Origin of the sequence: Paenibacillus sp. FSL L8-0638 (genome assembly GCF_038593075.1) — a bacterium.
GTDB lineage: Bacteria > Bacillota > Bacilli > Paenibacillales > Paenibacillaceae > Paenibacillus > Paenibacillus polymyxa_D.
The window spans coordinates 5,723,329-5,838,671 of record NZ_CP151960.1; the positions used below are offsets into that span (position 1 = coordinate 5,723,329).

The 115,343-nt window shown below is 43.8% G+C and carries 112 protein-coding genes (1 of these 112 running past the window's edge); 53 read left to right on the plus strand and 59 right to left on the minus strand.

Annotated features, from left to right (window positions below):
• Together MKY35_RS25510 and MKY35_RS25515 are read left to right on the plus strand one after the other, a co-directional pair.
• Positions 1-37 carry the final stretch of an AEC family transporter gene (locus MKY35_RS25510; RefSeq protein ID WP_342445167.1) on the plus strand. Its footprint begins 1,019 nt before the window's first position, so the window shows 37 of its 1,056 coding nt (coding positions 1,020-1,056); its start codon lies off the left edge, out of view; its stop codon occupies positions 35-37.
• Positions 38-55: 18 nt separating this feature from the next.
• Positions 56-1,075, plus strand: coding sequence for a 2-hydroxyacid dehydrogenase (locus MKY35_RS25515; RefSeq protein ID WP_342445168.1), 1,020 nt, complete (start codon positions 56-58; stop codon positions 1,073-1,075).
• Between the two features lie 51 nt (positions 1,076-1,126).
• On the opposite strand, the gene MKY35_RS25520 is transcribed toward MKY35_RS25515, so the two are convergent.
• From MKY35_RS25520 to rlmN, 5 genes are all read right to left on the minus strand, one after another.
• Positions 1,127-1,864, minus strand: a complete 738-nt coding sequence (locus MKY35_RS25520; RefSeq protein ID WP_342445169.1) for a response regulator — start codon at positions 1,862-1,864, stop codon at positions 1,127-1,129.
• Positions 1,845-3,446, minus strand: coding sequence for an ATP-binding protein (locus tag MKY35_RS25525; RefSeq protein WP_342445170.1), 1,602 nt, complete (start codon positions 3,444-3,446; stop codon positions 1,845-1,847). Before MKY35_RS25525 ends, MKY35_RS25520 begins: the two co-directional genes overlap by 20 nt.
• A gap of 354 nt (positions 3,447-3,800) precedes the next feature.
• The gene (locus tag MKY35_RS25530) at positions 3,801-4,733 is read right to left on the minus strand and encodes a dihydroorotate dehydrogenase (protein WP_025719854.1); all 933 of its coding nucleotides are present in this window, start codon (positions 4,731-4,733) and stop codon (positions 3,801-3,803) included.
• On the minus strand, positions 4,714-5,415 hold the full coding sequence (locus MKY35_RS25535; protein ID WP_029518821.1) for a dihydroorotate dehydrogenase electron transfer subunit: 702 nt from the start codon (positions 5,413-5,415) through the stop codon (positions 4,714-4,716). Before MKY35_RS25535 ends, MKY35_RS25530 begins: the two co-directional genes overlap by 20 nt.
• 139 nt (positions 5,416-5,554) lie before the next feature.
• The gene (gene rlmN / locus MKY35_RS25540; protein ID WP_023991003.1) at positions 5,555-6,652 is read right to left on the minus strand and encodes a 23S rRNA (adenine(2503)-C(2))-methyltransferase RlmN; all 1,098 of its coding nucleotides are present in this window, start codon (positions 6,650-6,652) and stop codon (positions 5,555-5,557) included.
• Between the two features lie 249 nt (positions 6,653-6,901).
• Between rlmN and MKY35_RS25545 the strand changes: the two genes are divergently transcribed.
• Positions 6,902-7,771 (plus strand): GyrI-like domain-containing protein, encoded by an 870-nt coding sequence (locus MKY35_RS25545; RefSeq protein WP_342446711.1) that lies wholly within the window; start codon positions 6,902-6,904, stop codon positions 7,769-7,771.
• Positions 7,772-7,863: 92 nt separating this feature from the next.
• Here MKY35_RS25545 and MKY35_RS25550 read toward each other — a convergent pair whose 3' ends face one another.
• On the minus strand, positions 7,864-8,769 hold the full coding sequence (locus tag MKY35_RS25550; protein ID WP_342445171.1) for a LysR family transcriptional regulator: 906 nt from the start codon (positions 8,767-8,769) through the stop codon (positions 7,864-7,866).
• Positions 8,770-8,926: 157 nt separating this feature from the next.
• On the opposite strand from MKY35_RS25550, the gene MKY35_RS25555 reads away from it, so the two are divergent.
• Positions 8,927-9,667 (plus strand): SDR family NAD(P)-dependent oxidoreductase, encoded by a 741-nt coding sequence (locus MKY35_RS25555; protein ID WP_342445172.1) that lies wholly within the window; start codon positions 8,927-8,929, stop codon positions 9,665-9,667.
• 87 nt (positions 9,668-9,754) lie between these two features.
• Here the strand turns inward: MKY35_RS25555 and MKY35_RS25560 are convergent, their stop codons facing one another.
• Together MKY35_RS25560 and MKY35_RS25565 are read right to left on the minus strand one after the other, a co-directional pair.
• Positions 9,755-10,243, minus strand: a complete 489-nt coding sequence (locus tag MKY35_RS25560; protein WP_165145603.1) for a hypothetical protein — start codon at positions 10,241-10,243, stop codon at positions 9,755-9,757.
• A 163-nt stretch (positions 10,244-10,406) separates the two neighbouring features.
• Positions 10,407-10,757: a helix-turn-helix domain-containing protein gene (locus tag MKY35_RS25565; protein ID WP_342445173.1), complete on the minus strand. Its 351-nt coding sequence runs from the start codon at positions 10,755-10,757 to the stop codon at positions 10,407-10,409.
• 161 nt (positions 10,758-10,918) lie between these two features.
• Here MKY35_RS25565 and MKY35_RS25570 point away from each other — a divergent pair, with 161 nt between their 5' ends.
• Positions 10,919-11,470, plus strand: a complete 552-nt coding sequence (locus tag MKY35_RS25570; RefSeq protein ID WP_165145600.1) for an NAD(P)H-dependent oxidoreductase — start codon at positions 10,919-10,921, stop codon at positions 11,468-11,470.
• A 32-nt stretch (positions 11,471-11,502) separates the two neighbouring features.
• Positions 11,503-12,213: an SDR family oxidoreductase gene (locus MKY35_RS25575; RefSeq protein ID WP_342445174.1), complete on the plus strand. Its 711-nt coding sequence runs from the start codon at positions 11,503-11,505 to the stop codon at positions 12,211-12,213.
• A 115-nt stretch (positions 12,214-12,328) separates the two neighbouring features.
• On the opposite strand, the gene MKY35_RS25580 is transcribed toward MKY35_RS25575, so the two are convergent.
• Positions 12,329-13,108, minus strand: coding sequence for a YheC/YheD family protein (locus tag MKY35_RS25580; RefSeq protein ID WP_039271962.1), 780 nt, complete (start codon positions 13,106-13,108; stop codon positions 12,329-12,331).
• Positions 13,109-13,400: 292 nt separating this feature from the next.
• On the opposite strand from MKY35_RS25580, the gene MKY35_RS25585 reads away from it, so the two are divergent.
• The 3 genes from MKY35_RS25585 to MKY35_RS25595 are packed head-to-tail and all read left to right on the plus strand — an operon-like array spanning position 13,401 to position 15,320.
• Entirely contained in the window at positions 13,401-13,979 is a 579-nt protein-coding gene (locus tag MKY35_RS25585; RefSeq protein WP_342445175.1) for a TetR family transcriptional regulator, read from the plus strand.
• 27 nt (positions 13,980-14,006) lie between these two features.
• Positions 14,007-14,747: an SDR family oxidoreductase gene (locus MKY35_RS25590; RefSeq protein ID WP_342445176.1), complete on the plus strand. Its 741-nt coding sequence runs from the start codon at positions 14,007-14,009 to the stop codon at positions 14,745-14,747.
• A 36-nt stretch (positions 14,748-14,783) separates the two neighbouring features.
• Positions 14,784-15,320 carry a Crp/Fnr family transcriptional regulator gene (locus MKY35_RS25595; protein WP_029518835.1) on the plus strand — a complete coding sequence of 179 codons (537 nt, stop codon included), beginning with the start codon at positions 14,784-14,786 and terminating at the stop codon, positions 15,318-15,320.
• Here MKY35_RS25595 and MKY35_RS25600 read toward each other — a convergent pair.
• From MKY35_RS25600 to MKY35_RS25610, 3 genes are all read right to left on the minus strand, one after another.
• A complete protein-coding gene (locus tag MKY35_RS25600) occupies positions 15,253-15,774 on the minus strand; it encodes a DinB family protein (RefSeq protein WP_080658672.1) in 522 nt (173 codons plus the stop codon). The two genes, MKY35_RS25595 and MKY35_RS25600, sit on opposite strands and share 68 nt — an antisense overlap.
• A gap of 67 nt (positions 15,775-15,841) precedes the next feature.
• Positions 15,842-16,786 carry a YafY family protein gene (locus MKY35_RS25605; RefSeq protein ID WP_342445177.1) on the minus strand — a complete coding sequence of 315 codons (945 nt, stop codon included), beginning with the start codon at positions 16,784-16,786 and terminating at the stop codon, positions 15,842-15,844.
• Positions 16,787-16,895: 109 nt separating this feature from the next.
• A complete protein-coding gene (locus MKY35_RS25610; protein WP_342445178.1) occupies positions 16,896-17,252 on the minus strand; it encodes a nucleotide excision repair endonuclease in 357 nt (118 codons plus the stop codon).
• 216 nt (positions 17,253-17,468) lie between these two features.
• On the opposite strand from MKY35_RS25610, the gene MKY35_RS25615 reads away from it, so the two are divergent.
• The 7 genes from MKY35_RS25615 to MKY35_RS25645 all read left to right on the plus strand — a co-directional run bounded on the left by MKY35_RS25615 (position 17,469) and on the right by MKY35_RS25645 (position 22,218).
• The gene (locus MKY35_RS25615; protein WP_342445179.1) at positions 17,469-18,092 is read left to right on the plus strand and encodes an acetate uptake transporter; all 624 of its coding nucleotides are present in this window, start codon (positions 17,469-17,471) and stop codon (positions 18,090-18,092) included.
• A 183-nt stretch (positions 18,093-18,275) separates the two neighbouring features.
• Positions 18,276-19,820 carry an FAD-dependent oxidoreductase gene (locus MKY35_RS25620; RefSeq protein WP_342445180.1) on the plus strand — a complete coding sequence of 515 codons (1,545 nt, stop codon included), beginning with the start codon at positions 18,276-18,278 and terminating at the stop codon, positions 19,818-19,820.
• A gap of 54 nt (positions 19,821-19,874) precedes the next feature.
• Positions 19,875-20,126: a spore gernimation protein GerQ gene (locus MKY35_RS25625; RefSeq protein ID WP_342445181.1), complete on the plus strand. Its 252-nt coding sequence runs from the start codon at positions 19,875-19,877 to the stop codon at positions 20,124-20,126.
• Positions 20,127-20,166: 40 nt separating this feature from the next.
• Positions 20,167-20,547, plus strand: coding sequence for a spore coat protein (locus MKY35_RS25630; protein ID WP_342446712.1), 381 nt, complete (start codon positions 20,167-20,169; stop codon positions 20,545-20,547).
• Positions 20,544-21,680, plus strand: coding sequence for a zinc-dependent alcohol dehydrogenase (locus MKY35_RS25635; protein ID WP_342445182.1), 1,137 nt, complete (start codon positions 20,544-20,546; stop codon positions 21,678-21,680). The genes MKY35_RS25630 and MKY35_RS25635 overlap by 4 nt, the downstream gene beginning before the upstream one ends.
• A 32-nt stretch (positions 21,681-21,712) precedes the next feature.
• Positions 21,713-21,922 (plus strand): hypothetical protein, encoded by a 210-nt coding sequence (locus MKY35_RS25640; protein ID WP_029518844.1) that lies wholly within the window; start codon positions 21,713-21,715, stop codon positions 21,920-21,922.
• On the plus strand, positions 21,919-22,218 hold the full coding sequence (locus tag MKY35_RS25645; protein ID WP_342445183.1) for a spore coat protein: 300 nt from the start codon (positions 21,919-21,921) through the stop codon (positions 22,216-22,218). The genes MKY35_RS25640 and MKY35_RS25645 overlap by 4 nt, the downstream gene beginning before the upstream one ends.
• A gap of 160 nt (positions 22,219-22,378) precedes the next feature.
• On the opposite strand, the gene MKY35_RS25650 is transcribed toward MKY35_RS25645, so the two are convergent.
• Entirely contained in the window at positions 22,379-23,365 is a 987-nt protein-coding gene (locus tag MKY35_RS25650) for an aldo/keto reductase (protein ID WP_029518846.1), read from the minus strand.
• Positions 23,366-23,539: 174 nt separating this feature from the next.
• A complete protein-coding gene (locus tag MKY35_RS25655; protein ID WP_342446713.1) occupies positions 23,540-24,169 on the minus strand; it encodes a YfbR-like 5'-deoxynucleotidase in 630 nt (209 codons plus the stop codon).
• A gap of 190 nt (positions 24,170-24,359) precedes the next feature.
• Between MKY35_RS25655 and MKY35_RS25660 the strand changes: the two genes are divergently transcribed.
• From MKY35_RS25660 to MKY35_RS25680, 5 genes are all read left to right on the plus strand, one after another.
• Positions 24,360-25,055: a response regulator transcription factor gene (locus MKY35_RS25660; protein WP_029518848.1), complete on the plus strand. Its 696-nt coding sequence runs from the start codon at positions 24,360-24,362 to the stop codon at positions 25,053-25,055.
• Positions 25,048-26,052: a sensor histidine kinase gene (locus MKY35_RS25665; RefSeq protein WP_342445184.1), complete on the plus strand. Its 1,005-nt coding sequence runs from the start codon at positions 25,048-25,050 to the stop codon at positions 26,050-26,052. The genes MKY35_RS25660 and MKY35_RS25665 overlap by 8 nt, the downstream gene beginning before the upstream one ends.
• A 102-nt stretch (positions 26,053-26,154) precedes the next feature.
• Positions 26,155-26,916: an ABC transporter ATP-binding protein gene (locus tag MKY35_RS25670; protein WP_342445185.1), complete on the plus strand. Its 762-nt coding sequence runs from the start codon at positions 26,155-26,157 to the stop codon at positions 26,914-26,916.
• Positions 26,906-28,846 carry an ABC transporter permease gene (locus tag MKY35_RS25675; RefSeq protein ID WP_342445186.1) on the plus strand — a complete coding sequence of 647 codons (1,941 nt, stop codon included), beginning with the start codon at positions 26,906-26,908 and terminating at the stop codon, positions 28,844-28,846. The genes MKY35_RS25670 and MKY35_RS25675 overlap by 11 nt, the downstream gene beginning before the upstream one ends.
• Before the next feature lie 153 nt (positions 28,847-28,999).
• On the plus strand, positions 29,000-29,428 hold the full coding sequence (locus tag MKY35_RS25680; protein ID WP_342445187.1) for a hypothetical protein: 429 nt from the start codon (positions 29,000-29,002) through the stop codon (positions 29,426-29,428).
• A 32-nt stretch (positions 29,429-29,460) separates the two neighbouring features.
• On the opposite strand, the gene MKY35_RS25685 is transcribed toward MKY35_RS25680, so the two are convergent.
• The 3 genes from MKY35_RS25685 to MKY35_RS25695 form a co-directional block, all read right to left on the minus strand.
• On the minus strand, positions 29,461-30,435 hold the full coding sequence (locus tag MKY35_RS25685) for an aldo/keto reductase family protein (protein WP_069012295.1): 975 nt from the start codon (positions 30,433-30,435) through the stop codon (positions 29,461-29,463).
• 161 nt (positions 30,436-30,596) lie between these two features.
• Positions 30,597-31,559 carry a radical SAM protein gene (locus MKY35_RS25690; protein ID WP_342445188.1) on the minus strand — a complete coding sequence of 321 codons (963 nt, stop codon included), beginning with the start codon at positions 31,557-31,559 and terminating at the stop codon, positions 30,597-30,599.
• A gap of 103 nt (positions 31,560-31,662) precedes the next feature.
• The gene (locus MKY35_RS25695) at positions 31,663-32,391 is read right to left on the minus strand and encodes a hypothetical protein (RefSeq protein WP_342445189.1); all 729 of its coding nucleotides are present in this window, start codon (positions 32,389-32,391) and stop codon (positions 31,663-31,665) included.
• A gap of 209 nt (positions 32,392-32,600) precedes the next feature.
• On the opposite strand from MKY35_RS25695, the gene MKY35_RS25700 reads away from it, so the two are divergent.
• From MKY35_RS25700 to MKY35_RS25710, 3 genes are all read left to right on the plus strand, one after another.
• On the plus strand, positions 32,601-33,077 hold the full coding sequence (locus MKY35_RS25700; RefSeq protein WP_029518856.1) for a DsrE/DsrF/DrsH-like family protein: 477 nt from the start codon (positions 32,601-32,603) through the stop codon (positions 33,075-33,077).
• A gap of 134 nt (positions 33,078-33,211) precedes the next feature.
• Complete coding sequence (locus MKY35_RS25705; RefSeq protein ID WP_342445190.1) at positions 33,212-34,720, plus strand: aminotransferase class V-fold PLP-dependent enzyme; 1,509 nt, start codon at positions 33,212-33,214, stop codon at positions 34,718-34,720.
• Positions 34,721-34,802: 82 nt separating this feature from the next.
• Entirely contained in the window at positions 34,803-35,312 is a 510-nt protein-coding gene (locus MKY35_RS25710) for a DUF1036 domain-containing protein (protein WP_342445191.1), read from the plus strand.
• A 105-nt stretch (positions 35,313-35,417) separates the two neighbouring features.
• Here the strand turns inward: MKY35_RS25710 and MKY35_RS25715 are convergent, their stop codons facing one another.
• Positions 35,418-36,470 carry an LLM class flavin-dependent oxidoreductase gene (locus MKY35_RS25715; protein WP_069012299.1) on the minus strand — a complete coding sequence of 351 codons (1,053 nt, stop codon included), beginning with the start codon at positions 36,468-36,470 and terminating at the stop codon, positions 35,418-35,420.
• Positions 36,471-36,722: 252 nt separating this feature from the next.
• On the opposite strand from MKY35_RS25715, the gene MKY35_RS25720 reads away from it, so the two are divergent.
• The gene (locus MKY35_RS25720; protein ID WP_029518860.1) at positions 36,723-37,478 is read left to right on the plus strand and encodes an AIM24 family protein; all 756 of its coding nucleotides are present in this window, start codon (positions 36,723-36,725) and stop codon (positions 37,476-37,478) included.
• A 41-nt stretch (positions 37,479-37,519) separates the two neighbouring features.
• Here the strand turns inward: MKY35_RS25720 and MKY35_RS25725 are convergent, their stop codons facing one another.
• Together MKY35_RS25725 and MKY35_RS25730 are read right to left on the minus strand one after the other, a co-directional pair.
• Positions 37,520-37,858, minus strand: coding sequence for a zinc ribbon domain-containing protein YjdM (locus MKY35_RS25725; RefSeq protein WP_342445192.1), 339 nt, complete (start codon positions 37,856-37,858; stop codon positions 37,520-37,522).
• A 262-nt stretch (positions 37,859-38,120) separates the two neighbouring features.
• Entirely contained in the window at positions 38,121-38,987 is an 867-nt protein-coding gene (locus MKY35_RS25730) for an SDR family oxidoreductase (protein ID WP_342445193.1), read from the minus strand.
• Between the two features lie 139 nt (positions 38,988-39,126).
• On the opposite strand from MKY35_RS25730, the gene MKY35_RS25735 reads away from it, so the two are divergent.
• Complete coding sequence (locus tag MKY35_RS25735; protein WP_342445194.1) at positions 39,127-40,017, plus strand: YegS/Rv2252/BmrU family lipid kinase; 891 nt, start codon at positions 39,127-39,129, stop codon at positions 40,015-40,017.
• A gap of 18 nt (positions 40,018-40,035) precedes the next feature.
• Here the strand turns inward: MKY35_RS25735 and MKY35_RS25740 are convergent, their stop codons facing one another.
• Entirely contained in the window at positions 40,036-40,578 is a 543-nt protein-coding gene (locus tag MKY35_RS25740) for a hypothetical protein (protein WP_076292845.1), read from the minus strand.
• Positions 40,579-40,673: 95 nt separating this feature from the next.
• Here MKY35_RS25740 and MKY35_RS25745 point away from each other — a divergent pair, with 95 nt between their 5' ends.
• Complete coding sequence (locus MKY35_RS25745) at positions 40,674-41,588, plus strand: phosphatidate cytidylyltransferase (RefSeq protein WP_322251657.1); 915 nt, start codon at positions 40,674-40,676, stop codon at positions 41,586-41,588.
• A gap of 116 nt (positions 41,589-41,704) precedes the next feature.
• Positions 41,705-42,046, plus strand: coding sequence for a DUF3243 domain-containing protein (locus tag MKY35_RS25750; RefSeq protein WP_342445195.1), 342 nt, complete (start codon positions 41,705-41,707; stop codon positions 42,044-42,046).
• Positions 42,047-42,144: 98 nt separating this feature from the next.
• Here MKY35_RS25750 and MKY35_RS25755 read toward each other — a convergent pair whose 3' ends face one another.
• Positions 42,145-44,151 (minus strand): PTS fructose transporter subunit IIABC, encoded by a 2,007-nt coding sequence (locus MKY35_RS25755; protein ID WP_342445196.1) that lies wholly within the window; start codon positions 44,149-44,151, stop codon positions 42,145-42,147.
• A 170-nt stretch (positions 44,152-44,321) separates the two neighbouring features.
• Positions 44,322-46,274 (minus strand): BglG family transcription antiterminator, encoded by a 1,953-nt coding sequence (locus MKY35_RS25760; protein ID WP_342445197.1) that lies wholly within the window; start codon positions 46,272-46,274, stop codon positions 44,322-44,324.
• 150 nt (positions 46,275-46,424) lie between these two features.
• Here MKY35_RS25760 and MKY35_RS25765 point away from each other — a divergent pair, with 150 nt between their 5' ends.
• A complete protein-coding gene (locus MKY35_RS25765) occupies positions 46,425-47,153 on the plus strand; it encodes an SDR family oxidoreductase (RefSeq protein ID WP_342445198.1) in 729 nt (242 codons plus the stop codon).
• Positions 47,147-47,617 (plus strand): MerR family transcriptional regulator, encoded by a 471-nt coding sequence (locus tag MKY35_RS25770; protein WP_238437914.1) that lies wholly within the window; start codon positions 47,147-47,149, stop codon positions 47,615-47,617. The genes MKY35_RS25765 and MKY35_RS25770 overlap by 7 nt, the downstream gene beginning before the upstream one ends.
• Before the next feature lie 98 nt (positions 47,618-47,715).
• On the opposite strand, the gene MKY35_RS25775 is transcribed toward MKY35_RS25770, so the two are convergent.
• Positions 47,716-48,273, minus strand: coding sequence for a GNAT family protein (locus tag MKY35_RS25775; protein WP_039272193.1), 558 nt, complete (start codon positions 48,271-48,273; stop codon positions 47,716-47,718).
• Between the two features lie 211 nt (positions 48,274-48,484).
• Here MKY35_RS25775 and MKY35_RS25780 point away from each other — a divergent pair, with 211 nt between their 5' ends.
• Both MKY35_RS25780 and MKY35_RS25785 read left to right on the plus strand, forming a co-directional pair.
• A complete protein-coding gene (locus MKY35_RS25780) occupies positions 48,485-49,615 on the plus strand; it encodes an RDD family protein (protein ID WP_342445199.1) in 1,131 nt (376 codons plus the stop codon).
• Between the two features lie 223 nt (positions 49,616-49,838).
• On the plus strand, positions 49,839-50,879 hold the full coding sequence (locus tag MKY35_RS25785; protein WP_029518873.1) for a sugar diacid recognition domain-containing protein: 1,041 nt from the start codon (positions 49,839-49,841) through the stop codon (positions 50,877-50,879).
• A gap of 127 nt (positions 50,880-51,006) precedes the next feature.
• On the opposite strand, the gene MKY35_RS25790 is transcribed toward MKY35_RS25785, so the two are convergent.
• Positions 51,007-52,152: a glycerate kinase gene (locus MKY35_RS25790; protein ID WP_342445200.1), complete on the minus strand. Its 1,146-nt coding sequence runs from the start codon at positions 52,150-52,152 to the stop codon at positions 51,007-51,009.
• Between the two features lie 21 nt (positions 52,153-52,173).
• Positions 52,174-53,469 carry an SLC13 family permease gene (locus MKY35_RS25795; protein ID WP_025719225.1) on the minus strand — a complete coding sequence of 432 codons (1,296 nt, stop codon included), beginning with the start codon at positions 53,467-53,469 and terminating at the stop codon, positions 52,174-52,176.
• A gap of 238 nt (positions 53,470-53,707) precedes the next feature.
• Here MKY35_RS25795 and MKY35_RS25800 point away from each other — a divergent pair, with 238 nt between their 5' ends.
• From MKY35_RS25800 to gnd, 4 genes are all read left to right on the plus strand, one after another.
• Positions 53,708-54,439, plus strand: a complete 732-nt coding sequence (locus MKY35_RS25800) for a GntR family transcriptional regulator (RefSeq protein WP_342445201.1) — start codon at positions 53,708-53,710, stop codon at positions 54,437-54,439.
• Positions 54,432-55,970, plus strand: coding sequence for a gluconokinase (gntK, locus tag MKY35_RS25805; RefSeq protein ID WP_342445202.1), 1,539 nt, complete (start codon positions 54,432-54,434; stop codon positions 55,968-55,970). Before MKY35_RS25800 ends, gntK begins: the two co-directional genes overlap by 8 nt.
• A gap of 27 nt (positions 55,971-55,997) precedes the next feature.
• Complete coding sequence (locus tag MKY35_RS25810) at positions 55,998-57,344, plus strand: GntP family permease (protein ID WP_029518877.1); 1,347 nt, start codon at positions 55,998-56,000, stop codon at positions 57,342-57,344.
• A gap of 107 nt (positions 57,345-57,451) precedes the next feature.
• Positions 57,452-58,855 carry a decarboxylating NADP(+)-dependent phosphogluconate dehydrogenase gene (gene gnd / locus MKY35_RS25815; RefSeq protein ID WP_342445203.1) on the plus strand — a complete coding sequence of 468 codons (1,404 nt, stop codon included), beginning with the start codon at positions 57,452-57,454 and terminating at the stop codon, positions 58,853-58,855.
• A 196-nt stretch (positions 58,856-59,051) separates the two neighbouring features.
• Here gnd and MKY35_RS25820 read toward each other — a convergent pair whose 3' ends face one another.
• The 3 genes from MKY35_RS25820 to MKY35_RS25830 form a co-directional block, all read right to left on the minus strand.
• Positions 59,052-60,008 (minus strand): endo-1,4-beta-xylanase, encoded by a 957-nt coding sequence (locus MKY35_RS25820; RefSeq protein ID WP_342445204.1) that lies wholly within the window; start codon positions 60,006-60,008, stop codon positions 59,052-59,054.
• A gap of 298 nt (positions 60,009-60,306) precedes the next feature.
• Positions 60,307-61,245, minus strand: coding sequence for an alpha/beta hydrolase (locus tag MKY35_RS25825; protein ID WP_342445205.1), 939 nt, complete (start codon positions 61,243-61,245; stop codon positions 60,307-60,309).
• Between the two features lie 24 nt (positions 61,246-61,269).
• Positions 61,270-62,331 (minus strand): LLM class flavin-dependent oxidoreductase, encoded by a 1,062-nt coding sequence (locus MKY35_RS25830; protein ID WP_025722808.1) that lies wholly within the window; start codon positions 62,329-62,331, stop codon positions 61,270-61,272.
• Positions 62,332-62,648: 317 nt separating this feature from the next.
• Here MKY35_RS25830 and MKY35_RS25835 point away from each other — a divergent pair, with 317 nt between their 5' ends.
• The 3 genes from MKY35_RS25835 to MKY35_RS25845 all read left to right on the plus strand — a co-directional run bounded on the left by MKY35_RS25835 (position 62,649) and on the right by MKY35_RS25845 (position 65,723).
• A complete protein-coding gene (locus MKY35_RS25835) occupies positions 62,649-63,230 on the plus strand; it encodes a TetR/AcrR family transcriptional regulator (RefSeq protein WP_342445206.1) in 582 nt (193 codons plus the stop codon).
• Between the two features lie 273 nt (positions 63,231-63,503).
• Entirely contained in the window at positions 63,504-63,950 is a 447-nt protein-coding gene (locus MKY35_RS25840) for a GNAT family N-acetyltransferase (RefSeq protein ID WP_342445207.1), read from the plus strand.
• A gap of 327 nt (positions 63,951-64,277) precedes the next feature.
• Positions 64,278-65,723: a DEAD/DEAH box helicase gene (locus MKY35_RS25845; RefSeq protein ID WP_342445208.1), complete on the plus strand. Its 1,446-nt coding sequence runs from the start codon at positions 64,278-64,280 to the stop codon at positions 65,721-65,723.
• 79 nt (positions 65,724-65,802) lie between these two features.
• On the opposite strand, the gene MKY35_RS25850 is transcribed toward MKY35_RS25845, so the two are convergent.
• Complete coding sequence (locus tag MKY35_RS25850) at positions 65,803-66,864, minus strand: elongation factor G (RefSeq protein ID WP_342445209.1); 1,062 nt, start codon at positions 66,862-66,864, stop codon at positions 65,803-65,805.
• A gap of 307 nt (positions 66,865-67,171) precedes the next feature.
• Between MKY35_RS25850 and MKY35_RS25855 the strand changes: the two genes are divergently transcribed.
• Positions 67,172-67,762: a sigma-70 family RNA polymerase sigma factor gene (locus MKY35_RS25855; protein WP_342445210.1), complete on the plus strand. Its 591-nt coding sequence runs from the start codon at positions 67,172-67,174 to the stop codon at positions 67,760-67,762.
• Positions 67,723-68,790, plus strand: coding sequence for a DUF4367 domain-containing protein (locus MKY35_RS25860; RefSeq protein ID WP_342445211.1), 1,068 nt, complete (start codon positions 67,723-67,725; stop codon positions 68,788-68,790). Before MKY35_RS25855 ends, MKY35_RS25860 begins: the two co-directional genes overlap by 40 nt.
• A gap of 91 nt (positions 68,791-68,881) precedes the next feature.
• On the opposite strand, the gene MKY35_RS25865 is transcribed toward MKY35_RS25860, so the two are convergent.
• Together MKY35_RS25865 and MKY35_RS25870 are read right to left on the minus strand one after the other, a co-directional pair.
• Positions 68,882-69,457: a histidine phosphatase family protein gene (locus tag MKY35_RS25865; protein WP_342445212.1), complete on the minus strand. Its 576-nt coding sequence runs from the start codon at positions 69,455-69,457 to the stop codon at positions 68,882-68,884.
• A gap of 140 nt (positions 69,458-69,597) precedes the next feature.
• Positions 69,598-70,521 carry an AraC family transcriptional regulator gene (locus MKY35_RS25870; RefSeq protein WP_342445213.1) on the minus strand — a complete coding sequence of 308 codons (924 nt, stop codon included), beginning with the start codon at positions 70,519-70,521 and terminating at the stop codon, positions 69,598-69,600.
• A gap of 185 nt (positions 70,522-70,706) precedes the next feature.
• On the opposite strand from MKY35_RS25870, the gene MKY35_RS25875 reads away from it, so the two are divergent.
• The 3 genes from MKY35_RS25875 to nudK all read left to right on the plus strand — a co-directional run bounded on the left by MKY35_RS25875 (position 70,707) and on the right by nudK (position 73,730).
• Positions 70,707-71,453, plus strand: a complete 747-nt coding sequence (locus MKY35_RS25875; protein ID WP_342445214.1) for an SDR family oxidoreductase — start codon at positions 70,707-70,709, stop codon at positions 71,451-71,453.
• 95 nt (positions 71,454-71,548) lie between these two features.
• Positions 71,549-72,766: a methyltransferase domain-containing protein gene (locus MKY35_RS25880; protein ID WP_342445215.1), complete on the plus strand. Its 1,218-nt coding sequence runs from the start codon at positions 71,549-71,551 to the stop codon at positions 72,764-72,766.
• Between the two features lies 1 nt (position 72,767).
• Positions 72,768-73,730 carry a GDP-mannose pyrophosphatase NudK gene (nudK, locus tag MKY35_RS25885; protein WP_342445216.1) on the plus strand — a complete coding sequence of 321 codons (963 nt, stop codon included), beginning with the start codon at positions 72,768-72,770 and terminating at the stop codon, positions 73,728-73,730.
• A 180-nt stretch (positions 73,731-73,910) separates the two neighbouring features.
• Here nudK and MKY35_RS25890 read toward each other — a convergent pair whose 3' ends face one another.
• The 6 genes from MKY35_RS25890 to MKY35_RS25915 form a co-directional block, all read right to left on the minus strand.
• Positions 73,911-75,410, minus strand: a complete 1,500-nt coding sequence (locus MKY35_RS25890; protein ID WP_342445217.1) for a malate:quinone oxidoreductase — start codon at positions 75,408-75,410, stop codon at positions 73,911-73,913.
• Between the two features lie 238 nt (positions 75,411-75,648).
• Positions 75,649-76,437: a class I SAM-dependent methyltransferase gene (locus MKY35_RS25895; RefSeq protein WP_342445218.1), complete on the minus strand. Its 789-nt coding sequence runs from the start codon at positions 76,435-76,437 to the stop codon at positions 75,649-75,651.
• Positions 76,438-76,575: 138 nt separating this feature from the next.
• Positions 76,576-77,439, minus strand: coding sequence for a hypothetical protein (locus MKY35_RS25900; protein WP_342445219.1), 864 nt, complete (start codon positions 77,437-77,439; stop codon positions 76,576-76,578).
• Positions 77,440-77,610: 171 nt separating this feature from the next.
• Entirely contained in the window at positions 77,611-79,035 is a 1,425-nt protein-coding gene (araA, locus tag MKY35_RS25905; protein WP_029518894.1) for an L-arabinose isomerase, read from the minus strand.
• 41 nt (positions 79,036-79,076) lie between these two features.
• Positions 79,077-79,772, minus strand: a complete 696-nt coding sequence (locus MKY35_RS25910) for an L-ribulose-5-phosphate 4-epimerase (RefSeq protein ID WP_013373853.1) — start codon at positions 79,770-79,772, stop codon at positions 79,077-79,079.
• 1 nt (position 79,773) lies between these two features.
• Positions 79,774-81,387: an FGGY-family carbohydrate kinase gene (locus tag MKY35_RS25915; RefSeq protein WP_342445220.1), complete on the minus strand. Its 1,614-nt coding sequence runs from the start codon at positions 81,385-81,387 to the stop codon at positions 79,774-79,776.
• Between the two features lie 292 nt (positions 81,388-81,679).
• Here MKY35_RS25915 and MKY35_RS25920 point away from each other — a divergent pair, with 292 nt between their 5' ends.
• Together MKY35_RS25920 and MKY35_RS25925 are read left to right on the plus strand one after the other, a co-directional pair.
• Complete coding sequence (locus MKY35_RS25920) at positions 81,680-82,762, plus strand: GntR family transcriptional regulator (protein WP_342445221.1); 1,083 nt, start codon at positions 81,680-81,682, stop codon at positions 82,760-82,762.
• A 211-nt stretch (positions 82,763-82,973) separates the two neighbouring features.
• On the plus strand, positions 82,974-84,968 hold the full coding sequence (locus MKY35_RS25925; RefSeq protein ID WP_342445222.1) for a serine hydrolase: 1,995 nt from the start codon (positions 82,974-82,976) through the stop codon (positions 84,966-84,968).
• A 552-nt stretch (positions 84,969-85,520) separates the two neighbouring features.
• On the opposite strand, the gene MKY35_RS25930 is transcribed toward MKY35_RS25925, so the two are convergent.
• A complete protein-coding gene (locus MKY35_RS25930) occupies positions 85,521-87,320 on the minus strand; it encodes a hybrid sensor histidine kinase/response regulator transcription factor (protein ID WP_342445223.1) in 1,800 nt (599 codons plus the stop codon).
• Between the two features lie 100 nt (positions 87,321-87,420).
• The gene (locus MKY35_RS25935; protein ID WP_342446714.1) at positions 87,421-88,008 is read right to left on the minus strand and encodes a sensor domain-containing protein; all 588 of its coding nucleotides are present in this window, start codon (positions 88,006-88,008) and stop codon (positions 87,421-87,423) included.
• 344 nt (positions 88,009-88,352) lie between these two features.
• Between MKY35_RS25935 and MKY35_RS25940 the strand changes: the two genes are divergently transcribed.
• Complete coding sequence (locus tag MKY35_RS25940) at positions 88,353-88,592, plus strand: hypothetical protein (RefSeq protein ID WP_039272034.1); 240 nt, start codon at positions 88,353-88,355, stop codon at positions 88,590-88,592.
• Positions 88,593-88,908: 316 nt separating this feature from the next.
• Positions 88,909-90,330 (plus strand): MDR family MFS transporter, encoded by a 1,422-nt coding sequence (locus tag MKY35_RS25945; protein WP_039272036.1) that lies wholly within the window; start codon positions 88,909-88,911, stop codon positions 90,328-90,330.
• 283 nt (positions 90,331-90,613) lie between these two features.
• Here the strand turns inward: MKY35_RS25945 and MKY35_RS25950 are convergent, their stop codons facing one another.
• Entirely contained in the window at positions 90,614-92,320 is a 1,707-nt protein-coding gene (locus MKY35_RS25950) for a CocE/NonD family hydrolase (protein ID WP_322251661.1), read from the minus strand.
• Positions 92,321-92,776: 456 nt separating this feature from the next.
• On the opposite strand from MKY35_RS25950, the gene MKY35_RS25955 reads away from it, so the two are divergent.
• Positions 92,777-93,454, plus strand: coding sequence for a TetR/AcrR family transcriptional regulator (locus MKY35_RS25955; protein ID WP_342445224.1), 678 nt, complete (start codon positions 92,777-92,779; stop codon positions 93,452-93,454).
• Positions 93,455-93,531: 77 nt separating this feature from the next.
• Here MKY35_RS25955 and MKY35_RS25960 read toward each other — a convergent pair whose 3' ends face one another.
• The 3 genes from MKY35_RS25960 to MKY35_RS25970 all read right to left on the minus strand — a co-directional run bounded on the left by MKY35_RS25960 (position 93,532) and on the right by MKY35_RS25970 (position 96,419).
• Positions 93,532-94,065 carry a YceI family protein gene (locus tag MKY35_RS25960; protein WP_342445225.1) on the minus strand — a complete coding sequence of 178 codons (534 nt, stop codon included), beginning with the start codon at positions 94,063-94,065 and terminating at the stop codon, positions 93,532-93,534.
• A 255-nt stretch (positions 94,066-94,320) separates the two neighbouring features.
• Positions 94,321-94,923 (minus strand): class I SAM-dependent methyltransferase, encoded by a 603-nt coding sequence (locus tag MKY35_RS25965; RefSeq protein WP_342445226.1) that lies wholly within the window; start codon positions 94,921-94,923, stop codon positions 94,321-94,323.
• Positions 94,924-95,084: 161 nt separating this feature from the next.
• A complete protein-coding gene (locus MKY35_RS25970) occupies positions 95,085-96,419 on the minus strand; it encodes an SMI1/KNR4 family protein (protein ID WP_342445227.1) in 1,335 nt (444 codons plus the stop codon).
• A gap of 158 nt (positions 96,420-96,577) precedes the next feature.
• On the opposite strand from MKY35_RS25970, the gene MKY35_RS25975 reads away from it, so the two are divergent.
• On the plus strand, positions 96,578-96,958 hold the full coding sequence (locus MKY35_RS25975) for a hypothetical protein (protein ID WP_069012335.1): 381 nt from the start codon (positions 96,578-96,580) through the stop codon (positions 96,956-96,958).
• Between the two features lie 67 nt (positions 96,959-97,025).
• Here MKY35_RS25975 and MKY35_RS25980 read toward each other — a convergent pair whose 3' ends face one another.
• The 9 genes from MKY35_RS25980 to MKY35_RS26020 form a co-directional block, all read right to left on the minus strand.
• A complete protein-coding gene (locus MKY35_RS25980) occupies positions 97,026-97,553 on the minus strand; it encodes a hypothetical protein (RefSeq protein ID WP_342445228.1) in 528 nt (175 codons plus the stop codon).
• Between the two features lie 142 nt (positions 97,554-97,695).
• Positions 97,696-98,337, minus strand: a complete 642-nt coding sequence (locus MKY35_RS25985) for a hypothetical protein (protein WP_039272049.1) — start codon at positions 98,335-98,337, stop codon at positions 97,696-97,698.
• Between the two features lie 34 nt (positions 98,338-98,371).
• On the minus strand, positions 98,372-98,932 hold the full coding sequence (locus MKY35_RS25990; protein ID WP_342445229.1) for a DUF4303 domain-containing protein: 561 nt from the start codon (positions 98,930-98,932) through the stop codon (positions 98,372-98,374).
• A 105-nt stretch (positions 98,933-99,037) separates the two neighbouring features.
• On the minus strand, positions 99,038-101,002 hold the full coding sequence (locus tag MKY35_RS25995) for a translation factor GTPase family protein (protein WP_342445230.1): 1,965 nt from the start codon (positions 101,000-101,002) through the stop codon (positions 99,038-99,040).
• 286 nt (positions 101,003-101,288) lie between these two features.
• Positions 101,289-102,017, minus strand: coding sequence for a GntR family transcriptional regulator (locus tag MKY35_RS26000; protein ID WP_311083665.1), 729 nt, complete (start codon positions 102,015-102,017; stop codon positions 101,289-101,291).
• A 63-nt stretch (positions 102,018-102,080) separates the two neighbouring features.
• Entirely contained in the window at positions 102,081-102,863 is a 783-nt protein-coding gene (frlD, locus tag MKY35_RS26005) for a fructoselysine 6-kinase (protein WP_342445231.1), read from the minus strand.
• 94 nt (positions 102,864-102,957) lie between these two features.
• Complete coding sequence (locus tag MKY35_RS26010) at positions 102,958-103,971, minus strand: SIS domain-containing protein (RefSeq protein WP_039272056.1); 1,014 nt, start codon at positions 103,969-103,971, stop codon at positions 102,958-102,960.
• A gap of 159 nt (positions 103,972-104,130) precedes the next feature.
• Positions 104,131-105,477 carry an amino acid permease gene (locus MKY35_RS26015; protein ID WP_039272058.1) on the minus strand — a complete coding sequence of 449 codons (1,347 nt, stop codon included), beginning with the start codon at positions 105,475-105,477 and terminating at the stop codon, positions 104,131-104,133.
• 16 nt (positions 105,478-105,493) lie between these two features.
• Positions 105,494-106,321, minus strand: a complete 828-nt coding sequence (locus tag MKY35_RS26020; RefSeq protein ID WP_039272061.1) for a TIM barrel protein — start codon at positions 106,319-106,321, stop codon at positions 105,494-105,496.
• 494 nt (positions 106,322-106,815) lie between these two features.
• Here MKY35_RS26020 and MKY35_RS26025 point away from each other — a divergent pair, with 494 nt between their 5' ends.
• On the plus strand, positions 106,816-107,040 hold the full coding sequence (locus MKY35_RS26025; RefSeq protein WP_342445232.1) for a hypothetical protein: 225 nt from the start codon (positions 106,816-106,818) through the stop codon (positions 107,038-107,040).
• A 128-nt stretch (positions 107,041-107,168) separates the two neighbouring features.
• Here MKY35_RS26025 and MKY35_RS26030 read toward each other — a convergent pair whose 3' ends face one another.
• From MKY35_RS26030 to MKY35_RS26040, 3 genes are all read right to left on the minus strand, one after another.
• Positions 107,169-108,887 carry a methyl-accepting chemotaxis protein gene (locus MKY35_RS26030; protein ID WP_342445233.1) on the minus strand — a complete coding sequence of 573 codons (1,719 nt, stop codon included), beginning with the start codon at positions 108,885-108,887 and terminating at the stop codon, positions 107,169-107,171.
• Between the two features lie 102 nt (positions 108,888-108,989).
• Positions 108,990-109,220 carry a hypothetical protein gene (locus tag MKY35_RS26035; protein ID WP_342445234.1) on the minus strand — a complete coding sequence of 77 codons (231 nt, stop codon included), beginning with the start codon at positions 109,218-109,220 and terminating at the stop codon, positions 108,990-108,992.
• Positions 109,180-109,377 carry a hypothetical protein gene (locus MKY35_RS26040; RefSeq protein WP_342445235.1) on the minus strand — a complete coding sequence of 66 codons (198 nt, stop codon included), beginning with the start codon at positions 109,375-109,377 and terminating at the stop codon, positions 109,180-109,182. The genes MKY35_RS26035 and MKY35_RS26040 overlap by 41 nt, the downstream gene beginning before the upstream one ends.
• 514 nt (positions 109,378-109,891) lie before the next feature.
• Here MKY35_RS26040 and MKY35_RS26045 point away from each other — a divergent pair.
• Entirely contained in the window at positions 109,892-110,182 is a 291-nt protein-coding gene (locus tag MKY35_RS26045) for a hypothetical protein (protein ID WP_342445236.1), read from the plus strand.
• A gap of 259 nt (positions 110,183-110,441) precedes the next feature.
• Here the strand turns inward: MKY35_RS26045 and MKY35_RS26050 are convergent, their stop codons facing one another.
• Both MKY35_RS26050 and MKY35_RS26055 read right to left on the minus strand, forming a co-directional pair.
• Entirely contained in the window at positions 110,442-110,813 is a 372-nt protein-coding gene (locus tag MKY35_RS26050; protein WP_342445237.1) for a hypothetical protein, read from the minus strand.
• Positions 110,814-110,883: 70 nt separating this feature from the next.
• The gene (locus tag MKY35_RS26055; protein ID WP_322251668.1) at positions 110,884-111,510 is read right to left on the minus strand and encodes a hypothetical protein; all 627 of its coding nucleotides are present in this window, start codon (positions 111,508-111,510) and stop codon (positions 110,884-110,886) included.
• 172 nt (positions 111,511-111,682) lie between these two features.
• Here MKY35_RS26055 and MKY35_RS26060 point away from each other — a divergent pair, with 172 nt between their 5' ends.
• Positions 111,683-113,287, plus strand: coding sequence for a DUF2075 domain-containing protein (locus tag MKY35_RS26060; RefSeq protein WP_342446715.1), 1,605 nt, complete (start codon positions 111,683-111,685; stop codon positions 113,285-113,287).
• A gap of 269 nt (positions 113,288-113,556) precedes the next feature.
• On the opposite strand, the gene MKY35_RS26065 is transcribed toward MKY35_RS26060, so the two are convergent.
• On the minus strand, positions 113,557-114,918 hold the full coding sequence (locus MKY35_RS26065; RefSeq protein WP_342445238.1) for a reverse transcriptase domain-containing protein: 1,362 nt from the start codon (positions 114,916-114,918) through the stop codon (positions 113,557-113,559).
• Positions 114,919-115,343 lie beyond the last annotated feature (425 nt).

The following is a 115,343-nucleotide window of genomic DNA, read 5'->3' on the forward strand; positions in this document are numbered from 1 at the left end:
TACGCTTAATGTCATTGATAAAATTGGAATTTTCTAAATCAGGGGGGTAAACAACATGTTAAAAATCATTTGCTATGGTGTCCGTTCTTATGAGAAACCCTATTTCCAGGATCTCAATAAATATAACTTCCAACTAACGCTGGTAGAAGAGTTGTTAACCACCAGCAATGCAGAATTGGCGCAGCATCACGATGCCGTTTTGCTAAGAGGAAACTGTGCTGCCAATCGGGAAAATATCACAAAATTCAATGAATACGGCATTCAATATGTTTTCACCAGAACAGTCGGAATCAACCACATTGATTTGGATGCCTGTAGCGAATTCGGAATGAAGGTGGCACGCGTGCCATCCTACTCTCCGAATGCCATCGCCGAGCTTTCCTTAACTTTGGCTATGATGCTGTTCCGCCACACCGCTTATATGACTACCAAAAGCTCTTTCAAAAATTTTATTGTGGATGAGCATACATTCAGCAAAGAGATCCATAACTGTAAAGTTGGGATTATCGGGGTTGGACGCATTGGTCTGACAGAGGCCAAATTGTTTAAAGGATTAGGAGCTTCTGTTATCGGCTATGATGTGTACCAATCCGACGCAGCCAAGGAAGTCATTCCATTCACAACCTTGGATGAGCTACTGGCAGAGAGCGATGTTGTTAGTGTGCATGTTCCTTATCTGCCGGGACAGAACGACCAAATGATTAATGCTGGCTTTTTAGCAAAAATGAAAAAGGGATCTATCCTCATCAATACCTCACGTGGAGAGTTACAAGATAATCAAGCCATTCTGGACGCTTTACTCAGTAATCATTTGGAGGGATTTGGGACAGATGTCTTCCCTAAAGAGGAAGAACTATTTTTCAAAGCGTTTGAACCATGGCAAATGCTCCCCGATCCAACGATCCAGAAACTTGTGGAGTTGTATCCAAGAGTTTTGGTAACGCCTCATGCTGGCTCGAATACCGTTACAGCGTTATCTAACATGATTGAAACTAGCTATGACAACTTCCATGATATCGTTACAACTCATTCTTCGGATAACCTGGTCCCACTTCCTGTCCTCTCTATGAAATAATTAGGAAGCTCGGCACTCTTGTTGAACAAAAAAAGAACCGCTATTTCCAGATTACAATGGAAATGGCGGTTCTTTTATATCAGGATTCAACTGATAGAGCATTAGCGGTCTGCCAACCTTATGGTATTCTATCGATTCAACGAGAAAGCCATCGTCCACCAGGAACTGAATATATTTTTTGACCGTGATACGGGACAAGTCCACTTCTCTAGCTAACGTTTCAACTGAGAAGGGGCCGTCCAGCTCTTGAATACTCTTCAGTATTGTGGTCATGGTCAGTTTGGACAAATTTTTAGACAGGTTTTTCGGTAGATTATGCGGTGGATGTTCAACAGGTTTTTTATTTTCCACACCCGTGTGCTCTTCTTTATTAAAATAATGGTCAATAACAGCCTGATTAATTCCGTTCCCTTCCTCCATCACTGTGGCCAGACGCTGGATTTTCTCAACAGCCAGTCTAAAGCGTTCGAATGTAAAGGGTTTAATTAAATAGTCTGCAACACCATAAAAAACAGCTTCCTTCACCGTCTGAATATCTTTTGCAGCCGTAATTAAAATAACTGAAGCATGATATTGATGCTCCTGCATATGAGATAATAAAGTTAATCCGCTTTTTCCAGGTAAATAAACGTCCAGTAATACCAGATCCGGTGACCATTTTTGAAGACAGTCCTGTGCTTTCTTGACGGTATCTGCCTTACATACAACATCCAAATTGTCCATGCGCTCGATAAACTGTTGATTGAGCTCAGCAACCATCGGATCATCCTCAACGATTAGAACTTTCATTATTTGTCACCTCCAATGTACAGGGCAACTCTACATATATACTTGTTCCCAGACCCGGTTGGCTATCAAGCTCAATGATTCCTTGATGATTTTCCACCATGGTTTTAACCAGATTCAAGCCGTAGCCTCTGTCTTCTCCTTTGGTTGAAAAGCCATGCTCGAATATCCTTTTTTGCATCTCAAAATCAATCCCCAACCCATTATCTTTCACTTTCAAAATGAATACATTTCCCTCACACTCATAGTTCAATTTCAGCTCAATTTTGCCGGGTTCTTTTTTTTGTAAGATGGAATCTATGGCGTTGTCAAAAAAATTGCCCAGGATGTGTATGACATCATGAACGATATCCTGCATCTCCACATTAGAGACATCCGAGCTTTCTGCAAGAAGAACCGAAATATTCTGTTCGCGTGCTTCGTTGATTTTACCCATAATAAAACCTGCTAATGCCGGAACTTTAATTCTCTCCGTCAAAAAGCCTACCTCATCTTGATACCGGTGATTTAACTGATGAATATATTGACTGACCTCCGCATATTTCCTCATTTCAATCAGCCCGGATATTACGTGCATTTTGTTCATAAATTCATGGGTCTGTCCGCGAAGGGAGTTAATATAATATTTTGTACCACTTAACTGGTTGCTGAGATGGATCATCTCGGATTGGTCGCGCAGCGTTGCAACTGCCCCAAAAAACTCATTTTCAATATATATAGGGGTTACTGTCGCAATGACCTCTATACCATTCACATAAAATGAGCGATCCTTGATTTTCCTTTTATCATCGAACACTCTCTTGAAAAGCACGTTATAAAAGTTGGTATCTAGCTGCTCGCCAATCGGGGCTTTCATTTCTTGGTTTGCCAGTTGATACTTGGCCTGAGCTTCTTTGTTCATGAGCATAATTTTCTTGTCAGCCGAAATGGCTATAATTCCTTCAGCGACCTCATTTTCAATAATTTCTTTTTCGCGCAATCGTGTTGCTATCTCTTGCGGCTCAAGCCCAAATAAAATGGTTTTGATTTTCTGAGCCAGAATGATCGCGCCTAGAACTCCACTAAAGAGCCCCAGCATCAGCCCCCCAAAAATGGTATACTGCGCCTGCATCAAATCGTGATTTAGGGTTCTCATGGTCAGCCCTACACATACAATCCCAATGACCTCATGCTGTTGATTAAATATCGGCGTAAAATATCGGTAGCCTTTGCCCAAAATACCTATATTCTCAGAAAAATGTCCCTGACCGGATAGCGCTCTTCTGGCATCATTCAAATCCGAGAACGGTTTGCCGACCATCGTTGCATTCGGATGAGATAGCCGAATTAAATCGTGGTTCAGAATGACAACAAAATCCACATTAACGTTATGCATGACTCCAAGCGAATAGTCTTGGATCTGCTTCACAGGAACTCCTTGCTCGACATTACGAATAACATCGTTGTCACTGGCAACCATCTTGGCAACACCCGAAAGTTTTTCCTTTGTATTATCAAAATGTTTGTTAATCACGAAATTACGAATGAGAAGCAAGGATATAATTAAGGAAATAATGATCACTAAAACAACCAAAATAATAATCATGAATTGTAGCGAAACTTTGAATTGTCGTCTCGATTTCGACTTACTTTTTGACCGCAACCCCATCACCTAGCTTTTTTGTTAAGCTCTCCATTAGGAATAAGAGCCTATTTCTTTCCCTATAATCCCTTGTTATTCGACATCGTTTGACAATTTCCTTCTTATTTCGCAAACCATTCATCGGCTGGAAAGGCAAATTTCGTTCATCTTGAGCAAATGCGATATTAACACCTAGTTGAAGCTTGGCTACTTCAGTAAAATAAATAAAACCGACTTGTCTTTAAAAGACAAGCCGGCTTTATATCAGGATTTTGCAAAATCCTCATATGAATTAGTGTATGCAAAATGGTTCCAAATTTACAAAATTCCCCGTATCTCATCCAATGACTGCACCTTTTCCCGCTGCATCCATTGTTCAAGGCCATGTACCAGCTCGGCCCCTGCATGTAAATGGACAAAATTGTACGTTCCTACCTGAATGGCAGCGGCACCTGCCATGGTGAATTCAATAATATCTTCCACTGAGCTAATCCCGCCCATCCCGATCACCGGAATCGACACCGCCTGTGCCACCTGGTGAACCATGCGCAAAGCAATCGGTTTAATTGCCGGGCCGGAAAGACCTGCATACGTGTTGGCGAAGACACTGCGACGCCGGCGTATATCAATTTTCATCGCAGAAAATGTATTGATCAGCGAAACTCCGTCTGCGCCTTCTTCCTCGCACATAACCGCCATCTGCGTAATGTTCTCTGCGTTGGGAGACAGCTTGACGACTAACGGAAGCGCCGTCACATTGCGCACCTGACGCACAACCTCCCGCGCTACCTCCGTCTGGATACCAAATTGCATTCCACCCTGCTTTACATTGGGACATGAAATGTTCAATTCCAGCATATCAACGCCTCTGCGGTTCATCGTGCGACGCTTTTGTGCATTTTCCGTAATCATCGCTACGGCCTGAACATATTCCTCCAGATTGGAACCGCCCACGTTGGCAATAACAGCCGTGTTCCAGTGAGTCATGTCATCCAGTTCATCCTTCAAAAAGGCGGCAACACCCGGATTCTCCAGCCCCACACTATTGAGCATGCCGGATGCTGTCTCATGTATTCGTGATCCCGTATTACCAGCCTTCGGATGCAGAGTCAGTCCCTTGCCGACGATACCACCCAATAATTCAGGAGAATAAAATTCCGCATACTCCCGTCCGAATCCAAACGTACCGGAAGCCATAATGATCGGGTTCTTGAACGGTACACCCGCAATATTACACGCCATGGAGATCATCGAACTCCACCTCCTCCACCGGGAATACAGGCCCTTCTTTACATACCCTCCGATTGCCTCCACGGGTACGCATCGTACAGCCCAAACATGCGCCAATACCACAAGCCATGTGTCTTTCAGTTGAAATATATAAGCGGGACGACGTATCCACCGTTTTTATAGCGAGTGCTTGTAACATCGGAGTTGGCCCGCAGGAAAACATATTTGCATAAAGCGTCGGATCGATCTGTTCGACGATGCTCCCCCCTACCTTGACCTGTACAGATGCCGCTACAGCTTCGAACGCTTCAACCCCGAAGGCTTGCTGTGCAAACCCTAGATAAACATGCGCATGCGGGTAATACTTTGCAGCCAACAGCAACGGAGCTGTACCCATGCCACCGCCGATTAAAGCCAGACTACCCTCTACCTGCGGAAAACCGTTTCCGAAAGGTCCTTCTAACTGAATTTCCTGACCAGGCTGTAATTGGGAAAACAAATTTGTCCCCTCTCCAACAACCCGATACAAAAAGGAAATACTCTCTTCCCCGATATCATAAATGCTGATGGGTCTGGGCAGCAGTGGGTAACCTGTCCCGCTGCGCAGCATGTAAAACTGCCCCATGTTCCCTTTAAACTTTCCCTCTATTTTCATCACATAAATGCCCGGAACGAGCGCCACATTCGAAATTACGTTAGCCATATAACCCCTCCACTAACCACTCACTATAACGTAAAAGCAGCAACTATTACGTGACTATTTTCACATTTCCGGGTAACGTTTCGCCCTTGGGCTCGTGATATAAAAAAGCGTACTCCTGTTAGAGAGTACGCTTGTGTATTTAACTAATGGCTTCGCGCTCCGCATTGCGGCTACCCTTGGCATCCTTGCGGATTTGTTTGCTGCGTAGCTGTCCGCAGGCTGCGTCAATATCGACTCCATGCTCCAGCCGAACACTACAGCTAATACCTTGTTTTTTCAGCACATCATAGAAGCCCGTAATCGACTCCGACTCACTCCGCTGGTATTGGCTATGCTCATCCACCGGATTGTACGGAATGAGGTTGACATTGGCCAGATTACGACGATGGCCCACCAGCTCAGCCAGTTCGAGCGCATGCTCCTTACCGTCATTAACATCCTTCAGCAAGATGTACTCCAGCGTAATTCGACGATTTGTTTTGTCCAAATAATAATCAATCGCCTGCATGAGTTTCTCAATCGGAATCGCCCGGTTGATCTTCATAATGCGAGTACGAATCTCATTATTCGGGGCGTGGAGGGAGATCGCCAGATTGACATGCAGGTCTGAATCTGCAAATTCAATGATTTTATCAGCCAATCCGCTTGTAGAAACGGTAATATGCCGCGGCCCAATCGCTAGCCCTTTGTGATCCTTAATCACCCGAATGAAATCGGACAGGTTCACGAAGTTATCAAACGGTTCGCCAATTCCCATCACAACAACATGACTGACCTGGTCGCCCGGGCGTTCCTGATCCAGATACAGCTGGACCTTCATAATTTGCTCTACAATCTCACCACTGGACAGGTCGCGGCTCTTCTTCAACAATCCGCTCGCACAGAAGCTACATCCAATATTACATCCTACCTGCGTAGTTACACATACAGATAAGCCAAACTTATGCCGCATCAATACGGTCTCAATTAAATTACCATCTTGAAGCCGGAACAAGAACTTGACCGTCCCATCTGCCGACTGTTGCTTTACGTGTTCTTCAAGTGTTTCAATGGAAAAGTGCTCTGCCAACAGGCGAGTACAATCCTCATGAACCTCTGCCATCGCTGCAAAATCAGTAACCCGCTTCCGGTACAATGCGTCCCATACCTGCAATGCCCGGGATTTCTTATGCCCATGCTCGATGAGCCATGCTGTCAATTGATCTAGCGTTAATCCATAAATGGATTCTTTTTTCATGTTCGATCCTCTTTTCAAAACAATCAAATTCGTATTTCTATATATAAACCCTAGCCATCACGACTCGTCTCAACGATCATTGCATCATAGCATGTTTAAGCAATCTGCGCTATTTAAACGCCTCTTTCATTGTCCCAAATTTTAATTATGAACACAAGGGGGCAGGCACATTGTTTTTCCTGTTCAACAAGAGCACGCAAAGACAGGATTACAGATACTCCTAATGATATGATTACAACCAAGGAGGTGATGCGGTTGGAATGGTTGCTTCGGATCAAGAACGCACTGGATCTGATGGAAGAGAGAATGCAGCAGCCACTCGATATCGATGAAATTGCAAAGGCAGCCTATTCGTCTCCTTTTCATTTTCAGCGTATGTTTCATATGCTAACTGGCTTCACGGTAGCAGAATATGTGCGCAAACGTCGATTGACCTTGGCTGCTCAGGAATTGAGTCTTTCTTCTGCCAAGGTGCTGGATGTAGCGTTCAAATACGGATATGATTCCCCCGAATCTTTTTCTAAAGCGTTCCGAAAGGTACACGGTATTTCTCCCTCTGAGGCCAGAAGCCCTGGGGTGAACCTGAAAGCCTTTCCACGCATCACCTTCCATCTATCGTTGAAGGGAGATCAGGAAATGGATTACAAAATTGTAGAGAAAGCGGCCTTTACGGTCATTGGCAAGTCCATTCAAGTCACCACTAAGAACGGCGATAATCTTCGAGAAATCCCAAAATTCTGGAACGAACTGAATGCGGATGGTACATCAGATCGGATTCATGCCTCGGGAACAGGCGACGATATACTCGGTATTTGTTTGGATTTCAAGCATGGGGAGGAGACGTTTAGTTACTTAATCGCCGCAGAAGGCAGCGAAGAAGTAGCGACCGCGAATGGGCTGGAATCCAGAACCATTCCGGCTTCAACCTGGGCAGTGTTTACATCCATCGGCCCTATGCCTCACTCGATCCAAAAGGTATGGCAAAGAATTTTTCAGGAATGGTTCCCTGCCAGTAATTATGAGCATTCAGGCGGCCCGGAACTGGAAGTGTATACTATGGGAGATTCACATGCTGAAGACTACCGAAGTGAAGTTTGGATTCCGATTAAGAAAAAGTAAACAAACCGAACCGACTGCGTATTGCAGTCGGTTTTATACCGTACTGCATTTACATCGTACGGTGACAGATAACACACTTCCCTGCATACTCGTTACTCTAGCTTAATGGTCGCATGCAATCCCCCAAGCTCCTGCTTCAACACAGAATATAGCCTTGAACCTGCCGACTTTAGCGGATAGTCTGTTGCTTTGCAAAGAAGGCCGAAGGTCATATCGATCAGGCTGCCGCTTAATTCTCTCACCGCTGCTCCTGCCGGGATAGGACTGGCCAGAATTTGTGGCACAAGTGCAATACCCAAATCGCTTTCCACATAAAATTTCAGAGCCGTCATGCTGCCAATTTCCATCGTGTCTAGCGTGGTTATTCCATATTCCTTCATGACCATTTCAAGTTTACGACGATATGGACAGGTAGCCGACGTAATAAGCAACCGCTGCCCCTGTAAATCCTCCGGCCCAATGTTTTCTTTTTCCGCAAGCGAGTGATTTTCAGGCATTAAAACTACAAATTTCTCCCTAAATAAAGGCTCAAAATATAGCTCTGTGCCCAAATCCGGTGTGGAACACAGCGCTAAGTCAATATCTCCCTTGAGAATAAGCTCGCTTAAGGCAGGGGTATTCCCAAACTCAACAGAAACCCGAATGTTCGGATAATGGGTTAAGAAACGTTTTAAAATTTCTGGTAATCGGTAACTGGCAGTCGGTTCGGTCACTCCTATACGAATGTTGCCTGCGGTTCCTCTTTGCAGATTGTCCATATTTTCCTGCAATTGCTCCATATCCTTTACAATATGTAGACTTTGCTCGTAAAACATCCTGCCCGCTTCAGTTAACTTTATTTTCTTGCCCCGTTCGATCAGTTGAATTCCCATATCGGACTCCAGCTTCTGTATTTGCATCGTCACGGTAGATTGTGCATAATTCAACTCCTCCGCTGCACGCATAAAACTTCCGTAATTCACAATCATTTGAAATGTTTTGAGTGTTTTAATGTCCATTATCAGACTCCTGTATGCACAATTGATTCAATTTTATTGAATTGTAAATTCATTTAATTCAATTATACAGAACACAATACCTCCTCTACAATGATACATATCAGATCGTATTATTTTTCAAACGCAAATGAACTGGATGGAGAAGGAGCGAATATATATGGATTTACATCAAAAAGTAGCATTGGTTACAGGTGGAGGTACAGGAATTGGGAGAGCCGTGTGTATGGCCTTGGCAGATCGAAAAGCTACGGTAGTCGTAAACTATTCCCGCTCTAATAACGATGCTGAGGAAACTGTACGTATGATCCTTGAAAAGGGCGGACGTGCTATCGCATTACAGGCAGATGTTTCCCGAGATCAGGAAGTTCGAACTATGGTTGACTTGATTGTCCAACAATTCGGTACGATTGATATACTCGTGAATAACGCTAGCATTACACATCACATTCCGATGGATGATCTGGAGGCAGCCACGGAAGAGGTATGGGATGATCTGTTTGATGTAAATGTAAAAGGCATGTTTTACTGTGCCAGAGCCGTAGCTCCTTTTATGAAGCGTAGTAAACAAGGAGCTATCGTCAATCTGGGAAGTATAGCAGGGCAAACAGGGCTAGGTTCCTCGCTTCCCTATGCGGTATCCAAAGCGGCCGTCCACGGGCTGACCAAATCTTTAGCACGGGCACTTGCGCCGGATATTCGCGTCAATTGCATCGTGCCGGGAGCTGTAGCGACAAGATGGTGGTCAGGCAGAGAAGAACAAATGAAAACATTGGCTCCTCATCTGCTGCTACAGCGGATTTCCACGCCCGAAGATATCGCCAGCATGATCTGCTCTGCTTTGGAACAGGAAGCCATGACAGGCCAGATCATTACGGTGGACAGCGGACAAACACTGTAAAGATACTATCACTTCTGGGTAAAAACAAGCCGCCTTCTCAGACAGAAGGCGGCTTTTGAGCTATCGTATACCGTCGTCGACTACGTTTTAGCTTAAAGATACCGCAATTCGTGTACCTTTCACGAATTTAGCAAATAAGTACCGAACAAGCGGCCCTACAATTAAGAGCTGCAGAGGGAAAGCAAAAATAAAATTCTTAAAAACTAAAGATAAGTAATTTTTAAATAATGAATCTCCCGAAAGACCATTAAAAAAGTAAGCTGTCCCCAATCCATAAAGTGACATACAGAGAACCATTCCAATAACCATACAGCATGAAAGGGACAGAATCACAAATACCTTCTTCGATTTATCGTATGGTAATGAGAAGGCTATTTTCTTTGCTAATGGACCGACAATAAATAATTCCAATACGAAAGCAATGATAAAACATAAAATAAATTGAAGAAACATTACTTTTAGAGAGATTGTGCCAATCAAGTCATTTGTATATAGATTATAAAATGTCATGAATACGACCATCCCCAAGCACATCATGAAACCAAAATAAAAATCTTCTTTCTTCGTTGTTGGCAATTCCATCATCCCTTCTGTGTACCTTGGTAATTATATAAATAGTCGAAACCTCCACATAAGTGAACTTTCTGTGAACTTTTTGGAAAACGTTTTCTTTTTTAGAATATAAGAAATAGGCATCGTTCAGCTCAACGATACCTCGGAATGTTGCAGTTCATATCCCTCAATGATCTGCTTTTAAATCTAAGCCAAATCTCTTCAGCTCAATAAAAATACCTTCAAGTCGCTTCCCTTTTTCCGTTAACGAATATTCAACACGCGGGGGAACCTCGGCATATACCTTTCTCTCTAACAGACCGTTATCTTCAAGCTCTTTCAGGCGTAGGGAAAGCGTTTTGGGACTAATCCCCTTCATGGATTTCTGAAGTTGGCTGAATCTCAGTGTTCCTTCGATAAGCAGGTCACGGATGATTAAAAAAGTCCATTTCGTTCCGATCAAATCAAGTGTTTGGGCAATAGGACACGGCTTGCCTGGTATTCCTTTGGTCAATTCAATAGGTTCTTGGTCGTGCATAGGAACTCCCCCAAAAATTATCTGTTAAATCCAATGATATCACAATAGTTCCTTTAGGGAAACTATATGAATTAAATATCACTACTTCCCTAAATAAACTTACTACATATACAATATCGCTGTAGCAACTAACGTTTTCTCTAATATAAGGAGGTGAAGAGATGAAAAATATACTAATCATTAACGGTCATCAAAAATATGATTCGTCTGAAGGGAAATTGAACCAAACATTGATAGACAATATGGTGCGTCTCTTAAGTGAAGAGAACAAAATCAAAATAACGTCTGTTCAAGACGGCTATACCCTCAGCGAAGAACAAGAAAAATTTTTATGGGCGGATGTAGTCATCTACCAAACCCCCATCTACTGGTTCAGCGTACCTGGATTATTAAAGACTTATATGGATGAAGTCTATGCTTACGGTGTGTTCTTCACGGGTGCTCATGAATATGGGAGCGGAGGTTTATTAACCGACAAGAAATATATGTTCTCCACAACTTGGAATGCTCCGGAAAAAGCCTTTAATGATCCAACTCAATTTTTTAATGGGGCTAGTCTAGAAGCTGCACTCCGTCATTTGCATTCTGCGCATACATTTCTCGGTATGAAGCCCTTGAAAAGCTTTGCATGCTACGATGTTATTAAAAATCCAAATATACCTAAATTTATTGCTGATCTTGATACACATCTACAAGCCGTATTACATGATTAACAAATCCAGATGAATACTAGGAGGGAATCCATTTGCAAAACCAAAAGATTGTCATTATTGGTGGAAGCTCAGGTATTGGCTTAGAAACAGCTAAGCAAGTCATTTCGCTTGGAGCGGAAGTGGTAATCGCCAGCCGCTCGGAGGATAAATTGCACAGGGCCAAAGAACTGCTGGGCCCTCATGCTGCAATATATGTGCTGGACACGTCAGATGAGCAGCAGGTAAAATCTTTCTTCGAAAAAGTCGGCCCATATGATCATCTTATCGTTAGCGCGGCAGAAACATCAGGTGGGTCATTCCTTCAGTCGGAGACGGATCAAGCCCGCAAGCTATTCGAAAACAAATTTTGGGGACAGTATTATGCAGCTAAATACGGGGCTTCCCAACTCTCAGCCGAGGGTTCCATTACCTTATTTTCAGGAGTGGTGGCTTACAAGCCGATGATTGGCTCCTCTGCGCTCGGTGCTGTGAATGCAGCCGTTTCGAATCTTGGTCAAACCTTGGCGTTAGAGCTTGCTCCCATCCGCGTAAATGTCGTCTCACCCGGCATTATTGATACACCTTCCCGTAGCAAAATGCCTGAAAATACACGCAATCAATTCTATGATACGGTCGCGCATAAGCTTCCTGTAAAGCGAGTTGGACTTGCGGAGGATGTTGCACGTGGCGTACTTTATTTGATTCAAAATCAGTTTGTGACCGGAACAGTCCTTCATGTGGATGGCGGACACATTTTAACATAAAAGCTTCGTCCTAAATCTGTCAGTCATTTACCAAAAAAAACGGAGAACGCTCCCGCACCTTGGCTTGGGCGTTCTCCTCCTTTTCTTATCCATGAATGATTTCACAAACTTTATCCTAATGATGTATACGACGTTTGTTTCTCAAGATGTTGCGAATCATCTTGTGATTGGGGAGCTGCCTGAACAACATATGTCCGGGATGCGGATTGGCCTCGATAATCCAAATTTGGCCGCTCTTCTCAATAGCAAGATCGATGCCCAGCTCGCGAACCGGATGATTTTTATCTATCGTGTCGGCAATGATTCTAGAAAGCTCGGTGACCTGGTCCAGAATCTCTTTCATTTTTGTTCTGTCATTTTTAAAGACCCTTAAAAGCACTTTGGACAACGGCGCCGCATGTCCTCCCTTCCGATAGTTGGTAACGACTTTTCGAGGTGCAGCGACACGGCCGGTTATTCCTGAAATGACCCATTCCGATTCCGGCTTCTGCATATACACTCTGGCATCAAAAATCGAACCTTTGTACTTGGCTAACTTAAGTCCTTGCTGTACCAAATAACGACGATGAGGTCTCCGATAGGTTCTAACTGCTCTTCTTACAGCGTGGGATCTAACGATTCTTCGACTGGAGCCACAACGAACCTCATATTTCCTCCCCAGCTTTTTCGCACGTATGATGCCAGTCCCTCCACTCCCATAATTAGGCTTGATGAAGACTGTGCGATAGGTATCCAGCATCCGTAAAGTCCTTGCATTACTGATCCAGCGGGTTTCGGGCAAGTGAGAACGTAAAATGGGATGTTGTCGCATTTCCTTGTATTGAATCATCTTTCCAATGGGCACGAATATCCCTCGATTCTGTTGGGTTTTTGCACACACTACATGAATATGCATCTATATTCTATCTTGGTAACGGCGAATGCCACAGTTTGCTATGAAGAGGCAAATCTCCTACTTTCTCTAGGTCGAGTCTTCTTTGGTTTCAAGAGAGAGATGGATTGAAGTAACAACGGAGCCCTGTGCAATTGATCCTGTCATCGAATCGTTATTGTAGTATTTCTGTTCACTTCTTTGGATTCTTTAAAAAAAGAGTATCAAATGACAAAAACGTATATTTGTCATTCAATACTCTTTATGTTATCCTGACTTCAAGGAGGTGACTCACACGGCACTTGACCGTGTCCCTATGGAAAAATCCTCAGATGTGCTAACCAAGGAACAGATTCTTATCGCTACAGAAGACACACTTAGGCGTTTTGGTATAGCCAAAACCTCCGTGACCGATGTTGCCAAAGTATTGGGAGTAAGTCATGGCACCATTTACCGACACTTTAAAAGTAAAGCCGAGCTTCTTGAAGGCGTGACCGAAAAATGGCTGAATGAAAAGATTATCGGCCCGTTAACGGAGGTCTGTCAGAATTCATCTATACTGGGAACGCCACATTTAAAACGATATATACAGACCTTGGTCGAACTTAAGCAGTATTATGCCCGCGACGACGAGGAAATGTTTGAGATGTATACGAGGGTCACCGAGCAAGCGGCTGATTTAATCGACCAGCATATCGCCCACATTGTGGATCAGCTCGCTGATATCATTGCACGCGGGGACATCATATCAGATCAGCCAGCCCAACTGGCGCGTACCCTTTTCTATGCCACAGCCCGTTTTCATCACCCCGCTCATGCTTACGAATGGAAGAATCCCGTGATTAATCAGGAGTTTTCGGAGGTGTGGATGCTTTTAGAAAAAGGAATCACTTAAAATAGATATGGAAGGAACAAAACATATATGAAGCATTTGGACGGAAAAACAGCAATTATCACCGGGTCCTCTAGAGGAATTGGACGTGCCATTGCCGAGCAACTGGCTGATCTGGGCGCTAATGTAGTCATCAATTATGCCAGCAGTCCGGACAAAGCTCAAAAAGTCGTGGAGAGCATTATTCAAAAAGGCGGCAAAGCCATAGCACTTCACGCTGATCTGGGCAAAATGAGTGATATTGAAGCATTATTTACAAATACGATTGCTGAATTCGGTAAAGTGGATATTCTGGTTAACAACGCTGGGCTGATGATCACCCAACCTCTGGCTGAGGTAACCGAAGCTGATTTTGACCAACAATTCGCACTGAATGTAAAGGGCACCTTCTTTGCCTGTCAGCAAGCCATGAAATATATGGAGAACTACGGAAGAATCGTGAACCTGTCCACATCCGTGATCGGACAAATGTTCCCGACCTATAGCGTATACGCAGGTACCAAGGGCGCAGTGGAGCAATTTACCCGTCAGCTAGCCAAGGAATTCGGAAGCAAACAAATTACGATCAACGCCGTGGCTCCCGGTCCTGTGAACACCGAGCTTTTCCAAGCTGGAAAAACCGAGCAGCAAATCGAAGGCATGAAAAAAATGAATGCTATGGGTCGGCTCGGCGAACCGGAAGATATCGCTGATGTGATTGAGTTTCTGGTCAGCGCCAAATCACAGTGGGTTACCGGGCAGACAATCCGCGTCAATGGCGGGTTCATCTAAAAAGCTGGAATACATGGAATGGAGGTTATTACGTTCATGATGTTACACAAAGGCGAGACCTTATTTCGACAAGGAGAATCCGGCCCTTTATATCATCTAAAGAGCGGCTTGTTAAAAATTGTCCGAGTCCATGAAGACGGCTCGCAAATTTTAGTTAATGTGATTGTGCCCGATGAAATCATCCCGCACCACTCCCTGATCAGCCCCAATCCTTATTATGGTACAGCAGTGGCGCTGGTAACCTCTGAGGTTGAGGTTCTGTCACAAAAGGAATGGTATCAGGCGCTGGAGCAAGACCCGACTCAATGTCGGGCTATCGCTTTACAGCTACAGGATAAGTTGCGCATGATGCAGCAACGAATTGACCAGCTCACCGAGGTGTCACCTGCCGAAAAGCTTCGGAAGCTTCAACGCTGGTTCCATTCCTACATCGCACCCGCCACGTTAACGGACGTGCTGACGCAGGAGGAAATCGGCCAGTTTATCGGGCTACGCCGGGAGACGATTAATCGGCTATTGCGTGCTTCAAGCGCTCCTTCTGCAAAAGATGATGACGATAATGCATCTCGATGAGCGAAAACCACTCTCCAGCATTCAACGCGCCGAATCTGGGATGAGAGACGGTAGAAAGCCCTGTTGATTTCCCAACGATCGGCTCAATCTCTCTCATTTTACGGATCACAGCATTTAAACCCTCCACAATTTCTTCTTTGCTCGTCGGTTGTGGGGGAGTATACTGCGGAGATGGCGGAACTTGGATACGTATGGGCGGAAATCCTCCTAGATTAAAAACGGCCGTACCCGCCTCCGTTTTAACCCCTGTCTCCCCATTAGGCTGTAGACAAACATCAATGTTCTTCAGGTGCATATATAGAGCAGAGTTCACCAAATGAAGATACATTTGTCCAAGCGACCATTGGTCCTCCTGCGGTGTGTACTGCAATTGCTCCAAGCTAAAGCTGTCCAATTCAAGAAGATAGTGTTGTGCCGTTTCTTCAAAACGCTGCAATGTTTCGGTTGTATTCATATATTAGTAACTGCCCCTCTCTATTAAAGTAGCTTTACTATACAAAAATGCTACTGACAGCATTATGTCAGTAGCATTTCAACATTTTTTCCACTTCCGCACGTACCCGCTCCCGGAGCGACTCAGGCTCCAGCACAACCATATCCGCGCCCCATCCAAGTATCCATTGCAGTAATTCCTCCGGCTGTCTGACGCGGAAAAGTATATGCAATCCATCTGCACGCTCCTCTATAGCCTCCATATAAAAGTTGTTCGCTTCCTTCACCTTATCTGCGATATCGGAACGTGCTAGTATGCGAACAGTCACATGACGGTCATCGGTTTGCTTATAATCCTGCAAATGAAAATCGACAGGCAAATGAAACCTGTCCTCCAGTACCATAAGCTCGTCCATACGTGACAGACGGAAATGGCGAAGCTGCTGCCGCAATTCACATTGCCCGATTAATACCCACGAACCACGAAGCAATACCAGACCATAGGGAGCGACCACACGCACACTTTGACGATTCCCGTCAGCCTCTGGCATTCTTTTGGAGTAACCAAACCGTACCATTCGTTTTTCCAATACAGCAAGACGCAGCGTTTCCAAGTAGGTTTTCTCTCTATGGTTTGCCCCTTCACCCACAGCGAGCAATCTCATGGTTGTACGCACCCGGGAAACTTCCCTGCGGACGCTCTCTGGTAAAATGGCTTCAATCTTCCTGCGGGAGGTTTGCGCCTTGATACCGTAGTCTGTATCAAATTTTTGTTCGATAAAATCCGTCCCGATTAGCAACGCCACAGCCTCTTCTGCGGTAAAGCTCACTGGGGGCAGGAAATACCCCTCCATCAAGGAATATCCAATGCCCGGTGCTCCTACAATTGGTACGCCCGATTCGCTTAGAGCCTGGATATCCCGATAGATGGTTCTCACACTCGTTTCGAATATAGCTGCCAAATCCTCGGCTCGTAAAATATCCTTACGCTGCAACTCTAGCAAGATCGCTAGCAAACGATCTGTTTTGTTCATACCATGGCCCCTCTCTGGAAGGATCTAAAATGCAGAAATACAAAAAAGCAATAAGGGCAGTACAGTCACTGCGACTTATTGCTCTTTTTTTCATACGGAAGTTACTCCATTACTTAAAAAATACTTTTTCAACGTTATATTTAGCCTTTTGTGTATTGATAATGTAGGTTTCATAAATTTCTCGCTCTACCGCATCTTCTACAATACAAACCTCGATAATCGCTACCTCATTCCGCTTGTCCTTGATCGGCGATACGTTATCTTCAAAATGCTTTTTGATTCTTGGTCTTAACTTTCTCGCTTTACCAACGAACAGCAGTTCCTCCTGTGCGTTGTAGAACATAAAGACGCCAGCCTTATCTCTAGGGATCAGGTGAAAGTCGGTAAACCCGTAAATATGGCTGAGCTCAGGGTTAACCTGTTTGGTAATCGTGATATCCGGAGTTGGAATTGTTATATTAATCACTATGTCACTTCCTCATTCTATATAGGTGTAAATATTATCACAAATCCTGCGGTAACACCATTTAATAAATCCTTGCCCCATCACAAGACAGATCGTAAAATTTTTATGATTTACCTACTATGCGAGTAGGTTGGTTTCCGTTACAATATGTCAGTGTGATTCTGGCATCGGCAGATTGACGCGTACTTGAACATTATTGGAGGCTTCTATTTTTTCATGCAAAATGAATCTCATGCTAACGTAAAAATCATAACGGCCGATCCGAGTGCGATCGGCCTGTTTGGCTTGGCTATTGTAACACTTGTAGCTTCATCCCAAAAGCTTGGTCTCACTGAAGGCTTGAGCTTTATTATCCCTTGGGCTATTTTCCTTGGTGCCTTTGCACAGCTGTTTGCCTGCATTCAGGATGCAAAGCATAACAATACCTTTGGCATGACGGCATTTGGTGCTTACGCCTTCTTCTGGTTAGCCGTAGCTAGTAGCTGGATGATTAAAATGGGCGTATTCGGCTCAGAGCTGGCATCTGCTGTAGATGGCAAACAGCTTGGCTTTGCCTTTGTCGGCTATCTCATCTTTACGCTTTTCATGACCATTGGAGCCATGGAGACGCACAAGGTCCTATTTTTTATTTTTGTGTTGATTGATTTTCTATTCCTCGGCCTTAGCTTCGATGCATTCGGCGTTGCCCCAGAGGTGTTCCATACCATCGCTGCTTATGCTGAAATGGGCATCGGTCTACTCTCGCTGTACGGTACAGGAGCTGCCGTTCTGAATGCACATTTTGGCCGAACATTTCTGCCCGTAGGACGTCCTTTCGGCATTTTTAAACCACGTCCTTAGCTGCATATTTAAACCCAACCCACAAAGCCTCCTTTCGCGCCGATCCGCGTTAAGGACGGCTTTGTTTCCTTTCCATCACTCCCTCCTGTATCAAAAAAATACTAAAGAGAGTCGTTTAGTGAATATAAACCCCCACAATGATAACAATATACATAAATTGTAATCAAAGGGGTTTTTGTAAAAATGACACAAAGCAAATCTCGTATCGCATTTCCGCAATTTCCCGAATCGTATTGGTTAGCTTCCACTGACATCCCTAACTTCCCCAAACTTAGTGAGGATATTCAGGTGGATGTTGCCATTGTAGGTGCGGGGATTACCGGTATTACCACTGCTTATTTACTTTCTAAAAAAGGATTAAACGTCGCCGTCGTCGACGCAGGGCGGATACTTCATGGGACAACCGGTCATACTACCGCCAAAATTACCGCACAGCATGATTTGATCTACAGCGAGTTTATTTCCCATTTTGGCAAGGAAAAAACCCGACTCTATTACGAAGCCAACCACAACGCTCTTCAATTTATCAAACAAACGGTAGAAGAGTTTAATATCGATTGTCAATTTACAGAAGAAGATGCCTACGTTTATACATGTGAAGATACGTATGTTGGAAAAATTGCCGACGAATATAAAGCTTACGAGCAACTTGGCATCCCGGGAAGTTATGTCGAACAAACGCCTCTGCCGTTTTCAACTAAAGCAGCTATTAAGATGAAAAACCAGGCCCAGTTTAATCCTGTACCTTTCTTAAGATATTTGGCAAACCAAGTCATCCGTCAGGGCGGGGAAATTTATGAGCAAACCACCGTTGTAGATGTTGAAAAAGGAAAACCTGCCATCATTACAACCAGCGACGGAAAGAAAATTACCTGCAACCATGTCGTATCCTCCTCACATTTTCCATTCAATGATCCCAACGGTCTTTATTTTGCGCGATTGCATGCCGAGCGGTCTTATGTACTCGCGGTCAAAACCGATAAAATCTATCCAGGTGGTATGTATCTAAGTGCAGAAACCCCAAAACGTTCACTTCGCTCCGTAATGGTAAACGGAGAACCAATGGTTATCGTCGGTGGGGAAGGCCACAAAACAGGACAAGGAATCTGTACTTTCCAGTACTATGAAGCTTTACAAAAGTTCGCGGAGCAAACATTTGGATTAAAGGAGATCGTTTATCGCTGGTCGGCCCAAGACTTGTATACGCTAGACAAGCTCCCTTATATTGGGCAGGAACTATCTAACACCTCTAACATCCTCGTTGCTACGGGTTATAGAAAATGGGGGATGACCACAAGTGTAGCGGCAGCCTTATTAAATACGAATCTGATTACCAGAGAGGAAAGCCCCTACCAGGATCTTTTCTCCCCTTCAAGGTTTCATATGGACCCCGACATTAAAACATTTGTAACTCAAAATGCAAATGTGGCTAAACATTTGATTGCTGGGAAGTTAGACATCAGCTACAAAAAAGCCGAAGAACTGGAACACGACGAAGGGGCGGTCATCCGGGTGAACGGCAAAAGAGCGGGCGCATACCGAGACCCACAAGGAGCATTGCACCTAGTGGACACAACATGCACCCATATGGGTTGCGAAGTCGAGTGGAATGAGGCAGAAAGAACATGGGATTGCCCTTGTCATGGCTCTCGCTTTTCATATCAAGGCGAAGTCATTGAAGGACCGGCCAAAAAAGCACTTGGCAAGGTTGAAAATAGCTATGAATAAACCTAGTTAGCCTGGATAACATACCTTTGAGAAGCATAAAAGAAGGGTGATCCGATGATAAACCAACAGTCTACATTAGCGGCGCATGAGTCCTTAGAAATCCACGAAGCGCTTAATTTTAAAACATTATGCTTAGCCAAATCCAAATTAATGCAAGGCTTGGTATTCGATCAAGAACTAAAGGATTTAATGGAAAAAGATGTTCAGCAATCTATACAAGCTATTGCCGATTTGCAAGTAATCTATGCCAAGGCACCGTTTCAGGCACCTGTACCAGAATTCCGTCCCACACCAATATTAAATTGAGGTGAATGATGTGACATTAGATCAGACCCAGTCCGCTAAAATGGATTATGTGGATCCAAAAAACTCATTAAACATGCCGGAAATGGCAGACATGACATTTGCGATGGACTTTCTGATTCGCGTCAAGGAAGGGGTTCGAAATACAGCCGTAGCCTTGACGGAAACCGTCTCTCCAGATGCCAGAACTCTGTTGCGCAATCAACTGCATCAAGGCATCGCTCTTCATCAGGAAATTACTGATCTTATGGTACGAAAAAAATGGTTTCATCCATATGATCTGCAAAAGCAGTACCCATTGGATCAGCTATCAGCCAACAAGACGGTGGACATCAGCAAAATGGAACTGTTCCCAGATGATACCACCCGCAAGGGTATGTTTGATCGCACGCCGGACGAACATATGGGAGGAAACCAGGCATGAAAGCAGTGACCTACCAAGGTATCAAAAACGTTGTGGTTAAAGAGGTTCCGGACCCAAGTATTCAAAAAGCCGACGATGCGATTGTCAGACTGACGACAACCGCTATTTGTGGTTCAGATCTGCATCTCATTCATGGAATGATTCCGAATCTACAGGAAGATTATGTAATTGGTCATGAGCCGATGGGGGTTGTAGAGGAAGTCGGCAGCGGCGTAACCAACTTGAAAAAGGGAGACCGCGTGATCATTCCGTTCAACATAGCGTGCGGTGAATGCTTTTACTGTAAAAACCAATTGGAAAGTCAATGTGACCATTCTAATGAGCATGGAGAAATGGGCGGTTTTTTCGGCTATTCAGGAACAACCGGTGGATATCCGGGTGGACAAGCTGAATATTTACGTGTGCCTTTTGCCAACTTTACTCACTTCAAAATTCCGGAGAGTTGTGAACATCCTGACGAAAAGCTCTGCTTGATCTCTGATGCCATGACCACTGCGTTCTGGAGCGTCGATAATGCCGGGGTAACGGACGGGGATACTGTCATTGTTATTGGCTGTGGGCCGGTAGGTCTGCTAGCGCAGAAGTTCGCCTGGTTCAAGGGTGCAAAACGAGTCATTGCGGCAGACTACCTGGATTATCGTCTGCAACATGCGAAGCGTACAAATCATGTGGAAATTGTTAATGTAGAATCGCAAGAAAACGTCGGCAACTACCTCAAAGAGATAACCAAAGGAGGCGCAGACGTAGTTATTGACTGCTCCGGCATGAGCGGTAAAATGTCTCCGCTGGAATCTCTCGCTTCCGGTCTCAAGCTTCACGGCGGAGCTTTAGGAGGACTAGTCATAGCTACACAAGCTGTGCGCAAAGGTGGCACCATTCAAGTTACCGGAGTCTACGGCGGTCGATATAACGGTTTTCCTATGGGAGACATTTTTCAGCGAAATGTTAATTTACGTACGGGACAGGCTCCCGTTATTCACTATATGCCATATATGTATGAGCTGATTGATACGGGAAAGGTGGACCCAGGAGACGTTGTTACACACGTCATTCCGTTAAGCGACGCCAAACGTGGATATGAAATTTTTGATACCAGACAGGACAATTGCATCAAAGTTGTACTTAAACCTTAACTATATATTGGAGCATTGGAGGTAAACGTCATATGGTGTATGGCCTGCACGAAACCCTTGAAGTCCATGAATTGTCAGCGTTCAAAACAGTGTGTCTTACCAAGTCTAAAACCATGCAAGCATTAATCTCTGATCCAACTCTCAAAGCTATATTACAGCAGGATGTTGACTTATCGACCCGCCAATTACAAGAACTCGGTACCCTCTTAGATCAAGCCATCTCACAGGAGGTTAAGCCATGAATACACTGTTGGAGCATTTGACCGGACTGCATACCTTAACGGACCAAGTCATTGCAGCCGATTTTCTGAACGCGGCCAAAAGCGGTGTGAGAAATTACGCTATGGCTGTAACAGAAGCGGGAACTCCAGAAATTAAAGCTATTCTTACGAAGCAACTGGATGAGGCTATTGATATGCATGAGCAGATTTCAACATACATGATCGAACGTGGCTGGTATCACCCTTGGAACGTAAAAGAGCAGCTTTCGATGGATCTACAAAATATCAATACTGCATTGCAAGCCCCCATTTTATAAAGATAGGACGCTCACTTCGGTCGTACATTCCTGCCCGTAGGACGTCCCTTGGGAATTTTAAAAGCACACCCAACCCTTAGCAGTATATGTAAACCCACAAAGCCGCCTTTCACGTCGATACGCGTTAAGGGCGGCTTTTGGGATTAACATGTTATCTTAATTATTCGGCTTGCCAATTCGGCATCCGTTCTGCAGGATAACGAAGACCCGCTGCCATTCCTTTTGGAATAATTGCGTTAATAGCTTCCATTTCCTGTGCGGATAAAACAACATCGACGGATCCTGCATTTTCCTCTAAATACGTAACCCGCTTGGTTCCTGGAATCGGTACAATTCCCTCTTGCGCAAGCAGCCATGCCAACGCCAGTTGAGAAGGTTTGACCCCTTTTTGGGCGGCAAGGTCCTTAACATGCTGCACGAGATCCAGATTTTTCTGGAAATTCTCAGGTTGAAAACGTGGCACAGAGCGACGGAAATCATCTTCTGCAAAATCATCAAACTTCTGAATTTGTCCGCTCAAAAAGCCGCGTCCAAGTGGACTGTAGGCCACAAACTCGATGCCTAGTTCCTTACACGCCGGTATAACTTCATCTTCTGCTTCTCGGCTCCATAAGGAGTATTCCGTTTGCAGCGCTGTAATCGGATGTACCTTGTGAGCGCGTCGAATAAGCCCAGGAGAAGCTTCGGACAGCCCCAAATAGCGGACTTTTCCCGCTTGAACCAAGTCACTCATCGCACCAACTGTTTCCTCGATAGGCACATTCGGATCAACACGATGCTGGTAGTACAGATCAATCACATCTACACCCAGTCTTTGCAGGCTGCGATCACATGCCTCTTTTACGTATTCGGGACGGCCACTTACACCCATAAATGCGCCATCTTCCCCACGCATAATGGAAAATTTAGTGGCTAATACGACTTCGTCGCGGCGGCTCCGCAGGACTTGGCTAATCAGTTTTTCATTTTCCCCCACACCGTAGACATCGGCAGTATCCCAAAAGTTTATCCCTAGCTCCAGCGCACGATGAAGTGTTTTGATCGACTCCTGCTCATTCAACTCACCGTAATATTCGGACATTCCCATGCAGCCCAGACCCAGTGCAGATACTTGAAGGTCACTGTTACCCAGTTGTTTCTTTTTCAATTTCTATCACTCCTAAATTGTCAGAATAGTCATCGTATTTCCTAAGCACCACGTCACATTCCGTATGTTACTACTTAAAGTTAACTTGAAGTCAAGCATTGTCTGGTTTTGAAACGAGAATTATTATGTATGAACAGAAGCGGTCGGTAGCTTCTGGATGGTAGGGAAATTCATTTACAGAGCTAAAGCCTCTTCCGTAATCTTCTTGATATCAATGGATGAAGGCGTTTCTTCCTTAACCATATCGGGCAGGATATTTCCCAAAAAATACTCAACGCAGTGTAATTGAATATTCTTTATTTTTACAAGTGCATTACGGTACATGACTATAAATTCTTTTTCCGTATTTCCCCGCTGAAGTTCTGCAAATGCTTCGTATACCTGATCCATCTTGTCCGCAACTTCAAGGATTAAACCTTCTACAGAATCATCTTTACCTTCCCTTAGCTGTTTGCGAAAAATAGCCTTAAAATCCTCGGGAATATTCTCTTCAATAAAATACTCAATCATACCCTCTTCGACCTGTTGGATTAATAATCGTAGTTCCTTAGAGGAGTGCTTAACTGGCGTTTTGATGTCTCCAATAAAAATCTCCCCGTAATCGTGACTGCTCGTAATCTCGTATAGCTTTTTCCAGTCAATACGGACACCATTTCTCTCTTCAATATCAGCCAGCGTTTTGGCGTATTGTACGACTTTCCAAGAATGTGCCGATACGCTGTGTTCCTCGAATTTAAACTTACCCGGACAACGGATGATTCTTTCCAGCTCATTTAGCGACCGAAAATACGTGTGAATCCCCATCATTGCATCCATCCTTTAATATATATATGAGATAGTCAATCTAAATCCCACTATAAACCTCAACTATTAACAGCAGATTATCGCAATATCAAGTGGAATTCACACATGTAGCATATACACAATTTTTGCTATACACTTTATAAAAGAGGAACTTGCAAAATCCTGAAAAAAATATAAAGTGGTGAATTCGTTGTTCAAAATCTTATTAATTGAAGATGATGAAACTTTGTTCCATGAAATGAAGGATCGGTTAACTCAATGGAACTATGATGTGTATGGCATCCAGGACTTTAATAAAGTCATTCAGGAATTCACAACGATAAAGCCTGATCTGGTCGTGATAGATATTCAATTGCCGAAATTTGATGGGTTTCATTGGTGTCGAATGATTCGATCCCACTCTAACGTCCCCATCCTCTTCTTATCTTCACGGGATCATCCTACGGATATGGTGATGTCAATGCAGCTTGGAGCGGATGATTTTATCCAAAAACCGTTTCATTTTGATGTACTCATTGCCAAATTACAGGCGACACTCCGCCGCGTATATAATTACAATACAGAACCTGTCTCCCTTAAAACATGGTGTGGCGCAACGGTCGACTATGAAAAAAATGTAGTAGCCAATGAGACTGGCTCCATCGAATTAACCAAGAACGAGATTTTTATTTTGAAGCTGCTGATCGAACAAAAAAATAAAATTGTTGCACGTGAGGAATTAATTAAAAGCCTCTGGGATGATGAACGTTTTGTCAGCGACAATACCCTGACCGTCAACTTGAACCGCCTGCGCAAAAAATTGGACGAGCTGGATTTGGGCCGTTTCATTGAAACGAAAGTCGGGCAAGGCTACATGGCTACAGAAGAGGCACCTGCCTATGATTAAAAAATACCTTATAGAGAGGCGGAGCTGGATTCTACTGTTTATGTGTCAGCAATTCCTGATCCTGTTCATTGCTTATGTGGATGCAGCAATTCCGTTAATGCCGATTCTTTATATCGTCTTCTTATCGATGATGATTTTCTTGGTTTTTTTAATCATTCGTTATCCCAAGGAAACCAAGTTCTATACCACACTAGAAAAATGGGAGAGTTCTCTTGAACTAACGGGTATAGGCGAACCGGAGAGTCCGTTTGAGCAAATCATTGAACAAAAAATCACGGGCCAGAACGAACGGTTACAACAGATCATCTCGCAAAATCAATTGACACTTGAACATGAAAAAGATGAACTATTATCCTGGATTCATGAGGTAAAAACACCTTTGACCACCATGCATTTGATGATTGAGCGGTTGGACGACAAGTCCCTAAAAGCTCAGTTAACCTATGAATGGCTACGAATTCACTTACTGCTGGATCAGCAGCTCCATCACAAACGAATATCTTTTATTGAAAATGATCTGTATGTCGAGCAAGTGGATTTAAAATCTCTGGTTTTTAAAGAGATCAAAGCATTACAGTCATGGTGCATCCAAAAGGGGATCGGTTTTGACATCCAACTTGAGCACATGGAAGTGCTGAGTGATGCCAAATGGCTGGCTTTTATCATCAGACAGCTCTTAACCAATGCCATCAAATATAGCGATGCCAGTGATATTATCATTCACAGCTATGAACAAAGGGATCGAATACAGCTTGAGGTTCAAGACTTTGGACGCGGTATTGATCCGAAGGATATACCCCGTATCTTCGAGAAAGGTTTTACCTCCACAACCCAACATTCTGATCACACTTCAACGGGTATGGGGTTATATTTAACGAAAAAGGCAGCACAAACCTTGCTCATACATATAGATGTGCACTCCAAACCGAACGTAGGTACAACCTTCACTTTAATTTTTCCCAAACGAAATGATTTCGTGAGTGTGGTAAGCATGTGACAGAGATGTCACATGCTTTTATGTATTGTTCGCCCAATCAAAGGAAAAACATCGGCTCAATTTTTATAATAAGGCTACAAGAACAATAAGGAGTGCATCGAAGTGAACATTTTAGAAGCTCATAAAATCCGTAAAAGCTACGGTAATAAGTTCAATATGCAGGAGGTTTTGAAGGGAATAGATATCTTTATTGAAGAAGGGGAATTTGTCAGTATTATGGGAGCCTCCGGTTCAGGTAAAACCACATTGCTGAATGTTCTTTCCTCTATTGATAAAGTGAGCCAAGGTTCCATTAGAATCAATGATATCGAAATGACGAAAATGAAAGAAAAGCAACTGGCTGAATTTCGCAAAGAGCATTTAGGCTTTATTTTTCAGGAGTATAATCTGCTGGATACGCTAACGGTGAAGGAGAACATCCTCTTACCGTTATCCATCACCAAAACGCCTAAAAAAGAAGCCAACCGAAGATTTCAGGAAGTGGCTACAGAATTGGGGATTTATGAGTTGAAAGATAAGTATCCCAATGAAATTTCGGGTGGACAGAAACAGCGTACATCAGCGGCCAGAGCGTTTATTCATGAGCCCAGTATTATTTTCGCCGATGAACCTACGGGTGCACTGGATTCCAAATCGGCTTCCGATTTATTAAACAAGCTGGGCCAGTTGAACCAAAAACGCAAAGCAACCATTATTATGGTCACGCATGATCCTGTCGCTGCCAGCCATTGCAGTCGGGTTATTTTTATTAAGGATGGACAAATGTATACGCAACTTCACAAAGGTGAGCAGGAAAGACAAAGCTTCTTCCAGGATATCATGAAAACCCAAGGGGTTTTAGGCGGGGTCCAATATGAACATTAATCTGCTCATTCTAAAGAATTTGAAAAAAAACCTGAAAAATTATTACCTTTATGTTTTTGCCCTCATTTTCAGTGTTGCGCTCTATTTCGCTTTTGTCACATTACAGTACGATCCCTCCATGGACGAAGTGAAGGGTTCTGTTAAAGGTGCAGCTTCCATACGCGCAGCATCCGTTTTACTGGTCGCTATTGTCTGCATCTTCCTTTTGTATGCTAATAATATCTTTATAAAAAGACGCAGCAAAGAAATTGGCCTATTTCAATTAATCGGAATGACTAAAAACAAAATTTTTCGCATCCTGAGTGCTGAAAACTTAATTCTATACTTCAGTTCACTATTCATAGGAATTGGGGTTGGATTCTCCTTTTCCAAATTAGTGATCATGATTTTATTTAAGACGACGGGCGTCGAAGCCATTGCCACTCTATATTTTTCTAACCAAGCACTGACTCAAACACTCATCGTTTTTGTTGTCATCTACCTGCTGATCATGCTCATGAATTATTCTTTTATCAAAAGACAAAGTATTTTGTCCTTGTTCAGAGTGACCTCAACCACCGAAGGGAAAATCAAGAAAATATCGATCTTTGAGATGATCATCGGGATCATTGGCATCTCATTCATCGCTTTAGGTTACTATGTTTCCTCCAAATTATTTGGTGGAGACTTTACATCCATAAATGAATTGTTTATGGCTATGGTGTTTATTTTGGGCACTGTCATCATCGGAACACTCCTTTTTTATAAAGGATCTATCCGTTTTATTTCCAATATCATCAGAAAGAGTAAAGGCGGATATTTAAACATCCATGAGGTGCTGTCCCTCTCGTCCATTATGTTCCGCATGAAGTCCAATGCTTTGTTGTTGACCATTATTACGACAGTATCGGCACTTGCCATCGGTTTACTTTCCTTAAGCTATATCGCCTATTATTCTGCGGATCAAGCAGCTGAGGACAATGTACCTTCCCATTTTGCCATGACGAATGTACCGGATGCGGAGAAATTCAAAGCGTTACTTCATGAGCATGATATAAAGTATCGTGAAAAGAAAATTGAAGTGATTCAAGTCAGTGTGAAGACAGCGCAAATTATGGAGACTCCTATGGAACAATTAAATGATGGTACGGATTCCATGACACTGCCTGTCGTAAGCGACCAATCTGTGGAGGGTACGGATGTAACTCCAGGCCAAACGGTTTTAACGGGCTATAATGATATGTTACAGAAATTCATGTCCTTGAAAGACTTTGGCCCCTTGGATTTGAAGGGGAAAACAGAAGTCATACCTCAACAATATGTGGGTCTAAAAAAGGATTATGTCATTCCCTACTATTTTGCAGCCGGGGGAGTACCCACTGCCATTGTAGACGAAACCATCTTTGAGCGGTTAAAGAAAGATGTAAATCCAGAGATCCAAAAGAAGTCATCCTTATATATTGGAATTGATATGATAAATGCAGCACAGATTGAAGAAGCCGATCGCCTCTTTGCAGCTGCGAATTTTAATGATCAACAAACATCCCGCCTTGAAATGGGCAGCAATCAGAAGCGGAACATGGGAGTGATCATGTTTGTAGTTGGCTTTTTAGGACTCACCTTTCTCATTACATCAGGCTGTATCCTTTACTTTAAGCAAATGGATGAGAGCGAAGACGAAAAAGCCAATTATACGGTGTTAAGAAAGTTAGGGTTCACCCAAAGTGACCTGCTTCGAGGCATTAAAATAAAACAACTCTTTAACTTCGGTATTCCATTAGTGATTGGCCTATCACACAGCTATTTCGCCGTTCAATCCGGCTGGTTCTTGTTTGGAACCGAAATTTGGATGCCTATGATCATCGTTATGGTGCTGTACACCGCCCTATATTCCATTTTTGGGGTGCTATCTATCGTGTATTATAAAAAGGTCATTAAATCAGCATTATAATCAGCAAAAAGCAAAAAAGCCCTAGGCGAAAGCGCTGGGGCTTCTCCAAATATTTGAGCATTTTCGTTCCTACATGTACAATAAAATAACTATCATCGTAACCCCAAAGGGGGAGAGCTTATTTTATTATTAATCATCAATGGCATCGGCATCGTGGCCAATATCATACTCGGTTCCTTTATAGGCGCAGCTATTTTTATGGGAATCGTTTTTTTCCTGATTGGCTTGCCTGAGTTTAAAAAATCGCCGAAACTTACGAAAAAGGCTAAAAAATATATCGCCTATATTATGTCAACTCTATTAACTCTTGTTGTATTCATGGTTATCGTTTTCTGGAATATCCGTGCCTCAGGTGATTTGATGCTAGCAGGTCCGCTAACACCGCAAATGAAGTTTCACTGGGGGCAAAAGGTGTTGATGCTAGGGTTACTAGAGGGCTTATGGGCTGTCATCACCCTAAAATGGCTATTACCCATCTTTTTTGATCCGCTGGATCTCAATAAGAAGCAAATCCTTGTTTTAGTGAGCGGGATTGTATTTAGTGTAGTTTCAGGTATTTATACCATACTTGAAGCAAGTTAATGGTTCGCCTCTACAGAGGCTCGTGTGAATGCTTAACGCAAAGGTTCAAAACCCTCTGCTTGCTTCAGAATCCGCTCAATTTCCGCGCATGTCTCCGGTTGCAGCGTCACTTCGACTGCTTTTACATTTTCCTCAATTTGTGCCGGTTTAGTAGCCCCAATAAGTGCAGCGCTGATACCCGGTTCTCTCAGAATCCAAGCAAGCGCGAGCTGTGACAGGGTAACACCTAAGTTCTTCGCCAGCTTATCCAGCTCCTGGACACAGTTCAGAACGGTATCGTTCATGTAACTACTAATGACATTATTGACAGAGGCATCAGCCCCGCGGCTACCCGTCGGTAAAGGTTGTCCAGGCTTGTATTTCCCCGTGAGGACCCCTTGGGCCAGAGGCGAAAATACAATTTGGCCGATGCCTACCTGCCCGGATACCGGAAGTACCTCATGCTCGATGTAACGTTCGAACATATTATAGATCGGCTGATTGGCAATCAGCGGGCGCAGATTCAGCCTTTTTCCAATCCCATAAGCATCCATGAGCTGGGCAGCACTCCATTCGCTGACAGCAGCGTACAGAATCTTACCCTGAGCCTGAAGGTCATCGAGCGCTCGCAGCGTCTCTTCTAAAGGAGTGTCTGGATCATAACGATGACAAAAGTACATGTCGATATAATCCGTACCCAGACGCTTCAGACTCGCTTCACATTGCTCCATAATGTGCTTGCGTGACAGTCCCCTGTCATTGGGACCGGTATCCATAGGGAAGTACACCTTGGTAGATAATACATAGCTATCTCTTCGATAGGACTTCAAAGCAGCTCCCATAGCCTTTTCGCCTTCTCCCCGGTTATACGCGTTCGCGGTATCAAAGAAATTAATCCCGAGTTCAAAGGCTTTGGCAATACAGGTATGAGCTGCTTCCTGCTCGGCGGCTGTACCGTACGTCAACCAGCTCCCCAAGCCGATTTCACTAATTTTAAGACCACTGTTGCCTACATTTCTATATTTCATATCTACTCCTTCTTTCATAAGAGGATTATATTTTTATATTTTAACATGTAAACCCTTTCATTAAAATCATTGATAAAGGATTCATGGAGTTACATGAAGGATATCTACCACCCTGACTGTTAGGGTGGTAGATGCTTTAGTCTCACAAGCTCAAATCATGTCTACTTGCTTCCTACAGGAAAAAGCGCATCATATGCAGGACAAGGCAGTTTGTCGAGAAACTCCTGAAGCTGCTTCGGTTTATTTTTGTAAATATCCTTTAAGGATGTTCCGTTATAGATATTGCCGATGACCACAGGATGGCATAGCTCACAGATCAGGATGTCCCCGTTCCCGTGCAGATGGAGCTGTTTTTTACCATCAACACAATTGGAAAAATACACACCCGGCTGTTCCTGGAAACCCAGTGCTTCTGCGAAACGGTCCATACAGGTGAAATACAATACAGTGTCATCTTTTTTATGTGCAATCAGGTCATGAACGGAACGGACGAGCGCTTCCTTGGTGGAAATAGCGTTCCAGTTGGTATGATCCATCACAATGCTGTTTTGGATTTCATGGATGCGGACACCGAGATCATATACCATTTCGCTAATAGCTGGCATGTTGTTCTGCGTCTCCGCAAACAGCAACGTCTCCAACACCGTTTCCAGCTTGGCCTCGGTACATAACCGGATATTTTGAACAATTTTCTCATACATGCGAGGATGAACATGATAATAGGCTGCATATTTATCAGCATCCGTGAAGTTGAAGGAGATATGAATGTTGGAAAGACCTGCATCACGCAGTTTCTCAATTCGTTCAGGGCTGAGCAAGCTGGCATTGGTGTTGAGCTGGGTAGCGATTCCTTTGCTCGAACAGTGAGCCACAATGTCCAGACAATCCTCATACTTCAAGGTCACTTCTCCCCCGGACAGTCGCACACGTTTTAACGTTGGAATGTCATCAATAATATCAATGACCTCTTTGCTGCTAATGCATTGCCCATCGTTCCGCTGATATGCGCAGCAGTAATCACACTTGAAGTTGCAATTAGAGGTGACCCCGACTTCCAGTCCCTCCAGCTCGTAGATGCCCGGCTTTTCCAGTTCAAGTGCTTTATATTTGTTCTCTATACTCACTTTCTCATGATCCTCCCGATCTCAGGCTTGTGTCTTGAATTCCCCTGAAATTATACAGAATAGGAGCGGTTTGTAGATATGACATTGGTAACGGTGGGTTACTTTACTTTACGGGAGTAAGAAATTCTTTATCTACATACTTATACGTCTCAAATAAACCTTGAGAGCCATAAGGCACATCTAATTCATGTCCATTCAAAGTAATATAGGATTGTCCTGTTACGGCTAACTCCTGATGAAAAGGATCTATCTTTTTAATGTTTTCTACATTTGTAAATGAAAAAACCCATATCTCAGCATTCGTAGCTAAGTCACCCGCTGCAATGACTAACTCGTTAGTTCCATCATGATCAAAGTCGTAAACGCTCGCTTGAAGCCTATAGCCTGCTTTCAATTCCCCAAACTCGTCAAAGGCTTCCGATTCTCCAGTTGAAGACAGGTCGAGCGGCCAACCTGTAGACTCGGAAGGGAATACCACCAACGTTTTCACCCCGTTAGGATGATCCATCCCTAATACGAGTTCAGCCTTAGTTGCGCCCATTTGGAGGGGTAACTCCACATCAGGTTGGCCTGACGTCCAATCTGCATGAACTAATGAATTTCCCTCTTCTGAACGTATAATAGCTTTTTCTTTAGGTATGACCACTTTCATAGATTGGCCTGCATCAGTTGCATTTTCCTTCTTCTGTTCAGAATTTATCGGTTGTTCAGAAGACATATTTTTAGAGGTCGAAGCTTTTGAAGACGAATCCGTGTTCTTCTCTTGATGGGCTCCACATGCTGTCACAATCAGCAATAAAAATAAAATCATTATAGACGATGTTTTTTTCATAAATTTCAAAACCTGTTCCTTTCTCATTTATCCTAATATTTCATAAAACAATGGTGCTATGTAATTCCCATAGATAATAATAACATATATTGAATAGAGCTCTTGAATTTCAACACATGTCCTGAAATTGTGATCAATATGTGAACTGGGCATAGTTCTCATTCCCAAATCCATACTGAATATATCTGTTGGTAATGGAGGCGGGAATTGTGGATAAAAGGATGAATCTGCTTATGTTCAGCGGCGATTATGATAAGGCAATGGCTGGACTGATTCTGGCAAATACAGCGCGGGAATTGGATGTGGACGTGACGATGTTTTTTGCGTTCTGGGGATTATCACTGGTTCGTGATCCCGAGAAGATGACGCTTGAGGATAAGACGATTTACGAGAAACTCATGGACTTGATGACGCCCAAAGGGCCTGAATCCTTACCGCTGTCCCATATGAATTTTAGTGGTCTGGGCAAACTGATGCTAACGGAAATGTTGGAAGACAATGAAGCCCCAAAGCTGATCCACTTCCTAAAAGGTGCCCGGAAGAAAAACGTCAAATTTTATGCCTGTAAGCTATCGGTGGATATTATGGGTTTTAAACCGGAAGAATTTATACCTGAACTGGAAATTATCGAGGCCAAAACGTATCTAAAAGATGCGCTCGAATCCGATATGCAGTTGTTTATATAGGATAGACTTGCGCCTTATCCGGCTGTTGGATGAGGCTTTTATTGTGACTAAATGATGACACTCGCCTATTTTTTTTAACCCATTCGGGCCTACCTACGTACCCTAAAAAGACAGAACGACTTGGGAGGCGCCGTATGCTCATGGCTCGAATTGGAAGCAGTAATTGTAGGTATCAGCCTTCTAACGAGGCTTATTTCCAAAGGTATCGCGAAAGTACAATAGGATATCACCAGACCTTTGAATCTCCATATGGGCAAAAAAAGCTGATTTATGCGGATTGGGCAGCCAGCGGCCGTCTGTATGGACCCATCGAGTCGAAAATAGCTCATGAATTAGGCCCTTTTGTGGCGAACACGCATACGGAGTCTAATTTGACAGGAACTCTGATGACCCAAGCCTATGAAGAAGCGAAACAAATCATTAAAAACCACGTTCATGCCAATGAACATGATATCATCCTGTTCGCCGGGTCTGGTATGACAGGTGCAGTGAATAAGCTTCAGCGGCTGTTAGGATTGAAAATACATGAAAAATTAAAACCCCTCTACCCCATCGCGGAAAAAGAACGCCCCGTTATTTTCGTTACACATATGGAGCATCATTCCAATCATATTTCCTGGGCAGAAACCATTGGAGACGTTGTATGTCTTCCTCCGGGTCCCGGCGGGATTGTCGATCCAACTCATCTCGAACGACTACTGCTTCAATTCCGGCATCGTCCTATCAAAATCGGCGCCTTTACCGCCTGCTCTAATGTTACAGGGTTCGAAGTGCCTATTTACCAGCTAGCCCGCAAAATGCACGAACATGGCGGCGTTTGTTTCATTGATTTTTCGGCAAGCGCACCTTATGCCGAGATCAACATGCACCCCACAGATCCCCTTGAGAAACTGGACGGGATTGTATTTTCACCCCACAAATTTCTTGGGGGTCCCGGTACAAGCGGTGTTTTAATTATGGATTCGAGACTGTGCCTTAATTGTGCTCCAGATCAGCCCGGAGGGGGTACAGTTAGCTGGACCAATCCTTGGGGTGGATACGAGTATAAAAATAATACTGAAGCCCGTGAGGATGGAGGGACGCCTGCCTATCTACAGGCCGTTCGAACGGCGCTCTGCATTCGGCTAAAAGAACAGATGGGACAGAAGCGTCTGTTGGAGCGCAAAAAGGAACTGACATCATTATTACTAAAGAGCTTGAGTACCATACCAGGGCTACACATTTTAGGAGGAAGCAGCCAAGAACGAATGGGAATCGTTTCTTTCGTTGTCGGCCATATTCACTATAACCTGATTGTAAAACTATTGAATGATTGGTTTGGCATCCAGGTCCGGGGCGGCTGCTCTTGTGCAGGCCCCTACGGACATTATTTGCTGGGCATTGACCCACAAACATCCAAACAAATGACAGACCTGATCCATGCGGGAGACTTATCTCGAAAACCGGGCTGGGTGCGTCTGTCGCTCCATCCCATGATGACGAATCAGGAAGTCTCCTATATCGCCTCTTCCATACGAGCAATCGTGGAAAACATCATGACCTGGCAAAAAGATTATACCTATCAACCAGATACGAACGAATGGCGAGCTATGAATGAACATAACAAAATAGACATCAGCAAATGGTTCAATTTCAGCGATTAAGAGACTCGTGTCCGTTTCCTTCTTTCAAAACTCTCATAGAATACTCTGTAGGATTACTATATGATGAAAGAAGTGACGACAAATGGGTCTCAATTTTCGCAACAGTACCAATGCGGCTATCTTTGTGGTCTTTGCCTATCCGGACTTCAGCTGTACTCCTGTTAACTACTCTAAAGCAGGCTGGTACCAAGTTAATCCCGGACAGACTATCCAGGTGTGGAGCGGCTTCCCAGGAGGTACTACGTTCTATTATTATGCGGAAAATGTTTTTGGACGCGAATGGCGTGGTTCATATTTCACTCAAGTTCCTGAGAATGCCTTCAATTGGTGCTGGGATACAGGCTGTACCACTTGTAGAAGCGTGGGACTGCGGAGAATCGCAGTTAGTCCGTTCGTCTTCGACTATACTATCAACTTTGTAACGAGCAGCAGTCAAAGAAAACCTGCATCATCCACACTCCGCATGACATTGCCTTCCAAAGCAACCCAAGAGAAACCTATCTTGCGCAGAGTTCCTGCTAAACCTAAGAGACTAAAACAAGGAAAGCCTCAATTACAGAAACGCATCACGCATAAAAAACGAACCAAATAAAGAATGATCTCATCAGCTCGCATATAGTTTTTTTAGAAGCAAAAAAGGAGCGACCTCACCCCCATGGCCTGCTCCTTTCTCTTTTATCTATTGAGATCAATCCACTTATTTACTCTCGGATTCCCACTTGGATATCTCTTCACGAACCCGTGGTGCTACCTCTGTTCCCAATAGCTCAATAGCTCTCATGACATCGTCATGCGGCATCGTACCGACGGGCACGTGCAACAGAAAACGTGTAATGCCTACCTGTTTACGGAGATGAATGATTTTCTTGGCAACCGTGTCTGAATCACCTACATATAACGCTCCTTCAAAGCTGCGTGCGGCATCGAAGCTGGAGCGAGTGTAAGGGCCCCAACCGCGTTCACGCCCAAGCACATTCATGCTCTGCTGAGTGGAAGGGAAGAACTTATCCGCTGCCAGCTCAGTCGTCTCTGCGATAAAACCATGTGAGTGTGATGCAACCGGAAGCAGCGATGCATCATGACCAGCATGCCTAGCGGCTTTTTTATACAGTTCCACCAACGGGGCAAACTGTACAGGGCTACCCCCGATAATCGCCAGAACCAATGGCAAACCGAGCAATCCTGCACGAACCACAGATTCCTGATTCCCCCCACTCCCAATCCATACGGGCAACGGATTTTGAACTGGACGCGGATACACGCCCAAATTGTGAATTGCAGGCCGATGTCCGCCCTTCCAGGTGACTTTCTCGGATTCTCGGATTTTCAATAACAGCTCCAGTTTTTCATCAAATAACTCATCGTAGTTATCCAAATCATACCCAAATAACGGGAACGATTCGATAAAAGAGCCCCGGCCTGCCATAATCTCAGCTCGTCCATTCGAAATGCCGTCCAGTGTAGCAAAATCCTGAAACACACGTACGGGATCATCCGATGAAAGCACCGTAACTGCACTGGTTAACCGAATTCGTTGGGTCTGTGCCGCTGCAGCAGCGAGGATAACAGCCGGAGCAGATGCTGCATAATCTTTACGATGATGCTCCCCTACGCCGTACACATCCAGCCCTACCTGATCTGCAAGTACAATCTCCTCGACCACTTCACGTATTCGTTGTGCGTGACTAATAACCTCACCCGTTTGGGGATCCGGCGTTGTTTCTACAAACGTGCTTATCCCTATCTCCACTTGCTCTACCCCCTATTTTCATGTTTCATTCTCATTCGGCTGCTTTCGAAGCCAATCATTTTAAAAACCGATATCTTTATATTGAACCTTTTTCGCATCTTTTTCAACCTCTCCTTTTTGGAGTCTGAAAGCCAGCCAAGGGAAGTGTCAAGAATTCGCCGCAGGAAAAGAAGACTCTTTGTCGAATATTGTATGGAACAAAGAAGTTTCCCATCCCCACACCATGAATACAACAAGGAGGCACTTACATTTATGGCTTTTGTTATTAATAATTTAAAGGATAACAGCAATGTTGCTATCACTGACCAATTAGGCGGATTTACGGTACTGGAATACATAACAGATTTGAGCTGCACCTCGGTTGCGGCTGCGCAAGACAATTACTATATGAGCAAAAGTAACATGCGCCGCAAACAGCTCATGATCGAAATCAACAATAGTGAGATTATGATGAAGGCGGGAGCCATGCAATATACTGTGGGTAGCATGGAAATGACTACCGGTGTAAAAGGCGTGGGAGGCTTAATGCGAAACTTGGTGTCCGGCGCTGTAACAGGGACAGGTGCCATTAAACCGCACTATAAAGGCACGGGTACCATTATGCTGGAGCCTACCTACCAATATATTTGGCTTATTGATGTCGACAATGATGATATTGCCATCGAAGACGGCTTGTTTTTGGCTTGTGACACGACGCTGGACATATCCGTCGTTGCACGTAGTAATCTTTCCTCTGCCGCACTGGGTGGAGAAGGGTTATTTAATTTAAGCGCCCGCGGAAAAGGAGTTCTGGCACTTCAAGCGCCAATCCCTTCCGAGGAAGCGGTCGTTATAGAATTGCAAAATGATGTGCTGAAGGTGGATGGTAACTTTGCCCTCATGTGGTCCAATACCTTACAGTTCACCGTCGAAAAATCTGGAAAAACCAAAATGGGCTCGGCTGCTTCCGGCGAAGGGCTGGTAAATGTGTACAGGGGAACAGGAACCGTATGGTTAGCGCCCTTATAAACAAAAAAAGGAGAAGCCCTCGGCTTCTCCTTTCTTACATTTTAATTCTTTTTTACAAACTCCGATTTTAGCTTCATTGCTCCAAAACCATCAATTTTGCAGTCAATATCGTGATCGCCATCCACCAGACGGATGTTTTTTACTTTGGTGCCGATTTTTAAGACGGATGAGCTTCCCTTCACTTTAAGGTCTTTAATGACAGTTACAGAGTCACCATCCTGCAGAATGTTACCATTCGCATCTTTGACGATCTTAATGTCTTCACTGCTTGCTTCTGACTCGGTAGACCACTCATGAGCGCATTCCGGACAAATGAAAAGACTGCGATCCTCATAAGTGTACTCTGAATTACATTCAGGACAATTTGGTAAATTAGACATGGTATTATGTACTCCATTCATTTTCAAATTCTACTGCTGTGCTAAGCTTCCCTGGATAGACCAAGCTTGCTCCAAGTCTTCCTTGGAGTTCCCTACAAGTATATTGGATAATCCGTCACGATTCCACTCATGGATGAAACTAATCTGAGTATTGTTGCACCTCATATGTAAGCGTTCTGTCTGCTGAAAATGTCCATAGGTGAACATATAACTAAAAACGGATGTTGCCTACGTAGGCAGCATCCGCTTTACGGCACGTTTATTATGCTTGGATTTGCTTGATCAGTTCACTAATTCCTTGGCTAAGCGGTGTAAGGGGGCGTTTCAACAGCTTCTCAAAATCGCTGCTTACGACATCCAAGGCTCCTTCACGAATCGCTTGTTGAATACCAACCACAATAGGGATTGCTCCTTCTGGGACTCCCGCACCGAGCATAACCTCGGCATACGTAGCATCATCCACCTGCTGGACAGGAACGTTTTTGCCCAGAACCTCAGCAAGTACCGCTGCAAACTCTTCTTGGGTAATCGGCTTACCGGAGAGCTCGTATATTGTATTCTCATGTCCTTCACCAGACAAAACATTTGCAGCTGCTTGCGCATAATCTGCGCGGGTAGCCCAACCTACTTTACCGGACCCTGCCGAGGTTAGCCAAGGAGCACCCGCGAGTACGGATCGGATCGTGCCTGCCTCATTCTCCAGATACCAATTATTACGCAAGAAGGAATAAGGAATACCTGACTCGCGAATGAACTCCTCCGTGATGCGATGTACGGGCGCAAGAAATAGAGTGCTGTCAGCGGCATTGGCAGCGCTAGTATAAGCGATGAAGCCTACTCCAGCACGCACAGCAGCATCAACAGCCGCTTTATGCTGACGAATTCTAGTATCATTATCCCCGTCTGCGGATATAATCAGCAGTCGATCTACTCCAGCAAACGCTTGATCCAGCGTCTCCGGTTTATCAAAATCACCGTGACGAACGTCAACGCCACGAGACCGTAAGTTCTCTGCTTTTTCTGGATTTCTTACGCTAACAATAAGATCGTTTGCGGAGACAGATGTAAGCAACGTATCTACCACGATGGAACCCAGTTGCCCTGTTGCTCCTGTTAATGCGATTTTCATATGAAATCCTCCATTCAGATTTTATTTACTTTTATATAGTAACTAAAAATATAACACATGTCTATTCTAGAGTCTAAAGGTCTGCTTTGCGGGTAAGAGTGGGTAACCCAAACTTTCCCCTAGAGAAAGGAACATGTATATGAAGAAAGCTATGATCATTGTAAATCCCTCTTCCGGCAAAGAGGAATCCCTCCAACATGTCAGAAACGTAGAAGAAACTCTACGTGATCAAGGATACGTTGTTACGGTTAAAGAGACAGAGAAGGAACTGGACGCCACCCGTTTTTGCGTTAATGCGTGTGAGGAAGCTTGTGACCTAGTCGTTTCCATCGGTGGAGATGGCACACTTCACGAAACCATCAACGGTTTCATGGATCAAGACCACCGTCCAAGACTGGGGATTATCCCCCTTGGGACAGTCAATGATTTTGCCCGTGCCTTGCAAATTCCGCTAAGTCCCGAGCTGGCGATCCGTACACTGACTTCTGCCCGCGTGAAAAACGTAGATATGGGCCTCTTAAACGGCCGAATGTTTGCCAATGTTGTTGCCACAGGTTCGCTTGCTGAATCGCTATCAGCTGTATCGTCAGACGATAAATCCATGTTTGGCACATTTGCCTACTTCAAAGAAGGCATGAAAGAGCTTATCAGCCATCCAGCCCACTCACTGACCGTCCGCTATGATGACAAGACCTGGGAAGGTGAATCCCCACTCTTTCTGGCCACGTTAACCAATTCAGTTGGCGGATTCGAGAAACTGGCACCCGATGCGACTGTTGACGATGGTCTGCTTCACTGCTTTATTTTTAAAAACCTCAACATATTGAACACCGTGACGGCCAGCATATCCTTATTTTTAGGCAACCTGAAGGATCATAGTGATATCGTTTACTTTACTGCAAAGCATGTAAGTGTCAGCTCCGCAGAACCGGTCAGTACGAATGTAGATGGTGAGGAAGGGCCGTCTTTGCCTATCGAGCTTGGTATTTTACCGCGTCATATCGAGGTAATTGTGCCGGAAGAGGTCTAGGTCATGCGGTCCTGATCCTCAAGCTTGAGGATCATACTCGCTCAATTTCCCCTCGTAGACCAAATGGAACCGATCACTTTGCCGAAAATCGTCTGGTGTAACAAGAGCGGGTAGCTTGTTCCATATTTTTATGCCGGATCGCTGTAAAATTTCCGCGACGAATTGCGAACAAAAATAAGAATTGCTGAACTCGACTGGTTCTTTGAGTGCAATACCAATCAAACCCAGTAAGTTATACATATATTTTTGACGACTTCGGATAAATACATGTAAAACTCGCTTCATTTTTTCAACTTCACGGTCGGTTACTTGAAGCTCGTAGATAACACATGTTGTATTCGGAAATCTGCTGTATGTACCTGTCTTAATATCCTCTTTCACGAAACCACCATCCAGAGGGTTATTAGGGGTCTTTCTGCCGAAGCTGTATAACTCCGAAAGTTCCCGGTTGAAGGAAATGGAGGCGTGATTATATGGCGCTCTCGTATAGCTTTTAATGACTCTCGTAAGAAACGTTCCCGTATTCGTAAGCAAGATAAAGACGGATTGATCTGCTACCATTTACGAAATTTCCCCTTATCAAGTTGGAATTATTCCTTCATAATAACATAGGAACCCTAATGGAACCCTATTTCGCGATAAGTTGGTGAGTGGTAATGGACAGTTCGATATTAACGTTAATCCTTATTTTTACAGCCTTATTGGTCATCCATCTGATTTACATAGTAGTAGTCAAAACACAGCCAGATAAAGACTATGCAGCGATTGGGCTTCGTATCAAGACATGGTGGGGTATGTTCTTTATCTTTTGCTTGGCAACTCTTTTCAATCCGATCGTTTCACTGCTTTCCCTGATGGCACTCACCTTTTTTGCGCTAAAAGAATACTTTTCCATGATTAGATCCAGAAAAGCTGATCGCAGATTGTTTCTATGGGCGTACTTGGCGATTCCCGTACAATTTTATTGGATTTATATCGGGTGGTACGGAATGTTTATTGTCTTTATCCCTATCTATGTATTCTTGCTGCTACCGCTCCCGCGATTGATCAATAAAGGAACGGTTGGTTTTTTGCGCAGTGTCAGCTCGACCCAGTGGGGACTCATGCTAATGGTTTTCGGGTTGAGTCATCTGGCCTATTTTCAGTTTGCTACGCCGCAATACGGAGCGAAACTTGTACTTTTTCTAGTGGTACTGACGCAGCTCAATGATGTCGTACACTATCTAGCATCACTCTATTTCGGAAAACGGAAAATCGTCCCGACATCCAATCCCAATATAACTTGGGAAGGCTTTGCATTCGCTTTTCCCGTAACTATAGCGGCTTCCTATTTCATCTATCCTTACCTGACGCCGTTTGACCTGAAATTTGGAATTATTTTCGGCATGCTGATCAGCTTGAGCGGTTTCTTTGGCAGCTTAACGGTTTCCGTGCTGAAGCGGGATTTATTAATCGGCGATGATGACAAGTTCGATGCTTTGAAAAAAAGCTACTTAAGTCGGGTGGATAGCTTGACCTACACCTCGCCCGTTTTTTTTCACGTGATCCGTTATTTTTTTGACTTTATGTAGCGATTACCTCCGCAATACTCCGCTTCTCATCGGTTTCATTTTGGTTAGCCGGGGTAAGTACTACCGTATCGTAAGCAGTCCTTATCCTAGAAAACGATCTTGAGGAGGCGTTAGAAATGGCAGAGCACAATCATGTTGTGAATAAGGAAGGCGAAGTGGCCTTGAACAAGGTAGATGACGTATTAAATCGGATAGACGACAGCAAAAAGGATGACATTCTGGGCAGCTTTGATTCATTCAAAAGTTATTTGAGCGACAAGATTGAAATGGCTCAAAAAATCGGTTTGAATGAAGAATTGATGGCAAAAGCAGCTGAGAAGATAGCTGGATATCTGGCAGCCAAAGAAGAACCGCGAAATCGCGAGGAGAAGCTCCTCCAGGAGCTGTGGAAAGCGGGGGACAAGGAGCAGCAGCATGCGCTTGCCCATATGCTAGTACGCGTGGCTCAAACCTCGTAAGAATACATGCTTTAGGAAACGTATCTTACTATAAAAAGAGGCTCCCTGCTATAGCTTCGGGAGCCTCTTTTTTAGATTTAAGTTCTTAGCGCATTGAATTAATGCACCTGATCCAGCAATTGATATGCTTCTTCCTTCGTAGTAACTGCCAGAAGCGCCTCTCTGAAATGATCGTCCATCAGCTTACGCGATAACATTTGCAGCACTTTCAGATGCGCATTTTCCTTGCTGTTGCGCGGTACGGCAATCATAAAGATCAGTTTTGCTTCACTTCCGTCTGCACTATTCCAGTCAACACCGCCTTGCTTGATGCCAAAGACCACGCTTGGCTTCAGGACAGCTTCCGATTTGCCATGAGGAATGGCAATATTCATTCCAATGCCTGTTGATCCTTCTTCCTCTCTGGCTAATATCGCCTGTTTGAAATCACTGGCAGAGCTTACAGCTCCAGTTCTCTCAAGTGCTCCGATCATTTCATCAACCACAGCATCTCGTGTCGTTCCTTCCAGATCCAAATTAATCAGATCCATCGTTACAATATCCGTCAGTTTCTCAATGTGAATGCCTTGCGAAGACACGGCTGGCCCGTTACTTGTGACAGTTGTTGAAACTGATGACTCCGCAACGGCCGTTGTAGTAATCGCAGATTGTCCAGCTCCTGTGGTAGAATGTCCAGGCATCGCTTCCCCAGCAGCATCCGGAGTTACAGTTGCTGCAATATCTTTTTTCAGCAGGCTCACCAGGATAACCGACACGGCTGCGCCAACGATAACGGCGATGAAGAACATAAACACATGGTCCACTGCACCAAGCACAGCTACAATCGGTCCACCATGAGCTACCTTGTCACCTACATTCCCCAACATCGCAATGACTGAACCGACCATGGATCCTACCATGATACTAGGAATAACACGCAGTGGATCTTGCGCCGCGAATGGAATCGCACCTTCGGTAATCCCGAACAACCCCATCGTGAATGTTGCCTTCCCGGCCTCGCGTTCCGCAGGTGCAAATTTACGTTTGTTGAGCATCGCTGCAAGTCCCATCCCAATCGGCGGAATACAAATCGCAACGGCGATTGGCCCCATAATTTCATAATTCCCTTCGCCGATCATGGCCGAACCGAATAAGAAAGCAACTTTGTTCACAGGGCCGCCCATATCAAAGGAGATCATCGCACCTAGAATCAATGCCAGTAGAATTGAGCTTGTACCTTGCATACCTGCAAGCCAACCCGTTAAAGCTTCAAACAATTGTGCGACTGGAGCACCAATCACAAAGACAAAGATTAATCCAACAATTAAAGATGCCAATACAGGGATAATAATAATAGGCATGATCGGCTGTAATGCTCGGCCAACTTTAATTTTCCGAATCCCAAGTGCAACATAACCCGCCAGGAAACCAGCGATAATGCCGCCGATAAATCCAGCCCCCGCCTCACTTCCATAAAAACTGCCGTTCGCAGCAATGAATCCGCCAACCATACCCGGTGCAAGCCCCGGTCTATCTGCAATGCTCATCGCGATGAATCCAGCGAGGATCGGTATCATAAAGGTAAACGAAGCCGAACCGATATTCTGAACCGTCTTCCAGAATGAACCGTCCGGTATAACCAGACCGCCTGGTGTCTTCTCACCGCCAATTGTCAACGCAATGGCAATGAGCAATCCCCCAATGACGATGAAGGGTACCATATAGGACACACCGTTCATCAGGTGGCGGTAGATGGGATTTTGCTTCGGTTTGTTCTCCTGTGAGCTACCTTCGGCAGAACGTGACTCTGCTTGGTACACAGGTACATTACCCTTCATCACCCGCTGGATCAATTCTTCCGGACGGCGAATGCCATCCTGTACGCCAACGACCAGCAGTTTCTTACCGACGAAGCGGTCTTTAACCACCGTTTTATCCGCTGCAATAATAATGCCATCTGCCTCACGGATCTCCTGCTCGGTCAGTTGATTTTCGACTCCAATGGAGCCTTGTGTCTCGACCTTCATCTCGATGCCCAGCTTTGCTGCTGCCTTTTGCAGATTCTCAGCTGCCATATACGTATGTGCAATTCCGTTAGGACATGAGGTAATCGCCAATATCTTCATAGTCATTCCCCTTCTCTCTGATGTTTCCGCTTACATTGATAGTATAAACGCCTATCCTGCTATTATCGGGTGAACTTTTTACCGGAACTTTCGGAAAAACGGAATTATACCGACAAAAAACAGGACTTATCTATAAGTCCTGCTCCAGAGCACAGCTTTTTGATTTTAGTTTATCCCTTCATTCTCCCTAATAATCTCATCGCATCGGTCTCCTTAGATAAGGCATGAACTAAAGCAGGTTGCTCACTGATCAGGGACAATTCCTTGAATAACTGGCGCATCTCTTCCCGCCCATCCTGTTTAACCGCAAGCAAGAACACAAGCTCTACTTTCTCGGTCCCCCAGGTAAGCGGCTGCTTCAAGGTAGCGATTACAATAGAGGACTGCCTTATCCACTCAGAACCGCCATGCGGGATGGCTATGCCTCCCCCAATCGTCGTAGCCGACATTTTTTCTCGCGCCAGTACGCTGTCCACATAACCGGGCTCCACATATCCTTTGTCCTCCAGTATTTGCGCCAGCTTGGAGATCAATTGTTCCGGATGCTGCACTTCCTGCTGGGGAAAGACCAAAAAAGGTGTTGTATATTTAAAAAATACAGATTCGTCTGCCGCCCTATGTTCCGGCTCATCCAGTCGTCGGATCACTTGCTCCAATCGACGCTCGTCCTTGGCATCCAGCAAGGGAGAGACGAGAATGTGCGGAATGTTCATCTCTGGGAGATCTACAGTGGTAATGACGAGATCCACCTCCTGAGCTGCCAGATAGTCCTGGACTTCCGCTTTGGAAAGGGTTGTCTCCACATGTACAGCCGGAAATTTACGTTCCACCTTGGTGCGCAGCAGTTGGGACATACCAATGCCCATGTGACACACGATGATGGCTCTCTGGGGATGACTCTCTTTCTGGTGCAATCGCTCCACAGAAGCCTGAAAATGCAGCGTTAAATACGCCGCTTCCTCCTCGGGGAAGGATAGCCGGATCCATTTCCCCACCTCTTCCAGCGTAATAATAACTCGGTCGAACATGTAGGGGTACATCTTCTTGATCTCGGCCAGCATAGGATTGGACACGGTCAACCCATATTGAAGACGGTTCAGGGTCGTATATAAATGGACATTCAATCCTTTCAGCAACATTTTGTCCTTGGAAAAGGCAATCATATTCAGCTCGGACATCCGCCGGACTAACTGCTCAATCAACTCAGGCAAAAGCGGGTGGCTATCTGCCAGCTCACCTTGTTTTCCTGTTATTTCCTCCTGCTGGTAACGGAACTTCCCGCTAAGCAGGTGCAGAGTTAAATACGCTGTCTCTTCCTTGGAAAAAGGCACGGCAAACAACTTTTGCAATTGCTGCAAAAAAGACTTAGCCCATGTAAATTCGCGTCTCTCCTGCAAAAAGGCAATATCCTGCTTGGAGAGGGAAATGGGTTGTCCCATCTTGGTTCGTTTGACCATTAAGAGGATATGCAGCATTAGAGCTTCGAAAGCTTCGTCAGTAAAGCTGAGCTCATGGCGTTTTTGCAATGCTTTTAATTCATGATTTATGGTTGTAATCTCGTGCGATTCAAACTGTTTGCGCATCAACTGTCCTGTTAACTCAGGACTGTCAATCAGCTGGTTCATCCGCGCCAAAGCGATGCGCTTATTTTTCTCAGAGCCTTGAATGGTTAAGCCTACGCGCTGCTTGGTAATTAAGGCCAGATTAAAGCTGTGCAGCCAACCATCAATCTTCTCCATATCTCTACGAATTACCGTCTTGTTCACATAATACTGTGAAGCTAGATCCTGGATGGTCACAGGCTTGGCATTCATCAAGAGTCGATAGGCGAGATGCAGTACCCTTTCCTCATCCGACTCATGTTGGGCTGTACTCTCGTCCGCATACAGTCGATGGAACAATTCATTCTGATCCGCTTCACCCATCTCCAGATAAATGCCGCGTCCCGGCCTTCTCACCAGATTGGCATCAGAATGCTTGACGATATAATCTTCAATTACTTTCAGATCGTTGCGGATCGTCTTTTCAGAGCAGTCGGTCAGATCTGCCAAATCCTGCGCTAACCACAACCGGTCTGGTTCAGTTAACAACATGCGTAAAATTTCCATTTGCCTTTTATTCATTCCATTCTCCCATCTTCCAAGTTAAAGAATGTCCAGGGCATTTCGAGCTATATTTTTGCTGGTTTTGTGTTGACTTTAAGTATACTCCAAGTAGTACATTTAAAGCATGGTGGCCGCCAAATTTAAGAATAATGAAAAGAGGAATCACTCATGACTATTGGGAAAACAGTTCTTATTACTGGGGCCAACAAAGGCATCGGGTATGAAACAGCCAGGCAATTGGGCGGTATGGGTTTTACAATCCTGGTTGGCTCACGGAATGAGCAGAGCGGCCGGGAAGCGGTGGCTAAGTTGGCTAATGAGGGAGTAAAAGCCCGATTGATTTTGTTAGACGTTACGAATCACAGTACGATTGATTCCGCAGTCCAACAGATCAAACAAGAATTCGGTTCCCTTGATGTACTCATCAACAATGCCGGCATATCTTTGGGAGGAGCCACTCCTCCAAGTCAGTTTTCTTTGGACGATTTAAGAGAAACGTATGAAACAAACTTTTTCGGTTTGGTCGCCGTAACGCAAGCCATGCTGCCTTTATTGCAAGAATCTCCATGCGGTAGAATCGTTAACTTGTCGAGTGGCCTTGGTTCATTAACCTATAATAGCGATCCTGAACATGAGCATACCCAATTTAATTTGCTTGCCTACAATAGCAGCAAAGCAGCGGTTAATATGTTCACCGTCACCCTTGCCAAGGAACTCCAAGACTCACCTCTCAAAGTTAATTCGGCTGATCCTGGCTTTACCGCCACTGACTTAAATGGCTTTACAGGACCGGGTTCTGTACAACAAGCTGCTGCTGTCGTTGTTCGTTTAGCCACTTTAAATAATGACGGGCCGTCAGGAGGGTTTTTCGACGCGAATGGAGAAGTTCCTTGGTAATCGTTACAATTAAGGAGTGGGATACTTTGCAGGAAATTCCGGAGACCATAACCTCTATTAGTCAAGCTGCAGAACTAACAGGTTTAACAGAGGATACCATACGCTACTATGAGCGAATTGGCTTGCTGCCCTATGCAGAACGAAGGGCTAACGGACACAGGTTCTACAGTAGAGATCAGATTCTGGGGATTATCTTTCTAACCCGATTAAAAGCCACTGGAATGACCATAGAGGAAATGAAGCATTATCGAGAACTTTCGATGCAAGGCAACAGCACCATTCCGATTAGACACTCCTTACTTGAAAAACATAATCAGAAGATTCAACAAGAAATCTCCAGACTGATGGAGACCCAAAAAATTATTGAATATAAGCTCAGCCATTATCGCGACCTCTCTACCAATCCTGATCTTAGCGACACGAATTGTAACCCTACAACACCCAGCACCAATCCCCTTTTTTAAGGTTTTTTTATTGCTTTATCCAAAAAGAAGGTCGATCATGTTGTACAATGATCAACCTTCTTCCTACCCATGCTCCCCCGCTTGATTCACCTCATCTATCATTTCTGAGAACGATTGATATACTCTGATTTGACCAATGCGCACATGTAAAGATCATCATATTTGCCGGACGTAAATTCATATTGGGAGAGGAGCCCTTCCTGCCGAAAGCCTGCTTTTTCGAGCAAACGCAAGGATTGTGCATTCTCTGGCTCTACTAGCGCCTGAATGCGGTTCAATGAGAGGGTATTAAACCCATAGTCGATTACAGCTGCAAGTACCTCCAACATTAACCCTTGGCCCCAATAGTCTCTGGACAATTCATAGCCCATTTCTGCCCGGTGATGACGTTGGTCCCAGTTATGAAACCCGCAAGAACCGATGATTTTACCTTCATTCGTTTGAAGAGCCCAGCGTATTCCCTGATCTGTCTCAAAAATCCGATCATACCAACTGATCTCATCCAGTACATCCTGTTCAGACTCAAACGGGCTCAGTCCATAAAACTTCATAACCTGCTCATCTGAAAAGTATTCCAACATGTCCTTGCTGTCCGTCGCTACCATTTTTCGTAATACGAGACGTTCGGTCGTTATAACCGGAAACTCACCTTTCACATTCTCACCTCTTGCTGCCTTGTTCGCTTCTGCCAGCTCTTCTTGCATACCCATACCTCCCGAGTCTATCGTTACTTTCTTCTTCCAATTATAGAGTAAATGAGAGGAAGGGATATTTATAATAATTTCTTTGTTTATAGAATGTTTTCCTAAACATGGATTGTAAAATGACCGTTAATATAAGGAGTGTGTTTTTAATTATTAAGAAGAGGTGTATTTTTTGGACGAACAGCACGTACCACACAACCCGCAGGAATCTTCAAGACAGATGTACATTCGACATGGTCAAAATTATGGGGTAGATCCAAACAGGATGGCGGCGTTATCAAAAACATACGGGAACTCTACTCTGTTTAGACGGTGGGGAGCAACGGTTTTTGATTGCATATTTTTTTATCTTGGGTATATTTGTTTCTTTATTTCTGTCATTCAAATAACGGATAGATGGTTTTGGCCTTTAGCGATTGCATCCCGTTGTATTCTGCTTATTGCTTTCTTCAGCTATTATTTGCTTTTGGAAGGTTACACAGGCTATACGCTGGGTAAGTTCGTCTTTCGTATTAAGGTGGTTAACGGGGAAGGTAAGCCTCCTGGTTTTCTTAAATCACTCATTCGTACGCTGCTCAGGCTAATCGATACCAATCCGTTGCTAATGGGTGGGATACCTGCTGGTATCAGCGTGTTAGTAACTGCATCCAGACAACGAATTGGTGATTTAGCTGCAGGTACATATGTTGTAAAGGTACGGGATTTAGAGCCGATTAGCAAAAAGACAATGAAACGTTCGCTGTTTATATTTTTTACCGCCATGGTGATCTTGGGAGCCTCGTTTGTAAATGCTATTTTTATACTGGCAAATAGTTACGTGCCTCCTGAAGCTCCAGTGAGCAAGAAAGAGCAAAGCTATGTGAGTAAAGATGGACAATTTCAAATCACAGCCCCACTGGACTGGTCAACAGATCCGGACCGTGAAGGAAAAGCAGAGATTGCGATAATTAATCCGTACATTCAAAAGTCCGTTGTGGTACTATCCCACTCGAAAAAGCAATTGGGCAATATAACTCTCCAACAGTATGGTAAGAAAGCTGAAAATAACTTAACCAAAGAGTGGAACCTGTCCAGTGTAGGACCTGTCTCTAATACAACCATTCATGGATATCCTGCCCTTGAGTTCGCGATTAAAGGTAAAAAAGATGTGGATAAATATATCACCCATGTAGCGATTATTGAGACCGAGAAGAATTACTACCAGGTGCTAGGATATGCCCCAGCGTCTAAAGACGGCCGTTTAAAGAAAGAACTGCACGACATTATCTATAGCTTCCGCGAGGTTCGTCATTAGTCAGCGTGGCTGGCAATAAAAAGGATAGACACAAAAAGCAGGTGCTCCTTAGAGCCCTGTTTTTTTGCGTACAACGATTCTTCACATCTATGATAAAATGGACTGACATGCTCGGCGACCTGCCTTATCATATTGTTCAGATGCACAATAAATTGGAAGCCCTTTCATAAAGGTAGTACATTAAGGTACACTATATCACGATAGATAAAGGAGGAATCCGGATTTGTTTCAGCTCTCCGAAAAACAAGCCCAAGACATCGTAGACAAAATGATGAAGGATATTCCATACAATATCAATATTATGAATGAACGAGGCATCATCATTGGCAGCGGCGAGAGTGAACGAATCGGAACCATTCACCAAGGAGCTGTTCAGGCGCTCGAAACCGGGAAAATGATTGAAGTGTGGCAGGACGGCCACTATGAGAAAAAGGGAACCAACGAACCGATTGTCATTCATCATGAGTTAGTTGGTGTCATTGGTATTTCAGGCAATCCCGATGAAGTGCGTCCTTTTTGCAATATTGTTAAAACTACAGTATCTCTCCTGATCGAACAGCGCATCTCATTGGAGCATCTGGCCTATGAAGCCAATCGCAAAAAATCTGTGCTGGAAATGTTATTGAATCACCAGGGAGCCTACACGCAAAAAATAAAAAAAGAAGCAGCTCAATATCACATTGATTTGCTTCTAAAAACTTCGGCTGTATATGTAAAGTATCTGCCTGCTGATCCAGCTCATTTAGCCGAGTTGTCCAATATATTCATGCAGCATCCATCCTTTCGTATGGAGGAAGATTGTTATCTCGTCCTAATACAAAATCAGGAACCGACAGACAAACTGCTAGAGCCACTTGTGCGCAGCCATCCCGATGTGCTGATTACGGTCAGCAGACAAGAGCACAACATTGCGGATGTTTATATGCAAGCCAAGTCAGCTATGAATGTTTTACTGGCTTTGCGCCCGCCTGTGCAAAAAATTTCTTTTGCGGAAGTCGAATTTCTGGTCAAATTGAGTCAAACGAACCTGACGAACACGATCTATCTGGTGAGCAAGCTGGAGGATACCGTGGATTTGCTGGATACGCTGCGAAGCTTTATTAACCATAACGGCAGTGTCTCCTTTACGGCAGATGAATTAAACATTCACCGAAATACGCTGCAATACCGCCTGAAGCGCATCCATACCTTAACTGGTAAAGATCCCCGGAATCTCCTTCAGCTTTTTGAGCTTACGCACGGCTTATTGGCACTGTATCAATGAACAGCTGTTTCACGCCCCTGACCATACGCCAGAAATATCATGTATCCGCTCGCCGCACTCCCAATTTCTCAGTCAATCCGGCTTTAGCTAAGCTCGGGATTACAGGCGAGCGCTCGTATTATTCGGTTCATTTCTCGCTGAATTGAAGTACTCTTGCGATATTCTCGCACGTACGCTCTACGTTCTGCGGCCCTTCGGCCAGCAGCTTACCGAGCTCCGAGGCTCCCGGTACGATGCCGAACACCGCATCTATTCCTTCCTTGTACAACGTGTCGATCCCTTCCCCGATATAACCTGCAACCGCAATAACCTTTTTGCCAGACTGTTTGGCCGCCTGAGCTACTCCATAAGGAGTTTTACCGAATTTAGTCTGAAAATCAATACCGCCTTCCCCCGTCAAAACGATATCGGCCGTGGCAAGCTTTTGTTTTAAACCGGTGTATTCAATCACAATTTCAATGCCTTTTTGCAGCGCTGCTTGAGTGAAAATCAATAAGCCCGCACCCAATCCACCTGCTGCGCCTGCACCTGGGAGGTCGCGCACGTCCTTGCCCAGCTGCTGCTTCACCACATCGGCGTAATGGGCAAGATTGGCATCCAATTGCTGCGCCATCTCCGGGGTTGCCCCTTTTTGCGGCCCGAATACTTGAGAGGCCCCATGCTCTCCGCACAGCGGATTTGTCACATCACAGGCTACAATCAGTTGTACCTGCTGCAAGCGGTCATCCAGTGATGAAATATCAACACTGGCCAGCTCACCCAGACTACCGCCACCGCGCGGAAGAGTATTGCCTGTTGCATCCAGAAATCTGGCGCCCAGTGCTTCCGCCATGCCTGTACCGCCATCATTCGTCGCGCTTCCGCCAATGCCGATGATAATTTTTCGAATTCCCTGGTTCAGACATTCACGGATTAACTCCCCTGTACCGTAGGTGGTTGTCTTTAACGGGTTCTTGTTATCCTTGTTAACCAGATGGATTCCACTGGCGGATGCCATCTCGATTGCCGCTGTGGTGCCGTCTCCCAGCAAGCCGTATGCAGCAGTTATAGGTTCCCCAAGCGGTCCTGTCACCTCGATATAACGAATCTGCCCGCCTGTCGCATCCACCAGTGACTGCACCGTTCCTTCACCGCCGTCCGCCATCGGTACGTGGACGTAATTCGCTGCTGGATAGACCTTGCGCAGTCCTTTCTCCATCGCGATACACACTTCTTTAGCCGTCATGCTTTCTTTAAAAGAATCTGGTGCCAGCACAAATGTTTTCTCTCTCATCTTCTCACCCCATTGTAATTATTAAAGTAAAAATCCATACATGAGTGTCGCTACAATTGCCATCGTCCCACCCACAATAGCTTCGTAAGGAATCAATCCCATCCGTTGTTTAATGCTCATTTTCATGCTGTCTGCCGTGACGTGAAAATAGTTGCCCTGCGGCAAGGAATCAATGACTGTAGCTCCTGTATGCACCATCACAGCTGCGGCGAGCGGGGCCGTTCCCATGTTCAGAATGGCTTCCCCAAACGAGCCTGTCGCCAAAATAACTCCCGTCGAGGTGGACGCCGTGGCAGCTGCCATCAGAATACCTGCAAGCGGTGCCAAAAATGTACCGGAAACTCCCGAAGCTTCAATCAGGCCAACCACCTGTGCAGACAAGTTGGAGGCAGAGATCAGACCGGCAATCCCGCCTGCACCGATCAAAATCAGCACAGTCGCTGTCATTTTATTTAAACCGGAGGCCGAATACTTCAGGATATTGCGCCCTTGTCCCATGGCCAGCATACCCACAATCCCGGCGATCGGCAAAATGTACATCGCATCCACCTTGAAACTCGAAAGTGCTTCAATGCCGGAGATGGAACCAATCGGGTTAATCATCAGCAAAATAACAGCTACCAGCGGGGCTACAATCGCCCGTCCCAACGCCGGGTATTTCGATGTATCGACATCACTGTCCATAATATCCTGGTCGGACACCTTCACACCTTTGGTTTTCAACATAGATGCCACCAAAACAGTCATGATTAAACCGCATATCGCAGGAACCACGCCCGCCAACATCACGTGGCTTAAATCCAGATTAAATCCGCGCGCCGCCGCAATCGTATTAGGATTGGGAGAGATGATGTTCCCCGCTTTTCCGCCTCCAGACAAAGCCAACAGGAGCGCCAGCTTGGAAATCCCCATTTTGTTACCGACCGACAATGCAATAGGTGCCACAATCAGCACGGCAACGGGAATAAATACACCTACCGCCGTAATAATCATCGTCGCTAAGGCTAGTGCGAGTATCGCTTTACTACCGCCAAATTTCTTTACAATAGCCTGCGCAATCGTCTCCGCCGCCCCGGATTCCATCATTACGCCTGCCAATACACCTGCGGCAAGCACACGAATGACCGTCCCCATCACACTTTGCGTACCACTTATTAACACGCTGATTGTCTGCTCCAGATTGGCTCCGCCCAATAAAGCGCCTACAATAGCTCCCAAAAATAAAGCGTAAACCGGATTCAGCTTTCTTAATATCAGAATAATTGCAATAGCTAGCCCTGCCAGAGCTCCTATCCAACTGATCGTCAATCCTTCCATCTGTCTAACCCCCCGGGCAATTTTTGATTACGCTTTCATTATATCGATTGCCGCACGTTAAAAATATTGAAGAACAGACGAAATTGATTGTGCATTTGCACAAAAAATCCGAACTTCAATTGGAACCTATGGATGAAATCAGTAGTTACAAAACAAATTTAATGAATACGCTTGCAAATTTAAAATTTCAGATTATAATACCTGTATACAAGTATACTTGATTAATTGAGAAGGTGAAATGATGGTCGAATCAGAATTCCTATATCCCTCCAAATGGCTTTTAAAAGCCTCAGCTGGTGATCGCGTAACATCCGAGCTTAGAATGCGCATTATTTCTGGCGGTATTGAAAGCGGTACCATATTATCTGAAAATAAACTAGCTGCTGATTTCACTGTAAGTCGCTCACCCATTCGTGAAGCGTTAAAAATACTGGCATCCGAAAATATCATTCGATTAGAAAGAATGGGAGCCGTTGTTATTGGCCTATCAGAAAAAGAAATAGAAGAAATTTATGATGTCCGTCTGCTCATAGAATCCTTCGTATTTGAACGTCTTGTAAAGATGGACACTGATGATTTGGCGAAGGAACTTAGTAAAATACTCGAAATGATGAAAGTCGCCATCAAATATGGTGATGCTGATGAGTTTTCATATCAAGATGTCTTATTCCATGAAACGATTATTCGTGCAGTCAATCATTCCCATATTCTGATGATTTGGAATAATTTGAAGCCTGTTATGGAAAGTCTCATTCTTCTGTCGATGCGTATGCGTTTCAAAGAAAAGTATGAAGATTTTACACGGATTATAAACAATCATGAACTTTATATTGAAGCAATCAAAGCAAAAGATAGAGACCTCATGATCAAGTCTTTACATGAAAACTTTGATGATGTTCAAGGTAAAGTAGAAGACCTATGGATGTCACAACAAATGCTATCTAAAGGAGTCGTGCAACAAAATGACTAACTATATGTTGGGTGTAGATATCGGGACCACAAGTACGAAAGCCGTTCTATTTAGCGAAAAGGGCGAAGTCATCCAACAAGAGAATATTGGATACCCGCTTTATACACCGGACATAGCGACAGCTGAACAAAACCCAGAAGAGATATTTCAGGCTGTCCTACAGGCCATTTCGAATATCATGAAACATCACTCACAAAAAAAGCTATCGTTTGTTTCATTTAGCAGTGCCATGCATAGTGTCATTGCGATGGATGAACATGATCGCCCACTTACGTCTTGTATCACTTGGGCAGATAATCGAAGTGAGGCATGGGCACATAAAATAAAGGATCAGTTGAATGGCCATGAAGTCTATAAACGAACAGGAACACCCATTCACCCCATGTCACCCTTAACAAAAATAGCTTGGATTGTGAATGACCTTCCTGAAACCGCTGTCAAGGTTAAAAAGTATATCGGAATTAAAGAATATATTTTCAAAAAGTTCTTTGATCAATATGTAGTGGATTATTCCCTAGCTTCTGCCATGGGCATGATGAATCTAGAAAAATTAGATTGGGATGAAGAAGCATTAAAAATTGCGGGCATAACACCTTCTCAATTATCTGAGCTCGTGCCAACAACCCAGATATTTACCAACTGTGATTCAGATTTAGCAAAAAAGATGGGGATCGATCCACAAACATCATTTGTTATTGGAGCTAGCGATGGAGTCCTTTCTAATCTAGGTGTAAATGCGATACGAAAAGGCGAAGTTGCCGTCACAATCGGGACAAGCGGTGCCATTCGAACCATTATAGACAAGCCTCAAACAGACGAAAAGGGAAGAATATTTTGTTATGCCTTAACAGAAAAGCACTGGGTTATTGGGGGGCCGGTGAACAATGGCGGGATGGTCCTTCGCTGGATCCGTGACGAACTTGCCTCATCAGAAGTAGAAACAGCGAAAAGACTAGGAATTGATCCATATGATGTACTAACCAAGATTGCTGAACGTATAAGACCAGGATCTGACGGATTGTTATTCCATCCATACCTGGCTGGTGAACGTGCGCCATTATGGAATCCAGATGTACGTGGCTCATTCTTCGGTTTAACGATGTCACATAAGAAAGAACATATGATTCGCGCAGCCCTAGAAGGAGTCATTTACAATTTGTATACCGTATTTTTGGCATTAACTGAATGCATGGACGGTCCTGTGACCCGAATTCAAGCTACTGGAGGCTTCGCAAGGTCAGATGTTTGGCGGCAAATGATGTCTGATATATTCGCATCTGAAGTCGTCGTTCCAGAAAGCTACGAAAGTTCTTGTCTAGGAGCTTGTATTCTAGGCTTGTATGCCACCGGAAAAATTCAATCCTTTGAAGTCGTTTCTGAAATGGTTGGCAGTACCAACAAACATACACCCAAAGAAGAAGCAACCAAGGAATACAGGAAATTGCTGCCGATTTTCATTAACCTATCCAGAGTATTAGAAGACGATTATACACGGATTTCCAATTATCAAAGAAGCCTAATTAAACACTAAAAAGATAAAAAGCAGGGGGTAATTACAATGCCATTAGTTATCGTAGCGATTGGAATTTTAGCATTACTCGTTTTAATCATGGGCTTCAAATTGAACACCTTTATTTCATTAATCATTGTATCGTTCGGCGTCGCTTTAGCACTTGGAATGCCTTTAGAAGAAATTGTTAAAACCATCGAAGCCGGATTAGGCGGAACCCTTGGTCACTTAGCGTTAATCTTTGGACTTGGAGCGATGTTAGGGAAGTTGATCGCTGATTCTGGTGGTGCTCAACGAATTGCCATGACCCTCGTAGACAAATTCGGTGAAAAAAATATCCAATGGGCGGTCGTAGCTGCTTCATTCATTATCGGTGTAGCGCTATTTTTTGAAGTAGGATTAGTATTATTAATTCCAATCGTATTTGCCATTTCAAAACAATTAAAGGTTTCTATCTTACATCTCGGTATTCCGATGATTGCAGCTTTATCCGTAACACACGGTTTCTTACCTCCACACCCAGGGCCGACAGTTATTGCCCGTGAATATGGCGCGAACCTTGGTGAGGTTTTACTTTACGGTTTCATTATTGCCATTCCAACCGTTATCTTAGCTGGACCTGTATTTACGAAGCTTGCCAAAAAACTCGTACCTGCATCATTTACGAAAACTGGTAATATTGCCTCTTTAGGTGAACAAAAAGTATTTAAGTCCGAGGAAACTCCTGGATTTGGAATCAGTGTATTTACTGCAATGCTTCCTGTCATTTTAATGTCTATTGCTACGATTATAACTTTGCTTCAAAAAACAATGGGATTTGAAGATAATAGTTTACTAGCAGCGATCCGTTTTATTGGTGATGCATCAACTTCCATGTTAATTTCCTTACTGGTAGCTGTCTACACCATGGGAATAGCAAGAAAAATTCCAATCAAAAATGTAATGGCATCTTGTACAACGGCTATTACTCATATTGGGATGATGCTCTTAATCATTGGGGGCGGCGGAGCCTTCAAACAAGTGCTGATTAATGGCGGCGTAGGCGACTATGTAGCTGAATTATTCAATGGAACTACATTATCACCCATTTTACTTGCCTGGATCATCGCTGCAATCTTACGTATTTCCTTAGGTTCTGCAACTGTTGCAGCTTTAACAACCGCTGGTTTAGTTATACCGATGTTAGGACAATCCGACGTTAATCTTGCTTTAGTTGTGCTCGCCACGGGAGCGGGTAGTTTAATAGCTTCACATGTTAACGATGCTGGTTTCTGGATGTTTAAAGAGTATTTTGGTTTAAGCATGAAAGAAACATTTGCAACATGGACATTGCTTGAGACCATCATTTCGGTAGCCGGATTAGGATTTATTTTAGTACTAAGTTTATTCGTATAAACCACGATTCCCGGGCGGTAGATCCCCCACTTATTTTTCTTAGAATCTTCTAAGTTTATAAGTGAGGATCTACGGCCTATTCATTTCAAACAAAAGGAGCAGAAAAAATGTCCAACACAATTGGTGTCATTGGTTTAGGGGTAATGGGCCGTAATATCGCCTTAAACATGGCTGGTAAAGGTGAGCAAGTCGCTGTCTATAATTATACGAGGGATTTAACGGACGATCTTATTAAAAAAAGTGAAGGTCACTCCATCCATCCCTACTACGAAATTCAAGATTTTGTCTGCTCCTTAAAAACTCCAAGGAAAATTTTCCTTATGGTAACAGCGGGCAAACCGGTTGATTCGGTAATAGGTACATTAGTACCCTTCCTTGAAGCAGGCGATGTGATCATGGACGGTGGTAACTCCCATTACAAAGATACGGAACGTAGATATGATGAATTGAAGTCAAAAGGAATCGGTTATTTAGGAATCGGTATTTCCGGCGGCGAAGTTGGGGCTTTACATGGACCTTCAATCATGCCTGGTGGAGATAAAGACGTATATGAAAAAGCAGCTCCTATTCTAACAAAAATAGCAGCCCAAGTGGGCGGAGATCCTTGCTGTGTTTATATGGGTCCAAAAGGATCCGGTCACTTTGTAAAAATGGTACATAACGGAATTGAGTATGCAGATATGCAATTAATCGCAGAAGTCTATACATTTTTAAGAAAGAGGCTATGTTTATCTGTTAATGAAATTGCCGACATCTTTGAAACATGGAATCAAGGGGAACTGAAAAGTTATTTAATCGAAATTACCGCAGAGATTTTACGAAAAAAAGATGAAATAACAGGCTTACCTCTGATCGATGTGATTCTGGATAAAACGGGGCAAAAGGGCACAGGTAAATGGACAAGTATTCAAGCAATTGATCATGGAATCCCATCATCCATTATTACAGAGTCATTGTTTGCCCGTTACATCTCCTCTTTAAAAGAGGAACGAGTTTATGCAGAAAATATCCTGACAGGCCCAGAGATTGATCAGCGAAGTTTAGATAAAAATGTGTGGATTGAGTACATTAGACAAGCTTTTTATATGGGTAAAATTTGTGCCTACGCGCAAGGATTTATACAATATAAAATGACTTCTGAGCTTTACGGATGGAATTTACCTTTACAGGATATTGCCCTTATTTTCCGTGGTGGTTGCATCATTCGTGCCGAATTCTTGAATGTAATAAGCGAAACATATCAAGAACAGCCGAATTTGGCTAATCTATTAATCGCCCCGTATTTTGCTGAAAAGGTTAAAGAATATCAATTGGGATTGCGAAAAGTAGTCTGTGAGGGTATTAATTCTGGTATTTCGTTTCCATGTTTAAGTGCTTCACTTACTTATTTCGATAGTTACCGGACAGGCATTTCAAATGCTAACCTTTTGCAAGCACAAAGGGATTATTTTGGTGCCCATACTTATGAACGAAGTGATGCAGCAGGGTCCTTTCATACAAACTGGCAGTGATCGATAGTGGTAGTAAATCTCCAGTGCCCTAATGAAGTGGTTCTTTCCCTTCATTAGGGCACTCCTCGTTTAAGCTAAATAAAAAGAAGCCTTGGGCGTATAACATTTCAGCCAAGACTTCTTCAAATAAACATCTACCCAGCCCAGACATTTGGCAAAAGTTTGCATCTGTTGGGGTTTAAGTGCCACCCATAGCTTATCTTTGCAGATATTGTCTCAGCCATTGGAGCGCGGGACGTTCCGTGCCGTTAGAGTTCAGCAGATGTGTGTTCGGCTTCCAAGTTTGTCCCTGGATATACCCCCAGAGCGTAACTCCCTTCACCGCAGAATGCTTCCATAATACCGGAAATTTCTCCTTGTATCTGGCAAGCTGGGTGTTGTCGTCGCCAGTTATATCCAGCTCCGACACATAGATTGGCAATCCTGTTGCCGCCAGCTTGTTCAGTACAGTGTTCATCGTGTTAACTGAAACAGTGTCCATGCTAAACTGGTGGCATTGGATACCAATTCCGTCAATCAGGCCTCTACTCTTGAGTTGATTAATAATATTGACATATTGGTCGGTTAACGAAGGATCATTGATAATTCCATATTCATTGATCAGCAGCTTGGCATTGGGGAAGGCTTGTCTTGCCTGTTGGAACGACCATATGACCCAATCCCATCCGGTCGACCCGTCACCACCAATGGCATTGCGATAGGACGGCTTCTGATGCAGCGGCTCATTCACCACATCTACAAACTCCGCATTCGGATAGCGTTGACCTGCTGCTTTAATCCACTGAGTCACTTCCGCTTTCTGATCAGCAGCCGACAGCCCCCTAACCCAACCTGGCTCCTGGGCACCCCATACCAACGTATGGAACTTGAACGGGAAGCCATTGCTACGGGCATAATTGTAGGCGGTATCCGCCTGCGACCAGTTCATGTTGTTACGGTTGCCTTCAACCGATTCCCACTTAGTCGAGTTTTCCGGCGTCACTTGATTCCAGTATGTCCCGTAACTAGGAGGGACACTGCCCGCAATGACATTCCCCAGGAATTTGCCACCGTTCGCCATACTGGCACTAGCCGGGTTTATCAGAACTGATGATAACAACACACCCGCCAACGCCAAGCTGCTTACCAACTTGCCCACTTTAAATTTCGACATACAATCTCCTCCTCATACGTATAGTTTTTTAATATTCCCACCCTTAAATAAACCGCTTACATTTCCAATTATAAGAATGTAAGGTTACTATCTGCTACATGTAAAAGTAAAGATTTTACCCGAAAAACTTTACATCATTGCGGGGCGACTGAAAACTTGGTGCTCCTTTATCCCAAACAACTCCGAAATGACAAAAAAAGGTTGATGCAAAAAGTGATATGCTCCCCTTACAGTAGCAAGTTTTAACCTGCCTACTCTTTTGGGAACATATCACTTTGGAGACTGCCCATTTAATAGTTTAAGGATTAAGGGCTCTTGCAATTGCGTCTACATAACTTTGGCTAGCACGTTGGCTTACTTCTGCTTGTGGAACTATTCCCTCAAAGTTGTGAAAAGTGCCAGGATACAGATGGAATTCGACGTCTACGCCCGCTTGGGCAAGACGTGCCACATATTCGATCGTCTCATCTCGGAATAGATCGAGTTGGCCTACACACGTATAGGTCGGCGGCAGGCCAGCCAAGCATTCCGCTCTCGACGGCACCGCATATGGGGACACCTCGCTATCTTCGGTACGATTGCCCAAGTACATGTTCCAGGCCGCCAAGTTGTTCTTCCGGTTCCATGGTGCGTTATCGGCCGTAATTTCATGACTTGACGCCGTAATACTGCGGTCATCGATCATCGGATACAGCGGCATTTGGAAAATGAGGGCTGGCCCGCCTTTGTCACGAGCCATTAAAGCAAGTGCTGCGGTCAGACCGCCGCCCCCACTTGCTCCTGCAATGGCGACCCGATCTAAGTCGATGCCCAGCAGCTCCGCTTTGTCGGTCATCCACGTCAAAGCCGCATAACAGTCATCGATGGCAGCTGGGTAGGGATGCTCGGGAGCAAGTCGGTAATCGACCGATACGACGACGCATTTGGCCGCCTGCACGAAGCGTTCGCACAAAGCATCGTCCATATCAGGATGCCCCATCACATAGCCTCCCCCGTGAATCCACAGCATGGCCGGAAGCCTAACGTCAGTTCGCTGAGCAGGTTCGTAGATTTTGACTAATATCTCGCCTGCTACACTTGGAATCATCCGGCTTCTCGTGCGTACGTGCTCCGACTGCTCAATAGGAGGACTAGACAAATAGCTTCTGCTCAGCTCTAAATTCTCTTCCAGTTGAAAACCAGGAAATTGTGCGATTACCGACCTTAATTCTGGGTACAAACGATTTTCAAAATCCACGCAAATCACTCCTATGTTTGGTTTTTATAATCTTTTCTCCGTCTCCGCTTCCCACTTGGCTATTTCCTTCCGAACTCGGGGTGCTACCTCTGTTCCTAGCAGCTCAATGGCTCTCATCACTTCGGCATGCGGCATCGTGCTTAACGGAACATACAACATAAAGCGAGTAACACCTACATGTTTGCGAAGGTGAATGATCTTTTGGGCAACAGTCTCTGGATCGCCGACATACAGCGCACCTTCAAAGCTGCGCGCGGCATCGTAGCTAGAACGATCATAATGTGCCCAGCCCCGCTCCCTGCCCAATCTATTCATACCTGCCATCGTAGAAGGGAAATATGTATCTGCAGCTTGCTCATTATTCTCTCCGACAAATCCTATCGAGTGCGACCCAACCCTAAGCTTTGATTCATCATGACCGGCGTGCGCTGCTGCCTTCTTATAAAGCTGGACAAGTGGTGCAAAATTTACCGGATTCCCGCCAATGATCGCCAGTATCAAGGGCAGTCCTAACAGACCTGCCCGGATAGCAGAATCCTGCCTACCCCCGCTGCCAACCCATATGGGTAAAGGATTCTGAACCGGCCGTGGATACACACCCAAATTGTTAATTGCTGGCCGATGTCCGCCTTTCCAGGTTACTTTTTCGGACTCCCGTATTTTAAGGAGCAATTCCAAATGTTGTTCAAACAGCTCATCATAGTCTTCCAAGTCATAGCCGAACAGTGGAAAAGATTCAATAAAGGAACCTCGACCCGCCATAATCTCCGCACGTCCATTCGAAATACCATCCAGCGTAGCAAAATCCTGAAAAACGCGAACGGGATCAGCTGAAGAAAGCACTGTCACTGCACTTGTCAGCCGAATCCGTTTCGTCTGCGCTGCAGCCGCTGACAGCACAACTGCTGGTGAAGATGCCGAATAATCCTTCCGATGATGCTCACCTACACCAAACACATCAAGCCCCACTTGATCAGCAAGGATAATTTCCTCGACAACTTCGCGCAATCGCTGTGCGTGACTTATCACTTCACCTGTCTGAACGTCGGGCTTTGTTTCTACAAACGAAGTAATACCTATCTCCATCATCCATCTCTCCTATTCTAATAGCTTTCTTTGTATGCTAATTGAATACCGGTAAAATATCATACCGATCGGTAAAATATTTTTCCCAGTAAATATAACTCATTAAAAAGAGTACTGTCAATAAATATAGTAAAAATCTTTGATTTATCCTCATACTGATATCTCCTTGGTGCGATAAACCAATCTGCATTTGACAATATAACGGGCTAATTATAAGATAATAACATACTAACTAGTACGAAAATAAAGACCCCTAACAATTATGATCAGAGTCATGGAATTAAGAATAAAATTACGAACAATGAGAGGTATTGATTATGGGACGAATCCGCGAATTTGACGAAGATAAAGTATTAGATGCAGCTATGCAAATATTTTGGGAGAAGGGGTATGAAGCTACCTCATTAAGTGATTTAACGTCCAGAATGGAGATTCAACGACCCAGTATATATTCCACTTTTGGAGGCAAAAAAGAATTGTTCGAGGTTGCGCTGCGCAAATACATGATGTCCCGTGCTTCTATGATCCGAACCAAACTTCAAAGCGATTTATCTGTAAAAGAAGCATTTCGAACTTTCTTTGAAGGTGTGGTCGATGAGGAGTATGCGGAAAATCCCAGAAAAGGATGCTTTTGCATCAACACAATGGTTGAACTTGCACCTCATGATGAGAAATTTGAAATCCTTACAAGGGAACATCAAATGTACCTAGCGGTCATTTTTCAAGAAACCATTGAAAGAGGTATACAATTAGGTGAGCTAGAGGTCGGGCTCGATGCGAAGGCTGTATCACAGGCGCTAGTCGTATCGTTAATTGGACTGACTGTCATGATAAAGTCTCGTCCGGAACGATCATTTATTGATAATACGATAGAGGTGACACTTACACTGCTTAAGTAATTCGGAATGAACTCAATTTTAGCGAGTGGGAATCACTATTGTGGTTGTTAGACTTGGAAAATCCCCACCCTTCCCCATGTATTCTCGACGAACATGTCCCTCAGCGCAACCAAGACTGCTGAATACATTTCCTCGGTAGCCTTGGTTGCGCTCATATTACAGGCTTTTCACATTTGCATGAGTTCAAAAGATTCCTTCACCGATCTTTATTTTTGAATATATATGTTTTATTGTGTATAATAATTCAAAAATAATGAAAAGGGAGTACATATAATGTCATTTTTAATAAGAAACGCTAAGCCTGATGATTTAAATAGTTTAACCGAGTTAATGTATGAATACATCGTTGGTTTTTATCAAAACCCTAGGCCACCTATCGAAAAAATTCATAATTTGATTCAAACCCTTTTTGAGCAGCAAAACGGTATACAATTTGTAGCGGAACAAAATGGAGAATTAATCGGCTTTGCTACATTATTCTTTACCTTCAGCACGATGAAAGCAGACAAAATCACAGTTATGAACGACCTATTTGTATTGGAACCATTTAGAGATACAGAAGTAGAATCACAGCTTTTTTTAGAATGTCAAAAGTACTCACAAAATCATGGCTATGCTCATATGACCTGGATAACTTCTACTGAGAATAAACGCGCTCAAATTTTCTTTAAAAAGATGGATGCTGCCCAAGGGAGAGATTGGGTTCACTTTTCATCGTAACAATACTTTTGATATGGTTTTCCGCGCTAACGGCAGTTCAGAGGGCACCCGATTGGGTGCCCTTTGTTCGTAACACATGTTTTCACGCATGCGGATATGGAAACATGCCGATACCCGTGCCTTCATGGCCTCCCTTTGCTGCTTAGAGTAGCCTCGTTTCTACCTCCATTCGGTAAATGCTCCAAGGATGCGTTTAGACAAACAGTTAATTCATTGATATGTATTAGAGTGAACGTGGATATAGAGTATACTATATGAGTATAAGTTCGATACACGATGACATTATATATGTAATGGTATTCAAATACAGCGCAGAAGAGGTTGAAAATGAGTCAGAAGCATTTTACAGATTATGCATTAAGTGAAGAAATTGTAAGAGCGCTGAATAGCTTGGGCTATGAGACGCCAACAGAGATTCAGACGGAAGTCATTCCAGTGGCGCTTGAAAAGAAGGATCTTGTCGCCAAATCGCAAACAGGTAGCGGCAAAACAGCGGCCTACGGCATTCCAATCTGTGAGCTAGTAGATTGGAATGAGAATAAGCCCCAAGCTTTAATCCTGACGCCAACCCGTGAACTCGCGTTACAGGTCACCGAAGACATCACGAATATTGGACGCTTTAAACGGATCAAAGCAACATCCCTTTATGGGAAACATCCTTTTCATATCCAAAAGGCTGAGTTAAAACAAAGGACGCATGTGGCTGTAGGTACGCCAGGACGTGTACTGGATCATATTGAACGAGGGACGCTACCGTTAGATCGGATTGCCTATCTCGTGATTGATGAAGCTGATGAGATGCTGAATATGGGCTTTATCGAGCAAGTTCAGTCGATTATTCAAGCGCTGCCTAGTGATCGGGTTACCATGTTATTCTCCGCTACCTTCCCTGAGGACGTAGCCACACTGTCACGTAAATATATGAAAGATCCTGTTAGAATTGAGATTAAAGCGACTGGTATAACGACCGCTACAATTGATCACTCTCTTATTCAGGTGAAGGAGTCAGACAAGCTGGCACTACTGCAAGATCTGCTCATTGTTGAGAATCCTGACAGCTGCATTATTTTCTGTCGTACGCAGGAGAATGTAGATACATTATTCAGGGCATTGGCTGATCTTGAATATCCATGTGATCGCATTCATGGTGGCATGGAGCAAGACGAGCGATTTGAGGTAATGAATGCATTCAGAAGGGGTCAATTTCGTTACTTGATTGCAACAGATGTTGCCGCACGAGGAATTGATATCACGAATATCACCCATGTCATTAACTACGATATTCCCCTTGAGAAGGAAAGCTATGTTCACCGCACAGGACGTACGGGACGTGCTGGCAAAACGGGGAAGGCCATTTCCCTCATCACTCCTAAGGATGGCCGAAGATTAGCTGATATTGAAGCATATATTGGGTTCGCGATTCCGCAGGTAAAGGCTCCCTCAGAAGAGTCTGTTGACCTCCGTAGAGAAGATTTTGAGCAAAAACTGCATGTAAAAACTGCACTCAAAAAAGATAAGCGCGAGCAATTAAACCAACAGATTATGAAGCTGAATTTTAACGGCGGTAAGAAGAAAAAACTTAGAGCAGTCGACTTCGTGGGGACTATCGCTAAGCTTGACGGGGTCAACGCAGATGATATCGGGATCATTACGATTCTGGATAATGTGACAGATGTCGAGATTCTGAATGGCAAAGGTCCATTGGTACTTGAAATTATGAAGAATACAACCGTAAAGGGCAAGCTGTTAAAGGTACGCAAAGGGAATAAGTAGCAGGTACGCTCATAAAAGAGGGTTAGGCAATCCCGCCCAGCACAGCCGATGGTTATCGTTAGCTAACGGGTGGGATTGCCTAGTTTACCTCTTGATCGTTTAATTCATCTTTCCATTTATCGATATCATAAATCACTTTAAATTTTTCTGTTAACTGAGTATCATCATCAATTGGCACAAAGCTGTTTAATTCTATATGGAAGTCCGAAACATCTTTTTTATGGTCATACATCTCTTCTAGGATATCGATAATTGAGGAAAGTCTAGATTTAAATGATAACTTATAGTCATCTTCGTCCTTGAGTATACATCGATTTTCTACCCCTCTAAAAAAGGAGTTCTCTTCAAAATATAGCTTGTTACAGGTCATTTGGATCTGCATCAATGGTTCGCATATTTGCCAATCTGCTTGCTGCATAGCGGTTCTGAGTGATATATGTGCTCCACTAATGTAATAATAATCCCGATAAAAACACATTGAACAAGAAGCCTTCATCATTTTAATTTTTGAATCTACAGCAGGGTACCCTAATACAAATCCTTCAGCTAACAATTTCCTGGAAAAGTAATCTAACGATTTCACGAATAATTGGTATCCAAGCTCCTTACCTTCCTCATCATCTTTATGACAGCAGTAATGAATAATATCTTCATTCACTTGCTTATTTTCATATTGATATCCCATCCCAGCCTCTAAATGACCAATATGAATTTCGACTCCTGCAAATAAGTCATTTAAACTTGTTATTCTGGAATGATTGCCTTTCAAATTTATGTTCAAGTCAGCAGTACATTCTCTATAAAGTATGCAGGTGTCTTTGATATTCAGGTTTATATCTTGTCTTTTCATAAAATCAGCGATTCTCTTGAGATGCAAGTAATCAATTCCTATAAAAATTATTTTCTCATATTCAATAGCCCCAGCAGCAGATTGATTAAAATGAACAGCAATACAAACATCCTCATCGTATGCTATTAATGTCTCAATACTCTCAGCCACCCTATTCCGTAGCGCAACTTGTCGAGGAAATGGCATGGTTAATCCAATGTATTTTGATTCTAGGTTAGGCAGCAGCTTCATTTGATCATGAAGGTAAAGCATCACATTATCAAAATTATATTTCTTAGCACTTACATTCATTAGAAACCGTATCCTCTCCTATTTATTTACGAGATGGCCCCAAAGCGTCCTCATAAGGCTTTTTATGAAGAATTCCGTAGACCTCCTTCTTATCAATATCTTAATTTCATTTTAACACCCCCCACTTCCACAATATACCTTTAACTCTATAAAACTAACTACGTGAGTGATTATTGTTCTGCTTTATCGTACTCTCTTAGAGAGTAGATTTAATACTAAAAAAATTTAGAAAAGGTGTCCCTTTCGGTCATCTTCATTTGTTATACAGATATAATTTTCTTTTTAATCAGAGGAGGTGCCTAAATTTTTGAATGAGGAAATCGAATACAGAATCAAACGAGTTCAAGCTGGCGAAATCCAGGATTACGCCTACATTGTGAAGGAGTATCAGCGTCAGATATTTGTGTATTGCTGGCGGCTATTAGGAAGTGAGCATGAGGCAGAAGAAGCCGTACAGGATATTTTGGTCAAAGCTTTTGAAAAAATTAACATGTACAAACCGACAATGGGCTTCTCCTCCTGGCTGTATAAAATGGCTTATCATCACTGCCTGAACTTGATTCGCAGGAAGAATCTACAGCGCAAATTTAAGATTACCCTGTTCACCTCAACTAATATGACTTCAGACAGTGCTGCGCAGGTTTTGGAACGTCAGCTTTTCAGTGAACCGCTGAGCCGGGCATTAGACCAATTGAATGCAGAAGAACGAAACCTGTTGGTGCTGCGCATTTTTGAAGAAAAAACGTTTGGAGAAATCGGGGAAATTATGAACAAGAGCGAGGAAGCTATCAAGAAAAAATACGGCAGAACAAAAACAAAGCTTAAAAAAATAATGGAGCCCATAAAGGAGGACCCGAAATGCGTGAATTACAAGGCAGAAATCAGGAACAAAATCTGAAATACACCGATCCAAAAGACAAAGACTTAAAAAACATGGACAAGCTAACCGAACCAGAGAACGCCTTAAAAATCCAAGCTTTTGACGTTTCTGACAAAGTGATGGAACAGGTCTACCAAAAGGCGACGCCCAAAAAGGGGTTCATTATAAAAATGCGTCTTCAACCGCGCATTACCGCTCCCATCATGATCTTGCTTTTTGTGTTAGGGGCTTCCGTGACCGGATACGCCGCTTCGCAATATCTTGAATTCCGCAACAGTAAGGGCGACGTTGTATTAAATACCGCCAAAACACCTGCCGAAACGGACGCCTCGAAAACGTATACCTCCATCTACGCACAGTGGAACGAAAAAGTGAAGGATCGCTTGCTGCCCGGAGAGTATGCCGCCTATTACGTCAAGGACGATTCTATGAATCAAAACAACCTATCTGATCCGGCCCTGTTTGCGTACAAGCCAGCTGAACTTTCAAGTTTCAACAGCTTACAAGATGAAATCAAGCGAACTGAGGCTCCATTATTCAGCAACCCCACTCATCTACCAGATGGCTATCATTTTGAATTCGGATACGTCTATCCAAGCGCTGCATATCCTAGGATGATGGATAAAAAGGAATATCGAGCTTTAACCGATAAACTGATGCAACAGGCCAAAGCTGCACCGGAGGGTGAAAATCTGTTTATTCAAAAGCTGAGCTGGGATAAGTCAGACACCTCCTTTGCCCGGTATGCGAGAGGAAACGACTATGTAAACATTACCGTCACCAAATACACTTCTGAAGTCACAAAGACAACCATCATGCAAAATGAACAGGATTCGGCTGAGCAACTGACAATTAAAGGAACCAAGGCCTATTACATCAGGGCAAGCAAAACAAGCAATCCCTTGGAGGCCGGAAAAAACCGACTGGGCTGGCTTGATGAAAAAAGACGGTTACACTTCAACATATCTGATAACCAGGACAGTCCACTGACCAAGGAAGACCTGGTAAAAATAGCCGAGGATTTGCTTAACGGTTCACTGCAATAGCTATAAAAGAAAAGCTTTGAAGAGAGACCATCCTTTTTTAAGGGTGGTCTCTTTTTGGAGAATAGTCCTTATACCTTTTCCTCACAAACTATTACGGCATGTTCCACAATCTTTTCACCTCAACTAATTCCTGATCATTGAATTCCATTCTGTATACGTCTGGCTTGGATGTATGTAGTAAAAAATTCAAATCGTACTGCTTGTCATAATACCCCATCATTAAAGTCATTACAGCTCCATGAGTGCCTAATGCGACTTTCCGTCCTCGGTAGATTATTAGCAATTCCTGTAAGACTGTTATACTTCGATTCTGACAAACTGCATTAGACTCTCCTCCCGTTAAGGCAAAGTTGGGATCAGAAAATGACATATCTAACAAAGGGAATAATTCATCATCGGGCATTCGGTTGTCTTCATTCAAAAAAATTCTTTCTTTAAGATCCTCGAGTATTAAAACTTCTTGTCCTGAGCATTGAGCTAATTCTTGAATGGTTAGGATTGCCCGTTGATATGGACTTGAAACGAAAACCTCGATCCCCTCTCCTCTCAATAACTCAGTTATTTGAAAAGCATCTGACTTACCTTTATCAGTCAAACCTCTTGTTCTTTCATTTCCTTCCGTCTTTGGTGATTCGCCATGTCTCACCATGTAAATGAAAGTTTTCATATTAACCTCCATGAAGATCTGATGATTTTCTATACATTCCCATCTAGAGCACTATTCGCAGTTGCCATGAATCTTTAGAGCAAATCATTCCGCATGATAAATCTAGCTCCTTCCAATAAATAATTGACCCGATAAACTTCTCAATCAACTGAAACACTTAGAGAATTACGCAAATGTTTAACATCACTCATCGGTGGCCGTCCAAACATGCGTCCATATTCTCGGCTGAACTGCGAAGGACTCTCATAGCCAACGCGAAAGCCTACAGTGGCGGCCTCCAATCCCTCCGAGAGCAGTAAGCGGCGTGCAGCCTGCAGTCGAATGACCTTCTGATACTGCAGAGGACTTATAGCCGTTACCTTTTTAAAATGCTTGTGTAAGGAAGAAGGGCTCATGTTTACTTCCTTCGCCAATTCTTCGATCACAAGAGGTTTAGAGTAATCGCGGGTAATCAGATGGATCGCTTTGGAGATGCTATGTGCATAGCTGCCAACTACGGCAAATTGCCTGATCAAAGCTCCCTGCTCACCTTGTAATACACGATAAAGGATCTCGTGCGTGATAAGCGGCGCAAGAAACTGAATATCCGCAGGCGTATCCGAAAGTCTGACAAGCCGAAGCAGCGCATCAAGCAGCAGAGGGTCAAATTGGCTCACCAGTATGCCGCGTCCAGTCTTAACGTTACATGGAGGAGGACTCTTCTTGATAATGTCCAGGATGGCGTCTGGACTAATGGATAATTGAAGACTTAGATAAGGAAGCTCCGACGAGGCTTGAGTTATTTTACCAGTTACGGGAAGTTGAACTGATGTGACCATGTAGGTTGTTGGATCGTACACATAGTTTTCTCCAGCCAGCATTGCTGTCTTTGAGCCTTGCGCAACCACATACAGGGAGGGCATATGGACCGTATGATTCAGCTCGGACACATGGCTTGCACGTCTGAAATAAAGTCCTGGCACAGACGAAACAAACGTACCGTCCGAAGACGCGCGTTGATCAATCAGACGAATCAGTTCTTGTAGATTCGTAGAAATATCAGAGGGGGGAGGAGACGAAACCATTCATGCTTCACCTTCCTTTCCGTTGAACGCTAATATTGATGTGCTAATTATATGCACGCCGAATAGGATTCGGCAAGAATCGGACTTGATCGGTCTACCTGTCTCAATTGAATTCTACTTAAAATTTACTTGCAAGGCCAACAAAGGGCCTAAGGCAAATAGATCAAAGAAAGAAGGATGGGGCTATGAGTTTGGAAGGAAGAATAGAGAACAAAGTCGTCGTGATTACAGGTGCAAGCAGCGGAATTGGAGAAGCAACAGCACTGTTGCTTGCCGAGCGTGGAGCAAAAGTCGTGCTTGGCGCGCGCGGGGTGGACCGCCTTGAAACACTGGCGACACGTATTACGAATAGGGGTGGCGAAGCTGTCTATGCACGCACTGACGTTAGACGGCGCGAGGATCTGTGCAACCTCGTTACTTTGGCTTGCGAACGATACGGGAAGCTGGATGTTCTCGTCAGCAACGCTGGCGTTATGCCTATATCCCCTCTCGATGATCTGCGCGTGGAAGATTGGGAGCACATGATTGACGTCAACATTAAAGGCGTTTTGTATGGCATTGCTGCAGCGTTGCCTGTCTTTCGCAAACAGGGTTTCGGACATTTCGTGAACACTGCTTCTACAGCAGGACACAAGACCGTTCCAAACCAGTCGGTCTACTCCGGTACGAAGTTCGCCGTACGTGCTATCTCGGAGGGGCTGCGCCAAGAGGCTGGTGATAAACTGCGCGTAACCATCATTTCGCCAGGTATTGTGCAGACAAATTTCACCGAGAGTTTAACAGACCCGGCTATAAGAGATCAACTCGCCGTCATCCGGGATAAACTAGCCATGACACCAGACGCGGTAGCCCGCGCAATTGGATTCGCAATTGAACAACCAGCTGACATTGATGTGAACGAAATCGTGATCCGCCCAACCGCACAAATGTAACATAAATAGATAGGGGCACCCCTTTTGTTTCTTATGCATAAATTTTGCTTGAAGGTGACGTTGCGTCACTTGATATACTGACTGAGAACGACGACATGCTAGAGCAATCAATTGGATGTGAGGAATGGATGAACAAAGAGAACTACCTGACGACAGGGCAGCTTGCCAAACGTACAGGGATAACGGTTAGGACATTGCGATATTACGATCAAATTGGGCTGCTGAGCCCAGAAGGTCATCACACTGGATCCACAAGATCGTACAACTTGAAAGACCTGGAAAGATTACAGCGAATTCAGATGTTGAAGTATCTAGGGTTATCGCTTCAAAAAATAAAGGCCATTTTAGATGCAGAATCACTATCCAGCTGGGATATCAGACACTCGTTGCAAGCACAACTTGATGTTCTACAGAGGAAGATCGCCCATACGGAGCACGTAGTGCATGCAATACGAGATGCTATGCAAATGTCGACCTATGGTTCCAATTGGGACCATTTGGCCGATGTTATTCAAACCGTGCAGAGCGAGAAAAATTGGGGGGAGCAGTATCGGACGGCGAACCGCCTGCAAACGCGGATACATCTTTACGATAAGTATAGTACGAATCCTCAAGGCTGGCATCGTTGGATCTTTGAACAACTGGAGGTGCAACCGGAAGCCCATATTCTCGAGTTAGGCTGCGGCGACGGAACCTTCTGGTTACGAAACGCCGAACGAATTCCAAGCAGCTGGCGCATCACGCTTACCGATATGTCAATCGGGATGGTAGAAGAAGCACGCTGCCGCTTGGGAAACAACCATTCGCAGTTTAAGTTTTTGTCTGTTGACGCGCAGCAGATCCCATTCCATGATGAGCAGTTCGATATGGTTATCGCTAACAACATGCTGTATCACGTGCTGGACATCCCTAGGGCAATCCGCGAGATGCACCGTGTCCTAAAGCAAGGAGGTATAGTGTGCACCTCTACGATGAGCCTTCAACACTTACAAGAGGTCGAACACTTGGGGGTTTCGTTCGATCCCGACCTTCATGTGTTGGATGATGCTATTCAACGGTTCCACCTGGGTAACGGAGGGGACTTGCTGTCTTCTTGCTTCTCCGATCTTCGGTTACTTCGATACGACGACCGTCTGTTGATCGACGAAGCGGAACCCCTGATCGAATATATGATTTCGACTCCGATGAACGCAAGAGAGCGACTTGTCGGAGCGGCTATTGACAAGTTTCGAGCCCACATCAATCGGCTTCTGCAGCAGAATGGGGTCCTCGAAATGACTAAAGAGAGCGGAATCTTTCTAGGGAGGAAATGAGATGAAGGCACAGCAGCACTACCCCAAATTACGGATTGTAAAAGAGGAGCTTTTATCGGATAACTGGTACATCTTAAAGAAGGTCACATTCGAGTTTGAAAAAGACAATGGACAATGGGAAACACAATCCCGTGAAGTATACGACCGCGGCAACGGCGTGACGATCCTGCTCTATAATCGGCACAAACAAACTGTTGTACTGACGAGACAGTTCCGAATGCCTACTTATCGGAACGGCAATGAGACTGGAATGCTTATCGAAGCCTGTGCGGGGCTACTCGATAAAGAAACACCAGAAGAAGGTATTCTGCGGGAGACAGAGGAGGAGACAGGGTACCGTATCGACCGTGTGCAGAAAGTTGGCGAGGCCTACATGTCACCGGGCTCCGTTACCGAAATTCTGCACTTCTATGTAGCCGAGTATAGTGAAGATATGACAACGGGTCGCGGTGGGGGCCTTGAGGAGGAGCAGGAAAACATTGAAGTGGTGGAACTTTCGTTTGTTCAAGCGCTAGACATGGTCGAAAGCGGCGAGATTCGCGACGCCAAGACGATAATGCTACTCCAATACGCTCAGATCCAAGGTCTCTTGAAGGTGAGATCGAAACCGCTACATATCCTCATCGCAGGCCCGTATCGTTCTGGAACGAATGATGATCATGTATTAATCGAAAAAAACGTCAACTACATGAATGAAATCGCTCTTCAAGTTTATGAGGCTGGGCACATGCCAGTGCTGGGAGAGTGGTATGCTCTGCCTCTTATCGCGACAGCCGGTTCCACTGCTCTAGGAGATGAGGCTTTCAACAGAATTTTTCATCCCTCTTCCATTCGCCTGCTTAATTACTGTAATGCCGTGCTTCGAGTTGGAGGAGCCTCTCAGGGTGCCGATGAAATGGTAAGGGTGGCGAAGGAGAAAGGATTGTTGATTTACGAACGGCTCGACGAGCTTCCACTGGTATGATATTTCCTCCTATATACCAAAATAATTAAAATCAAAAAGTTCCTATTAAGCAAGCCGCGACGATCATGAGATCGTCGCGGCTTGCTGCGGATTCAGAATGGTTATCACAAATAAGTTCAACCACTCACCTCACTTTTTAGTGTACGGTTCCTACGGTTAAGAAAGCAGAAACGAAAAAAATTAACGATGAAGCGGTTCTTTTTCGCCCAGACCCAGCACCTCCGTTGTGGAGTCATAAATTTCTTGGTAAAGTTCTGGGTTTTCCGCTAGTGACACCCCATAAGAAGGAATCATTTCTTTTATTTTTGGTTCCCACTCTTCCATATGTTGTGGGAAGCATTTTTCCAATACTTCCAGCATAACGTGAACAGCAGTAGAAGCACCCGGAGAGGCGCCGAGCAGTGCAGCTATCGAACCATCAGCGGCACTAACCACTTCTGTACCAAATTGAAGTGTTCCTTTACCGCCCTCCGTATCTTTGATCACCTGCACACGTTGACCCGCTACCACGATCCCCCAGTCCTCGATTTTGGCGTTCGGAATAAACTCGCGTAATTCTTCCAGACGCTTTTCATTCGATAACATCACTTGCTGAATCAGGTATTTGGTCAATGCCATCTCTTTTGCGCCTGCCGCCAACATCGTGATGAGATTATTGGGTTTTACAGATCCGATCAAATCCAAATTTGAGCCCGTTTTCAAGAACTTCGGTGAGAAGCCGGCAAACGGTCCAAATAGCAGTGCTTTTTGGTTACCGATATATCTTGTATCCAGATGCGGAACAGACATGGGAGGAGCACCAACTTTAGCTTTACCATATACTTTCGCATGATGCTGGGCGACAACCTTAGGATTGTTACATACCATAAATAGTCCACTTACCGGGAATCCCCCGATATATTTGGACTCAGGAATACCGGTTCTTTGTAGCAAAGGTAGACTTCCACCCCCACCACCGATAAAAACAAATTTGGCAGTATGGTATTCGATTTTACCGTTATCCAAATTATGGACTTTGACCTTCCACGAGCCGTCGCTCGCACGTTTAATATCCTTTACACTATGCTTGTAATTGATCTCAACGTTTTTACTTTTTAAATGCTCAAACAACATGCGTGTTAAAGCACCAAAGTTGACATCTGTTCCAGAGTCGATTTTGGTTGCCGCGATTGGTTCATTCAATGTACGGCCTTCCATAATTAGCGGAATCCATTCCTTCAGCTTTTCAGGGTCGTCGGAAAATTCCATGCCTTGAAATAGAGAAATAGTTGAAAGCGCTTTAAACCTTTTTTTCAAAAAAGATACATTTTTCTCTCCTGTTACCAAACTCATATGAGGTATTGGCTTGATAAAGTCCTGAGGTTTACGAATCAAATGGCTGTTTACAAGAAAAGACCAAAACTGTCTTGAAAGCTGAAACTGCTCATTAATGTCTACAGCTTTACGAATATCTATAGATCCGTCAGCTTTTTCGGATGTATAGTTCAGTTCGCACAGTGCAGCATGGCCTGTACCTGCATTATTCCATTCGTTAGAGCTTTCTTCTCCTGCGTTTGCGAGTTTCTCAAACACTTTAATTTCCCATTCTGGTGCTAACTCTTTCAGCAATGATCCCAGAGTCGCGCTCATGACTCCGGCACCAATTAAGATAACGTCTGTATTTTTCTGAATGCTATTCATAAAAACCTTCCTTATCTCTTATATTTGCAAAAAAGAGCAGGCCCTCCTGCTTAGGTGATACAAGAAGCAAGGCTCCACTCAGGAACATATCTTTTCTGTCTTTATTATAACTAAAATATAATCTTTTAAAAATTATATTGTCTATTATCTGATAATTATAAATCATTTCTGCTAAAAAGTGAGAATTTTCTTTGCAAAATAATAAGAATGGATCTCAACACGCTATATTATTGGGGCTTCACTTATTAGCAGTAATAACAGACACCGACAATTCTTCGGTAAACACACCCGTGGAGTCCATATCTAGTAGAACAGATGTTAAATCATTTTCAAATCGTACTAAATTATCACCAAAAAGGCGTCTTGAAGCAAATGATGTAGAGTACAGATTTCCAATGATCGAATCAACAGTCCATGTATATGAATAACTCGGTAAAATATGTCTTTGGACATTTTTGAATCCAGATTTTCTTACAATATCCTCATACCTCTCCTTTGGGGGAGTGTAAGTGCTATTACCAGCTCTTCTTGCGTCTCCTAGCCAACGTTTCACTACTTCGTTGACCTTGAGTTGCCAACGTAAGGGTTCCTGCTTCGCAGTATTATCAATAATAGCTACGCCGCCATTAGTATCAGAACTGTTATACAGAATGTCAAGAATGGACTCTCTATCCATCCAATGAAATGCTTTCGCAATTATAACAAGGCGAAAGAAACCCCAGTCACATACACGCTCTTCCGCCCTTCCATGTACCCATTTGACATTGTCCAACCTTTTATCACTGGACAAACGGTTTGCTTCATCTAGCATTTCTGATTCAGTATCTACACCTACTATTTCTTCAAACCAATCACTAAATCTTAGAGCTAGCTGACCCGTTCCACATCCTAAGTCAAGCAAACGACCTTCCCCATTCAGAGAAAACTTGTTAACTAAAAACCGAATAAGCGACGAAGGATAAGGAGGTCGATACCTAGAGTAGTACCAAGCGGTACCTTTAAATAGATCTGGACCATAATCACTCATAGCTTATAACCTTCTCTCTACTGAACTTTTAAAACATGAGAGTCACAGGGCTGCCTGTAACGGCAAGTTTTTGGGCCAATCTTTACGGGACAGGCCCTTTCTAATTGCACTAACGTTTCCTCGAATGAGCTTCACGGTTTATAAATACTTCATCATGATATTCGAAGCGGTCTGTTGTTGATTCACCCAATCATAATCGGAGTTATCCATAACAAACGATTGAAAAGGAAGTTGCTCAATAATTTGTAATTCTAGCTCTCGTCGATGTTCAAGGAACTGAATATATCCCTCGTACCCATGAAGCCCCTTCTTCTTTCCATAATCTTGCTCTGTATGGTACCAAATCGCGAAATCTAACCATTCTTGAGACCTCATCGTTTTCACTCGCTCAATCGTCCCACGAACATTCGGTTGCTTCAAATAAAACAAAATTGGATTTAAGTCCTGAATTTGCTTTGCAATCTGTAATACATGCTGAACAAATCGATCATTACCAGCATCATGCCGGGCGAGTAATGCACACCCTGGGTTCTGTAAAAAACAGCATTCGAGTATCATCAACTTTTCTTTTTCTCGCTGATCTTTAACAAAAGACTTCCAACGTTGGATCATCAATTCGCAGTACTTTTCCACGGGTACTCCATCGTAGATTTCATAACGCTGGATTTCCTCATACAAACTAGAAGGAATTTTATTTTCGGCTGATTGCTGCGCAAGCGCATATGCGATTAAAGAGTCGTTGCCATTCAAAGATACGAACGGATCAATGTAATGAAACACCTCGGAATAGATTGATCGGAGCCGATCAAGTTCTTCGTTCGGCATACATGCAACCGATTCATAATCAGCGGGATGCCGTAAATTTCCTTCTAAAAATAGTTCCGATTCTATTTGATGTGTATTTAACATGTCATGTATGTATCTAGATAATGTGGATTTGCCAGAGCCAGGTATGCCTTCGACGATAACCAGTTTCGTTTTCGTAGCTGGTAAATTCGCCATAGTATCACATCCTTATGAATTAAATGATTACCTTAAGGAGAATCCAATTGTCTCGTTATATCGCCAGATAGCTTAGGAACCTTTCCTTTATCTCGACATCCTTAGAAAACCAATAAAAAGCATTGGATCCTAAGGACTGACCCAATGCTTTTATAGATGGCTATCTTCTAGTTATTTAATAATTACGTATTCCAGGTTAACCAGTTTTGCATAAGTCACAATTTGGTCTGTGGTTAGATTCAAGGAAACCACAGTATGGTGACCGCCACCGTTCTCAATCCATGCCTTAACTCCATCCTGGAAGTTAGGCTTCACGTTCCACAGTACACGGGCTACCGGAAGATTTGGAGCAGGAACTGTCGGTTCAAATGCAGTAACCTCATTGATCAGCAGTTTATAATGGGTGCCAAAGTCAGCCATGGAAACAACCACACCGTCTCCTGCCTTGCCGTCAAATACCAGACGGGCTGGATCTTCACGATCGCCGATACCTAACGGAGAAACGATGACTTTAGGCTTGTTGCTCGCCAACGTTGGGTCAACTTCAAGCATATGGGATTGAAGGATCGATTCCTGACCAGCCGCTAATTCATAGGTGTAGTCTTCCATAAAGCCAGTGGATTGGTTATGGCTCATGACTTTAAGCAGGCGATCGAGCGCTGCAGTCTTCCAATCTCCTTCACCAGCAAATCCGTATCCTTGTGCCATCAAACGTTGAACGGCAAGACCAGGGAGCTGTTTCATACCATAGAGGTCTTCGAAGTTCGTAGTGAAGGCAGTATAGCCGCCATGATCCAGGAATCGTTTAATAGCAATTTCATAGCTTGCTTGCACTCTTACACTGGCTTCCCAAGCTTCCTTGCTATAAGTACCATAATCGAATTCATAAAGTTCAGAGTATTCCGCAAACAAAGCATCAATCTCTTCTTCTTTCACAGCATTGACGTACTGAACGAGGTCGCCAATTCCGAAGTAGTCAACGGTCCATCCAAACTGAATTTGGGCTTCGACCTTATCACCTTCCGTAACGCCAACATTACGCATGTTGTCGCCAAAGCGGGCGACTTTGATATTGAAGCTTTCGTTATAAGCAACCGCTACATCCATCCACTCTGCGATTTGTTTTTGCACTTCTGCACGTTCCCAGTAACCTACAACCACTTTATTCTGTTTCTTCAAGCGGGCGTTGATAAACCCATATTCACGGTCACCATGAGCTGCCTGATTGAGGTTCATGAAGTCCATGTCAATTGTAGCCCAAGGAATGCTTTCATTGTACTGTGTGGCCAAATGAAGTAGCGGCTTTTGCAGCAATTTAGTACCGCGAATCCACATTTTTGCAGGTGAGAAGGTATGCATCCAAGTGATGACACCAGCAACCTCATCACGATAGTTGACTTCTTTCATAAGGCTGGTGATTTTGTCTGCACTAACCGCCAGATCTTGCAATACAAGCGGATAAGGCAGAACGCCGCTCTTATTTAGGGCATCGGTCATTTCTTGTGCGTGTGCTTTGACTTCTGCTAATGCTTCTTCTCCATACAGATGTTGTGAACCTACGACAAACCAGAACTGTTTTGTACCTACTGTTGACATAACATTCATCCTCTTTTCTTCGTTTGTTAGTTTAATTGGTCTTATTTTTGTCCGTAGTAAGCGTCTTTCCCATGTTTGCGCAAATAGTGTTTATCTAGAATCCGCTGCGGCAATTCTTCAGCAAAATGATTCAATTCCCGTGCGAATAAGTTCATTTTCGAAACTTCTTCCAATACGACGCTATTCATGACTGCAGATTTCGCATCTTTCCCCCAAGTGAAGGGAGCGTGACCCTTAAGCAGGACACCTGGCACTGCTAAAATATCCAGCCCGCGCTGCTCAAAAGTTTCGATGATGACACGGCCGGTTTCCGCTTCGTAGCCACGATCAATCTCCTCTTGTGTCAGGAAACGAGCACAGGGAACAGAACCATAGAAGGTGTCTGCATGAGTAGTCCCCATTACAGGTACATCCAAGCCTGCTTGAGCCCAAATGGTCGCCCAAGTCGAATGCGTATGCACAATACCGCCGATCTCTGCGTAGTGCTTGTAAAGTACGGCATGAGTCGGTGTATCCGATGAAGGTCTCATCTCTCCTTCAACAACATTGCCGTCAAAATCAACAACCACCATATCGCTAGGTTTCATCGTGTCATAACTAACACCACTCGGTTTGATAACGAATAAGCCACGCTCACGATCAACAGCGCTTACGTTACCCCAGGTGTATTTCACGAGTCCATGTTTAGGCAAATCCAGATTGGCTTGAAACACTTCTTCTTTCAGCTGCTCTAACACGTCAATTCCTCCAGTTTTCCACTAGATTATCTACAGCAGCCTGCTCAATCGCCAGGCCTTGTGTGTAGCGTTCTAAGAATGTTTCGAACCCCTTAACATCGGAACCGTCAGGATGAATTTCTTGTCCCTCAACATCTCTAAATACTTTTTGGTCGAGGAAGTCTTCCAGATTTTCTTGTTGATCCTTGTTCATCATGTAAGAAGCCAGAATAGCCATACCCCACGCTCCGCCTTCTCCAGCTGTTGACATCACGGATACCGGGACATTCATAGCAGCCGCAACAATCTTTTGTCCGACGATAGGGGTTTTAAATAAACCACCGTGAGCCAGAATGCTGTCAATTGCGACGTATTCTTTCTTCGTCAAAATATCCATTCCGATTTTCAAAGCAGCAAATGCAGTGAACAGATGAGTCCGCATGAAATTGGCCAAATTGAAACGGCTCTCAGGAGAGCGAACAAACAACGGTCTGCCTTTCTCTATTCCGGTGATATTCTCCCCTGACAAATAGCCATAGCTGAGTAAACCACCGCCATCTGGATCCGCTTCCAAAGCCTTATTCAGCAACACACTGAACAATTGATTCGGATCCGCCTTGTGCCCCATGGCCTCATAGAATTCACGGAACAAGCCCAGCCAAGCATTGAGATCACTTGAACAGTTGTTGGCATGAACCATGCCGACCGGATTACCATTCGGTGTGGTCACCAGATCAATTTCCGGATATACCGCTGAAAGGTCCTTCTCTAATACAATCATGGCAAAAACCGAGGTTCCCACAGACACGTTGCCAGTACGTTTTTTCACACTATTCGTAGCGACCATTCCTGTTCCCGCATCACCTTCTGGAGGACAAAGCGGAATACCAGGTTGTAAATCTCCGGATTTATCTAAGATTTTCGCTCCCGCTGCGGTTAGTACACCTGCCTGCTCGCCTGAAATATGGACTTTAGGAATAATGTCTTGTAATTTCCAATCGTAACCTTTGGCTGCAATGAGTTCATCAAACTGCTTAACCATCGACTCTTTATAATCATGTGTAGTCTCATCAATTGGGAAAATCCCCGAAGCGTCTCCGATACCAATTGCCTTATCGCCAGTCAGCAGCCAGTGGATATATCCAGCCAACGTCGTCATAAAATCAATATGAGGGACATGTTGCTCTTCGTTCAATATCGCTTGATACAAGTGAGCAATACTCCATCGCTCAGGAATGTTGAATTGAAATTTATCAGTTAAAGCTTTTGCTGCAGCCCCGGTTGTCGCATTCCGCCAAGTCCGGAACGGAACAAGCAACTCGCCCTTGCTGTCAAAAGCCATATAGCCGTGCATCATTGCAGAGAATCCTATAGAACCAACCGTACGAAGGGTGACTCCATATTTTTGCTCAACCTCTTGCTTCATTTCACGATAAGCCTCTTGCAGGCCCATAATAATACTCTCTAAGTTGTACGTCCAATATCCATCTACCAGGAGGTTTTCCCACTCATAGCTTCCAGATGCGATGGTTTCAAAACGATGATCAATCAGCACTGCCTTGATACGTGTGGATCCAAATTCGATACCAAGTGAGGTTTCTCCCTTAGTAATCGCTTGTTTAATGTCTTGATCCATGCTCACGTTACTCCTCTCTCTGAACAACTGTTATAATCGCAATAATTGAAAGAAGGCGCTTTCTTTTGTTTACAGCCTTAGTATATTTTTTGTGCGTACATTTGTCAATATAAAACCATAGTTATACTTACAAATACTTTGACGAACCGAGTGTTTTTCTAGTTTTAACTTTAAGTATTTATACAGATAGGACAATAGATTATAATAAACTCATAATTATGCTAAAATATGTACATACAAATATTATAGATGCATTAATTAGTATTAGAACAACTTGGAAAGAAGGAATAAAGTGAAACCAAAGTATCAGGTCATCCTTGAGGATATAAAAAGCAATATTCTTTCAGGGGCATACAGCGTAGGAGAACAAATTCCAACGGAATTCGCTTTGCAGGATAAGTATAAAGTTAGTCGCCAGACGGTTCGGAAGGCTATTTTGGAACTATCCAACGAAGGTTTCTTAAGAAGTGAAAAAGGATCTGGCACCTATGTCAGTAACCAATTCCGCTCAAAGACTGGTGGGAACTCCAGTAATAAAACCATCGGAGTCATCACGACCTACATCTCTGATTACATCTTCCCCTCGATAATTCGCGGGATTGAATCCAGATTAAATGAAGATAATTATTCATTACTATTAGCGAGTACCAATAATGATGTCGCCCAGGAAAAGAAAGCCTTGGAGATGATGCTGTCCTTTGGTGTGGATGGTTTGATCATTGAGCCTACGAAGAGCAATCTATATAATCCCAATATCGCTTACTATCTGACGTTCAAGGAACAGGACGTTCCCTTCATCATGATTAATGCCTATTATGAAGAGTTGGAAGTTCCTTACTTCTGCCTCGATGACGTACAATCCAGCTATCTGGCAACCAAAGAATTGATCGCTAACGGACACACACAGATTGGTATCATTGCCAAAATGGACGATTTACAAGGAAAGTATCGAATGAAAGGCTATATCAAAGCGCTTGGAGAAGCCAAATTACGGTTTCACCCCGAGCAAGTGCTCTCATTCTATACTGAAACGAAGCAGGATCTGTCCACCAATTTGAGGAAATTCCTGACCGAACAAAGAGACGAGTTAACCGCAATTGTCTGCTATAACGACGAGGTCGGACTAGAAGTTGTACATGTATGCAGACAACTTGGGATATCGGTTCCTGAAGACTTATCCATTATTGGTCAAGATAATTCCTATATTTCCAAGAATGCAAACATCAAACTAACGACATTAACGCACCCCCAGGAACAAATGGGACGTGATGCCGCCGATTGGGTTATTAAGAAACTGCAAGGGAAGAAAGATCTAAGCAACCAAACCTATTATCAGCCTGTGTTAATTGAAGGAGAGACGGTTAAGAAGAACTGAGGTAAAAAAGGATATGTAACTGTGGTGAATTTCCGTTTTTTCTGAATGACCCATCGCCCTTTAAACCTAGTGCCTAATTGTCATATGACACTTTGGAGTGACTTGGTATGGTGGGTGGCGAAATGTAACTTGTTGGTATGACAAGTCCTTTGCCATACTTGGTTTTGCCGGACGCTATAAGGCAAAAATACATTTCAAGGAGAAATCATTCATGAAAAAAATGATTCACACCAGTCTCGCGGTTCTACTATTATCTGCTACGGTAACTACCGCGTGTATGGCACCCAACGGCGCATCAGTTGCCGCACCCGTTAACGTACCAGTTGCATCTGAGAAGGCTAGCTTGGAGGGACCGCGAGATGCTAAGGAACTAGAAGCTTTTGCAGATGGCGTTTTTGCGGACAAGATGAAGAAGTATAATACAGTTGGTTCTAATTTTGTGATCGTTGCAGGTGGGAAAGTGATGCTAAGCAAAGGTTACGGGTATGCCGACAAGGGCAAAAAAATTCCTGTTGATAAAAATACCGTTTTCCAAATCGGCTCTGTTACAAAGTCATTCACTGCATTGGCAGCTATGCAGTTGGTCGATAAGGGGAAAATGGATTTAAAACGCGATATCCAAGAGTATTTAGGAGGAATAAAGGTTCCGAATAAAACAGGAAAAAAACTGACGATGTTTGATCTACTTACATATTCAAGTGGATTTGATGAACCAGATATTTCCATGGAAATGCATCCAGAATACGCGGACAAATATTTTCCGATGAAGAAGTTCATTGCATCAAATATGCCAACTGTTGTCAGGACTCCCGGAGAAGCGTACACTTATGACAATTTTGGTTTCATGCTAGCGGGATATGCTGTAGCAAACGTAACGGGTATGTCATATTCCAAATATATGGAAAAGAATATTTTCAAACCGTTAGGCATGAATTCGACGAATGTGCGGTTTACCCCCCAATTGTTAAGCAGAATGGCTGCTCACTATGGACCAACAGGCGAACTGATACCCTTGGACGGGTTTAAACCAACGGAAAAACCTGAAGGCGGTATCGTCTCAACAGCAGATGACATGGCGAAGTACCTTATTATGCACCTGAACAAAGGCAAGTACAAAGGTAAAGAAGTAGTGAGTCCAAAGAGCATAGAGCAAATGCACACATACCAATTATTCCCTGATAAGGAGTTCCCGGTCACAACAATTGGATTCGAAGGCTACTTCAAAGAGAAGATGAATAATCAGCATGTGATTCTAAAAGGAGGAAATGTTACAGGGCATTCTTCCTTGATTGTTATTCTGCCTGAGAAGAATACAGCAATGTACATGTCCTACAATAACGACTCCATGATGAGTCTTGACGTGTATGAAGAATTTATGAATCATTATTATCCGAGAAAATCAGAACTTCCAAAGTCAACCTACGCGACATTAAGTGAGCAGCAGGCCCAAGACTACGTGGGATTATACCAAAACACGCGTATCGCTGCCTTAAGGACGAAGGTTTCGTATTCGGACGGGAAATTAATAATGGAGACAGGAACATCAGGCAAACATACACTAAAAATGATCCACCCTTTATTATTTGAAGATGAATCAGGTAATAAATTGACGTTTAATAAAAATCAAGCAGGCCATATTGCATATTTGTATTACATGCAACTCCCAGACCTCGTTGCTTATGCGCAAAAAATAAACATTGATTCACCATTTTCTGATGTACCTGCGGATAGTAAATATATTCCATATATAAACAACCTTAATGCTTTGAAAGTCATGAGCGGAAAGTCAGCCAACCTCTTCGATCCAAAAGGAACGATAACTCAGAGAGAATTCTCAGAAGTGCTGCTACGCGCCCACGGGTGGTATAAACAACCTTTCATGATTGAACCGAATAAAAAACAGATGATGGCCGGACTACGTAATTATCAACCTAATTCTCCTATCACTAGACAAATGGCGGCGGTAATGATCCAGAACCTGAAACAGGTTGAGCCTGGAATTAAGGTTAAATTGGGTGGCGAAACGGATGCTTGGGCAGTTAAAGCCATCACAGCTCTTGTTTCCCAAGGTATCATGGACCCGAATACCAAGATCAATTTAGACGGCTCCATAGACTTCCGCTCCAAACAGCTTTTGAAGCGTCAAGAAGCCAGTGCCTTGTTGGATCAAGCATTTAATTACTATACGTTGCCAATCAGTCACTAATTCAAAAGGATTAAGTAGATTTTCTACCGTAAGGGACAGTGCTTACTTCAGGATTAACGAAAAAAAGCGCGAGTGCAGGGGGGATTTCCCCATGACTCGCGCTTTTTGGTTCATCTCGCCCATTCGAGGATGTTATGGGCAAGCAAAAGGCCACGGTACTAGCAGGCACCTAAGGAGGCGTACCGAAAGTCTGCCGACCGCGATTGGTCTCAGGCTTCCCCCATAAAGGGGATTCTATATGCCCTTTTGTATCAACTTACCTGTAAACGAGTCAAACAGTTCTTTCATCGTGAGTAGTTCGTAGTTCTTGTCCTCGGTTAGTTAATTTCGAATGTATTCGGCAATCACTGTCTTGTTTCGCCCTACGGTATCCACATTGTAGCCTCTACACCAAAATTGCCAATTCCTATAATGGTACTTTATATAAGATTTCCTGAACCCCCGTCAAAACTGGGGATTTCCTTGTACAATAAGAAACAAGCGGCTGCTGATGCTGCCGCTTGTTTTTAGTTTCCTCCATATCCAACGAAAATCCGCATCGAACCGTAAGGTTTATTCCAAAAGCCCTGCCTCCCGGGCCTTTTGCACTGCTTCCTCTCGGTTGCGAACCCCCAGCTTCAGATAGACCGATGACGCATAGTTTCTAACCGTACCATCGGATAAATACAATTTGGAAGCAATGGTTTTATATCGCAGTCCTTTCGACACGAACTGTAAAATTTCAAGCTCCCGTGAAGTTAAATCATAGGTCGCAGCCACTTTGGTTGTCGACGGAACGTCTCCGCTCTTGGCGGCTTCCAGCTGAGCAAACAATTTGTGCGACATCTCCTGATCGATCAGCGTGCCTCCGCGATAGACCGTACGTATTGTTTCGGCAAGCTCTACCGGCTTCATCGACTTCAATAGGTATCCGTCCGCTCCGCTTCGCAGCGCTTCCAGAGCCTGTCCAGTATCTTCGAACGTGGTGAGAATCAAGATGCGGATGTGGGGCCACGTTTGTTTTATGGTACGGGATGCGGAGATTCCGTCCAGGTTCGGCATGTCCAAATCCATGAGCACCAGCTGAGGCTGAACCTGCCTGCACAGTTCGATGGCTTGCTCGCCATCTTCTGCCACCCCTACGACTTGCAAATCTTGCTGCTCCTCGAGAAGAGTCCGTAGACTTTCACGGATAAAAGGCTGGTCATCGACGACCAACAGACGGATGACATCATCCTTAAGCTCCGTTTGTCGTGGCAGGGTGCAGGTAACGAGGGTGCCTTCGCCCGGTTGGGTATAGACGCCAACATGACCTTGCAAATTCATCGCTCGCTCTTTCATGGCGTTCAAGCCGAAACCATCCCGTCCATGTTCCATCCCACGGCCGTTATCTTGAATTTCCAGTCTCGTCTGCTGAGGCTCGAATTGCACTGAAACCGTAATCTCCGTCGAGTGTCCATGACGCACGGCATTCGTCAATGATTCTTGCAAGCAGCGATACAGCGCTATCTTCGCTTGCTTCGTTACAGGGTACTCCTCCCCGAAGGCCTGGAAACGAACCGACACCTTAGCATGCTCCTGAAACTCCTCTGCCAGCTTCCGCAAAGACTGAAGCAGTGGGAGTTCTTCATGCGGCGATTCGATTTGATGCACATAGCCTCTCACTTCATCCATATTTTCCCGGGCCAGGTTCAATAGGGAATCGAGCCGTTTCGTTCCTGTATCCGTCTCTAGCTCAGGGCGCAAGGTTTCCAACCCCATAATGAGGGAAGTGTACGCATGACCGACGGTATCATGGAGCTCTTTGGAGAGCCGATTCCGCTCTTCGGCCAGCGTGATGCGCTCGATTTGGGACAAGTACTGCTCCAGCACCGCATTTTGCTCGCGTATAATTTCACTTTGACGATGATTGACCATCAATAAATGGAAGGAAAATCCGAATGCATAAGCCGTCCCGAATTGAATGGTCATAATCCAAAAATCAATCTGCTCTGCAAGCAGCTTAACTATAGCGGGTAGGAGCAGTATGGATAAAGGACCTGACCAAAGATATGTTCTTTGTTTGCTATTAGAGGCAATCAAAAATGCATATACCAGGAATGTGAGGTAGGCTTCTGGAAAGAACAAAACTAAATACAGGCAGAGCCCGCCCGGGATCACAATCTCGGTAAGCAGGTAGTATCTATAATTGAGCTGCAAGCACAGCCAGGGAACGGAAAAAGCAATAAGCTGCCAAAACACAAGAACCCAAAGCGGCAGCGTGAAATGAGCTTGCCGCTCTATGATAGTGAGCAGGAGAGAAGTACTGCAAATCAGGCGGATCATAAGCATGAACCAGTCGTACCAGAACCACTGCTTTACCATATCGAACAAAACCATCAACCCCTAAGAACTATCAGTATGACATTACGTAACTATTATAGAGCAGATCATCATCCAACAATACTTTTAAATCCAGACCGGGACATTCCGGCTACCGGTTCACACTCTTGATCATAAGACGGGTGTAGCCTCCTAGCATGCGCGTGAAGCTGTTCGCAAGCCTGTAGCTCACCATAGTGAATATGACTCCTGAGGCCGAAACCAGTACGGATTTTATCACAGTATCTATAGGTACACCCATAAAATAATAATTAAATAGCGGAAAGAGGAGCGGGGTCGCAATCATTGCGAGTGGAGTTATATAAAGCAAGGCTGCACTAATGAGGCTTAAAATCCCCACCGGAAGCTTCAGCATCAGCCAGCCGATAGCGATCCAGTTGCGCCGATTTAGCAGCTCCTTCCTTGCTTGAAGCCAGATAGAGTCATCGGTGTTTATTGGTTTAACGTAAAGCTCTGTGGTAATATCCGTATAGATCTTGGTCTGTGTGCGTTCAAATTGCAGGAAGGTGTTTGTAGTTCGCAAAATGCGAGTAATCAGAGGAACGCCCGCGACGGTAAACGAAAGACTCAAGCCTAATGTAAGAGCGACCAGATAAAAGCAAAAGTAAAACAATCCGGTAGCGAAAGTAAGCAGTAGGAAATAGCAATTTTGAATAAAGCTGACGACGGTTCTTGTCATCAAAGAGCCCACATCCTTTACAAGTAGTCATTGTATCCTACGGCTCTTGATGTCAAATCCGCCAGTGCCATAATGTCATATGACACAAGGCGAAAGCGGTCTGCGAACCTAATGGGGAAAAACAACAGTAGTTACTGTGTGTACGGCAATTTTGGATCGCACGGCTAAACAAAAACTGCCCACCAAAAACTTAGAAGCTTGAAATTTACACTATCCATATATTGAGCTTGTCATTATTAATTGAATAACATTTAGAGATACGTAGAAACCTTATCTATTGACATTTTATGGAGAATACTATATATATTCAAAGCCAATACGAAAGACAGGAAGGGAGGATCTGCATGCACAGAGTGATCAAAATCAAATTTACGCTCTTTTACGGTGAAGTTCCTGAAGCAAAATGTTATGGGTACTTGGAGTTGAATCAGGATGGCAATATGATCGCGCTCTACAATAGGTACGGTGAGGAAATAGACATGTATGGCGGACATGAATTTGTTAGGGTAAGGACACTTGGCAAATTTGATGACCAAGACCGTGATAATTTTTATTCTTTGTTAGAAAGTGATGGTGTAGGATAATCTGCACGATAGGCTGACGATTCCAGTGCCAAGGCACTACGAAAAGTCAGCCTTTTTGATTTTATTTGCCTTATAGAGTTGACCGGCACGTTATCATAATCCCCTAACCTCATCTTGTCAAGAAATAATGCGCGAATGAGCGACACCGTGGTGGAGCCCCCCTTATGCTTTCGAAATATGAATGAATTTCCGAGTATGATGGGCAATTTCGCTTTTTCCAATTCATCCCACTTCACGTAAAATGATCTTCAGGCGTTGCGGGTTAAGCGATATACAAACAATGGACGGAACGTAATGAACAATCGGGAGGTAGAAGATGGACAATCAGGATCAAGATGCAAGAGGAATGAAGAGAGGGGCAATATTAACCGCTCTACTCATCGGTACATTTGTCGCGTTTCTTAACGAAAATTTACTTACCAATGCGTTTCCTGCGTTGATGAGAGAATTTAACGTTGCTGCTTCGACCATACAATGGTTATCGACGGGGTATATGCTCGTGATCGGCGTACTGGTGCCGGTGACCGCATTACTACAGCAATGGTTCACGACTCGCCAGATGTTTATGTCTGCGATGGCGTTATTTTTGGCCGGTACCTGCTTGTGTGCAGTATCCCCGGGATTCGGAATCTTGCTGATGGGCAGGGTTGTTCAGGCTTGCGGGACAGGATTATTGATCCCGTTGATGATGAATACGATTCTCGCTCTCTATCCTCCAGAACGTCGGGGTGCCGCCATGGGTCTCATGGGGCTGGTCATCATGGTCGCCCCTGTCATCGGGCCGGCTTTGTCTGGCTTAATTATCGATACCTTTCAATGGCGATGGCTGTTCTACATGGTGATTCCTGTCGCACTGTTTTCGATGATTTATGCATTCGTGTACTTAAAGAACGTGACAGAACTGACCAAGCCAAGGGTCGATCTTGTATCCATTGTGATGTCAACCGTCGGTTTCGGCTGCGTCACCTATGGCTTCAGCCAAACAAGTGTCTCTCTTGAGCCAGAAGGTTACGGATCGATTGCAATAGGTAGCCTTTTCCTGCTCTTGCTTGTATGGCGCCAGCTTAAGATCAAAGAGCCGTTGATCAATCTTTCCGTATTCCGGCATTCCACTTTTTCTCTGGTTGCGGTATTGATTGTAATTCTGATGATGGTTCTATTCGCCACAACAACATTGCTGCCGTTCTATATGCAGGATGTGATGAAGTTGACAGCATTCGCGACAGGCTTACTTCTAATGCCGGGTAGCATTTTGAACGGAATGCTGATGCCGGTATCGGGGAAGTTACTCGATAAATTCGGGCCGAGACTCGTCATTGTGCCCGGGCTATTCCTGATCGCCATATCGTTGTGGCTGTTTACCGGCATCGACAGTGATACAACACAAGGCTCCGTTCTGTTCAATCATATCCTCTTATTCTTAGGTATGTCATTCGTCGTCATGCCGGCTCAGACGACAGGATTGAATCAACTTCCACGTCACCTGGTTCCTCATGGCACAGCCATATATAATACGCTCCAACAGATTGCAGGGGGAATTGGCATCGCATTGTTCGTCGGCATCATGTCGTCTGGAGCCAATCGTTATCTTCACCATTCGCTCAATCCCACTGCGATGCATGAGAAGACACAAAGCATGGTTTCCGGTCTACAAACGGTTTTTTGGATTGAATTTATTCTGGCAATACTTATTCTGGCGCTGGGTTGGTTTATAAAAAAGCCACCTGAACATAATTAATTCATTACTAGGCACACCCCGGCCAACGTTGCTGTCTTTGAGCCTTGTACGACCACGTACAGAGAGGTCATATTGACCGTATGCGTCGGCAATCTATTACCAATATTGATTTTAGCAGCAATACAGTATTTTTTTCAGCAAAGACACAACTTTGCCCGAAACCATGGAAGCGCATTTGTTCAAATAAAATTAGCCAGCCAACTATCGGAAGCTGTTCCGGAGTCGGCTGGCTTTTAGTATTTGAAAATCATGGGCGTTGGGAAGCCTGTCAACTTGAACTCAGTTAGGGTATGATCGGCAGCAACAAATAAGAATCAAATTCATCCCCTGTATATAGAGTAATGTCTGCATCCCAAACCCTGTCATCCCCCGTCTGAGTCAGCAGTGCGCAGCCACTTTGATTCTGGCTTCCAATTTCCAGGAGCAATCGGTTTCCTTTAGCTACAACAATTGCGCTATCCCATATCTCAATATCCAAGCAATAGACTTCTCCTGGAACCAACTTTTGAACCTCATCGAAGGTGTAATAAGGCTTATACTCCGTGGATAATTCATCATCAGTTTTACGTAAGGAAGCGCGCAGCCAGCCCTGGCTAATTGGGAATTTCTCTGTTAGTGCTCCTGAGTTAACGACCTCATTGCCTAATGAGTCAATATTTCGCAAAGATACGAAAATGTCCATATCATCTGTAGTTGACGATGCCCACAAACGGAGTTTGATAGGCCCGAGAATTTCTGTTTCGTTATCAAATGGATCGATTTCAAACAGAACACGCTTTGAATTGTTTTCCTCTCTCGAGAATTCTTTCACCATAAAAGGCTTCGCCCAGTGCTTTGACTCGCACTCCTTATCGCCTTCATAGCAAAGCTGGGCCTTGGCTTGCGGAGGCTCTTGCGAAAGCAGATTAGAGCTTGCATCAAGGTAAAAGCGGGTCCATTGGGTGCGCTTAAGCGGATACTCGTTCTCGTAGCGCCATGTGTAGTTATTGCCTCCGCGAGGAATGGCAAGCTTCACTTTCGGTTCCCTCATTATGCCAGTATCGATTCCTTTAAGCCAATAATCCAGAAATTTTTTCTGCAGTTCCCGACCCTGAGCGGTGTAAAATGCGCCAACATGGCTCCCGATATGTACCTCAAGCCACTTGTGCTCTGATACCGCATTCTGAAAACCCAGGAAATTTCCACGGGTATGCATTCCGGCGCTAAACCAGTTGCTTGCGGATAATAAAGGCACCTCTACTTTACTCAAATCAGAAAATCGATTCGTCCACGATTGATCACGTAATGGATTGTTTTTTACCATCTCCAGGAAATCAATGCGATTGGCTTGCAATTGTTCTTCCGAGAATTTTCCATCGGGATTGTATTGATGCGCCAAAACTCCGTTCTTCCACCAGAATGAAAGAAAACCGTTCGCCTGGATCCCGCCCGGACAACAGAATTCTGCATAATAATCTACTGTACCTTCCCAAGGTATGATACAAGCTAAATGAGGAGGTTGTTCGGATGCCACGGCCCATTGACTCATAGCCAAATAGGAGATGCCCAGCAGTCCTATCTTTCCATTGCTCCAGGGTTGCGTTCCAGCCCATTCGATTGCATCATAATAATCCTTCTTCAAAGCATTTGATAATATATCCAGCTTTCCTGGAGAATTACCGATACCACGTTCATCTACTCGCAAGACAGTATAGCCTTGTGGCACCCAAAATTCAGGATTTGGTGTTTCCCAACTAATTAAGGGTCCTTTATCCTGCGAGTGTGTATATTCTATTGCGATCGTTGGATTAGCAGGAGCAAATTGCGAGAAATGCAGATCCTTTCCATACGGACACATCGTCATGATTACTGGAAAACTCCCATCCACATTAGGCTGATAAAGATTTGCGGCGAGGTAATTCCCGTCTCTCATAGGAATCTGTACTTCTTTCCAAGTAAGTTCATAAAAGTGATTACTTCTTTCGTTAATGTCGATAGGTAGTGGATTCATAGCTTGCCTCCATTTGATAGTTTTTCTTCAAACCAGTCAATCAATAAGCAGCGTGCTTCTGTATCCTGTTCAATCGCATTGTGAACTTTCCCTGGATATACTACTAGGCTCTTATCCTTGCTGAAAACCTCGTCATAGAACTGTTTAATTCCATTAACATCAAACAGTATATCTCCTAGATCTCTTTCTGATTTCTTGCAAGTGGATTCACTCCCCCAATAATTATCCAGAGCAATTTTAGTACACCTGTACTAAAACCAGTATATTCCTGCAAATGCAGTAATTCAACTCTGGTCTTTATTGAGAATGGCATTCTTGGATGAGGATCTTCGTAAATTATCTCTCGAATTCTTCGATATTCTTAATCAAACTACTTATTTCGGCTTGAAGGAACAATTTATGATATAATGCTTTTGATTTTAAGTGCATAGCACAAACGCTCTAAAGGAGATAGAAATGGATATTAATTTAAGGGATAAGATCCTTGAGACTTCAATTGAATTATTTAATAAAAAAGGATATGCATATGTAACATTGAGGGATATTTCCGATGCGTTAAATATAAGTCCTGGTAATTTGACATACTATTTCAAAAAAAAACATGATCTTATGATCGGTGTTATGGCAATGCAGTATGAAGAATACCAAAACTTAAATTTCTCAGCTGAGGTTTCTATCGAAGGGCTGAATCAGCAGTTTTTAACTCTTAATGCATTCCATAAAAAATATTTCTTTTATTTCTCCAGTTTTACAGAATTGCCTAAGTTGTATCCGGAGATAGCTAAAATGCAAATTAAGGTTGTTAATGATTTCTATACGCTTTTTACCAACATATTTAAGGGGTTTGTTAATAAAGGAATTATGAAAGAAGAATTATATGCCGGGCAATATGAAGATTTGTCTATTTCTTTACTATCGATGAATATGTATGGCACACAAGAAATAATTCTTCTCCAAAAATTCCTTCCAAAGTTTAAAAATACCTTATCCATCCTATGGAGCCTTATACTGCCTCATCTAACCAAAGAAGGAATGGCCATGTATTGTCGGATAACGCAGGTTGATAAAACTCCTCACCCCAAGCTATGCAACAAGCCAGATCAATCGGGTGAAGGCTTGGAAGGCTCAACATGAAGCCGCCAAGGCATCTACTTGTAGCGGCAAGTTTTTGAATAAGGACCATCCCGATAAAAGGATGGCCTTTAGGACCGCTAATCTATTTTAATTGCCTCGATATAAAGTTCGATTCTCACTTCGTTCGCGACAACAATCCCGCCTTTTTCCAGATGCGAGTTGAATGTCAAGCCAAATCCATTACGTTCGATACTGGCTGTTGAATGAAATCCTACACGTTCCCGGCCGCGAGGGTCTTTGTTTAGTCCTTCAAAAACGGTATGAAAAGTGATGGGTTTTGTTACTCCATGCAAAGTTAGATTGCCCGTAAGTTCATATTGCCTTTCGCCAGTAAGGACGCAGCTGGTGCTTTGAAACGTAATGGTCGGATACTTGGCAGCATGAAGGAAGTCGTCGCTCTTCAGGTGTTCATCTCGTTGCGATTGGCGAGTTGTGATACTATTTGCATCTATGGAAGCCTGAATACCCATGGTTGTTAAATCATTGGGGTCAAAACTCAAGACCGCTTGGAAATGCTCGAATACTCCTTTGATTCTATTAATCATTAAATGCGTCACCGAAAACTCAACGGAGCTGTGGTCCGGATCAACTTCCCAATTGATATTGCTCATAAATAAATTCCACCTCTATGATAAGATTTGAGAAAGGTCGCCCTATCTCCAAAACACTGCGATATTCGCATACCCCTAATATACAAAAACGCTACTGACAACGGGATGTCAGTAGCGTTTTAGCATTTTTTCGGCTTCCTCTTAAATCCGATTTCGGACCGTACAAGAAGCATGGCTGTCTCATAAGGAACGGCCTTTTATTTCGTTGTACCTTGGAACCCCGACTATAAGGAGGGCTGATTTCTGCCTAAAAGTTTATTTTTGAGAATCAAGAACAAACATAGATGCATCTTGTCCCATGAATATTTTACTTCCATTATAAAAAGTTTTGGATTGAATATCTCTATAACCTATTTTAGTCATAATGTCAGCCAGCTCTTCTTGATGAAATCCGTTATGGACTATATCTGAAACTACTTTTTCATTTTTATTAAAATCTACGATTAGTAAATGTCCTCCCTCATTTAGAACATCAAATAGCCTTGATAAAACGAATTCAACATCATGAATATGGAGCAGAACCTGAGCCATAAAAATATAGTCAGCATGAAGATCCGTTAGACCTTCCTTTTCAAAATCAAAACATAATGTATCTGCATTCTGAATGTGAAGATCAGTAATTTTTTGCTTTATTTGATTAATCATGTTTTGTGAAGTATCCAGAAAAAGCATAGCATTAAAATCATTTAACAAGCTCATTCCGACAAGACCTGTTCCACACCCAAAATCAATAGCATTCTTACTATTAGCCTCAACCACATATTCACGAATGGCATCAGATGATGCCTTTGCAATTTGAATTCTCTCAGAAGTGTCATATATATTAGCTATCATTTCAAACTTATCCGTATTTCCCATGATTACCTCTCCAATCCACCTTAATAAAAAATACAACAATATAGAATGATATTCTATCGAAGCATTAGCATTTAGTCCACATTCTTATTAGTGCTTATGGAAAAACAAAACCTCTGTATGAATGGAGGAGACAACCTTGGGGTGGTTCATGCACACCTTCTTCACGATTCGTCTTTGTCGAAATAATCATCGGGCAAATGCAGTTCTCGCAAACAACCGATAAATTTTTCTCTGAAATTCGGATTGCTTTTGTATTTCGGCCATACCTCCTTATAATAAGACAGCAGCTTCTCATGTGGAATAATGCCCCAGTATGAAATCAAGTTATTCAGAACCTGCAGGCCGCCCCCCATCAACATCTGTTCAATGATCTGCCAGCTTCCCAGCTTGTTTTCGCAACTGCGCGCGGCATAGATGGCAGTGGTTTGCATTTTCGGGTCGGCGTGACACAAGAAAGGCGCAAAGTTCTGGAGCGTAATCGCACCGTACTCTTCCAAGATATACCCTGCATAACGCAACGTTTCCGGGTCGTGAATCCGGTCAAGCCTTTGCAAGATCACTGGAATAAACTCCGTTAAATCCTCAGTTTTACTGGAAGCGTGCAGAATCTGTAAAGCTTGCAGAAAATCCTCATGTTCATCCGATTGCAACAGCTCCAGAGTATACTTTCTACCCGTGTCAAAAGAAGCTTTGCAGATGAGCCAAATGGCTGTGGTCCGATTTTTGGGGCTTTGCTCCGCAATTTTTTTCAAAAAAGCAAGGGTTAGCCGAGAGACTTTCTTAAACTTGAACATTCCATCAAGCGCTTTGGCTTGGATTTCTTCGTTTGGAGCGCTCTGATAAATCTGGATCAGCGCACTCTCATCACCCGGCATTCGACTGCCAAACCACCCGATATCATAATCCAGAATAATTTCATCCAGCCAGCGCTCGTACCAGTCCAGAAAGCTGTCTTCATAGACAAAGAAAAAAGGATGATCAGGATGAAAATCGGAGGTGTACACAATTCTCCCCCTATATTTCCCCTCAAGTACGAGATACATGTCGTATTCGCAGCCTTGGGTGCCTATGCACAACATGCCGCCCAACACCTTATTACAGGTGTCGTCGTATTCCTCATCGGGAATGTCCTCGTCCTTGGTCAGGGGCTCAATTAGACGGTTCCATTCCTCTTTGGTCATCCGGGGGTACAGAACGGATTTTGCAAGGAGCGCTTGGCGCTCGGTGTAGGAAGTTGCCTTTTCAATTGAATATATTCCATAATAGGGTCCGGCGCCTCCATTGCCGATGTTCGTTAAAAACAGCGCATAAGGCTCAGGAAGTGTGACCTGATTGTGGGCTTGCCAGTCCGCCAGCTCTTTTGCTGTAAGCTTCTCTTTAACCCTGTATTGATGTGAGGATGATCCAAACACTGAGAAATCCGCGTCTTTGCGCATAGCTTGGCTCAGTTTGTTTTTTATTCGATCCAGTTGCGTTTCTTTCTTGCCAAACCACATATTTGAACCCTCCTGTTGACCATAGCCAGGTTTCCTTTGTTTGCTTATCCAGCAATTTTATTATTTTTTCTATGGGACGTACCTCTTTAAAGTGTTATGTATCTAGAGACTCATCAAACGCAGCTCATTTTAAACAACATATAGTGAGGGAGAAAGTAATGAAAAGCCAATTAAGAAATATTACGGTCGACGGTTATGCCTTCGTTTATTGGTACTCAGGCGGGTCTCGCTTCATCCTAAACCTATCTCCGAAAGAGAATAAAAACATCAAAATCACGCTCATCTTTCAGGCGAATCCTCCTGAAGAAGAGCCTCATACTTTTTGGTCCTTTTATGACATTTCAGCCCAAAATAATGAAATAGAAACTGTCATCCATCTAGGTAAACCCAAACATATTGCTGAAATCATCTCTTACTTGATGGCAAAACGACAAGAACTTTGGGTCCAGGGGAAGCCTCACGTTCTGGATCATGCTTGGGATTTACTAAAGGAAATGGGCTATTCCGAGTTAAAACCGATTTGGATTAGACAGTGGTAGTGATAATGGTTTGTGGACTAGCCCCCTTTGGCCACTCAAAGGGAGCTTAAAGTTCACAGATATACGATTATTCGTTATCCGGCGTGGCCGGACTGGCCGGGGGCATCAAGCCTTTAACGGCGCCGAGAAACGGGCGAATGGACTTGATCATGCCGTAGCCCATCTTCACGACCGGGAGAAATTTCTGGATCATGCCGAACACCCGCAAGCCGCCGCCGAGCATACCGCCAAGCCCTCCTGCGCCTGCAGTGGAACCGCCAAGGCCGCCTAACAGCGAGCCCATCATCGGCAGGAATGCCGACACCTTGGCGTCCGGCTTGCGGGAGCGCGAACGGCCAGACGGTTTACGTGCGCCGCTTTTCCGGTTGCCGAGACGGACGCCCGGGGCATGCGAACTGGCTCTGCGTTTGAGAGATTGGGAATTTTGCCTCCCGGAAGAAGCGCGTGGAGGAGCCCCAGCACTGGCAAGTATCAACCCGCCGCGATTAACGTCGGTGATGTAGCCGACGTAGGTCTCTCCGCTGTGCAGGGTGACACAGACCGGACGGCCTTGAAATTTCTTAGCCCGTGCACGCATCTCCTTCAATTGTGCCATGGAAGTTCACCTCGCTCACTGATTATAATTCAGTTTACGCCAGGGGCGGGCTGCCTGCTTGTGCGAATAGGACATACGCACGCCAAAAATCGTTTGGCGGGCTCACCGCCGTTCAAGTCCTCCCGAGGGTCCCCACGCTATATCAAGAGAATTGCCAAAAACCCGCTACTGGATGTTGTATCTCAGTCGTCCCCATTTTGGCAAAAATATATAGTGATCCAAAACCAAAAGGATAATTGTAATCCTCCTGAAGCAACGTTTCGGGGTAGCCATCTTCATCTACCTGAAATAAAAAAGAGAATGACTCCTCCTTCAGCTTCGCAAAATAATAGTCTTCATTTTGAATAAGTCTCGGGTTTCCGCCTACTTTGATCAAATAAGGCTGATCCATCGACTTTTCGTCATGGCTTAGTTCCCCGTTTGAAATTACATGCTTTATAAGACCCGGGTTAGTAAACATATCTTTGACGCTTTCAGTCGAAATGGGATGCTCAATCACCTTGATCGGGCAATTAGGATAAATGTTATTTTCCAAATACTCCTCATAGTCTTCAGGGATGAAGATCGAAATCATGCTCTCTGGTTTAAAGGGATGGACGAGGCTCAAGTAAAAAACATATTTTGGGTTACCTTCTTGGATGAGGTCTTCTTGATCATCAAAAAATTCGGGTGCATTCCCGCCGATCCAGCCTGCACTATGTTCGTTCGATAGAGGCGATCCCGCATAATAAAGAATACAATCTGTTCTCTCAACTAAAATATTCATTTGATTTTCCGTAGGCATTTTACAACATCTCCCTCAAGAAACACGAATGCCCTCACTCCGCCGCTTCCGCCAGCCATGCTTGCATTGCCGGAGACTCCGCCTGATTCAAACGCAGGGCGATTTCGGTGTTGATCTCATCCGGCGGCATGACCTCGACAAGGACGCATACAGCCTCTCGCGGTTGATTCAAGGCAAACACGCCTTCATTATCGAGCATTTTCATCGCCAGCTCCATGGCCTTCAGCCTCGAATCAAATTCACGATTCCATTCGTCAGCTTCAAGCTCCGCAATAGAAGGACGCTTCATAAACAATTGTTTAACATCATCGAAGTTCTCATCTCTGAAACAACAATAGGGTGAATCGGCATAGGACCATTTGATGAGTTCCGCAATCGTTGATCCCGGCGTGTCGCTTTCGTCTCCTTGCCTGGCCGCTTCCCTCTCCAAGGCCTCCCATGACCAGGCGGAGATGCTTGGCGCATGTCCCTCTCCAGTAGTAAATAGCGTGCAGTAATAGTAACGTTCGCCATTTTCAAAAAGAGTGCGAAAGGATGCCCTAGCCACATCGGTAATTTCTGCCGCCAGCGCCTCTATTCCTTGCGTCAGTTTCACGACAATCGCCCCTTAGCCCTATAAAATATACATCTTATTTCCATTATAAAGATTGTTCATCCTAAATCTACCTACTATTCACCTGAATCCTGGAAATATGTGCGATTAGGGTTCTAATTCAAGGTGCATCTTGGCTTCCGCCTCATCCCATGACACCGAGTAACCCGCCCCCTTGGCGCAAAAGATGGAGGAGGATGTATACAGTGGGTCCGCCCCTTTGCGGTAGCCCATTCGTTCTATGACCTCCTCCGTATTATGGCAGCGGTCGTAGCCGCTGAACACGCAGCGGATACTGCCTCGTCCATGCGTAAAGGATGAAAATTCAGCACTGTAGTTCATGAAAGTCGACACGGGCACCCTGCCCGTGACCACCGCTTGCGTTCCGGTTGTCTGCGGCGGATTAAAAATACCCGATGCACGCTGAATATCGGACAGTACCCTGCCCATTTCATCGATAGCGACCTTGATTTTGAAATCGTAATAGGGCTCCAGCAGCACGTTGTCCGCCTTCTCCAGACCCTGCCGTAGTGCTCGAAAGGCAGCCTCACGAAAATCGCCGCCATGGGTATGTTCTTTATGCGCGCGGCCCCTCAGTAGCGTAATGTTCACGTCGGTGACCGGCATGCCGGTCAGCAGTCCGTGATGCTCCCGTTCGTAGAGATGATTCCGAATCAGATTCTGATAGCTGATATTCAGATCATCGGCATGACATCTGCTATCGAACATGATACCGTTGCCCCTTGCTCCCGGTTCAATCAGCAAATGCACTTCCGCATAATGCCTGAGCGGTTCGAAGTGGCCGTACCCTTTCACAGCCGATTGAATCGTTTCCTTATACAAGATTTCCGGTTGTCCAAAAGAGATAGCAAAGCCAAAGCGCTCTCTAACAAGCTGCTCCAGCACTTCCAGCTGAATCAATCCCATGACGCGGATAGAAATCTCCTGCAATTTCTCATCCCAAACGACGTTCAGAGACGGCTCCTCCGCCTCCAGCGTGCGAAAAGCACCGAGCACCTTTTGTACATGTATCGAATTGTCGAATACTACCTTCGATTGTAACGTCGGCTCCGAATCGTAAGCTAACTTGTCCGATATCGACCCCAGGCCTTGTCCGGCCTCGGCGGCGGACAAGCCGGCAACCGCAAACAAATCGCCAGCTTCCACTTGTTCCACCGGCTGCGATTTAAGGCCGTTAAACAAGAAGATGCGCGTAATTTTTTCGTCATATTGAACCCCGCCGCTCTCGTAACTAAGCTGTTCCCTCACCTTCAGCCGACCACCCAGCGCCTTAATGAACGTGAGTCTCGCTCCGCCTGCATCGTGCCGAATTTTATAAGTCCGCCCCTGGAACGAAGCATTCTCGTCATAAGTGGTTGTTGTCAGCAGATGCAGCTGATCCAGAAACTCAACGACGCCTGTATCCTGAAGTGCAGAGCCGTAAGCACAGGGGAAGAGGAGACTCGCCGCTATCATCCTCTGCAGGGCCTCCAGCCAGAAGCCGGTATCCTCTCTCCCCTCCAGGAACGCTTCCAGCAAGGCTTCGTCCCGCTCCGCCATGCACTCCCGCAGCGGCTCGCCGACTATGCCGTCAGCGAAGCTCTGTGTAATGCAGCATACATCCCCCGTCAACTGCTGACGGATATCCTCCTCGGTTCTGCCTGCATCCGCGCCGATCCGATCCGTCTTGTTAATAAAGAAGAACGTCGGAATCCGATGCTTGCGCAGCAGCTGCCAGACCGTCTCCGTATGGCCCTGGACACCTTCAACTGCGCTTACAATCAGGACGGCATAATCAATGACCTGAATCGCCCGCTCCATCTCCGGGGAGAAATCGACGTGTCCGGGCGTGTCTATTATGTAATAGCTATCTCCTTTATATTCTATTACCGCCTGATCTGCGAACACCGTAATGCCCCTTGCCCGCTCGATGTCGTGGCTGTCCAGAAACGCATCCTGATGATCCACCCGCCCCCGCGATCGGATACTGTTCGTATGGTACAGCAGCTGTTCCGCAAAAGTTGTCTTACCTGCATCCACATGGGCGAACAGGCCAATCGTTAGTCGCTTCATAGAATCCCACTTTCAACGCTTCTTGTTAATACTGCTCATTTTATTACTATAAATACCATTCGCCTCGGTCGTCACGCAGCTTTCTGCCTAATTTTTGCTCAAGTTCAATGACAATCCACTCTGCATTCACATTTTCCCTCGATAAATGAGTCTGCACCATATCTTTGGTCTTAGAAGCAGGCTAGATTCGTAATAACTGCCATCTTCCCGCTCGGGACTTCCACCCTAGAGATGACGCCCATGCTGGGTGTACTAAAAAGAAATAGGCCATGCCGATGGACATGACCTATTTTGCCCGGTGGACCGTCAGATTGACCCGATTAGTCTCACACATAAATGTGGAGAGATGAACAGGCTCATCGTTTGCGTCAAAAGCAATTTTTAATATCCGGAACAAGTTCGCACCGATATCACATTCAAGCAATTTCGCATAATCTTTGGTCGCACCGATCACATCAATGATCTTGTCATTGCTCACGATCTCGGTGCTATAATCCTCCGCCAGAATCTTGTAAGTCGATTCTTTCATTGCAATCTTCTTTTCCAAATCCGGAAATCGGGTGAGTGAATAATGGGCTATATCATAGAAAAGCGGGCGATCATCTACATACATCAACCGTTCAAGTTCCAACACAGGGCTGCCTTCTTCAATAAGAAGATGTCCAGCCACCTCTTCAGACGCCGGGATTACTTCGCTTCTTAATATCCGTGAGTTTGGAATCATGCCCAGCTGATGGCTGAACTCTGAGAAACCGCTTACTGATAACAGTTCATTATGAAATTTGTTGGAGGCCACAAAGGTACCTCTACGAGGAATTCGCGTCAGGGTTCCTTCCCGCACGAGCTCCTCAATCGCTTTCCGTATGGTGATTCGGCTTACACTATAAGTATCACATAGCTCTGCTTCCGTTGGAATCTGTTCATCCGGTTTGTATCGTCCGTCCTGGATATCGTTCTTCAACATTTGCCTGATCTGCATGTACAGCGGCTGGGGGGTTGAAGGATTCAAATTCATGGTAAATTCATCCTTATCCATCAATGATTATAATAAGTATTATACATTGATGATCATCTCCAGTCACCATGCACCGAAATAACCTATCGTCTTCCCAGCTGTGATTGCCCCAAGCTCCAGGCAGTTCTCGGTTGAAAACCCTTTCAATTGGCCGTAAATGAACCCGGCAATGAAGGAATCCCCAGCTCCCATCGTATCCACAACGTTCACCTTACCCACGCCGTGCGGAAAGAATTGTTCCCCATCGTAAGCAAGCGAACCGTTCTCGCCCAAGGTAGCCACGGCAATCTGCGCTCCTCTTTGCTTGACCTCCACCAAGAGCTGGCGGATATAGTCATCATCCTGAGTGTACGAAAAGAATGGATAGTCTACATAGGGCGTTAAAGTCTGTACTCGATCATCCTGTAACTGATCCGAGAAATCAAAGGAAGTGATCAGGCCCTTTTCCTTAAAGAGAGGAAAGTACGTATCGGCATGGCCCCATATCCCTGAGTGGACAAGCTGATAATTCCCGGCAAAGTCAAGCTCTTCTGCTGTAAGGAAAAACTGTGCCATAACTCCCTCGTCGTAATCGCCGAACCTCCGGTCATTCTCCACCATCTCCACGTGGGTTACCGCTGTTTTTCCGTCCTTTTTTGAAATCCGGGAAGTGTCCACGCCCTTGTCCTGAATAGCCTGGATCATGATCTCCCCATAAATGTCGGTGCCCACCCAGCCCAGATAGGCCGTCTTTGCACCCATTTCAGTTAAATAGACGGCCACATTCACCGGATTGCCTCCAGGATAAGCTTTGCCGCTTGCTTGATAGACATCCATGCAGTTATCCCCGACTGTAATAATTCTCATCTTGCTCCCGCCTTCCCTGCTATTAAAGAATGAGCACTACAAAGTAGTGCTCAAATCAAATGCATCAATAACAATCAACTAAAGACTGCGTATCTTAATATTCCATTTGGCGATAGTATCTTCTAAGTGTTAACGGATGATTTCTCTCACGCTCCAGGTAGACGCTAATACGGCTTAGTACAGACCAGTTGATACTTACGGCAAAATGCTTTCTGAACTCCTCGCTGATGCCTTCCATGGCAAAGTCTTTGGTATCAATAAGGGTCAGCTTCTTCGTAATCTTCTCGGCGAATCTTTCCACCCGATCCATCAGAGGTCTGGTCTCATCTTCGCCTTTCAACAGAATAACACTAGTATCCTCAACCACAAGCTCAAGCGTGCCATGGAAAAATTCCGCCGCATGAATCGACTTCGCATGAATCCACTGCATTTCTTCCAGGATACACATTGCGTAGGAGTACGTATTCCCCCACAGATTGCCGGAGCCAACCATCATATGATAGTCAGTATCTTTGTGTTCTTTTGCAAAAGCTTCCGCTTTAGGGTCAAAGGTCTTGACTGCGTCCAGAATCGCACGCGGCAATAAGGCAACTTCCTTCGTGAACTGCTCGTACTGAGGGAACTCATTGTTGTTATACATGAACCGGAACACAACCATGTACAGGAGCATGAAGAATGTATCGAAGGAATGTTTCTCCGAGCCGGTTGTGATGCAGTGATCTACAATTTTGGTTAGTGGAGTATCTCTTTCTGCCACAAGTGCAATCGTAGTCGCTCCCCGTTCTTTACAGAACTCGGCTGCCGCAACGGTCTCCTGCGTGGTTCCCGACACAGATGTGAAAATACATACGGAATCCTTACTGAAATGTCTGTTGTTCATCACCATAAACTCAGCAGCAATCTCCGCATGTACATCGATGGTCGAGCTTGATTTCAGAATATACTCATAAGGATACATCATCGCAATTGTGCCACCCGCACCAATCAGAAAAATATTGCTGTACCCTTTCTTGGCAATCCCGTCCACAATCTCTTCAATTTGCCCTCTAAAGGCCAAGCCCTCTTGTTCCACAAGCTTAAGGAATAACTGTTCGTCAAAATTCAACATTTACGTTCCCTCCCTATACTGGAGCGGTTCCTCTCCAATATCATCCAATTTTATTTGTTATATACAGTAGTATAACTAGACAATACAATTTAAACAACTTTTTTGTAAAATCTGAAGGAAATCAGCGAGTCAGAGCCGGCTCCCTTTATTCCATCCGGGCTAAGTCACTATATTACTGCTGTCATGACTGCTTTTAGATCCATACTTCTTCTCCCAATAGTAATACACAGGCAGACCCGTTGCGATGACTATCGCCGCAGCAATCATGCCCTGCACTGGAGCCCACGTAAAGGTTCCCCAAGCCAGCCAGCCTGCCCCAAGGATAGCCAGAATAGTCGTTACTCTCCACATTGGCATGCGGTAAATCGGGTTATAATCCTCTCTCTTACGGCATTTATAGACCGCGGCAAAGTCCAAAATGTTAATGACCAGCTGAATCAGCGTGAAATAACCAAGCAGTGCGGTTAAATTGCTGAAGAACACAAGAATACAGGCCAACGTAACCTGAGCAATAATCGAGAAGCTTGGTGTTTCGAATTTGGGATGAACTTTCGCAAAACGCTGAAAGAACAGCCCATCTTTCGCCATAGCATACTCCAGGCGAGGCTGAAACATAATGCAAGAGCTCAAGGAACCCAGAATAACTATAATCGCAGTAACGGCCACAAAGGATGAGGCCATGCCGGATAATCCGGGAATATACTTGACGGCATCGGACACAGCGGAGCTGGAACCCATCAGTTTATCGAACGGCATTAGGCCAGTGACACATACCGCAAGCAGCGTATATAGACCCAATACAATCAGTACTGAACTAATTAATGCCCGAGGGAGAACTTTCCCTGGATTTTTGAATTCCCCAGCCATAAAACAAATGGCAGCCATTCCCGTGTAAGCCCACGTTGTGGCAGATACGCCACCAATTAAGCTTGAACTTGTCGCTCCTGCGGCGGGCGTGTAAGCAAAGTTGTCAAAGTTCATGTACATGAGGCCCAGCACAATGACAATCAGGAAAGGGATGATTTTGACAGCCGTAATAATGACTTGAAAACTACCGCCTGCCTTGACACTTCGGTAATGGATGGACGTGATGATCAGAATGATCGCTACTCCTAGCAGTTTACCGGCAATTCCAGCGAAGAAAGGGAAGAAGCTTGCCAGGTATGCAACAATGGCCAGAGCCATAATTGAAATGGACGGAGGATCGAGTGCCCAGAAGGTTGCCCATCCATATAGAAAGGCCAAGGGCCTCCATCCAGCTTTATTCAAGTATACGTAACCGCTTCCATTTTGCGGGTAGGCAGTCGCCAATTCGGCCAGCACCATGACCTGCGGAATCGCAATAACCCCACCAATAATCCAGGCTAGAATTGAGATCGAGGGCATACCCGCAGCTTTTGCGACATCGCCGGAAGAGACGAAGATTCCGGAACCTATCGTAGTTCCAACAGCGATGGCTAGAGCCGACCAAAAGCCCAGTTTTCGTGTAAGAGAGCCATTACTCATAACGAGTTCCTCCAAATCAAGGTGATAAGACTTCCATTCCCCTTATTTTCCTGACCGATTCCCTAAGTGCTTCCTGCGGGTTCTGATAATAATTGAACCCCATAATCTCTAGTGTGCAAGCTCCCTCATAATTATGGCTCTGAAGACTGGTTAGATATTCCCGCCAATTCAGCACCCCATCATCTAGAGCTAGATGCGCATCAGACGAGCCGTCACCATCGATCAGGTGGAAATGAACCATCTCCGGGAGTAGGGAGAAATAATCTTCGGGTGTCTCGCTAGCGAGCTGCATCGCTACGGTGTCAATCATCCCTTTTAATGACGGGGAACGGATCTCCTCCAGCATCCTCTTGATACCCTTAGCATCGATAATTAGATTCGATTCGAATCGGGTCAGAGGCTCCAACGCTAAAGTCACCCCTTCCTTCTCAGCCACCCTAGATATCTGATAGATGGAGTCGCCTGCATATTTCCATGATTCCAATTGCGATACAGCGAAGTCTCCTATTCCTGAAGTCACAAGCATCATGTTGGTCTCCAGCTCTAGAGCCGCGTACAGATTATCTATGAAGTAATCGATACTCTTCTGCCGCAGCTGGGAGTCGGAGGCGGCAATATTGAAGGGATAGACACACTGTTCCGGCGTATAACAGACGACCTTCATGTCTCGGGATTTCAACTGCTGCCTTATGTGTCTCAAGTTGCCAAGAACATTCCGGTAGACGTATAAATGAGGCTCGCCCGCCCACAGCTCGATGTGCTCGATCCCGAGCTCGGCCACTTGATCTAGGAAGTGCTCGAAAGGAAAATGCCTGTACGTAATATTCATTCCCGCAATCTTCATTTGCTTCACCCCCTCTCATGTAAGCGCTTTTAATTGTTATGTCTTGTATTATAACTAAGGGTTACAAAGATTTCAATGCCTTTTCGAAAATAAATAAATGCCATCAGCCGGTTCCTAATGTGGGCTACTCAGCTCTTATAGGAGCAAAAAAACAAGCCTCAACGAGTAAATCTGCTCGTTTGGCCTGCTTTTGTTGTCCTGTTTAAGGATTAGGCGCTCTTGTAATTATAATCGCGTCCACATTACTTTCGCTGGAGCACTGGCTTACTTCTGCCTGCGGGACCCAAATTAGCCTTACGCCTATGTGGGAACTCCGTTTCACCTTATTTATGATACGGTTCACGCGCTATCTGTAACGGCAAGTTTTGGCTATCCCTTGTGGTGATGGCTTTTTAGACTGACTTTCCAAATATATTCTTTTCATAAATAATAGTAGGATCAATTTAAAATGGTAGAAGGAAATGCTAACACGTAAACAAACATTTCGCGTTTTAATGACACCACAAGAGATGCTTCCAAGTTTCTTCGTAAACTTCATTCGTCCATGGGTGCCGATTCGCTTTGCGTCTGAGGGGTTACGTGAAATTTTCTACTTCGGTAGTGGCTTCTACACTGGCCAGTCATTCAACACCGTTTTAGGAATTGGTATTGCAGGGTTAGTCATTTTCCTACTGTCTATTTTTAAACCAGTGCGTGCACAAGCAACTAAAGCTGAATAAAAGCATTGGTAATCACGTGCACCACCCACCCCCACTAGAGGTGAGACGGTACGCACGCTTTTCATCAACGAGGGCAGAAAAGGAGCCATCCGTAGTCAGATAGCTCCTTTTCTTATTCTCAGTACGAATTATTCTTGTACAATTCGAAATCTGCTGATCATTTCGCTCACTTGTTGGCTTGATTGTTTCAATTGTCCAGCTGCACTATGCAGATGGGAATACGCTTGACTCTGATCGTTAGAAGCCGAACTTATCTCTTCTGTGGCAGAAGCTGCGTCTCGAGCTACATCGGATATCTTGATAATGGATGAGATGACCTGTTCCCTGCTAACATTCATCTGCCCTATATCCCCATCCATCTCTTGAATCGAGCTGATGATTTCCTTTAGCATATCCATAATCGATTCAAATACCGTTCCCGACTCCTGAACAATAAGAGATTGTTCGGAGATAACCACCTCTGTCTGATTCATGACCTGCAACGTTTGAGAAACATCTGCTTTGAGGCGTGCAATAGTTGTGTTAATTCTCTCTGTTGATTCATAAGTCATGGTCGACAGCTTGCGAATCTCTGTAGCGACGACTGCAAATCCTTTTCCGGAATCGCCGGCACGCGCCGCTTCTATGCTCGCATTTAATGCGAGGAGCTTCGTTTGCTCGGATACTTCATTAATCGTTTGTACGATTGTGGAAATCGTAAGCATCTGTTCTGCCAGGCCTTCAATATGTTGTACGACCAGTTGGTTTGCTTCTGTCGTTTGGAGATTGTGGTCCTGTAATTTCTTTACTTTATCCATGCCGCCTCTTAAGACAATTTCCGCCTCCGAAGACAGGCTGGTCATTTTTTTGTTCCTTACATTTACCTTTTCAATGGTGTCCGATAGCGCCATCGTTTCACGGCTCGTTGCCTCTGTCAAGGACGCTTGCTCAGAAGCACCAACTGCAATTTCATTAATGCCTGACGTCATTTCCTCGCCGGTTGCCGTTGTTTGTTCCGCAATAAAGGTAAGTTCATGAGCGGAAGTATTTACATGGCCAATCGATTGGCTTACTGTCGAAATGAGTTCTTTCATACGAGATACCATTATATTAAAATCAGCGGTTAATTCCCCAAGCTCATCCTGGGAGAAGGTACGTATATCGACGGCCAGATTGCCCTCCGCAATCTCTCGGACACGTCCGCGCAAATAACGGATTGGATGATGGATGGATCGGATGATCAAATAACCAAGCAACGATGAAGCGATCAAGCCTGCCAATGTTAAGAGGATACTGATCAATCGCAGGAAGCTGTATTGTTTTTGTGTGCTGTCCAACATGATTTGATTATCATCGTAGTACAGATCGCCTATGTGATCCAAAGCGTCTTCCATCTGGTCAAACTTTTCGTTGCCCTCCTGATAAGAAAGGAGATTCGCCCTTTCACGGACAGTTGAATCCTTTGACGATAATCCGTCAATCACTTTCTTGGAGACCAATTCATACGCTGCAACCGTCGCTTCGTAGTCTTGAATCAACTTTTCCTCATTATCAAAAATAGTTCCAATTGACTTATACTTATTAAGCTTCTTCTTTGCCGACTCCTTTTGTTTTCCGTAATCTTCTAGCTGTTTTAAAAATTGTTCCGACCCTGGTTCATAACTGTACAGCGATCGTTCTGCCAACAGCATCTGATATAGGTCGATATCCGCTGTACGAATAAGATCAATGACTTCCGCCCTAATACTAAGGCTCTCCTCAAGCGAGGATTGTACCCGCTTCAGATTGTAAATCCCAACGCCTCCGATCACAAGGCTAGTGATTACAGTAACGACGATCGTTAGAATTACCTTGTTCCTGATCGTCATCGTGAACTTCCTACCTCTCATTATGCCTCACTCCCATCTAGTCCCTCTCGAGGTAACATGAAATAATATTCGACATCGTTTGCCACTTTCTAAACCTCAAAGTTATGCGGAAATCGTATAATTGCTAGAAACCAAGTTAAGAGCATAAATATCTATTACGCCCTCCATTAAAATCTCACTTACATTATTTGAAACAGCGGACATTTGATGAATCGCAGATTCAATCGCCTGACTCCCTTTGGAGGCCAGTTCCGATGCTACATCCACAGATCCCTTGACATGAATGGAACGATCAGCAATTTTGCGTAGCCTCCCCATCCATCTTCTGAACAAGCGTAACGCTGGCTTCGATGCTGTTCACCTGCGTCTGCGCTCCTTCGGCTAATTTTTCTGTAATGGACGCAACATGCTCCATAGCTTGTCCCGTTTGTTCCGCGCTGGCTGTCAGCTCTTTCGATGATGCGGCAACCTGCTCCGCATTCGTGCCCACTTCCCGGATAATCCCGATACTTTACTATTCCTCATAAAAACCACTGCCCCCAGTTTGTCTAATGATGTCGAATATACAAGGAAACTTGGTGTAATTACTTTATCGGATTACTGCGCTGCTTTATTAACACATAACGAATAATGCCTATGCTAAACGTTACAATTATTAACTATAGTGTTATCATAAGGTTAATAACGAATTACTAGAGTTAGTAAGGAAAGAAACTCTACATGATTGGGAGATGAAATAAAATGCGAAGACTTTCATTAGGAAAATCGGGACCGCAGATAAGCGCTCTATGTCTTGGATGTTTAAACTTCGGTACGAATACCGAGAAAAATTTATCGTATCGGCCACTGGCTCAATATGAATAGTTGCATAATCACGGCCCCCAAATACTTCGCGGATTACCACTGGCGGAAGTAAAGTAGAGCCTATATCAGATAAGTTCTTTAAGAAATCGGGCTTAGCATTATATTTCGATATTTTCGATTTTCAAGAAGTTGTTGAACTATTGAGGGAGAAATACAAGATTGCTAAAACCTACGAGGAAGTTAGTAAATCTGACAAATTCACCTTCTCTATCTATTTTGATAACGAATTGAATTTTCTAGCAGACAAATTGTTTTATACAATGAGTGGTTATATCCGCCAACAAGGTGAATTACCGAAAGATTTTTTGAAAGTTGAAAACGTATTTAGAGAAGATTTGAACAGCAAATTTGAAGAAGGTTTTCATACCACCATCTCTGAGCTTTTTCATAAATATCATATTTCCGCAGAAAGGCATACCTTGAATTGCTGAAAGAAGCAATGCTCCAGTAGTACTTTCATCCCCGTACCAAATGTCCAATACTCTAGGAACAGGGTATTATACCCTTCAATGCTTCAAGCATCTGAAATTCACGGAATAGTTTATCCTTGTTAATGACTCTGGGACATCTTCAATATTCAAGGCGTTCAACTTTAACTTTTCTATAACTTTTAGAATAGAACTCATATGTAACCTCCTGCTTTGGAGCGATTCTTCCAGTTTGTTTCTCTGAAAACCGACTCAAATCCGACTACTTTTTCTCTTCTTCTTGTAAGGTGGCTGCCCCGCCTATTAAACAGGGAATCTCAATATCATCAATGTCCATCATCTTATCTTTCTCTGCATCATAATACTCCCCGAATAAAAACAATGACTCATTTTTCCTATTCAATAAATAGGGGATAATTTTTTCACAAAATTCTGTAACACTTTTAAACATACACTCCGGGGCAATCCCCGATTCATCGATAACCAACAATTCCTTGTGTTCAATACGAGTAGGGTTGCGATTTAAATGATACAGTTGAAAAGAAGTACCCTTGCGATACGCTTTATAAATTGGAACTTCTATGGTTTCGATGAAATCTCCATCCGTATAATTCAAAGTAAACTTTACGGTCATCTCTATTCTCCTTTCAACAAACCTCATCATTGTTATAGTCGTCGCTGCTTTTCAACTTCTTGGACTCAGCTTATCGAAGATTTCGTGATTCATAAAAACGATCTATCATTTGCTTTATTTTCATCGGAGTTCTCAACGAAACTTGCTTCCCATCTTCATCAAAGGTCAAATGCCCCTTAAATGCTTCTGGCATATCCTGATATTGTTTCTCGACTTGTTGATATACCTTTTCAAAACAGGAATACCCGTATTTTTTAATTAGAAGAGGAAACCCGAAAGCAGACCTTAGAAACTCATATTCATAGTAGTTATAAGGAGTAGTCTCCGGCCTCTTTATCAAGATCTTAAGAAAATGGTCCGTGACCTTTTCGATCTCTTCTTCTGGCGCATACTGTACTAATCCATGGATCGCGAGCAGCCTCATATCCAAATATCGTTCTTTTTTATAGGCTTTCTGAAAGAAATCCTTCAGTTCCAAATGTCTGCACCGGATTAAACCATACAGAATCTTATTTCGTAGGGCAATATTCTTCATTTTAAAATACAACTGCTCTATCAAACCTACTTCATCTGTTGTTAAAAGCTCATAGGCTAGATCATTTATTGTGCAGATAAACTTAGGATCATTTTCGCGAAGGGAGGCAGTCGTTAGGTACTTGATCGATTCCTTGTGAAGCTGTTGTTTATCATTTGGCATCTCTATCATCCTTTCTTCTAAACTATATCAAGCCATTTAAAATAATACACCTTAACTATTCAAGTGCTGCACATCTTACAGAGCATTTAAATATAGTATACTGTAGTAGTCTTTACTAATTTCCTAGATTCTACAGGTGGCTAACATGACTAATAAACTTATTTTTTAAAAAATAGGCTTTTCTTCACATGACGCACAACAAATAGAGGAAGATTTGCTAACCAACCATCCCATTATCTACATTCTTTATAATCACCACTCGCTCCAGGCTTATGTTGGCGAGACGGTTCAATTTAAACGGCGCTTAAAAAAGCATTTGGGTAATCCCCAGCGCAAGGGCCTTAAGCAAACCATACTTATTGGACATAAACGATTCCACCAGTCTGCGACCTATAATATTGAGACTAATTTAATTAACTATTTGATCGCAGAAAATCGATACAGGCTTCAGAATGTCAGCCAGACGGTAAAAAGTGAGGTACACAATTACTATCGAAAGCATTACTACAATGAAGGTGTTTTCACAGAAATATGGGAAAAACTCAGAGATGAAGAAATTGTAAAAGAACCTATTGAAAAATTAAAGAATAGGGATACCTATAAGCTCTCGCCCTTTAAAGAACTATCCGATCAGCAGTTTGAGATTAAGAATCAAATCCTTAATTTCTGCAAGAAAAATATTCAAAAAACGGATTCGCAAGTATTAACTATTGAAGGTGAAGCAGGAACCGGAAAAAGTGTGCTAATAAGTTCTCTATTTAATACTATTCAGGACTATGCCAATGACAGTGACTCTGTTCTCTACGGTACAAATAATTACTTATTAGTGAACCATAGCGAGATGCTAAAGACTTATCATAGTCTGGCTAAAAGCCTTCCTAATATAAAAAAGAACAAAGTTATGAAGCCCACTACATTCATTAATGATCAAAAAATAACGTCAGCTAATATTGTCTTAGTAGACGAAGCCCATTTGCTTTTAACTAAGGAAGATCGATATAACAACTTCAAAGGGAATAATCATCTCGAGGAAATTATCAAGAAAAGCAAAATAACGATCGTCATTTTTGACCCGAAACAGGTTCTAAGAATCAAAAGCTACTGGAACAAAAAAATGTTAAAAGAAATTACTGAAAAATATCATTCTAAAACCTTTCGTTTAGAAGATCAATTCCGAATGAATGCCAAGCCTGAGTTTGTTAACTGGATTGACAGCTTTGTATCAAAGAAGCTGATTAACATGCCACAAGTAAGTCAAAATACATATGACTTGCAGATTTTCAGCAATGTTCTTGAAATGAAGAAAGCGATTGAGGACAAAAACAAAAAGTTTGGCTTGTCCCGAATAGTTGCGACCTTTGATTATGAACACAAAAAGGACGGACAGGTATACTACGTTGAGACAGACGGATTGAAAATGCCTTGGAATATTCCAGTTAGCGGCACGACCTGGGCGGAGAAAGAGGATACGATTCATGAAGTAGGTTCTATCTATACCATCCAAGGCTTTGATTTAAATTATGTAGGTGTCATACTAGGTCCTTCAGTCGGGTATGATGAACATACGGACCAAATCCTTATTGATACAACTAAATATAAGGATGTCGGCGCCTTTAACTCACGAAGTGATCTCTCTGCGCAGGAAATACAACAAGCTAAACAAGATATCATTTTAAATTCAATTAATGTGTTGATGAAGCGCGGTATCCATGGACTCTATATTTACGCTACAGACCCTAAACTAAGAAAGAAGCTATTGTCTTTAGTTGAAAGGTAAGGAGCCGATGCACCAAGCATAAGCAGTGGTCTCATGAAAGGTCTAAACATATCTAAATACCTCATCTGCTGGCTTAAATTTCGCCCTACTTGTAATACGGTTCACCTTACACGCTATAACGGCTAAATTTAGAGGCACCCATAAATGGATGCCTCTAATACTTAATTTATGAATCTATCTCGGGCTTGCAATATGAAAAAATGATCTGGAAATGTACTCTCAATTAAACCTTTGTACAAAATAATAATCGAATCGTTCCGCCCATATTTTTATTTTGATGGATCGTTTAATCGCTTTGTTATGTTCTTCCAATGATTTTCAACCTGAGTTTCCATTAGATTGTGCGTTGTAGCATTAACATCAAATATTTTTTGTGCTCTCGAAACATAACTTATAAAGTTCCCATATCCTTCTTTTCTTGTCTTCCCGAGATGGGTATAGTTTTTATAGAGACCTTTTCTATGCTTCTTCCTCTCATGCTCATCTGCTTTCCAATTACATAATCGAACTTTCCTATACGCCCTGCTGTAAAACTTAAATAAACTCTTCTCTCTAATTTTCACATTATGTCCATCGAATGAAAAACCTAAATAATCAAGAGTTCCTTTATTAAAGCTCTCATCGAAAATCTGACTATTTGAATAAATAAACTTTTTTGTTTTCTCCTGTTGAATAATTAATCTAGGGGTCTGTATTTTTATACCTTCTATAAACTCCATGTGCACATTATAATCATATTTTTCAATTTCCCCATCAAAAGGTATCACAATAATTAAATCATCGCAGTATCTTCTATATAAGCCGTTGTTACCCTTTACATACTCGTTGATATTTTTATCAAAATCCAAAAGGTATATGTTTGAACAAACTGAACTTAAGCCAGCTCCTTGAGGTATTCCATATTCATTTTTGTTAAACTTAATATTTTCATTATCTGAGCTCCTAAATTTTCTAAAATCTTTTTCGTCAAAATATCTAGTTAACTTCTTTCTTTTATCCTTGTTTCTATATTTCTTTTTCAAGACAGCTTCTATTTTTTCTTTTTCCGCCCAACTAAATTTAGTAATATTTTTAAATACGGAATAATAATCATCCGGCAATTTATCTTCCTCTAATACTACTTGTATCTGCCTTTTTAGATATTTGTGGTCTAGTTCATCAAAGAATTTAGTAAAATCAGCAACATAAATAAAAGCATTTTTTTGACTCTTAATAAAATCAATTACTTCTTTAGCAAAGTGGATATTACTCTTTCCACTCGAATTATTTCTGTACGCAGTAGCTACCTCATTTATAGCTAACTTCTTTACTATATCATTATATTTATCATTCAATTTATCTCCATAATATTTGTAAATATAACTATCAATATGTGAAGCGTAATATATATCTCGTGTTTTAGATCTTCTTTCCATTTTTTCCTTATTATATTTAAAGAATTCAATTTTGAAATGGATAAATGGATAAAATCCATGTTTTGTTACCCAACATGGATTAGTTATGTCATTAATTACTCTATTGATGGATATTTTATTGTCGAAATGGGTATATCGTTTAGTCCGAAATCTACTTGCATCAATTTTCGCAGAGCAAGTAAGGGTTTGTAATCGTAGCCTATTACTCTGAATCATACTCAGTTACCCCTCACCTGCATACATTTAGTCTCAATTGGATTCTATTTCTAGACTTCAAAAGAACCATTTTCGTTGTGCTCAATTTCTATCACACAACAAGGCTACTTAATTCACTTATTAGTTATACTATAGAGTGTATAGTAGAATGGCAGTTAGATACACATGGAGGTGTCGATGTCCATATGCAGAGTTGCTTAACCTTGTCCGTCGCTATTGCCTGCTTGATAGGAATCGCAAGAAATGTCGCTTGGATAAAGCTTGACAACTGTTCACCATAAACCCTCAACACAATTTCTATGAGGCCTTTTCATTATACCACTAGTTCATATATTTTCCACAATGGAAGATTTAAATTTCGCTACCATCTTAATACAAGATCTGTACTGATCCTGAATTTCATCCCACGATAACATTTTAACTTT

Coding starts and splice junctions, on each gene's coding strand:
- MKY35_RS25515 (WP_342445168.1), top strand. CDS start 56: ATGTTAAAAATCATTTGCTATGGTGTCCGTTCTTATGAGAAACCCTAT.
- MKY35_RS25520 (WP_342445169.1), bottom strand. CDS start 1,864: ATGAAAGTTCTAATCGTTGAGGATGATCCGATGGTTGCTGAGCTCAAT.
- MKY35_RS25525 (WP_342445170.1), bottom strand. CDS start 3,446: ATGATTATTATTTTGGTTGTTTTAGTGATCATTATTTCCTTAATTATA.
- MKY35_RS25530 (WP_025719854.1), bottom strand. CDS start 4,733: ATGATCTCCATGGCGTGTAATATTGCGGGTGTACCGTTCAAGAACCCG.
- MKY35_RS25535 (WP_029518821.1), bottom strand. CDS start 5,415: ATGGCTAACGTAATTTCGAATGTGGCGCTCGTTCCGGGCATTTATGTG.
- rlmN (WP_023991003.1), bottom strand. CDS start 6,652: ATGAAAAAAGAATCCATTTATGGATTAACGCTAGATCAATTGACAGCA.
- MKY35_RS25545 (WP_342446711.1), top strand. CDS start 6,902: ATGCGGTTGGAATGGTTGCTTCGGATCAAGAACGCACTGGATCTGATG.
- MKY35_RS25550 (WP_342445171.1), bottom strand. CDS start 8,769: ATGGACATTAAAACACTCAAAACATTTCAAATGATTGTGAATTACGGA.
- MKY35_RS25555 (WP_342445172.1), top strand. CDS start 8,927: ATGGATTTACATCAAAAAGTAGCATTGGTTACAGGTGGAGGTACAGGA.
- MKY35_RS25565 (WP_342445173.1), bottom strand. CDS start 10,757: ATGCACGACCAAGAACCTATTGAATTGACCAAAGGAATACCAGGCAAG.
- MKY35_RS25570 (WP_165145600.1), top strand. CDS start 10,919: ATGAAAAATATACTAATCATTAACGGTCATCAAAAATATGATTCGTCT.
- MKY35_RS25580 (WP_039271962.1), bottom strand. CDS start 13,108: ATGCATATTCATGTAGTGTGTGCAAAAACCCAACAGAATCGAGGGATA.
- MKY35_RS25585 (WP_342445175.1), top strand. CDS start 13,401: ATGGAAAAATCCTCAGATGTGCTAACCAAGGAACAGATTCTTATCGCT.
- MKY35_RS25590 (WP_342445176.1), top strand. CDS start 14,007: ATGAAGCATTTGGACGGAAAAACAGCAATTATCACCGGGTCCTCTAGA.
- MKY35_RS25595 (WP_029518835.1), top strand. CDS start 14,784: ATGATGTTACACAAAGGCGAGACCTTATTTCGACAAGGAGAATCCGGC.
- MKY35_RS25600 (WP_080658672.1), bottom strand. CDS start 15,774: ATGAATACAACCGAAACATTGCAGCGTTTTGAAGAAACGGCACAACAC.
- MKY35_RS25605 (WP_342445177.1), bottom strand. CDS start 16,786: ATGAACAAAACAGATCGTTTGCTAGCGATCTTGCTAGAGTTGCAGCGT.
- MKY35_RS25615 (WP_342445179.1), top strand. CDS start 17,469: ATGCAAAATGAATCTCATGCTAACGTAAAAATCATAACGGCCGATCCG.
- MKY35_RS25620 (WP_342445180.1), top strand. CDS start 18,276: ATGACACAAAGCAAATCTCGTATCGCATTTCCGCAATTTCCCGAATCG.
- MKY35_RS25625 (WP_342445181.1), top strand. CDS start 19,875: ATGATAAACCAACAGTCTACATTAGCGGCGCATGAGTCCTTAGAAATC.
- MKY35_RS25630 (WP_342446712.1), top strand. CDS start 20,167: ATGGATTATGTGGATCCAAAAAACTCATTAAACATGCCGGAAATGGCA.
- MKY35_RS25635 (WP_342445182.1), top strand. CDS start 20,544: ATGAAAGCAGTGACCTACCAAGGTATCAAAAACGTTGTGGTTAAAGAG.
- MKY35_RS25640 (WP_029518844.1), top strand. CDS start 21,713: ATGGTGTATGGCCTGCACGAAACCCTTGAAGTCCATGAATTGTCAGCG.
- MKY35_RS25645 (WP_342445183.1), top strand. CDS start 21,919: ATGAATACACTGTTGGAGCATTTGACCGGACTGCATACCTTAACGGAC.
- MKY35_RS25655 (WP_342446713.1), bottom strand. CDS start 24,169: ATGGGGATTCACACGTATTTTCGGTCGCTAAATGAGCTGGAAAGAATC.
- MKY35_RS25665 (WP_342445184.1), top strand. CDS start 25,048: ATGATTAAAAAATACCTTATAGAGAGGCGGAGCTGGATTCTACTGTTT.
- MKY35_RS25675 (WP_342445186.1), top strand. CDS start 26,906: ATGAACATTAATCTGCTCATTCTAAAGAATTTGAAAAAAAACCTGAAA.
- MKY35_RS25685 (WP_069012295.1), bottom strand. CDS start 30,435: ATGAAATATAGAAATGTAGGCAACAGTGGTCTTAAAATTAGTGAAATC.
- MKY35_RS25695 (WP_342445189.1), bottom strand. CDS start 32,391: ATGAAAAAAACATCGTCTATAATGATTTTATTTTTATTGCTGATTGTG.
- MKY35_RS25705 (WP_342445190.1), top strand. CDS start 33,212: ATGCTCATGGCTCGAATTGGAAGCAGTAATTGTAGGTATCAGCCTTCT.
- MKY35_RS25710 (WP_342445191.1), top strand. CDS start 34,803: ATGGGTCTCAATTTTCGCAACAGTACCAATGCGGCTATCTTTGTGGTC.
- MKY35_RS25720 (WP_029518860.1), top strand. CDS start 36,723: ATGGCTTTTGTTATTAATAATTTAAAGGATAACAGCAATGTTGCTATC.
- MKY35_RS25725 (WP_342445192.1), bottom strand. CDS start 37,858: ATGTCTAATTTACCAAATTGTCCTGAATGTAATTCAGAGTACACTTAT.
- MKY35_RS25730 (WP_342445193.1), bottom strand. CDS start 38,987: ATGAAAATCGCATTAACAGGAGCAACAGGGCAACTGGGTTCCATCGTG.
- MKY35_RS25735 (WP_342445194.1), top strand. CDS start 39,127: ATGAAGAAAGCTATGATCATTGTAAATCCCTCTTCCGGCAAAGAGGAA.
- MKY35_RS25740 (WP_076292845.1), bottom strand. CDS start 40,578: ATGGTAGCAGATCAATCCGTCTTTATCTTGCTTACGAATACGGGAACG.
- MKY35_RS25745 (WP_322251657.1), top strand. CDS start 40,674: ATGGACAGTTCGATATTAACGTTAATCCTTATTTTTACAGCCTTATTG.
- MKY35_RS25750 (WP_342445195.1), top strand. CDS start 41,705: ATGGCAGAGCACAATCATGTTGTGAATAAGGAAGGCGAAGTGGCCTTG.
- MKY35_RS25755 (WP_342445196.1), bottom strand. CDS start 44,151: ATGAAGATATTGGCGATTACCTCATGTCCTAACGGAATTGCACATACG.
- MKY35_RS25760 (WP_342445197.1), bottom strand. CDS start 46,274: ATGAATAAAAGGCAAATGGAAATTTTACGCATGTTGTTAACTGAACCA.
- MKY35_RS25765 (WP_342445198.1), top strand. CDS start 46,425: ATGACTATTGGGAAAACAGTTCTTATTACTGGGGCCAACAAAGGCATC.
- MKY35_RS25790 (WP_342445200.1), bottom strand. CDS start 52,152: ATGAGAGAGAAAACATTTGTGCTGGCACCAGATTCTTTTAAAGAAAGC.
- MKY35_RS25795 (WP_025719225.1), bottom strand. CDS start 53,469: ATGGAAGGATTGACGATCAGTTGGATAGGAGCTCTGGCAGGGCTAGCT.
- MKY35_RS25800 (WP_342445201.1), top strand. CDS start 53,708: ATGATGGTCGAATCAGAATTCCTATATCCCTCCAAATGGCTTTTAAAA.
- gntK (WP_342445202.1), top strand. CDS start 54,432: ATGACTAACTATATGTTGGGTGTAGATATCGGGACCACAAGTACGAAA.
- MKY35_RS25810 (WP_029518877.1), top strand. CDS start 55,998: ATGCCATTAGTTATCGTAGCGATTGGAATTTTAGCATTACTCGTTTTA.
- gnd (WP_342445203.1), top strand. CDS start 57,452: ATGTCCAACACAATTGGTGTCATTGGTTTAGGGGTAATGGGCCGTAAT.
- MKY35_RS25820 (WP_342445204.1), bottom strand. CDS start 60,008: ATGTCGAAATTTAAAGTGGGCAAGTTGGTAAGCAGCTTGGCGTTGGCG.
- MKY35_RS25830 (WP_025722808.1), bottom strand. CDS start 62,331: ATGGAGATAGGTATTACTTCGTTTGTAGAAACAAAGCCCGACGTTCAG.
- MKY35_RS25835 (WP_342445206.1), top strand. CDS start 62,649: ATGGGACGAATCCGCGAATTTGACGAAGATAAAGTATTAGATGCAGCT.
- MKY35_RS25840 (WP_342445207.1), top strand. CDS start 63,504: ATGTCATTTTTAATAAGAAACGCTAAGCCTGATGATTTAAATAGTTTA.
- MKY35_RS25845 (WP_342445208.1), top strand. CDS start 64,278: ATGAGTCAGAAGCATTTTACAGATTATGCATTAAGTGAAGAAATTGTA.
- MKY35_RS25850 (WP_342445209.1), bottom strand. CDS start 66,864: ATGAATGTAAGTGCTAAGAAATATAATTTTGATAATGTGATGCTTTAC.
- MKY35_RS25860 (WP_342445211.1), top strand. CDS start 67,723: ATGCGTGAATTACAAGGCAGAAATCAGGAACAAAATCTGAAATACACC.
- MKY35_RS25865 (WP_342445212.1), bottom strand. CDS start 69,457: ATGAAAACTTTCATTTACATGGTGAGACATGGCGAATCACCAAAGACG.
- MKY35_RS25870 (WP_342445213.1), bottom strand. CDS start 70,521: ATGGTTTCGTCTCCTCCCCCCTCTGATATTTCTACGAATCTACAAGAA.
- MKY35_RS25875 (WP_342445214.1), top strand. CDS start 70,707: ATGAGTTTGGAAGGAAGAATAGAGAACAAAGTCGTCGTGATTACAGGT.
- MKY35_RS25880 (WP_342445215.1), top strand. CDS start 71,549: ATGCTAGAGCAATCAATTGGATGTGAGGAATGGATGAACAAAGAGAAC.
- nudK (WP_342445216.1), top strand. CDS start 72,768: ATGAAGGCACAGCAGCACTACCCCAAATTACGGATTGTAAAAGAGGAG.
- MKY35_RS25890 (WP_342445217.1), bottom strand. CDS start 75,410: ATGAATAGCATTCAGAAAAATACAGACGTTATCTTAATTGGTGCCGGA.
- MKY35_RS25895 (WP_342445218.1), bottom strand. CDS start 76,437: ATGAGTGATTATGGTCCAGATCTATTTAAAGGTACCGCTTGGTACTAC.
- MKY35_RS25900 (WP_342445219.1), bottom strand. CDS start 77,439: ATGGCGAATTTACCAGCTACGAAAACGAAACTGGTTATCGTCGAAGGC.
- araA (WP_029518894.1), bottom strand. CDS start 79,035: ATGTCAACAGTAGGTACAAAACAGTTCTGGTTTGTCGTAGGTTCACAA.
- MKY35_RS25915 (WP_342445220.1), bottom strand. CDS start 81,387: ATGGATCAAGACATTAAACAAGCGATTACTAAGGGAGAAACCTCACTT.
- MKY35_RS25925 (WP_342445222.1), top strand. CDS start 82,974: ATGAAAAAAATGATTCACACCAGTCTCGCGGTTCTACTATTATCTGCT.
- MKY35_RS25935 (WP_342446714.1), bottom strand. CDS start 88,008: ATGACAAGAACCGTCGTCAGCTTTATTCAAAATTGCTATTTCCTACTG.
- MKY35_RS25940 (WP_039272034.1), top strand. CDS start 88,353: ATGCACAGAGTGATCAAAATCAAATTTACGCTCTTTTACGGTGAAGTT.
- MKY35_RS25945 (WP_039272036.1), top strand. CDS start 88,909: ATGGACAATCAGGATCAAGATGCAAGAGGAATGAAGAGAGGGGCAATA.
- MKY35_RS25950 (WP_322251661.1), bottom strand. CDS start 92,320: ATGAATCCACTACCTATCGACATTAACGAAAGAAGTAATCACTTTTAT.
- MKY35_RS25955 (WP_342445224.1), top strand. CDS start 92,777: ATGGATATTAATTTAAGGGATAAGATCCTTGAGACTTCAATTGAATTA.
- MKY35_RS25960 (WP_342445225.1), bottom strand. CDS start 94,065: ATGAGCAATATCAATTGGGAAGTTGATCCGGACCACAGCTCCGTTGAG.
- MKY35_RS25965 (WP_342445226.1), bottom strand. CDS start 94,923: ATGGGAAATACGGATAAGTTTGAAATGATAGCTAATATATATGACACT.
- MKY35_RS25970 (WP_342445227.1), bottom strand. CDS start 96,419: ATGTGGTTTGGCAAGAAAGAAACGCAACTGGATCGAATAAAAAACAAA.
- MKY35_RS25975 (WP_069012335.1), top strand. CDS start 96,578: ATGAAAAGCCAATTAAGAAATATTACGGTCGACGGTTATGCCTTCGTT.
- MKY35_RS25980 (WP_342445228.1), bottom strand. CDS start 97,553: ATGGCACAATTGAAGGAGATGCGTGCACGGGCTAAGAAATTTCAAGGC.
- MKY35_RS25985 (WP_039272049.1), bottom strand. CDS start 98,337: ATGCCTACGGAAAATCAAATGAATATTTTAGTTGAGAGAACAGATTGT.
- MKY35_RS25995 (WP_342445230.1), bottom strand. CDS start 101,002: ATGAAGCGACTAACGATTGGCCTGTTCGCCCATGTGGATGCAGGTAAG.
- MKY35_RS26000 (WP_311083665.1), bottom strand. CDS start 102,017: ATGAATTTGAATCCTTCAACCCCCCAGCCGCTGTACATGCAGATCAGG.
- frlD (WP_342445231.1), bottom strand. CDS start 102,863: ATGAGAATTATTACAGTCGGGGATAACTGCATGGATGTCTATCAAGCA.
- MKY35_RS26010 (WP_039272056.1), bottom strand. CDS start 103,971: ATGTTGAATTTTGACGAACAGTTATTCCTTAAGCTTGTGGAACAAGAG.
- MKY35_RS26015 (WP_039272058.1), bottom strand. CDS start 105,477: ATGAGTAATGGCTCTCTTACACGAAAACTGGGCTTTTGGTCGGCTCTA.
- MKY35_RS26020 (WP_039272061.1), bottom strand. CDS start 106,321: ATGAAGATTGCGGGAATGAATATTACGTACAGGCATTTTCCTTTCGAG.
- MKY35_RS26025 (WP_342445232.1), top strand. CDS start 106,816: ATGACACCACAAGAGATGCTTCCAAGTTTCTTCGTAAACTTCATTCGT.
- MKY35_RS26030 (WP_342445233.1), bottom strand. CDS start 108,887: ATGACGATCAGGAACAAGGTAATTCTAACGATCGTCGTTACTGTAATC.
- MKY35_RS26050 (WP_342445237.1), bottom strand. CDS start 110,813: ATGACCGTAAAGTTTACTTTGAATTATACGGATGGAGATTTCATCGAA.
- MKY35_RS26055 (WP_322251668.1), bottom strand. CDS start 111,510: ATGCCAAATGATAAACAACAGCTTCACAAGGAATCGATCAAGTACCTA.
- MKY35_RS26065 (WP_342445238.1), bottom strand. CDS start 114,918: ATGATTCAGAGTAATAGGCTACGATTACAAACCCTTACTTGCTCTGCG.